General features: G+C 45.6%; 116 protein-coding genes, 1 tRNA gene and 1 pseudogene (2 of these 118 cut by a window edge). 56 read left to right on the forward strand and 62 right to left on the reverse strand.

What is annotated here, in order from left to right:
* The 3 genes in view from C8R11_RS01890 to C8R11_RS01900 are tightly spaced (at most 19 nt apart) and all read right to left on the reverse strand, a layout consistent with a single transcriptional unit that may run on beyond the window.
* Positions 1 to 749 carry the 5' portion of a glycerol-3-phosphate dehydrogenase/oxidase gene (locus C8R11_RS01890; RefSeq protein WP_107794229.1) on the reverse strand. 865 nt of this gene lie to the left of the window's left edge, so 749 of the gene's 1,614 nt are visible here — the first part of the coding sequence; its start codon is at positions 747 to 749; its stop codon lies off the left edge, out of view.
* Positions 746 to 1,516: a glycerophosphodiester phosphodiesterase gene (locus C8R11_RS01895; RefSeq protein WP_107794230.1), complete on the reverse strand. Its 771-nt coding sequence runs from the start codon at positions 1,514 to 1,516 to the stop codon at positions 746 to 748. Before C8R11_RS01895 ends, C8R11_RS01890 begins: the two co-directional genes overlap by 4 nt.
* A 19-nt stretch (positions 1,517 to 1,535) precedes the next feature.
* Positions 1,536 to 2,738: an ankyrin repeat domain-containing protein gene (locus C8R11_RS01900; RefSeq protein ID WP_107794231.1), complete on the reverse strand. Its 1,203-nt coding sequence runs from the start codon at positions 2,736 to 2,738 to the stop codon at positions 1,536 to 1,538.
* A gap of 169 nt (positions 2,739 to 2,907) precedes the next feature.
* Between C8R11_RS01900 and pgeF the strand changes: the two genes are divergently transcribed.
* Both pgeF and C8R11_RS01910 read left to right on the forward strand, forming a co-directional pair.
* Positions 2,908 to 3,690, forward strand: a complete 783-nt coding sequence (gene pgeF / locus C8R11_RS01905) for a peptidoglycan editing factor PgeF (protein WP_107794232.1) — start codon at positions 2,908 to 2,910, stop codon at positions 3,688 to 3,690.
* 67 nt (positions 3,691 to 3,757) lie between these two features.
* On the forward strand, positions 3,758 to 4,558 hold the full coding sequence (locus C8R11_RS01910; protein WP_107794233.1) for a ZIP family metal transporter: 801 nt from the start codon (positions 3,758 to 3,760) through the stop codon (positions 4,556 to 4,558).
* A 102-nt stretch (positions 4,559 to 4,660) separates the two neighbouring features.
* On the opposite strand, the gene C8R11_RS01915 is transcribed toward C8R11_RS01910, so the two are convergent.
* Complete coding sequence (locus C8R11_RS01915; RefSeq protein WP_107794420.1) at positions 4,661 to 5,656, reverse strand: class I SAM-dependent methyltransferase; 996 nt, start codon at positions 5,654 to 5,656, stop codon at positions 4,661 to 4,663.
* Between the two features lie 447 nt (positions 5,657 to 6,103).
* On the opposite strand from C8R11_RS01915, the gene C8R11_RS01920 reads away from it, so the two are divergent.
* The gene (locus C8R11_RS01920) at positions 6,104 to 6,283 is read left to right on the forward strand and encodes a PLDc N-terminal domain-containing protein (RefSeq protein WP_090696549.1); all 180 of its coding nucleotides are present in this window, start codon (positions 6,104 to 6,106) and stop codon (positions 6,281 to 6,283) included.
* A gap of 150 nt (positions 6,284 to 6,433) precedes the next feature.
* Here the strand turns inward: C8R11_RS01920 and C8R11_RS01925 are convergent, their stop codons facing one another.
* The 3 genes from C8R11_RS01925 to C8R11_RS01935 all read right to left on the reverse strand — a co-directional run bounded on the left by C8R11_RS01925 (position 6,434) and on the right by C8R11_RS01935 (position 10,985).
* Positions 6,434 to 6,910 carry a DUF4112 domain-containing protein gene (locus C8R11_RS01925; RefSeq protein WP_107794234.1) on the reverse strand — a complete coding sequence of 159 codons (477 nt, stop codon included), beginning with the start codon at positions 6,908 to 6,910 and terminating at the stop codon, positions 6,434 to 6,436.
* 209 nt (positions 6,911 to 7,119) lie between these two features.
* The gene (locus C8R11_RS01930; protein WP_107794235.1) at positions 7,120 to 7,551 is read right to left on the reverse strand and encodes a hypothetical protein; all 432 of its coding nucleotides are present in this window, start codon (positions 7,549 to 7,551) and stop codon (positions 7,120 to 7,122) included.
* Positions 7,552 to 7,553: 2 nt separating this feature from the next.
* Positions 7,554 to 10,985, reverse strand: a complete 3,432-nt coding sequence (locus C8R11_RS01935; protein WP_107794236.1) for a tetratricopeptide repeat protein — start codon at positions 10,983 to 10,985, stop codon at positions 7,554 to 7,556.
* Between the two features lie 339 nt (positions 10,986 to 11,324).
* On the opposite strand from C8R11_RS01935, the gene C8R11_RS01940 reads away from it, so the two are divergent.
* Positions 11,325 to 11,807, forward strand: coding sequence for an Hsp20/alpha crystallin family protein (locus C8R11_RS01940; protein WP_181258127.1), 483 nt, complete (start codon positions 11,325 to 11,327; stop codon positions 11,805 to 11,807).
* A gap of 58 nt (positions 11,808 to 11,865) precedes the next feature.
* Here C8R11_RS01940 and C8R11_RS01945 read toward each other — a convergent pair whose 3' ends face one another.
* From C8R11_RS01945 to C8R11_RS01975, 7 genes are all read right to left on the reverse strand, one after another.
* Positions 11,866 to 12,123 carry a GIY-YIG nuclease family protein gene (locus C8R11_RS01945; protein WP_107794238.1) on the reverse strand — a complete coding sequence of 86 codons (258 nt, stop codon included), beginning with the start codon at positions 12,121 to 12,123 and terminating at the stop codon, positions 11,866 to 11,868.
* A 187-nt stretch (positions 12,124 to 12,310) separates the two neighbouring features.
* The gene (mnmE, locus tag C8R11_RS01950; protein ID WP_181258140.1) at positions 12,311 to 13,666 is read right to left on the reverse strand and encodes a tRNA uridine-5-carboxymethylaminomethyl(34) synthesis GTPase MnmE; all 1,356 of its coding nucleotides are present in this window, start codon (positions 13,664 to 13,666) and stop codon (positions 12,311 to 12,313) included.
* Positions 13,667 to 13,748: 82 nt separating this feature from the next.
* Positions 13,749 to 15,689, reverse strand: coding sequence for a membrane protein insertase YidC (gene yidC / locus C8R11_RS01955; RefSeq protein WP_107794240.1), 1,941 nt, complete (start codon positions 15,687 to 15,689; stop codon positions 13,749 to 13,751).
* A 203-nt stretch (positions 15,690 to 15,892) separates the two neighbouring features.
* Positions 15,893 to 16,102 carry a membrane protein insertion efficiency factor YidD gene (yidD, locus tag C8R11_RS01960; protein WP_090696538.1) on the reverse strand — a complete coding sequence of 70 codons (210 nt, stop codon included), beginning with the start codon at positions 16,100 to 16,102 and terminating at the stop codon, positions 15,893 to 15,895.
* Positions 16,090 to 16,479: a ribonuclease P protein component gene (gene rnpA, locus C8R11_RS01965; RefSeq protein ID WP_342352450.1), complete on the reverse strand. Its 390-nt coding sequence runs from the start codon at positions 16,477 to 16,479 to the stop codon at positions 16,090 to 16,092. Before rnpA ends, yidD begins: the two co-directional genes overlap by 13 nt.
* Positions 16,480 to 16,485: 6 nt before the next feature.
* Positions 16,486 to 16,620 (reverse strand): 50S ribosomal protein L34, encoded by a 135-nt coding sequence (gene rpmH, locus C8R11_RS01970; protein WP_090696535.1) that lies wholly within the window; start codon positions 16,618 to 16,620, stop codon positions 16,486 to 16,488.
* Positions 16,621 to 16,839: 219 nt separating this feature from the next.
* Positions 16,840 to 17,940, reverse strand: coding sequence for a transglutaminase-like domain-containing protein (locus tag C8R11_RS01975; RefSeq protein ID WP_107794242.1), 1,101 nt, complete (start codon positions 17,938 to 17,940; stop codon positions 16,840 to 16,842).
* Between the two features lie 107 nt (positions 17,941 to 18,047).
* Here C8R11_RS01975 and C8R11_RS01980 point away from each other — a divergent pair, with 107 nt between their 5' ends.
* The 13 genes from C8R11_RS01980 to queC all read left to right on the forward strand — a co-directional run bounded on the left by C8R11_RS01980 (position 18,048) and on the right by queC (position 28,091).
* A complete protein-coding gene (locus C8R11_RS01980) occupies positions 18,048 to 18,722 on the forward strand; it encodes an alpha/beta hydrolase (RefSeq protein ID WP_107794243.1) in 675 nt (224 codons plus the stop codon).
* A gap of 41 nt (positions 18,723 to 18,763) precedes the next feature.
* Positions 18,764 to 19,531, forward strand: a complete 768-nt coding sequence (xth, locus tag C8R11_RS01985; protein WP_107794421.1) for an exodeoxyribonuclease III — start codon at positions 18,764 to 18,766, stop codon at positions 19,529 to 19,531.
* A gap of 140 nt (positions 19,532 to 19,671) precedes the next feature.
* Positions 19,672 to 20,949 carry an HlyC/CorC family transporter gene (locus C8R11_RS01990; protein WP_181258141.1) on the forward strand — a complete coding sequence of 426 codons (1,278 nt, stop codon included), beginning with the start codon at positions 19,672 to 19,674 and terminating at the stop codon, positions 20,947 to 20,949.
* A gap of 195 nt (positions 20,950 to 21,144) precedes the next feature.
* A complete protein-coding gene (ybgC, locus tag C8R11_RS01995) occupies positions 21,145 to 21,555 on the forward strand; it encodes a tol-pal system-associated acyl-CoA thioesterase (protein WP_107794245.1) in 411 nt (136 codons plus the stop codon).
* Positions 21,552 to 22,232 carry a protein TolQ gene (gene tolQ / locus C8R11_RS02000; RefSeq protein WP_090696528.1) on the forward strand — a complete coding sequence of 227 codons (681 nt, stop codon included), beginning with the start codon at positions 21,552 to 21,554 and terminating at the stop codon, positions 22,230 to 22,232. Before ybgC ends, tolQ begins: the two co-directional genes overlap by 4 nt.
* A gap of 19 nt (positions 22,233 to 22,251) precedes the next feature.
* Positions 22,252 to 22,665: a protein TolR gene (gene tolR / locus C8R11_RS02005; RefSeq protein ID WP_090696527.1), complete on the forward strand. Its 414-nt coding sequence runs from the start codon at positions 22,252 to 22,254 to the stop codon at positions 22,663 to 22,665.
* A 71-nt stretch (positions 22,666 to 22,736) separates the two neighbouring features.
* Positions 22,737 to 22,919 (forward strand): hypothetical protein, encoded by a 183-nt coding sequence (locus tag C8R11_RS02010; protein ID WP_146159046.1) that lies wholly within the window; start codon positions 22,737 to 22,739, stop codon positions 22,917 to 22,919.
* Between the two features lie 10 nt (positions 22,920 to 22,929).
* The gene (gene tolA / locus C8R11_RS02015) at positions 22,930 to 23,910 is read left to right on the forward strand and encodes a cell envelope integrity protein TolA (protein ID WP_107794247.1); all 981 of its coding nucleotides are present in this window, start codon (positions 22,930 to 22,932) and stop codon (positions 23,908 to 23,910) included.
* Positions 23,911 to 23,955: 45 nt separating this feature from the next.
* Positions 23,956 to 25,251: a Tol-Pal system beta propeller repeat protein TolB gene (gene tolB, locus C8R11_RS02020; protein WP_107794422.1), complete on the forward strand. Its 1,296-nt coding sequence runs from the start codon at positions 23,956 to 23,958 to the stop codon at positions 25,249 to 25,251.
* A 40-nt stretch (positions 25,252 to 25,291) separates the two neighbouring features.
* On the forward strand, positions 25,292 to 25,807 hold the full coding sequence (gene pal, locus C8R11_RS02025) for a peptidoglycan-associated lipoprotein Pal (protein WP_107794248.1): 516 nt from the start codon (positions 25,292 to 25,294) through the stop codon (positions 25,805 to 25,807).
* Positions 25,808 to 25,810: 3 nt separating this feature from the next.
* Entirely contained in the window at positions 25,811 to 26,719 is a 909-nt protein-coding gene (ybgF, locus tag C8R11_RS02030) for a tol-pal system protein YbgF (protein WP_107794249.1), read from the forward strand.
* An 11-nt stretch (positions 26,720 to 26,730) separates the two neighbouring features.
* Complete coding sequence (gene queE / locus C8R11_RS02035; protein WP_181258128.1) at positions 26,731 to 27,417, forward strand: 7-carboxy-7-deazaguanine synthase QueE; 687 nt, start codon at positions 26,731 to 26,733, stop codon at positions 27,415 to 27,417.
* Positions 27,414 to 28,091 carry a 7-cyano-7-deazaguanine synthase QueC gene (gene queC / locus C8R11_RS02040; RefSeq protein WP_107794250.1) on the forward strand — a complete coding sequence of 226 codons (678 nt, stop codon included), beginning with the start codon at positions 27,414 to 27,416 and terminating at the stop codon, positions 28,089 to 28,091. Before queE ends, queC begins: the two co-directional genes overlap by 4 nt.
* 105 nt (positions 28,092 to 28,196) lie before the next feature.
* On the opposite strand, the gene C8R11_RS02045 is transcribed toward queC, so the two are convergent.
* A complete protein-coding gene (locus C8R11_RS02045; RefSeq protein ID WP_244907514.1) occupies positions 28,197 to 29,069 on the reverse strand; it encodes a CsgG/HfaB family protein in 873 nt (290 codons plus the stop codon).
* A 94-nt stretch (positions 29,070 to 29,163) separates the two neighbouring features.
* Between C8R11_RS02045 and C8R11_RS02050 the strand changes: the two genes are divergently transcribed.
* The gene (locus C8R11_RS02050) at positions 29,164 to 29,769 is read left to right on the forward strand and encodes a tetratricopeptide repeat protein (RefSeq protein ID WP_107794251.1); all 606 of its coding nucleotides are present in this window, start codon (positions 29,164 to 29,166) and stop codon (positions 29,767 to 29,769) included.
* Positions 29,770 to 30,122: 353 nt separating this feature from the next.
* Here the strand turns inward: C8R11_RS02050 and C8R11_RS02055 are convergent, their stop codons facing one another.
* The 3 genes from C8R11_RS02055 to C8R11_RS02070 form a co-directional block, all read right to left on the reverse strand.
* A complete protein-coding gene (locus tag C8R11_RS02055; RefSeq protein WP_107794252.1) occupies positions 30,123 to 30,554 on the reverse strand; it encodes a hypothetical protein in 432 nt (143 codons plus the stop codon).
* 14 nt (positions 30,555 to 30,568) lie between these two features.
* The gene (locus C8R11_RS02060; protein ID WP_244907515.1) at positions 30,569 to 33,868 is read right to left on the reverse strand and encodes a tetratricopeptide repeat protein; all 3,300 of its coding nucleotides are present in this window, start codon (positions 33,866 to 33,868) and stop codon (positions 30,569 to 30,571) included.
* 443 nt (positions 33,869 to 34,311) lie between these two features.
* Positions 34,312 to 36,570, reverse strand: coding sequence for a CHASE2 domain-containing protein (locus tag C8R11_RS02070; RefSeq protein ID WP_107794426.1), 2,259 nt, complete (start codon positions 36,568 to 36,570; stop codon positions 34,312 to 34,314).
* Positions 36,571 to 36,848: 278 nt separating this feature from the next.
* Between C8R11_RS02070 and yaaA the strand changes: the two genes are divergently transcribed.
* Together yaaA and C8R11_RS02080 are read left to right on the forward strand one after the other, a co-directional pair.
* Positions 36,849 to 37,643, forward strand: coding sequence for a peroxide stress protein YaaA (gene yaaA, locus C8R11_RS02075; RefSeq protein WP_107794254.1), 795 nt, complete (start codon positions 36,849 to 36,851; stop codon positions 37,641 to 37,643).
* A gap of 51 nt (positions 37,644 to 37,694) precedes the next feature.
* Entirely contained in the window at positions 37,695 to 38,060 is a 366-nt protein-coding gene (locus tag C8R11_RS02080; protein ID WP_090696514.1) for a nuclear transport factor 2 family protein, read from the forward strand.
* A gap of 25 nt (positions 38,061 to 38,085) precedes the next feature.
* On the opposite strand, the gene C8R11_RS16385 is transcribed toward C8R11_RS02080, so the two are convergent.
* From C8R11_RS16385 to C8R11_RS02125, 10 genes are all read right to left on the reverse strand, one after another.
* On the reverse strand, positions 38,086 to 38,235 hold the full coding sequence (locus C8R11_RS16385; protein ID WP_219908524.1) for a hypothetical protein: 150 nt from the start codon (positions 38,233 to 38,235) through the stop codon (positions 38,086 to 38,088).
* Between the two features lie 47 nt (positions 38,236 to 38,282).
* Positions 38,283 to 38,816, reverse strand: a complete 534-nt coding sequence (locus tag C8R11_RS16390; RefSeq protein WP_219908525.1) for a cation diffusion facilitator family transporter — start codon at positions 38,814 to 38,816, stop codon at positions 38,283 to 38,285.
* A gap of 46 nt (positions 38,817 to 38,862) precedes the next feature.
* Positions 38,863 to 38,973 (reverse strand): cation efflux transmembrane domain-containing protein, encoded by a 111-nt coding sequence (locus tag C8R11_RS17220; RefSeq protein WP_483406940.1) that lies wholly within the window; start codon positions 38,971 to 38,973, stop codon positions 38,863 to 38,865.
* A 57-nt stretch (positions 38,974 to 39,030) separates the two neighbouring features.
* Positions 39,031 to 39,471, reverse strand: a complete 441-nt coding sequence (locus C8R11_RS02090) for a Na+/H+ antiporter subunit G (protein WP_107794255.1) — start codon at positions 39,469 to 39,471, stop codon at positions 39,031 to 39,033.
* A 3-nt stretch (positions 39,472 to 39,474) separates the two neighbouring features.
* Complete coding sequence (locus C8R11_RS02095) at positions 39,475 to 39,744, reverse strand: K+/H+ antiporter subunit F (RefSeq protein WP_107794256.1); 270 nt, start codon at positions 39,742 to 39,744, stop codon at positions 39,475 to 39,477.
* Entirely contained in the window at positions 39,738 to 40,229 is a 492-nt protein-coding gene (locus C8R11_RS02100) for a Na+/H+ antiporter subunit E (protein WP_090696510.1), read from the reverse strand. The genes C8R11_RS02095 and C8R11_RS02100 overlap by 7 nt, the downstream gene beginning before the upstream one ends.
* A complete protein-coding gene (locus C8R11_RS02105) occupies positions 40,229 to 41,770 on the reverse strand; it encodes a monovalent cation/H+ antiporter subunit D (protein ID WP_219908526.1) in 1,542 nt (513 codons plus the stop codon). The genes C8R11_RS02100 and C8R11_RS02105 overlap by 1 nt, the downstream gene beginning before the upstream one ends.
* Positions 41,767 to 42,096 carry a Na+/H+ antiporter subunit C gene (locus tag C8R11_RS02110; RefSeq protein ID WP_090696506.1) on the reverse strand — a complete coding sequence of 110 codons (330 nt, stop codon included), beginning with the start codon at positions 42,094 to 42,096 and terminating at the stop codon, positions 41,767 to 41,769. The genes C8R11_RS02105 and C8R11_RS02110 overlap by 4 nt, the downstream gene beginning before the upstream one ends.
* Positions 42,096 to 44,906: a monovalent cation/H+ antiporter subunit A gene (locus tag C8R11_RS02115; RefSeq protein ID WP_107794258.1), complete on the reverse strand. Its 2,811-nt coding sequence runs from the start codon at positions 44,904 to 44,906 to the stop codon at positions 42,096 to 42,098. Before C8R11_RS02115 ends, C8R11_RS02110 begins: the two co-directional genes overlap by 1 nt.
* Before the next feature lie 319 nt (positions 44,907 to 45,225).
* The gene (locus tag C8R11_RS02125; RefSeq protein ID WP_107794260.1) at positions 45,226 to 45,699 is read right to left on the reverse strand and encodes a YbaN family protein; all 474 of its coding nucleotides are present in this window, start codon (positions 45,697 to 45,699) and stop codon (positions 45,226 to 45,228) included.
* A gap of 123 nt (positions 45,700 to 45,822) precedes the next feature.
* Here C8R11_RS02125 and C8R11_RS02130 point away from each other — a divergent pair, with 123 nt between their 5' ends.
* Both C8R11_RS02130 and C8R11_RS02135 read left to right on the forward strand, forming a co-directional pair.
* Positions 45,823 to 46,293, forward strand: a complete 471-nt coding sequence (locus C8R11_RS02130; protein ID WP_107794261.1) for an FKBP-type peptidyl-prolyl cis-trans isomerase — start codon at positions 45,823 to 45,825, stop codon at positions 46,291 to 46,293.
* Positions 46,294 to 46,445: 152 nt separating this feature from the next.
* The gene (locus C8R11_RS02135) at positions 46,446 to 49,751 is read left to right on the forward strand and encodes a DUF748 domain-containing protein (RefSeq protein WP_107794262.1); all 3,306 of its coding nucleotides are present in this window, start codon (positions 46,446 to 46,448) and stop codon (positions 49,749 to 49,751) included.
* Between the two features lie 78 nt (positions 49,752 to 49,829).
* Here C8R11_RS02135 and C8R11_RS02140 read toward each other — a convergent pair whose 3' ends face one another.
* The 5 genes from C8R11_RS02140 to C8R11_RS02160 form a co-directional block, all read right to left on the reverse strand.
* A complete protein-coding gene (locus C8R11_RS02140; RefSeq protein WP_107794263.1) occupies positions 49,830 to 50,453 on the reverse strand; it encodes a DUF2780 domain-containing protein in 624 nt (207 codons plus the stop codon).
* A gap of 203 nt (positions 50,454 to 50,656) precedes the next feature.
* Complete coding sequence (locus C8R11_RS02145; RefSeq protein ID WP_107794264.1) at positions 50,657 to 51,106, reverse strand: CBS domain-containing protein; 450 nt, start codon at positions 51,104 to 51,106, stop codon at positions 50,657 to 50,659.
* 265 nt (positions 51,107 to 51,371) lie between these two features.
* A complete protein-coding gene (locus tag C8R11_RS02150; RefSeq protein ID WP_090696494.1) occupies positions 51,372 to 51,575 on the reverse strand; it encodes a cold-shock protein in 204 nt (67 codons plus the stop codon).
* Positions 51,576 to 51,855: 280 nt separating this feature from the next.
* Positions 51,856 to 52,245 carry a 2-amino-4-hydroxy-6-hydroxymethyldihydropteridine diphosphokinase gene (gene folK, locus C8R11_RS02155; protein WP_107794265.1) on the reverse strand — a complete coding sequence of 130 codons (390 nt, stop codon included), beginning with the start codon at positions 52,243 to 52,245 and terminating at the stop codon, positions 51,856 to 51,858.
* Positions 52,246 to 52,257: 12 nt separating this feature from the next.
* The gene (locus C8R11_RS02160) at positions 52,258 to 52,620 is read right to left on the reverse strand and encodes a dihydroneopterin aldolase (protein WP_107794266.1); all 363 of its coding nucleotides are present in this window, start codon (positions 52,618 to 52,620) and stop codon (positions 52,258 to 52,260) included.
* A 365-nt stretch (positions 52,621 to 52,985) separates the two neighbouring features.
* Between C8R11_RS02160 and C8R11_RS02165 the strand changes: the two genes are divergently transcribed.
* From C8R11_RS02165 to C8R11_RS15970, 3 genes are all read left to right on the forward strand, one after another.
* A complete protein-coding gene (locus C8R11_RS02165) occupies positions 52,986 to 53,294 on the forward strand; it encodes an antibiotic biosynthesis monooxygenase (protein WP_107794267.1) in 309 nt (102 codons plus the stop codon).
* Complete coding sequence (locus tag C8R11_RS02170) at positions 53,288 to 54,496, forward strand: iron-containing alcohol dehydrogenase (RefSeq protein ID WP_107794268.1); 1,209 nt, start codon at positions 53,288 to 53,290, stop codon at positions 54,494 to 54,496. Before C8R11_RS02165 ends, C8R11_RS02170 begins: the two co-directional genes overlap by 7 nt.
* A gap of 108 nt (positions 54,497 to 54,604) precedes the next feature.
* The gene (locus tag C8R11_RS15970) at positions 54,605 to 54,760 is read left to right on the forward strand and encodes a hypothetical protein (RefSeq protein ID WP_181258129.1); all 156 of its coding nucleotides are present in this window, start codon (positions 54,605 to 54,607) and stop codon (positions 54,758 to 54,760) included.
* Positions 54,761 to 54,798: 38 nt separating this feature from the next.
* Here the strand turns inward: C8R11_RS15970 and plsY are convergent, their stop codons facing one another.
* The gene (plsY, locus tag C8R11_RS02175; protein WP_107794269.1) at positions 54,799 to 55,410 is read right to left on the reverse strand and encodes a glycerol-3-phosphate 1-O-acyltransferase PlsY; all 612 of its coding nucleotides are present in this window, start codon (positions 55,408 to 55,410) and stop codon (positions 54,799 to 54,801) included.
* Between the two features lie 78 nt (positions 55,411 to 55,488).
* Between plsY and C8R11_RS02180 the strand changes: the two genes are divergently transcribed.
* Together C8R11_RS02180 and C8R11_RS15840 are read left to right on the forward strand one after the other, a co-directional pair.
* Positions 55,489 to 55,860, forward strand: a complete 372-nt coding sequence (locus C8R11_RS02180) for a dihydroneopterin aldolase (RefSeq protein ID WP_107794270.1) — start codon at positions 55,489 to 55,491, stop codon at positions 55,858 to 55,860.
* 283 nt (positions 55,861 to 56,143) lie between these two features.
* Positions 56,144 to 56,599 (forward strand): MDR/zinc-dependent alcohol dehydrogenase-like family protein, encoded by a 456-nt coding sequence (locus C8R11_RS15840; protein ID WP_146159047.1) that lies wholly within the window; start codon positions 56,144 to 56,146, stop codon positions 56,597 to 56,599.
* 125 nt (positions 56,600 to 56,724) lie between these two features.
* On the opposite strand, the gene C8R11_RS02190 is transcribed toward C8R11_RS15840, so the two are convergent.
* Positions 56,725 to 56,934, reverse strand: a complete 210-nt coding sequence (locus C8R11_RS02190) for a hypothetical protein (protein ID WP_090696480.1) — start codon at positions 56,932 to 56,934, stop codon at positions 56,725 to 56,727.
* Between the two features lie 291 nt (positions 56,935 to 57,225).
* On the opposite strand from C8R11_RS02190, the gene C8R11_RS02195 reads away from it, so the two are divergent.
* A complete protein-coding gene (locus tag C8R11_RS02195; RefSeq protein WP_244907516.1) occupies positions 57,226 to 59,010 on the forward strand; it encodes an SLC13 family permease in 1,785 nt (594 codons plus the stop codon).
* A 143-nt stretch (positions 59,011 to 59,153) separates the two neighbouring features.
* Positions 59,154 to 59,894: an arginine N-succinyltransferase gene (locus C8R11_RS02200; protein WP_107794272.1), complete on the forward strand. Its 741-nt coding sequence runs from the start codon at positions 59,154 to 59,156 to the stop codon at positions 59,892 to 59,894.
* 39 nt (positions 59,895 to 59,933) lie between these two features.
* Here the strand turns inward: C8R11_RS02200 and C8R11_RS02205 are convergent, their stop codons facing one another.
* Positions 59,934 to 60,293: a YajD family HNH nuclease gene (locus tag C8R11_RS02205; RefSeq protein WP_107794273.1), complete on the reverse strand. Its 360-nt coding sequence runs from the start codon at positions 60,291 to 60,293 to the stop codon at positions 59,934 to 59,936.
* Between the two features lie 145 nt (positions 60,294 to 60,438).
* Between C8R11_RS02205 and C8R11_RS02210 the strand changes: the two genes are divergently transcribed.
* From C8R11_RS02210 to C8R11_RS02220, 3 genes are read left to right on the forward strand one after another with little or no spacing between them, the layout of a single operon-like run.
* Positions 60,439 to 61,086, forward strand: a complete 648-nt coding sequence (locus C8R11_RS02210; RefSeq protein WP_107794274.1) for a MotA/TolQ/ExbB proton channel family protein — start codon at positions 60,439 to 60,441, stop codon at positions 61,084 to 61,086.
* On the forward strand, positions 61,073 to 61,474 hold the full coding sequence (locus tag C8R11_RS02215) for an ExbD/TolR family protein (protein WP_090696472.1): 402 nt from the start codon (positions 61,073 to 61,075) through the stop codon (positions 61,472 to 61,474). Before C8R11_RS02210 ends, C8R11_RS02215 begins: the two co-directional genes overlap by 14 nt.
* 22 nt (positions 61,475 to 61,496) lie before the next feature.
* On the forward strand, positions 61,497 to 62,372 hold the full coding sequence (locus C8R11_RS02220) for a hypothetical protein (RefSeq protein WP_107794275.1): 876 nt from the start codon (positions 61,497 to 61,499) through the stop codon (positions 62,370 to 62,372).
* Between the two features lie 200 nt (positions 62,373 to 62,572).
* On the opposite strand, the gene C8R11_RS02225 is transcribed toward C8R11_RS02220, so the two are convergent.
* The gene (locus C8R11_RS02225) at positions 62,573 to 63,892 is read right to left on the reverse strand and encodes a pectin acetylesterase-family hydrolase (RefSeq protein ID WP_107794276.1); all 1,320 of its coding nucleotides are present in this window, start codon (positions 63,890 to 63,892) and stop codon (positions 62,573 to 62,575) included.
* Positions 63,893 to 64,382: 490 nt separating this feature from the next.
* On the opposite strand from C8R11_RS02225, the gene C8R11_RS02230 reads away from it, so the two are divergent.
* The 4 genes from C8R11_RS02230 to C8R11_RS02245 all read left to right on the forward strand — a co-directional run bounded on the left by C8R11_RS02230 (position 64,383) and on the right by C8R11_RS02245 (position 70,788).
* Positions 64,383 to 65,603 carry a Tle-like phospholipase domain-containing protein gene (locus tag C8R11_RS02230; protein ID WP_107794277.1) on the forward strand — a complete coding sequence of 407 codons (1,221 nt, stop codon included), beginning with the start codon at positions 64,383 to 64,385 and terminating at the stop codon, positions 65,601 to 65,603.
* A gap of 149 nt (positions 65,604 to 65,752) precedes the next feature.
* Positions 65,753 to 67,636: an SLC13 family permease gene (locus C8R11_RS02235; RefSeq protein WP_090696468.1), complete on the forward strand. Its 1,884-nt coding sequence runs from the start codon at positions 65,753 to 65,755 to the stop codon at positions 67,634 to 67,636.
* Between the two features lie 77 nt (positions 67,637 to 67,713).
* Entirely contained in the window at positions 67,714 to 69,561 is a 1,848-nt protein-coding gene (locus tag C8R11_RS02240) for a hypothetical protein (RefSeq protein WP_146159048.1), read from the forward strand.
* Between the two features lie 240 nt (positions 69,562 to 69,801).
* Positions 69,802 to 70,788, forward strand: coding sequence for a hypothetical protein (locus C8R11_RS02245; protein ID WP_146159049.1), 987 nt, complete (start codon positions 69,802 to 69,804; stop codon positions 70,786 to 70,788).
* A gap of 269 nt (positions 70,789 to 71,057) precedes the next feature.
* Here the strand turns inward: C8R11_RS02245 and C8R11_RS02250 are convergent, their stop codons facing one another.
* Both C8R11_RS02250 and C8R11_RS02255 read right to left on the reverse strand, forming a co-directional pair.
* Positions 71,058 to 72,602, reverse strand: coding sequence for an AbgT family transporter (locus tag C8R11_RS02250; RefSeq protein ID WP_107794280.1), 1,545 nt, complete (start codon positions 72,600 to 72,602; stop codon positions 71,058 to 71,060).
* 486 nt (positions 72,603 to 73,088) lie between these two features.
* Positions 73,089 to 74,360: a YfiM family lipoprotein gene (locus C8R11_RS02255; RefSeq protein ID WP_146159050.1), complete on the reverse strand. Its 1,272-nt coding sequence runs from the start codon at positions 74,358 to 74,360 to the stop codon at positions 73,089 to 73,091.
* Between the two features lie 446 nt (positions 74,361 to 74,806).
* On the opposite strand from C8R11_RS02255, the gene minC reads away from it, so the two are divergent.
* From minC to C8R11_RS17090, 11 genes are all read left to right on the forward strand, one after another.
* Entirely contained in the window at positions 74,807 to 75,613 is an 807-nt protein-coding gene (minC, locus tag C8R11_RS02260; protein WP_219908527.1) for a septum site-determining protein MinC, read from the forward strand.
* Positions 75,614 to 75,636: 23 nt separating this feature from the next.
* Positions 75,637 to 76,449, forward strand: a complete 813-nt coding sequence (gene minD, locus C8R11_RS02265; protein ID WP_090696458.1) for a septum site-determining protein MinD — start codon at positions 75,637 to 75,639, stop codon at positions 76,447 to 76,449.
* Complete coding sequence (gene minE / locus C8R11_RS02270) at positions 76,446 to 76,724, forward strand: cell division topological specificity factor MinE (RefSeq protein WP_107794283.1); 279 nt, start codon at positions 76,446 to 76,448, stop codon at positions 76,722 to 76,724. The genes minD and minE overlap by 4 nt, the downstream gene beginning before the upstream one ends.
* 126 nt (positions 76,725 to 76,850) lie before the next feature.
* Entirely contained in the window at positions 76,851 to 77,552 is a 702-nt protein-coding gene (lolB, locus tag C8R11_RS02275) for a lipoprotein insertase outer membrane protein LolB (protein ID WP_107794284.1), read from the forward strand.
* 8 nt (positions 77,553 to 77,560) lie between these two features.
* Positions 77,561 to 78,400, forward strand: a complete 840-nt coding sequence (gene ispE, locus C8R11_RS02280) for a 4-(cytidine 5'-diphospho)-2-C-methyl-D-erythritol kinase (protein ID WP_107794285.1) — start codon at positions 77,561 to 77,563, stop codon at positions 78,398 to 78,400.
* Positions 78,401 to 78,403: 3 nt separating this feature from the next.
* Positions 78,404 to 78,478, forward strand: a tRNA-Gln gene (locus tag C8R11_RS02285).
* 169 nt (positions 78,479 to 78,647) lie between these two features.
* A complete protein-coding gene (locus tag C8R11_RS02290) occupies positions 78,648 to 79,598 on the forward strand; it encodes a ribose-phosphate pyrophosphokinase (protein ID WP_090696451.1) in 951 nt (316 codons plus the stop codon).
* 61 nt (positions 79,599 to 79,659) lie between these two features.
* On the forward strand, positions 79,660 to 80,283 hold the full coding sequence (locus C8R11_RS02295; RefSeq protein WP_107794286.1) for a 50S ribosomal protein L25/general stress protein Ctc: 624 nt from the start codon (positions 79,660 to 79,662) through the stop codon (positions 80,281 to 80,283).
* Positions 80,284 to 80,380: 97 nt separating this feature from the next.
* Positions 80,381 to 80,947, forward strand: a complete 567-nt coding sequence (pth, locus tag C8R11_RS02300) for an aminoacyl-tRNA hydrolase (RefSeq protein WP_107794287.1) — start codon at positions 80,381 to 80,383, stop codon at positions 80,945 to 80,947.
* A gap of 60 nt (positions 80,948 to 81,007) precedes the next feature.
* Positions 81,008 to 82,099, forward strand: coding sequence for a redox-regulated ATPase YchF (ychF, locus tag C8R11_RS02305; RefSeq protein WP_090696446.1), 1,092 nt, complete (start codon positions 81,008 to 81,010; stop codon positions 82,097 to 82,099).
* A 608-nt stretch (positions 82,100 to 82,707) separates the two neighbouring features.
* On the forward strand, positions 82,708 to 82,791 hold the full coding sequence (locus tag C8R11_RS17090; RefSeq protein WP_425320573.1) for a hypothetical protein: 84 nt from the start codon (positions 82,708 to 82,710) through the stop codon (positions 82,789 to 82,791).
* Positions 82,792 to 82,895: 104 nt separating this feature from the next.
* Here the strand turns inward: C8R11_RS17090 and C8R11_RS02315 are convergent, their stop codons facing one another.
* From C8R11_RS02315 to C8R11_RS02330, 5 genes are all read right to left on the reverse strand, one after another.
* Complete coding sequence (locus C8R11_RS02315) at positions 82,896 to 83,363, reverse strand: hypothetical protein (protein WP_107794288.1); 468 nt, start codon at positions 83,361 to 83,363, stop codon at positions 82,896 to 82,898.
* 187 nt (positions 83,364 to 83,550) lie between these two features.
* Positions 83,551 to 83,838, reverse strand: a complete 288-nt coding sequence (locus C8R11_RS02320) for a hypothetical protein (RefSeq protein WP_107794289.1) — start codon at positions 83,836 to 83,838, stop codon at positions 83,551 to 83,553.
* Positions 83,839 to 84,055: 217 nt separating this feature from the next.
* A complete protein-coding gene (locus C8R11_RS02325; protein ID WP_107794290.1) occupies positions 84,056 to 84,265 on the reverse strand; it encodes a DUF2934 domain-containing protein in 210 nt (69 codons plus the stop codon).
* A gap of 325 nt (positions 84,266 to 84,590) precedes the next feature.
* Entirely contained in the window at positions 84,591 to 84,725 is a 135-nt protein-coding gene (locus C8R11_RS16870) for a putative periplasmic lipoprotein (protein ID WP_280523853.1), read from the reverse strand.
* A gap of 1,082 nt (positions 84,726 to 85,807) precedes the next feature.
* On the reverse strand, positions 85,808 to 87,178 hold the full coding sequence (locus C8R11_RS02330) for a diguanylate cyclase domain-containing protein (protein ID WP_107794291.1): 1,371 nt from the start codon (positions 87,176 to 87,178) through the stop codon (positions 85,808 to 85,810).
* Between the two features lie 260 nt (positions 87,179 to 87,438).
* Between C8R11_RS02330 and C8R11_RS02335 the strand changes: the two are divergent.
* Positions 87,439 to 89,067 (forward strand): annotated as a pseudogene (locus C8R11_RS02335) (formate--tetrahydrofolate ligase); the annotation flags it as partial.
* Between the two features lie 299 nt (positions 89,068 to 89,366).
* Here C8R11_RS02335 and C8R11_RS02340 read toward each other — a convergent pair.
* Both C8R11_RS02340 and C8R11_RS02345 read right to left on the reverse strand, forming a co-directional pair.
* Positions 89,367 to 90,092, reverse strand: a complete 726-nt coding sequence (locus C8R11_RS02340; RefSeq protein ID WP_107794293.1) for a DNA/RNA non-specific endonuclease — start codon at positions 90,090 to 90,092, stop codon at positions 89,367 to 89,369.
* Between the two features lie 78 nt (positions 90,093 to 90,170).
* Positions 90,171 to 90,656 (reverse strand): Slp family lipoprotein, encoded by a 486-nt coding sequence (locus tag C8R11_RS02345; RefSeq protein ID WP_107794294.1) that lies wholly within the window; start codon positions 90,654 to 90,656, stop codon positions 90,171 to 90,173.
* Between the two features lie 408 nt (positions 90,657 to 91,064).
* Between C8R11_RS02345 and C8R11_RS02350 the strand changes: the two genes are divergently transcribed.
* The 8 genes from C8R11_RS02350 (at position 91,065) to asnB (ending at position 99,842) form a co-directional block, all read left to right on the forward strand.
* Positions 91,065 to 92,066: a zinc-dependent alcohol dehydrogenase family protein gene (locus C8R11_RS02350; RefSeq protein ID WP_107794429.1), complete on the forward strand. Its 1,002-nt coding sequence runs from the start codon at positions 91,065 to 91,067 to the stop codon at positions 92,064 to 92,066.
* 6 nt (positions 92,067 to 92,072) lie between these two features.
* Positions 92,073 to 93,041: an L-threonine 3-dehydrogenase gene (locus C8R11_RS02355; protein WP_107794430.1), complete on the forward strand. Its 969-nt coding sequence runs from the start codon at positions 92,073 to 92,075 to the stop codon at positions 93,039 to 93,041.
* Between the two features lie 12 nt (positions 93,042 to 93,053).
* Positions 93,054 to 94,349: an aminotransferase class I/II-fold pyridoxal phosphate-dependent enzyme gene (locus C8R11_RS02360; RefSeq protein ID WP_107794295.1), complete on the forward strand. Its 1,296-nt coding sequence runs from the start codon at positions 93,054 to 93,056 to the stop codon at positions 94,347 to 94,349.
* A 412-nt stretch (positions 94,350 to 94,761) separates the two neighbouring features.
* Positions 94,762 to 95,211, forward strand: a complete 450-nt coding sequence (locus C8R11_RS02365) for a fibronectin type III domain-containing protein (RefSeq protein ID WP_146159051.1) — start codon at positions 94,762 to 94,764, stop codon at positions 95,209 to 95,211.
* On the forward strand, positions 95,201 to 96,628 hold the full coding sequence (locus tag C8R11_RS02370) for a sodium:solute symporter family transporter (protein WP_107794297.1): 1,428 nt from the start codon (positions 95,201 to 95,203) through the stop codon (positions 96,626 to 96,628). The genes C8R11_RS02365 and C8R11_RS02370 overlap by 11 nt, the downstream gene beginning before the upstream one ends.
* On the forward strand, positions 96,625 to 96,747 hold the full coding sequence (locus C8R11_RS16875) for a hypothetical protein (RefSeq protein ID WP_280142033.1): 123 nt from the start codon (positions 96,625 to 96,627) through the stop codon (positions 96,745 to 96,747). Before C8R11_RS02370 ends, C8R11_RS16875 begins: the two co-directional genes overlap by 4 nt.
* The gene (locus C8R11_RS02375; RefSeq protein WP_219908528.1) at positions 96,741 to 97,832 is read left to right on the forward strand and encodes an aspartate/ornithine carbamoyltransferase family protein; all 1,092 of its coding nucleotides are present in this window, start codon (positions 96,741 to 96,743) and stop codon (positions 97,830 to 97,832) included. Before C8R11_RS16875 ends, C8R11_RS02375 begins: the two co-directional genes overlap by 7 nt.
* Before the next feature lie 51 nt (positions 97,833 to 97,883).
* Positions 97,884 to 99,842 (forward strand): asparagine synthase (glutamine-hydrolyzing), encoded by a 1,959-nt coding sequence (gene asnB, locus C8R11_RS02380; protein WP_107794298.1) that lies wholly within the window; start codon positions 97,884 to 97,886, stop codon positions 99,840 to 99,842.
* A 176-nt stretch (positions 99,843 to 100,018) separates the two neighbouring features.
* Here asnB and C8R11_RS02385 read toward each other — a convergent pair whose 3' ends face one another.
* The 16 genes from C8R11_RS02385 to C8R11_RS02460 all read right to left on the reverse strand — a co-directional run.
* Complete coding sequence (locus C8R11_RS02385) at positions 100,019 to 101,671, reverse strand: tetratricopeptide repeat protein (protein WP_107794299.1); 1,653 nt, start codon at positions 101,669 to 101,671, stop codon at positions 100,019 to 100,021.
* 281 nt (positions 101,672 to 101,952) lie between these two features.
* Complete coding sequence (locus C8R11_RS02390) at positions 101,953 to 102,549, reverse strand: TetR/AcrR family transcriptional regulator (RefSeq protein ID WP_107794300.1); 597 nt, start codon at positions 102,547 to 102,549, stop codon at positions 101,953 to 101,955.
* Between the two features lie 851 nt (positions 102,550 to 103,400).
* A complete protein-coding gene (locus C8R11_RS02395; RefSeq protein ID WP_107794301.1) occupies positions 103,401 to 104,066 on the reverse strand; it encodes an FAD-binding oxidoreductase in 666 nt (221 codons plus the stop codon).
* 376 nt (positions 104,067 to 104,442) lie between these two features.
* Positions 104,443 to 104,664, reverse strand: coding sequence for a hypothetical protein (locus tag C8R11_RS02400; RefSeq protein WP_107794302.1), 222 nt, complete (start codon positions 104,662 to 104,664; stop codon positions 104,443 to 104,445).
* Positions 104,665 to 105,161: 497 nt separating this feature from the next.
* Positions 105,162 to 105,689 carry a histidine phosphatase family protein gene (locus C8R11_RS02405; RefSeq protein ID WP_181258130.1) on the reverse strand — a complete coding sequence of 176 codons (528 nt, stop codon included), beginning with the start codon at positions 105,687 to 105,689 and terminating at the stop codon, positions 105,162 to 105,164.
* A gap of 86 nt (positions 105,690 to 105,775) precedes the next feature.
* Positions 105,776 to 106,663: a succinate--CoA ligase subunit alpha gene (gene sucD, locus C8R11_RS02410; protein ID WP_107794304.1), complete on the reverse strand. Its 888-nt coding sequence runs from the start codon at positions 106,661 to 106,663 to the stop codon at positions 105,776 to 105,778.
* 10 nt (positions 106,664 to 106,673) lie between these two features.
* Entirely contained in the window at positions 106,674 to 107,855 is a 1,182-nt protein-coding gene (locus C8R11_RS02415) for a malate--CoA ligase subunit beta (protein ID WP_107794305.1), read from the reverse strand.
* Positions 107,856 to 108,002: 147 nt separating this feature from the next.
* Positions 108,003 to 108,950, reverse strand: a complete 948-nt coding sequence (locus C8R11_RS02420) for an HpcH/HpaI aldolase/citrate lyase family protein (protein WP_107794306.1) — start codon at positions 108,948 to 108,950, stop codon at positions 108,003 to 108,005.
* 273 nt (positions 108,951 to 109,223) lie between these two features.
* Positions 109,224 to 110,201, reverse strand: coding sequence for an ADP-ribosylglycohydrolase family protein (locus tag C8R11_RS02425; protein WP_107794307.1), 978 nt, complete (start codon positions 110,199 to 110,201; stop codon positions 109,224 to 109,226).
* A gap of 69 nt (positions 110,202 to 110,270) precedes the next feature.
* The gene (locus C8R11_RS02430; RefSeq protein ID WP_090696406.1) at positions 110,271 to 110,453 is read right to left on the reverse strand and encodes a Trm112 family protein; all 183 of its coding nucleotides are present in this window, start codon (positions 110,451 to 110,453) and stop codon (positions 110,271 to 110,273) included.
* Positions 110,454 to 110,488: 35 nt separating this feature from the next.
* A complete protein-coding gene (locus C8R11_RS02435; RefSeq protein WP_107794308.1) occupies positions 110,489 to 111,328 on the reverse strand; it encodes a ParB/RepB/Spo0J family partition protein in 840 nt (279 codons plus the stop codon).
* A gap of 66 nt (positions 111,329 to 111,394) precedes the next feature.
* Positions 111,395 to 112,153 (reverse strand): ParA family protein, encoded by a 759-nt coding sequence (locus tag C8R11_RS02440; RefSeq protein ID WP_107794309.1) that lies wholly within the window; start codon positions 112,151 to 112,153, stop codon positions 111,395 to 111,397.
* Positions 112,154 to 112,158: 5 nt separating this feature from the next.
* A complete protein-coding gene (rsmG, locus tag C8R11_RS02445; RefSeq protein WP_107794310.1) occupies positions 112,159 to 112,836 on the reverse strand; it encodes a 16S rRNA (guanine(527)-N(7))-methyltransferase RsmG in 678 nt (225 codons plus the stop codon).
* Complete coding sequence (gene mnmG, locus C8R11_RS02450) at positions 112,833 to 114,728, reverse strand: tRNA uridine-5-carboxymethylaminomethyl(34) synthesis enzyme MnmG (RefSeq protein WP_244907517.1); 1,896 nt, start codon at positions 114,726 to 114,728, stop codon at positions 112,833 to 112,835. Before mnmG ends, rsmG begins: the two co-directional genes overlap by 4 nt.
* Positions 114,729 to 114,979: 251 nt before the next feature.
* Positions 114,980 to 115,189 (reverse strand): DUF3460 family protein, encoded by a 210-nt coding sequence (locus tag C8R11_RS02455; RefSeq protein ID WP_107794312.1) that lies wholly within the window; start codon positions 115,187 to 115,189, stop codon positions 114,980 to 114,982.
* Positions 115,190 to 115,302: 113 nt separating this feature from the next.
* Positions 115,303 to 115,343 carry the 3' end of a polyamine aminopropyltransferase gene (locus C8R11_RS02460; protein ID WP_280523854.1) on the reverse strand. 718 nt of this gene lie beyond the right edge of the window, so only the last 41 of its 759 coding nucleotides appear in the window; its start codon lies beyond the right edge, outside the window; its stop codon occupies positions 115,303 to 115,305.

The following is a 115,343-nucleotide window of genomic DNA, read 5'->3' on the forward strand; positions in this document are numbered from 1 at the left end:
ATACCCGGCATAATCAAATGTATGCCCCGTGTCAGCAGACAATCATCTTTACTGTGGCTATCCGCAGCCACCCAATGGCCTGCCGCATATACGATCTGCCGCGCGTGAACTTGATATTCGCTATTGGTCAACACATCGTGAATATTTGCGCCCGCTGCCCGCCCCTCGCTTTCCTGCAGGCTTGTCAATCTGCAGTAATTGACGCAGACTGCGCCGGCCTTCATGGCGCCGCTCACAAGCTCGAGCACCAGACGCGCATCATCGGTTTGCGCATCGGCATAGGTGAAGCCGCCTTTAAGCGACTGATTGTTCAGCCAGGGAAAACGTTCAGCGAAATGAAGACGATTAAAAAAACGATGCCGCTTCGCCGCCTGCTGTCCAACGGCCAGAAAATCATACAACATTAAGCCAAGTTTCATCCGCAGCAGTCCAACACGACTCTGCGCATAAACCGGCACCCCGAAGCGCAGCGGCCATACACGATGCGGCGCGACTTTCATCAACATTTCACGTTCCGATAGCGTTTTCCGAACCAGCTTGAATTCGAACTGCTCCAGATAACGCAAACCGCCATGAATCAACTTGCTGGAAGCCGATGAAGTAGCGCTACCCCAATCACCTTGATCAATTAGCGCCACTTTCAATCCCCGCAATGCGGCGTCATATGCGGTCCATGCACCGTAGACACCGCCACCGCATACAAGCAGATCAAACGTCTGATTATATAGCGGTGAAGGATTGCGTTTCATATGCCGCGCTTCATTGCATCGCGTTTTTCAAGCGCCTTATGCGGCACGTCACTGATGAGAATATCTACATCAAGCTGCAATGCTTTGTCGATCTCTTCATCTGTGTTACAGGTATAGACTGCAATACATTTATCCTGCGCGCGCAGCACATCGACCAGCGACTGGTCCAGCATGGCGATAGGCAGACAAAAACCATATAGAAAGGCACAATCAACCAACGCCTGCTGTACATCTAAGCGGGTATGATGATCATCCAGATTGTAAACCAGCGGTAACAAAGCGGCCTGCTGATGCGCAAAAATCAGACTGGGCAGGTTGAATGAAGACACCATGATTCGATCATCCGCAACCTTTCCGATTAAATCGAGCGACTGCCGCATTTTTTTCTGGTGCCGGGAAACAGATTCCCAATCGCGGTTCTTGATCTCGACCAGCAAACGGCAGCGTTGACGATAATCGTTGAAAAAGGTTTGCAGCGTCATAATACCCTCGCTGCCCGCTTGTGGAAAATTCAGTGTTTTTAATTGTGTGAAATCAAAATCATCGATATGTTTGTCAGCAAAGCCTATTTTATCGAGAAAACGATCATGCCACAGCACCGCCACTTCATCACGGCTTAACTGCACATCGGTTTCGATCCCGTCAATCGCATAGTCCAACGCCTTGTCAAACGCTGCGCGGGTGTTCTCCATTGCTTCTGTGCTCGCACCACGATGCGCATAGACCAGGCATTTTTCAAATTTCCGATTGGCTGAGCTTGACAACATATCAGATCAAATGCCGGGATTAATTGTCAGCAGCGGATTGCAATAACGCGATAATCGCTTCGTCTTTGGCGATTTCCACAGCCGTCTTACCGCTTTTACTTTTGATTGATGGATCGGCATCATGTTCAAGTAACAGCTGCACCGCTTCGGCATGATCATGCAAAGCCGCCCACATCAGCGGCGTCACACCATCATCGTTTTGCAAATTGATTTGAGCGCCTTTTTCAAGCAAAATCTGCATCACTGGAACATGTCCGTTCTGTGCCGCCAGAATTAACGACGTAAAACCATTTCTGGCTTTATGATCAACATTGGCTCCATGCTCAATCAGCGCTTGTGCAATTTCTGCGCGACCTATTAAAGCAGCCAATGTCAACGGAGTTGCTTGATTCTGGTCTTCCTGACCGACATTGGCGCCTTTGGCCAGCAGTGCATTGACGATATCCGCATAACCGTTCTGCGCAGCGACATGCAATGGCGTTGTCTGATTGGCCGCAATCAAATCAACCGGTGCATTTTTTGCCAGCAGTGCTTGTACAATGGCGGCATGACCGTTACGTGCAGCCATATAAAGTGCAGTCGTTTTGTCGGAAGCCTGCATGTCGATTATTGCGCCCCTGGCCAGGAGTTTATCAACGATTGACGCACCGCCTTCCAGTGCCGCAATCATCAGCGCCGTCAATTTTTCTTCTGTTTGAAGATTGACATCTGCATCCTTTTCCAGCAGCGCGTCAACAGTTCCTTCATAACCGCCCTGTGCGGCAATGATAAGCGCCGAAATACCGTTGGTCGTCTGCAAATCAACTTGAGCACCTTTGGCCAGCAATGCTTTAACCACTGCCTCATGGCCATTTTTGGCGGCAACAATCAATGCCGTAGCGCCACCGGTATTCTGTAGATCCAGATGCGCATTTTTATCCAGCAGCATTTCGACAATATCAAGATGGCCGTACTGCGATGCAACCATCAGCGGGGTGAAGCCTTTTTCATTCTGCAGATCCGGACTCACGCCCTTATCCAGCAGTTCTTTGACGGTTTTCTCTTTGCCGGAAAATGCGGCTTTTACTAATTCGGTCTGATCGTCAGTCGCACCTATTGCGACCGCACCAGCTGCATTTTGTTCATATGCAAAACTACCGGCCACCGGTAAAAATAACATGGCCGAAAACAGTGTAAATGACAGTAGTTTTAAATAATGCTTTAATTTTTCGATATAATTCATTGCGTGTACCCGTAACTGGTATCTTTTGTTATTAAATTGCTGGAAAAATCCATATGCGTTCAACCCTAAACCGATTATTTTAACCCAGAATTCCGGATAAAACGTTCCCTATTAACAGAATTCAAATACAACTATCTATTTTGAATGATTTTTAATTAAAAATTGACCAATGATTGACACTATCATTCCAGACTGGCCCGCCCCCGCCCACGTCAAGGGAATGTTCACAACACGTCACGGCGGCGTCAGCAGCGGTCTTCACGGCGCTTATGCAACACTGAACCTGGGCATGCATGTCAACGATCATCCAGGGGATGTAGCCATAAACAGAGCATTGCTGCGTAAACACTTGCCCGGTGATCCGCAATGGCTGCAGCAGGTGCATGGCGCCAATCATGTCTGGATAGGTCAGGCTGGTGCGCTGCCAAGAGACGCTGCTGAGGACAAACAAGGCGATGCCGCGCTGAGCCGTCAATACAACACAGTTTGCGCAATTATGGTTGCTGATTGTCTGCCGGTTTTTTTGTGCGACACTGCAGGCACCACAGTTGGCGTCGTTCATGCCGGTTGGCGCGGCCTGGCTACCGGTGTCATTGAACAATCAATCGCCGCCATGCAGATTGAGAGCAATCAACTGATGGCATGGCTCGGACCTGCTATCGGGCCGGATCACTTTGAAGTCGGTGATGAAGTCAGAACAGCTTTTGTATCACAGGATTCGCATGCAGCACGGGCTTTCATGAGCAATAGAAATTCGGTGGAACATGCAGAAATAAAATGGTTCGCGAATATTTTCGAGCTCGCACGGCAGCGCCTGGCATGCGCAGGCGTCACCCGAATTTATGGCGGCGGCATATGCACCTACAGCGATCCCGCGCGTTTTTTTTCTTACCGGCGCGACGGCGAAACCGGCCGCATGGCCGCACTCATCTGGCTGGAAAAACCGGCATAACCGGTCAAATATGTTCATACCGTATGTGAACAGCGTATAATCCCGCCTTTCCATTAGATTTCGCTTTATGTCGACGCTTTCCTGGATCATCTTAGCCAGCTTTATCGGTGGGGTACTGAGTCTGATGCTCGCCGCCATGCTCGCACTCAATGCGCGCACATCATGGGTTTCAAAACTTGTTTCCTTTGCGATCGGCGCGTTACTGGGCGCCGCGTTTCTCAATACCCTGCCTGAAGCATTTGAACTTTCAGAAAATCCCACGCAAGTCACTATTCTGGTGTTGTTTGGCATTTTACTGTTTTTTATTCTGGAAAAGCTTGTGTTATGGCGGCACTGTCACCTGGAAGACTGCGAAGTACATGACCCGACCCATGCCATAACCACAACTGCCCCTTCATATAACGATCATGATCATGGACGCAGCGGTATGATGATTATGGTCGGTGACACTTTCCATAATTTTGTCGACGGTATCCTGATCGCCGCTGCATTTATGGTCGATGTACAACTCGGTATCATTACCTCCATCGCCATTATCGCGCATGAGATCCCGCAGGAGGCCGGCGACTTTATCATTCTGCTCAACTCGGGCTATACACGCCGCATGGCTTTCCTGATGAATCTGTTGTCAAGCTTTGCAACGCTGATTGGCGGCGTACTTGCCTATTTCATGCTGAATGCACTTGATTTTCTGGTCCTGCCGCTTTTAAGCCTAGCTTCAGCAAGCATGATTTATGTCGCTCTTTCCGATTTAATCCCCGGCCTGCATAAACGTCCCGAAATCGGCGCGACTGTCCAACAGGTGACCCTGATCATGCTGGGAATCGGCTTGATTTGGAGCGTAGGATTTTTTGCACACAATCATTGAAGCATATCAGGTTAAAATCCAGATCATTAAAATAATATACACATCTGTATAAATCCGTTACATGTGTCTGCCAGGCACAAAACACATGGCGTGCTTTGCGCCTTATTTTTTGAGCGCCTTAGGATGGGCAGCCGCGTGCCCTGCAGAGTGAACCGCATCTGCCAAATCCTGCACAGAACCAGCGTACACAATATCCAGTTTCTCATCCGGCAGATGTTTCGAGTCGTTTACATGGCGAACCTGCAGCGAATCCAGCAGCGCATTGAGAGCAGCGCCGCCCTGATAACTAAAGCGTATGGCAATGCGGTCACCCGCGGCAACAAAAAGCGGCGAAGCAAGTGGAAAAATAATGTATTGCGTATGCCAGTCAGCCGTGCTGCCCAATTCCAGATTAATAGCCAGTATATGCTTGGTGATAAGCCGTAATGCATTTAGCTGACCACTTTCGTTCATGATGATTTCTCCATCCCAGTGGCAGGTCTGATTAAATGGATCAGCATAAGACACTGACTGAAAGACTTCGGGATTCCCGAGCGGTTGGCTGCTTTCCTGAATTGAACAAGGATCTTGAAACAAAATCGTGGGGGCGTAGAAACCCTCAAAATGAAAGTCTTGCTGCACCGGTTGAATCGCCTGAATACTGGCATCCGGTATGAAAACAGGCAGCGGGCCACCGAATTTTTCCTGATAACGCTTTTTAAACGAGTCGATAACCGGCAGTTGCTTTTCGCGTAACAAGCCGGTGTGCAGCATTTCACAAATCACCACATCGACCGGTTCCGGCGGCAAATAATGCAGGGCATCCGCCTGGATAACCTCGACCTTATCGCCATGGGTATTTTTTGCAAGAAAATTGCGGGCCGCGGTCACCAGTTCAGGATTGCGCTCCACACAATAAACTTTTTGCGCTTTCTGTGCTGCAAAAAATGATTGCACGCCGGTACCCCCGCCCAGCTCCAGAACCTTCGCGCCGGGCTTGACCACCCAATCAATCGCCGCTTTAAAGCCTTTCATTCGGACAGAGTCATTCAACATATTGTAATGGTAATGCAGCGGAATGAACTGGCCGAGCTCCAGGCTATCAAATTTATTTTGCATACAGGCTCCTGAATAGTTTGCGCTGCAAATGCAGCGTAGATAATACCGTAAACATTTATTAGCAAAAATCATGCCGATCGCCTGCATACGATATGATGCCTTGTGTTTTGATTGATCGGCCCATTATTGAATGACGGACGGTGACAACAAACCGGCAAATTTTGCCGCCTTAAGGATCTAAAAACTTGCCTGAGCGTTTTTGGGAGCTCATTAGCCGAACATTTGCTGTACCTCCACCTCAAACTGTCATTGTCGTGGTATGGAACAATTCCGGCAAATCCCAGTCGACAGCCACATAATCACTTGATAAATCTGGCTGATAGCAATTAAAATTTTGGTGAAATTTTTTCATGCGGGAAGGGCTGTTAGATTAATCTGCCAAATCTACGATACTATATGACCTTCATCAACAAAAAAATATTTTCAACCAATTTAGGGAGCAACAAAATGGGCATTGAAGTCGGTGGTTTTTTTGGTCTGATATTGTTGATTCTGAATGTATGGGCTATTGTTAAAGTAGCACAAAGTCATGCAAGTACAGGTACCAAGGTACTGTGGATCGTCCTGATTCTGTTATTACCTGTGCTTGGCCTGATATTGTGGTTTCTTCTGGGACCAAGTGGATAAAAAGTGAGACTTTACTGCAACCGGAATCGCTTTGACAGCACTCGATTCCGAGTTGCAGTCATCGTCTCTTTTGCGCATTCCGGCGCGCCATAAATACCCCACCGGCAAAGACATGAATGCGCAATGCCAATCCGCAATCCGGTTAAAAAATCAACCGCCCTGGACTGATAACCACAACCAGCGCACCAGGAGAAATCCTAACAGACCGATCAGCAGCACCACACCAAAAACGATCAATCCCGCAAAACCAACAAAAAGGCGGCTGTGTAATTCAGTTTTTCCCGGCCGATCAAAATAATCATTCATTAATTGCACGTTACGTTGATTCGCTTTCCAGACAAAATCGGTCAAATCACCCAGCACAGGCACAGCACCCAGTACGGCATCCAAACCGATATTAAACGCCATTTTCAGTAACAGCGATTTTGGCACGCCCATTTGTGCAGCCTGAACCAGAATGTGGCTCGAAATAATGGCGCCTGCAGCATCTCCAATTCCGGGAATCAACCCAATCAGCCCATCAAGACCAAATCGCAGTTGCGTGCCGGGAATGCGAATCGAATCATCCAGCAGCCAGGCAAGTTTTTTTAATTGCGTTTTCGAATGTTCGGCATTCATTTTGTGCATAGCAGTATTCCATTAATTGACTATTGTCTTCGCATGGCATCGCGTCTGATAAAACAACGGGACATTTCAGGCAAAAGTGAGCTGGAACAATCATACACCACCCACTGCAACCACGTCATATCGATGGACGGCGCTTTACATGTCCACCCTGCAAATATCTTTTCATACGCATATTCCTGGGCAAACCCGCACCATCTACATGATTGCCACTACGATGTCTGCTCAAAGATTGCTTTGATTTTTTCAATCAATTGATCAAGCGAGGAATTTTTCGGTGGCTTGTTTTCAATCAGTACTGTCCATTGACCGTTCTCTTTGCGCTTGATTCTAATATGCGTGCGTAACAGCCACACCACAGCTGCAAGTGTAAAGACCGCCGTGCCACCGTCGAAGCGTTGCGGCGCAGTGCTATTTAGCAATACCTGTATGGCTTCAGCCTGTTGCGGGTCTTGTTCGGCCAATGCTGCCAGCGTCGCACGGGCGAGGCCGGCCTGTTGCTGCACATTGAGTAACGGTTCGTCAACTCCGGTTAACACTTGCGCCTGCTGCGGATAATCGATATCGGACTGGACCAGCAACTGCAATAACTGCACCACTTCCCGGTCGCTCTGCGTGGTTAATTGGTTGACAAGTGGCTGCATAGTCAGGCGTCCTTTGATTTATTCATTGCTGTAATCAAATCATCCAGTGCTCCAATAGTTTTATCCATACCGGCCTGTTGCCAGCGTTGCCTGATTTCCGCCTGTGACTGGTCGTCGCTTTGTTGCAGCAAATTAATATACTGTCGCGTAGCACGCTCTACTGAATGCGCATCACTGCAATGAACGAAAGCGGCAATCGCCTTTATACTCCATTGCGCGGCGGTTATCCATTCCAGTCGTGACGCACTAAACAATCCCAGTTGGGCATAGGTGCTGGCCACACCATGTTCATTGCCTTGTTTTTCTTTAATCGCCAGTGATTTAAGATACCACTGCTCGGCCTGATTCAAGTTACGCTGTTTTTCCGCGATCACGCCTAACTGATGGTAAGTGCGGGCCACACCATATTCATCGCCCTGTTTTTCATTAATCGCCAGTGATTTCAGACACCACTGTTCGGCCTGCTCGAATTTACGCTGTTCTTGCGCGATCATGCCTAACTGGTGGTAAGTGATGGCCATCCCCTGTTCATTGCCTTGTTTTTCTTTGATCACGAGTGATTTCAGATACCACTGCTCGGCCTGCTCGAATTTACGCTGTTCTTGCGCGATCATCCCTGACTGGTGGTATGTGATGGCTGCACCATGCTCATTGCCTTGTTTTTCTGCAATTGTCAGTGATTTCCGATACCACTGCCGGGCCTGCTCGAATTTACGCTGTTTTTGCGCGATCACCCCTAACTGGTGGTATGTGCTGGCCGCGTGATGTTCATTGCCCTGTTTTTCTGTAATTGCCAATGATTTCAGATACCACTGTTCGGCCTGCCTGAAGTCGCGCTGTTCTTCCGCGATCATGCCCAACTGGTGGTAAGTACTGGCCGCACCATGTTCATTACGCTGTTGATTGCAGTGATTGACCAACATTTCAAATAACCGCTTTGCGCCTTGAAAATCCCGGTTGTTTTTCGCAAAAGAAGCGAGTGATTGTGTTAAAGCAGTCACAGCTTCAGACATGCCAAGTGTTTTCGCCAACACTAAGGCCGCCTGAAAATTTTCGCCATGATAATAAAACGGCGCACGCTGTTCATGCAGTTCCTTGGGCGTCAGGTGATCGGCAAAACGCCCCATTAAATCCACAAATGCAATTTGTGCGTCTGTCTCAGCCGGATGCTGTTGCTGCAGGTAGCCAGTGAGTGCAGGGTGCATGGCATAAAGGTCTTTTTGCAAGACATGGACAAGGCCTGCGCGCTCAAGCACATGGAAGCAATTATGGATCGTCTGTTGATTGGAGGCAATTTCGCTGCTTTTGATCATCGCCGCCAGCATGTCACCCTGCACATAGCGTTGGTGCAGTCCGATGAATTGCAGTACAACGGTGTATTCGGGCGGAAATTCGGTTTCGAGTAGTGACAATGCGCTATAAATTCTGCGCGTGCTGTCATCCTGCCCGTCAACAGGGGGAACGACAAAACCCTGTTCCAGTTCTTGCAGCAGCTCGTGCGCACTGGTCTGGTCCAGCCGCAGCAAAACTGCGCGCATTGCCAGCGGGTGGCCGTCGAGTTTTTCGATGAGTTTCTGAATGGCTGGGTCGTCACGTTCCAGCGTCAAGCCCAGATCGCGCACCACCGCGTTGCAGTACTGCCAGCATGCTTCGCCCTGCAATCCGCTGATGGGCAGGCGGAAACATTCGGTCTTTGACAGCCAGGACTCTGACGAACGGCTGGTGATCAGGACTTTGGTTTTGCCGCCACGCAGTTGCTGCAGAAAATCTTTGAGCTGTTGTCTGTCGTCACCCGATAACAACGGCGCAGTCCCCATGACTTCAGTACAGTCAATGCCACTGGCGGATTCAAAATTGTCCCACACCAGTATGAATGACTGTTCCTTGAATACCCGGCATATATTTTCCAGCTTTTGTTTCACAGGTGAAGCCAGTGCATCGGCGCCGAACAATCCAAGCACTATCTGGTTAATCAGATATTCAGCGCTGCGGATTTCATCGAAACGGAACCAGAATACATGCTCGCGCAACCCGTTGGTCTGTTGCAGCCATTGCAGGAATCCCTGTGCCAGCGTGGTTTTACCGACACCGGCGATGCCGTGGATCAGCAACCCGGCCTGTGGCTGCCGCCGCATGGCGCGCTCCAGCGCATGGATCGCGCGGTCACGGCCGATGAAACCGTAATCGCCCTGTTCGGTTGCCGCAGGGGGCAGCGGTATCGGGTCGATTTTGATTGGTTGCGAAGCGGCGGTAAAGTTTAAATCATACGCTGCCTGCTGATACAGTACCGGCACCAGCCAGTCGTACAATGGATGTTCGCCACGCGCGCAGATACGCTGCGGATGCGCAAGCATGGCCTGGCGTCCGGCGCGTGTGGCTTCGCTGACCGAGCCCTGCAGAAACAGGCTCTGGTAGAACGCCGGCACGAACTGTTGCGCCGCGCTGACGTAGAGGTTATAACCCATCGCCACCACGCTGCGGATACCTGCCTTGAGCAACGCCGCCGCCACCGAAGCAAACGGATCGTCGGCCTGCTCATCAATTGCTGCCGACTGGCAGGCGTTCAGCACGGTAATCGGGATCGCATATTCACTGAGCAGTTGCGTGAGCCGGGTGGATTCAATGGCATCGGCCCTGCCTTCCGGCGTTTCAAACACCAGCCTGCCCCGCGGCCCCTTAAAACTGTGATTGCCGGCAGCATGCTGACGATCGTCTTCGCCATAACCACCGTGCCCGTCAAAGTGGACGATATGATAAAAACCCGGCTTTTCACGCAACGCCGCACGTAACTGGTCAAACGTCGGCGGGCGCAATACATCGACGCGCACCGGCACCGTTTGCTGCTGCACGGCGAGATCAACCAACGGGCGCGCCAATACATGATAACTCACATCTTCTTCACCGTAGGGCCGCGCGATCACCAGCAGGATGTTGATGCAGTCGCCGGGTAAATTATCCGGCAGCGGTTGCGGGTCATGCAGTTCATTAAGCTGCCGTTCAATGCGGCAGGTATGCGCCAGTGTGGTGGCTTCCGGATCGTGCAACGCCTCCCACGGCCATGACAGCACGCGGGGGTTATCGCTGGCGATTTTGAGCGTGAGTTCACTGAGGCTATGTCTGCGCGCATCCTGATACCAGTCCCGCGCTTTGCCCTGAAAAAGACTGGAAAAAGCCGCCTTACCCCATTGCGCGAGCGTGTCCTGAACCGTCTGTGCGAGGGCGATATTGGGTTCAAACGGATAATCGAGAAAACGCTCGAGATACCAGCGCAGATCGTTCGCCAGATGACTGTTGCCGCGGCCACGCGCGGTGGTCTGATCGGGTGCTGTAATCGTGACCGGCTCGGACGTCTTGCCGTCAGACAACCGCGTGACGACAAACTGTGCCTGTCCGTCAAGGCCGCCCTGATGGCGGATTGTCAGTAAACTGGGCATGGTTGGTTTTATGGTTTTTTTCAGTGCCTGTACCTTATGTGATTAACGGAGAATAGGCAAGACCGAATCTCGCTCAACCCGAAGTTCTGATGGAATGCGATGCTTCAGCTTCTATGCTATTGAAAAAAAACACCCCAATCCTTATTTGTTAATTAAGACTGATTCGTGAGTTACGATTAAATAATGTCTAAAAATCAATGATATTTTTTATGCTGAAGATAATCAAAAGGAGAATTTGTCATTGACTTTCATAAACTCAATCCGTGGAACTGGTTTAAGCATGAAGAGCCCGAAAAAACCAAAGATGAAATTGTACCGGTCAAGCATGACGATCAGGCATTGCCGCGGCTTCCACAGATCGATAACTTAAATCAGCTTCATCGCGAAATTGACCGCGTGTTTGAAGATGCGTTTCGCGGTTTTGGGTTACTGGGCCGGTCCCGGTCAGAATTGCTGAACCCGTTTTCTTCTGATGATTTTTTTCCGGCTTTCAGAGCCAGCGTCAATATCGCCAGCGATGACAGGCAATACACGATAACACTGGAAGCACCCGGACTCGCTCAGGAAGACCTGTCGATTGAATTAAAAGACCGGGTTCTGGTGATTAAAGGCACCAAGCACGAGGAGCAGGAAGAAAAGGACAAGCACTTTTACCGCAAGGAAAGACGTTACGGTGCTTTTGAACGCGTGCTCGCAATACCGGATGATGCGGACGCCGACGGCATCCATGCCGGCATGGACAAGGGATTGTTAAAAATCGCCATTCCGCGTCAGGAAGTCGACAAATCCAATGTCAAGAAAATTACGATCAAAAATGGTTAATACAGCTCAGCGAACTCGAGTTTTTTCAGAAAAACAGGCTGGCGACAGCTACCGCTGTTTACTGCTTTTGTGAAAGCAGCGCCAGTTTACCAGCGCGCGTCATCGCTTTTATAGAAGCTTCCCTTTTGGAAGCTTCTGCTCTGTTTTTGTGGGACTCCTGATGGACCAACCTAAATGGGCCACGCCCACTGGTATATCGCGCGCCTTTTTCACTCTTACCTGCGCCATGTTCGGCGATCCGGCGTGTCAAATCAGTGGTGATGCCGGTGTAAAAACTGCCATCGGCACATTCCAGAATATAAACCGTCCAGCTCATTTTTGATATTTTTTAAGCCACCAATTCACCGGAAAGGATTGAAATAACAGGTTTTATGATACAGACCGCATTATTGAGAGGTCTATCCAGATATTTCAATCGAATTGTAACGAAAAACAAACCCATCGCATAAAGATGAGGTTAAATTCACTTTTAATATGAGGTTGTTTTCTGTTATTTGACCCGCTCACTTTCCGATACAAAAGTTTGAAAATATTTCTCCAAGCAGATCATCCGCGGTAAAGTGCCCGGTAATGGATGATAACGCGTCCTGCGCAAGCCGGAGCTCTTCGGCGAGTAATTCCCATTCTGATTCAGTGTCGCTATATTTCCATGCTGTATTTAAATGGTTTCTTGCAGCCTCGAGCGCTTCCAGATGGCGTTGCCTTGCCATAAAAAGTCCCTCGCCGGTTTGACCGGTTTGCCAACCTGCCGCGCGCAGTATCTGTTCACGTAATAACTCAACGCCCACGCCTGTTTTTGCAGATAGATAGACTTTAACCGCGTGTTCGTTTGTCTCGATTCCGGGTGTCTGGCTGGTCAGATCAATTTTGTTGAGAACAGTGATATGCGGCTTGTCGATGGAAAACGCCTGCAATATCTCGCTGTCTTCACCTGGCGCATGGCAGCTGCAGTCGATCAGACGGATGAGGATGTCCGCATCCCTGACTACGGCCCGCGTGCGCTCAATTCCTTTTTGTTCGACAATGTCGGTGGTTTCCCGCAAACCGGCGGTATCGATAACGTGAATCGGCACGCCCGCAATGGTGATCAGTTTTTGTATGCTGTCCCGTGTAGTACCAGGAATTTCAGTAACGATGGCGACATCGTCTTCGGCCAGTTGGTTGAGCAGGCTGGATTTGCCAACATTCGGCGCACCGACCAGGACAACCTTGATACCTTCCTGCAGCAGATTACCCTGGTGTGCAGAAGATAATATACGTTCGAATTGCTGGCTGATGGCGTCCAGTTTTTCTCTGACTTCCTGATCGTGCAAGCCTTCAATTTCCTCGTCAGGGAAATCAAGCGTGGCTTCGATAAACATGCGCAGCGTAGTTAATGATCGCACCAGTTCATCGATTGTGGTCGAAAAACGACCTTGTAAGGAACGCACGGCACAACGTGCAGCCTCACTGGTACTGGCTTCGATGATATCGGCAACACTTTCGGCCTGCACCAGATCAATCTTTTCATTCAGATAGGCGCGCAACGTGAATTCACCCGGTTGCGCCATACGTGCGCCACAAGCCAGGCATTGGTTGAGCAGCAAATTCATAATGGCAGGCCCGCCGTGTCCCTGTAGTTCCAACACGTCCTCACCGGTATATGAATTAGGCGCTGGAAAATAAAGCGCAATACCCTGATCAATGATTTGTTCGTGCACATCGAAGAATTGACTCAATTGCGCATGACGCGGTTCAGGGAGTTTGCCCAGTATGATTCGGGCAAGTGAAGTCAGGTTTTTACCCGAGATGCGGACTATACCAACACCGCCTCTGCCTGGTGGTGTTGCGATTGCAGCAATAATATCCGGTTGATCCAACATGCCTCGCTATTGCTTTACCGGGAAAACCAATTACAGCCGGTGCTTCAATGCACCGACTGTAATTGAGTTATTGTGAAAGTTACCTTTTTTTACCTTTTCTGCCTTTACCTCTTCGCGGTTTTGGCTTGGGTTGTGCCTGGGCAGATGCAGGAGGTGCTTTTTCTGCGGTTGCTGCTTCCTTGCTTTCTATCACATCAGCATCTTCGATATCTTTCTCATCTTTTGCGTCTGTGTCGGCAGAATGGGTCAGTTGTCTGGTTCCTTTCAGGTCTTCGGCGTCTGCTTCACCTGCATCCGCACCTTTACCTTTACCCTTGCCTTTGCTTTTCTTCTCTTCCTCTACCTCCGCTTTCTTTTCAAGCATGCGCGTAATCTGCCATTGCTGCGCGATGGAAAGAATATTGTTACACAGCGAATAGAGTACCAAACCAGCCGGGAAGAAAAAGAAAAATATACTGAAAGCAACCGGCATGATCTGCATGATTCTTGCCTGAATCGGATCAGCTGGCTTGGGACTCAATTTCGACTGTATGTACATGGACACACCCATTATCAATGGGAGTACATAATACGGGTCCGGAACCGACATGTCGGTAATCCATAAAGCGAGCGGTGCATAGCGTAATTCAACTGCGGCGAGCAATGTCCAGAACAATGCAATAAATACCGGAATCTGAACAAGAATTGGCAAACAGCCGCCCATCGGATTGATTTTTTCCTGTTTATAAAATTCCATCATCGCTTGATGCATACGCTGACGATCGCCAGCATATTGCTCGCGAATACGCTGCAGCTTCGGTGTGACCACACGCAGCTTGGCCATGGAGCGATAACCGGCTGCCGACAGCGGAAAGAACAACAGCTTGACTGTCAGCGTTAGCAGGATAATGGCAATGCCCCAGTTATCCACATAGGAATGGTAAAAAGAAAGCAACCAGAACAGCGGTTTTGCCAATACCGTCAACCAGCCATAGTCAACGGTTAAATCCAGACCGGGAGACAATTCAGCAAGTTTTTTCTGTTCCTGCGGCCCTGCATAAAAGGGCATGGTTATATTTTGGGTCTGTCCGGGCTCGACTGCACCGACAGGTGCAATAACACCGGCCGTATACTGATTGTGCGCCAACCGCTTGACGTAGTATTCCCGAGGCGTTCCCTGTTCGGGCAACCACGCTGTCAGGAAATAATGTTCCAACATGGCTATCCAGCCATCATCGGCATTGGTTGGATAGTCAGCCTTGTTTTTGTCCAGATCAGAAAACTTTACTTTGAGGAATTTTTCTTCTTCGGTATAAAGCGCCGGACCGGTATAAGAATGCACTAAAAAGCCCTGTCCCGCCGGCTCTTTAGAATCCCGCATCATTTGGAAATAAGAGAACGGCAGGATTGTGGAATCGGTGTTATTTTTAATTTCAAACGTAACATCAATAACATAAGTGCCGCGGTGAAAAGTGTATATCTTGGCAACCTGAAAGCCGTTTGCTTCAGGCGCCAGTAACCGGACACTCACACTGTCTTCGCCGGGTCGCAGTTCGTAATTGTACTTGTTTGATTCTACAGTATATTTTGTTTTATGACTCGGCAATCCATCGCCAATTAATCCCGACTGTGAAATCTGGAAGCGGGCAGCCTGATCCAGTAACAATTCATAAGGCTTGGTTTCGTCTTCTCTGGCAGGATGCTTCAATAATCCGAGCCTTCTGATATCACCGCCGGCGGTATCGATTTCCGCAGTAACGAGATCGGTCGTTACCTGTATTTTTTCACCGATTTCAAATAAATTAGGCGTGACATGAGGTGTTACACCCTCTATTCCTGCAGCGATACCTGATCCGCCCGCGCCAGCAGCAAGTTCGTCACCGGGCACAGGCAACGGGTCATGACGTTGATTGCCGCCATCTGTCGCTACGCCGGGCGTCACCTGAGAAACCGGAGGCTGTGTTTCTTTTTGCCATGCTTCCCATAAAAGCAGCAGAGAAGTAGACAAAATAATGATAAGTATAAGTTTTCTTGTTTCCATTTTTATCTGGTCAGATTAAATTTATGACAACGCCTGAACACATTGCAAAAGATATGAAACGCGACGCGGCTTTATTCATCAGCTTGTGATCGTCTATAAGTGTGTTATTGAGTTTTAATTCATTGATTTGGGTATTAAACAGACAAAAGCAGTTGAAATTCAACAGTAACAGTCAACAGATTACAAAAAAGCTCCGATCGCTCTCAAGGCACTGGTTCATAGCCGCCTTTGCACCAGGGATTGCATCGCATAATACGCCACACGCTCAATCGCATTCCACGCAGAAAACCATGTTTGGCCAGGGCTTCGCAAGCATATTGGGAGCAGGTGGGTGTGAAACGACATGAAGGCGCCAGCAATGGGCTAATGCAGTATTGATAAAATTTTATTAAACCGATCATTAATCGTGACATTTTTGTAATTGATGCATCAGTAATCTGATTTCAGCAGTGAATTGTGTTGCAATATCTGCGGAAACCGGGTGGCGTAAACGCATCACCCAGTCCATTTGTTCAGTACCACTGTTATTTTGAAATGTTCGAAATGTTTCGCGAAACAATCGTTTTATCCAATTGCGCTTAACCGCACCCCGCTCCACTTTTTTTGAAACAATAATCCCCAGACGCGAATAAGGCAGGCCATTCGGTTTAGCATAAATTTGCACATAGTGACTGCGTACCTGGTGCCGAAAACGAAAAACCGCAGCAAACGCTGCAGCATCATGCAACCGCCGGCTTTTTGGCAGAGAATGTGTTGTTACGCTGATAATATAACGTTGTTTAGCTTGAATTTACTGCTACACGCTGAGCCTTGCGCGACCTTTAGCGCGGCGTGCTCTGATAACGGCCGCTCCGCCCCGCGTTTTCATGCGCACGCGAAAACCATGGGTACGCTTTCTTTTGGTTACAGATGGCTGATAGGTACGTTTCATTCTTCACTCTCTCTTGTCTATATTTAATCAATAAAACCGTGTATTACAACCTGTTATGTGGCCTGATGTCAACTTTTTTTAAAAATGAATGCAACCGGGGTGATAAAATCTCATTGGTCTTGAAATTTCGACATCAATAATACCCTCAGAATGCACATGCAACTTGCCTGGCTCATCAATTTTTTTCCAGGTATTGCTCAGTTCATCGCAAGTATCATATTAGAATTTTGCCCCTGTACCAATGAGTTCAGCCGCAGTAATCTGGTAATTGAATTTCTCTGGCTCCAGACCATCGAGTGGCTGATCATCAATTTCAGCATACGGGTATAAAAAGAAAGGCAGTCTACCAATTTTGCTATTAGTTAACTGAATATCCTGACCATGATTGAATGTAATCCAGTTCATTTCCCAGGCGCCAAAGAATTGTTCCCTTAAATGTTTAATGATAGGATCATCAAGCGTCAAATTTTCAAGTCTGGCTACTTTGCAAACATCAGCCGGGTTGACAGGCACCCAGCCAAGGTTATCCAGATAAAACTCTGCGCGGCTATGCTGCGAGCGACTCACATCGGTTTGTCTGCCGAGACTTTCATGTAATTCAGACTGCACCATACGAACACCGTACTGAATACGCGCAGGTATGCCGATTGACCGTGCAAGCCCGACAAACAACGAATGGATATCCACGCACTTGCCGCTTAACTGGCTATTTTCCAGAATAAACTGGATATCACCTTTGCCACGGCCGCGTGTGGTTTCATCATGCCGGAAATGATCAATAAGCCAGTCATAAATGGCACGCGCTTTTTCGAGTGTCGTATTGCCCTCATCATGCACAATGGAATGCGCAACATCCTTGACAATGCCATTGACCGGTATCAACCGGGCAGGTTGCAGAAAAGGTTTTATATTACCGGGGATAGCGGCATTTCCGGACCGTTGATAGCGATCAAGATCGACAGTATGATGCGATGTTTTGATAATACATTGAACAGAAGCGTGACGTTCGCCTTCACCTTGCCATTCAGCTGCAAATACTGGAAATTTTTCTGTACCAATGGCGTCAAATTTTGCCTGCCTGGCGTTGCCGGACCAGTTGTTTCCCTGGGTAAACTGATAAGCGGGGTCCAGGGAATTTGGCAACGGGAGCCATAAACGCGCTCTTTTTCCGGTTGCCGGCAAAGTTACTTGATAAGTTAAACGGTAACCATGCCATTTTTCATAATCCAGCTGCCGGTTGCTGGTCGGCAAGGAGAATGACGTTATTGGCATTAAAAGTGCGCCTGATCCTATAATTTTGATAAAATCCCTACGTTTCATGGTCTCTCTCTGATGATATATTCTAATTTTGAACAACTTTTGAGAAGCTCTCGCCGGCAATTTAATCCTATCATTTACTTTAGTCAATGCCGCACTGATAACCAATCATGACAACACCTGATTTACTGCCTGCCGTTGAAATAGAAACAAATACCGATCCGCTCTATACTGTATTATGGATGCATGGTCTGGGTGCTGACGGCAATGATTTTGTCCCTGTCGCCAATGAGCTGACAATCGCTGCAAAAAAACGGATACGTTTTGTGTTTCCACATGCACCCGTGCGTCCGGTTACTATTAACAACGGCTATGCCATGCGTGCCTGGTATGATATCAGCGGCGCGAGAATCAATTCCTCAGAAGACGAAACGGGTATAAGAGACTCACAAAAAGCCGTTGAAGCTTTAATTGAAAACGAAATGCGCCGCGGCATCGCATCTGAAAATATTGTCTTGGCCGGATTTTCACAGGGCGGCGCTATGGCGCTTCAGACCGGACTGCGTCAAAAAAACAAACTGGCCGGCATCATGGCTTTGTCATGCTATTTACCGCTTGCTGATGCCTTGTCAAATGAAGTGCATCAGGCAAATGCAGCCATTCCCATTTTTATGGCGCATGGTATTGATGATTCCGTTGTGCCCATATCGACTGCCAAAGCGTCAAAAGAAAGATTGCAGCAGGCAAATTACAAGCCCGAATGGCATGAATATCCCATGGAGCATAGCGTTTGCATGCAGGAAATCAATGATATTGATGACTGGCTGCAGCGGATTTTATTTTAGCACCGCAAAATTTTACATCTGAATATATGAATAATGCTGGCATGAAACTGGCGACCTGGAATGTCAATTCACTGAAAGTACGATTGCCGCAAGTTCTTGACTGGCTGCAAACGCAACAGCCAGATATGCTCTGTCTGCAGGAAACCAAATTAATCGATGAGAACTTTCCGCAACAAGAAATTGCTGAGGCGGGTTATCAATCCGTATATATCGGACAAAAAACATATAATGGTGTTGCCATACTCAGCAAACAAAGCGGCCATGAAATCACAACTGCAATCCCCGGTTTTGAAGACGAACAAAAGCGTGTGATTGCCGCAACATTCGGTGCATTACGCATTATTTGCATCTATGTGCCCAATGGAGATACTGTGGGATCGGAAAAATACGCCTATAAATTAAGATGGCTGCCCGCACTTACGGATTGGTTGCGCAATGAATTAAAGACCTATCCCAAATTAGCGTTACTGGGTGACTTTAATATTGCACCGGATGATCGTGATGTTTATGATCCCAAACTCTGGGAAGGAAAGGTATTATGCAGTCAACCTGAGCGGAATGCTTTTGACGGATTGTTAAAAATTGGCCTTATCGATAGTTTTCGTTTATTTGAGCAACCCGATAAAATCTATAGCTGGTGGGATTATCGCATGCTGGCCTTTCGCCGTAACCGCGGATTGCGCATAGACCATATTTTAATGAGTACAGAACTGGCTGCCAGCTGCATAACCTGCCAAATTGATAAAGCTACACGAAAACTGGAACGTCCTTCTGATCACGCACCTGTCGTTGCTGAATTGTCCCTATAAACATGCAGCCATCAGTACATCGCCCAATATAAAAAAATTGCAACAGTCTGTTTAATCAGGAATTCACATTCATGTCATTGGTTTTTTTGTAACGGGCAACTAAGATTTTCAACTGGCAATAAAGGTGTTCATTGGAAAACATACCGCTTTATATCCTACTGCTCATATTATTTTTATTATTAATTCTGTCAGGTTTCTTTTCACTTTCCGAAACCAGCATGATGGCGATCAACCGTTATCGCTTGAAACATATGGCCAAACAAGGACACCGGGGGGCACGGTTAACCAGCCATTTGCTCGACAAAACAGACCGGTTGTTGGGTGTGATTTTGCTGGGCAACAATTTACTCAATACTGCTTCAGCTACACTGGTTGCTGTAATCATCGCAATGTTTTTCGGGCAGGATGAACTCGCATTGCTGATAGGCACTATCTGTCTCACATTTGCCATACTGATTTTCAGTGAAATTACCCCCAAAGTCATTGCGGCAGCGTATCCCGAGCGTATTGCAATGTTTGCGAGTTATATTTTAACGCCATTACTCAAGATTCTTTATCCAGTGGTGTGGTTTATTAATCTATTTGTCAGCGGACTCCTGGCACTCATGCGCCTCAACCCAAAAAATGCCGCTGCACCGCAGACAATCAGCACTGAAGAGCTGAAAACACTGGTTCTGGAAGGCGGACATTTTATTCAGAAAAAACATCAAAGCATGCTGCTTAATCTGTTTGATCTTGAAACGGTTACGGTAGACGACGTCATTGTGCCGCGCAGCCAGGTCGAAGCAATTGATCTGGCTGCCGATAATGAAACCATTCAGGCACAATTGCTAACCTGCCATCACACCCGATTACCGGTTTATCGTGAACGCATGGATAATATTGTCGGCATCATTCATATGCGCAAGGTATTGAATCATACTAAAAGTGGCCCTATCACAGTAACTACTTTAGAAAATATCATGCAACAACCTTACTTCATTCCATCCGGAACGCCACTGTTTTCCCAGTTGCAGCTTTTTCAGGAAAACCGGAGAAGAATCGGCATGGTAGTGGATGAGTACGGAGAATGGATGGGACTGGTCACGCTCGAAGATATTCTTGAAGAAATTATCGGTGAATTTACAACGCATGCGCCCACGCATGCAGGCACATATGTTAAACAGGAAGATGGCAGTATTATCGTCGAGGGCAGCGTATTGTTGCGCGATTTAAATCGCAAGCTGGATATGCAATTTCCGCTGGATGGGCCTAAAACACTCAATGGTCTGATTCTTGAATACCTGCAGGACATTCCGGAGGGTGGCACAGGACTGAATATCGCCGGCTATCCAATGGAAATTATGCAAGTAAAAAACCAGGCCGTAAAAACAGTCAGAATTCACTCTGTTTTGCCAGAATACGGACAATCTGTCTGATTGTACTTGCCTGCTTGTGCCTCAATATCATCAAGCGTGACCCGGCCCCGTAAAACGAGTTTACCGCCTACTGACCCGGTTAACATATAAGTTGTTTTTTTAAGTTTAACTTCAATCGATTTTTGTCATCTCTTCAGGTAATTTATAGTATAGAATTGTCGGAATTTTATTTGTCGTTCAAGACTTTTTTACGCCATGTCGGATCATAAATTTTCTTTCCCCGTCCGGGTTTATTACCAGGATACCGATGCCGGTGGTGTCGTTTACCATGCCACGCACCTTAACTTCCTGGAACGTGCACGTTATGAATGGCTCAGAAAATTGGGCTATGGTGTGCATGAGTTGCTCAATACCTACAAATTTCAATTTATGGTGCGTTCATTGGAAATCGAATATTTCAAACCCGCGATATTGGACGATCTGCTCGATGTCACTGTGAATGTGGCTGATATGGGCAGAAGTCGCATTACGCTAGCACAAGAAATTTCATGCAACCAGACCCCACTGGTCAAAGCCACGATTCATGTGGTGTGTGTTTGCACTGATACTTTTAAACCCATAAGAATTCCAACCAATTTACGAGAAAAAATCGAGACGCCGACATGAACACTACTGTAACCGAGGATTTATCACTTTTTTATTTGATCAGCAGCGCCAGTGTATTTGTTCAACTGGTCATGCTTATGCTCCTGCTGGCTTCACTATTGTCATGGTGGTACATTTTCCGGAAATCATTTGTGCTGCGCGACGCCGTCAAACAGAGCGATGAATTTGAAGATAATTTTTGGCGCGGCGCAGATTTGAATGCCTTATATCAGCGTGCAACCAGTTCGCGGTATGCTTCAAGCAGTATGGAACGAATTTTCGTTGCGGGTTTTAGCGAATTCAGCAAACATACTCCGGGCACAGATATTGATATGATTATGGACAGCACCCGCCGTGCCATGCAGGCGACTTATCAACGAGAAATGGACAGACTGGAAACACATTTGTCTTTTCTGGCGACCGTGGGTTCGGTCAGCCCATATATCGGCTTATTAGGCACGGTATGGGGAATCATGAACTCCTTTCGCAGTTTATCCAACGTTGCCCAAGCCACGATTGCGCATGTCGCTCCAGGCATTGCAGAAGCATTGATTGCAACGGCAATGGGCCTGTTTGCTGCCATTCCTGCTGTCATTGCCTATAATCGCTATGTCAGCGATACTGAAAAACTGGCAACCCGATTTGAAAGTTTTATGGAAGAATTGTCCAATGTCTTGCAACGCAGAGCTGCCGACTAATCAGGAGTAAGAAAATAAAATGGCTCGACGCGTCAAACGCCAACTCAAGAATGAGATCAATGTAGTACCCTATATTGATGTGATGCTGGTATTGCTGATCATTTTTATGATTACCGCCCCGATGATCAATCCCGGGCAAATCGACTTGCCACAAATTGGAAAATCATCCATCGCGCCGTCCGCACCGCTTGAAGTCATTATCAAGGCGGATAGCAGCCTCGCGCTGCGCGATCGAGAAAAAACAACTATTGAGGCGCATGTAACGCATCAACAATTAATCGATGCTATCAAACAGAAACAATCGCAAAATGCCGAGCAACCGGTCGTGATCGCAGCTGACAAAAATGTCCGTTACGAAGAAGTCATCAAGGTGATGGATATCCTGCAGCGACATCAAGTGCAAAAAGTCGGCTTACTGGCTCAGCCAAAATGATTAAACCTGAAAACAGCTTTAACAGGCTGTTGAAAAACGTTTTCGAAGCAGACAGTACAAGGCAACGACGAATGACAACATTACTCCAGGCAGATTTTGAACGGCTGAAAGCCGCTCTGCAGGGTGAAATACATATTGTTTCGAGTAAAAAACAGAGTTTAAGTGTAAAAAATGAGCTTGTTTTTAACGCTGCAACGGCAACGCAGATAGTTTTTCAACAGCCTGCCAAGTTGCTTCTGATACGTTTCTTTTAGATTACCGGTAATGAAAACGGGGCAACTGCGAAAAACAACCCAAACTGAACCAGGCACATTACTGGCTGGTGCACTGGCTTTACTGGTGCATATTGTTTTCATTGTCTTATTGATTTTTGGCTTTGACTGGAAGGCGCAACCACCTGAAGGTATGGTCGTTGATTTATGGCAGGACTTGCCTCAACCGATACAGCAACCGGTACAACAACCGGTTGTCAAAGACACGCCACCACCGTCTCCCGCACAACCAAAACAACAACCCAAACCGGTGCCGCAACCGCAATCAGAACCCAGGCCGACGCCGGTTAATGGAACACCGGCGCCCCCTAAAAAACCGGATATTGAACTCAAGGACAAGACGGAAAAACCGAAGCCTGTTAAAGAAGACAACAAACAGGCTTTGGAAGAGCAAAAAAGAAAAGACCAAGAAAAAGCAGCCAGAGAAAAAGCGGCTGCAGAACAACTACAACGCGAACAGGAAGCATTAAAGAAACAAGCGCAAGATGAACAAAAAAGACGCGAACAAGAAGAACAGAAAAAGCGTGAACAAGAAGAACAGAAAAAACGTGAATTAGAGGAGCAGAAAAAACGGGAGCGGGAAGAACAGCAGAAAAAAGAAATAGAAGCTCAGAAGAAACGCGAGCAGGAAGAAAAAGCACGCCTTGAGGCACAACAGGCGGCGGCTGCAGCCGCACGCGCGCAAATTGCCAGTGAAATCGGGAAATACAAGGCAATGATTCTCGCAAAAATTAAAAGCAGAATCGTCATGCCACCCGATTTGCCAGGCAACCCGGTTGCCGAGTTTAACGTTACATTATTGCCTGGTGGCGATATTCTGGATGTCAGGCTACGTAAAAGCAGTGGTTATCCCGCCTTTGACAGCGCCGTAGAGCGCGCCATACTGCTGTCCAAACCATTACCGTTACCGCCTGACCCGGCATTATTTAATGAATTTCGGAACTTGCATGTAATCGTGCATTATTTGGAATGATTGTTATAATTGATACAAATTTTTGAATTTTTAGTGTTTAAATCTATGTCAACGCACTCTCGTATCGTATTTCACGGATTATTGATTTTATTTCTCTGGTTCATGTGCATGCCTTTGCAAGCCCGCTTGAATATTGAAATTTTTGGGGGCGGAACGGAGCGGATACCGATTGCAATCGTTCCTTTTGCCGATGAAAACAGGTTGCAACAGCGCGTTACAGACGTGGTTGCTGCCGATTTACAGCGCAGCGGATTGTTCAGATTAATTGATCCCAGCGGATTGGCACCTTATGCGCCTGCCGAAGTTGTTTATAGCGACTGGACGAATCGGGGCGCCAATGCACTGGTCATCGGACGTACGATTCTCATGCCCGGCGGTCAGGTGGAGGTGCAGTTTCGCTTGATGGATGTGGCGCGACAAGTGCAATTAACAGGACTTGCTACCGTTGTACCCGTGACGCAGCTACGCGCAGTGGCACACCGCATTGCAGATATCATCTATGAAGCGTTGACTGGCGATGTGGGTGTTTTCAGCACACGCATTGCTTTTGTCAAGAAGCAGGGCAACAGATATGCGCTGCAGATTGCCGATTCGGATGGCTACAACGAGCATTCGATTATCGAATATACCGAGCCCATTATTTCACCAACCTGGTCGCCAGACGGCAGTCAAATTGCGTATGTATCATTCGAAAATAAAAAACCGGTTGTTTATGTGCAGACGCTTGCGACACGACAACGCAGAGCGGTTGCCAATTTTCCCGGCAGCAATAGCGCACCGGCCTGGTCGCCAGACGGCAAAAAGCTGGCAGTTGTATTATCGTTGCACGGTGGCTCGCAGATTTATCTGATCAATGCGGATGGCAGCGGCCTGCAGCGATTAACCCGCAGTTCGGGCATTGATACGGAACCGAGTTTTTCACCGGATGGACGTTATATCATCTTTACATCCGACCGTGGTGGCAGCCCGCAAATTTATCGCATACCGGTCACCGCAACAGAATCGACAGCAGCCGAGCGCTTGACATTTGAAGGTAATTATAATGTCAGTCCGGATTACAGCCATGATGGAAAAAGTTTTACATTCATTCACCGGCATAACGGCCGGTTCAATGTCGCAGTACAGGACATTGCCACGCGTCAGGTACAGTTACTGACAAACTCCCAGCTTGACGAGTCTCCCAGTTTTGCACCGAATGGCAGAATGATCTTGTACGCCACGGATATCGGGGGACATGGTATATTATCAGCTGTTTCTAGAGATGGTCAGACTAGGCAGCATTTGTCTGCGCAGACAGGTGATATCAGAGAACCGGCATGGGGGCCGTTGCTAAAACAATAATGAGATTTTGTAATTTGTTTGTTATTAAAGGAGCGGTAAATTGAAGACAATAGCAGGTGTTTTAATCATTGGTTTATTATCAGCGTGTGCAAGTCAAACAACACAACCGACTGTTGATGTAGAAGATCGATCGGTGGGTGTAAATGGCAGCGGTGCGGACAGCAGCGCCCTGGGTTCAGGAAGTTCAGGCTTTCATCCGCTCAACGACCCAAGCAGTATTCTTTCGCAGCGCAGTGTGTATTATGATTATGACAGCTATACAGTTAAAAATGAATATAGATCGCTGGTCATCGCCCATGCACAATATCTGCGCGACAATCCGAATGCGCAGGTGATCCTGCAAGGTAATACCGACGACCGCGGCAGCCGTGAATATAATCTGGCTTTGGGCCAACGCCGCGCGGATGGTGTAAAAAACATTATGACATTATCCGGCGCAAGGGCTTCCCAGGTTGAAGCCGTCAGTCTGGGCGAAGAAAAACCCCGTGCATATGGCAGCAATGAGTCTGCATGGAATGAGAATCGTCGTACAGATATTCTTTATCGAGGTGAATAAAAAATGCTAATACGCGCCATCTGCCTGTTGTTACTGATAAGCAGCAATGTAAGCTACGCTGGACTATTCGGTGATGATAAGGCACGGGAACAAATCAGTGCCCTTCGTCAGCAGGTTGAAGAAATGGATGCGCGTATAGCCAAAATGGAAGAGGCGCTGAAAAGTCAGGCGTTGCTGGAGCTCTACACCCAGGTTGAAACACTTGGGATGGAGCTCGGCAGATTGCGCGGGCAGATCGAAGTATTGACAAACGACAATACTTCTCTGCAAAAACGGCAAAAAGATTTTTATATCGATCTGGATAGCCGTCTAAGGCAGATAGAAGATCCCGATGCGCCGATTCCCAGTTATTCCAATCCTGTTGATTCAGTTGATGCGGATACCGATACTGTTGAGGATTCCGTTTCTCCCTCCTCCGAACGCCATACAAGCATCATTTCAGCGCCACGCGCAGCACATGAAGACCAGACAATAATACCGGCAGAAACCGAGAAAACCTATGTTGCCGCAATACCCGATCATGACCTGACACCTGCCGGAACCACAGAAAAACAGACCTATGATGCCGCGTACCGGCTCTTTGTCGACGGTGACTACGTCAGTGCCAAATCCCAATTTGAAGCGTTTCTGAATCAATATCCACAATCCACGCTCGCGCCCAGCGCAGCTTACTGGATCGGAAATGCGCATTACGCCTTACGGGACTTTCAAGACGCCATTGATGCACAAAGAGATTTGATCAGACGCTATCCTGACAGCGCCAAAGTACCGGATGCGCTACTCAATATCGCCAGCAGCCAGCATGAAATGGCTGACAGCAAGGCTGCCAAAGAAACACTTGAGAATCTGATTACCCAATATCCTCTCAGTGATGCAGCCAGGAAAGCCAGTCAACGGGTGACCCGGTTTTAACAGTAGTCAATTTGAATTCTCCAGCGGCAAACAGACATCTCAAGCAGGCAGATAAAACCGCAACTTTGCGTGTCAGCGAGATCTTCTATTCATTGCAAGGTGAAACCAGCCGTATTGGCCTGCCGACCGTTTTCATACGTTTGACAGGTTGTCCATTACGCTGCGGTTATTGTGATACAGCCTATGCGTTTACCGGTGGCGAGAACATGTCTATTACTGCTATCTTGCAACAGGCAGCCGGTTATCGTACCCGATATGTCACCGTCACAGGCGGCGAACCACTGGCGCAGAAAGCCTGTCTGACGCTGCTGACTGCACTGTGTGATGCAGCTCACTCAGTATCACTGGAAACCAGCGGTGCGATGGATTTGTCCGCTGTCGACCCGCGCGTCAGTAAAATCATGGACATCAAAACCCCCGGATCCGGTGAGGTAGAAAAAAATCGCTGGTCCAATCTGGATTACTTGACATGGCAGGATGAAATCAAATTTGTGCTATGTGATGAAGCAGATTACCAATGGGCATGCCAGATGATTCAGGAGCATCAACTGGACAGCCGCGGCCCTGTTCTGTTTTCTCCCGTACACGGTCAGCTCAGCCCGTCGACATTGGCCGACTGGATCCTGCGCGATCATCTGTCAGTGCGCATGCAGATTCAACTGCATAAGTTGTTGTGGGAAGATGGTCCCGGTCGATGAATGCAAAAGCTGTTGTGCTGCTCTCCGGCGGGCTGGATTCTGCCACTGCACTGGCAATCGCAAAAGACCGGAGATTTGAATGCCATGCACTCAGCGTTGACTACGGTCAGCGGCATGCTGCGGAGCTGTCAGCCGCCAAAAGAATTGCGCAGTCGTTGGGTGCAACGGCGCACAAAATCATCAAAATCGATCTGACTGCATTTGGCGGATCAGCACTGACAGACACGGCTCTGGAAGTACCGATCGCAGGAGAAAACACCGATATTCCCATTACCTACGTTCCTGCCCGCAACACCATCATGCTTTCGCTAGCCCTGGCATGGGCCGAGACATTAAACTGCAGGGATATTTTTATCGGCATCAACGCCGTCGATTATTCCGGCTACCCTGACTGCCGCCCGGCATTTATTCAGGCATTTGAGAAGATGGCGAATCTGGCAACCAAAGCCGCCATCGAAGGCAAAAAACTCACCATCCACGCACCAATCATCGATTTATCCAAACATGATATCATTCGGACAGGGCTTGAACTCGATATCGATTACAGCCTGACAGTTTCCTGTTATCAGGCCGACGAAGCGGGGCGTGCGTGTGGTGTTTGCGATTCCTGCCGTATTCGTCGAAAGGGCTTTGCCGAAGCAGGAATAGCGGACATGACGCGCTATCAAGTTTAACATCCCCGGTCAGTTATTCAATACTAAAAAGAACGCAAATATATTCATTGTCTGCGTTCTCTCAGTTTCAACAGCCTGTTAAAGTTTTAGTTTAAGAATTTACGGTTAATTAACCTGAAGTGCGCCACCGGTGCCCAGACCACCTTCAACATCCTGCGCCTCATAATGTTTTAATGCCCGCACCATGCCATTATAGGCATCAATAAATGCAGCCACGGTTGCTTTGCCGGAAGGCGTTCTTGAAAAACCGCTTAAAGCTGCGCCGCCTCTGCTGCCAAATGCGCCAAGTGCAGCGCTGAAATTATTCGCCGTTGCACTGCCTTCGGAGGCTGAAATTTGAATAGCCGAACGAATATCGAACAGTGTCAGTGTCACAACAGAAGCCCTCGACTCCATCGCTCCACCCAGTTGACCGATCGATGGATGCACAAAAGCACCTAATATACCGGCCACTGCCCCGCCAACCTGACCTGTTGACGCATTATCGATAATGATACTCGGTTCCATATAATAATCAGCGGCAACACGCTGGCCTGCCTGTTGTTGGGAACCGGCACGATATTCACCGGAATTGCGTTGAATATCAGTAACGCGTGAAAGACGGCTGTCAGTTCTTAAATTACCAATAGAGGTGATGACAAAACAATTGGATTGCTGCACAGCCAATCGGATAAGTGGTTCAATTGTCGTGATATTGGTAGAGCTGCCAAACTGGCCATACCAGTCTGCCGCACGTCCATCATCTACTGCAAGCGTTCCCAGCGTTTTTTCACAACGTTCCAACGTTGGATGAGCACCAACACTGGCGCCGCCTGCAGCGGCACCCGTACTTGCAGTCTGGTATGTTCCCGGTGTGACATTAGCACAACCTGAAAGTGTTAAGATACAAATTGAAAGCATCAGCCCCTTGTTTGACCTGATCACATCCCCAACCCTATCCGGCATCGACATAAATCCCCCTTTGAAAATTTCAATCATTATTTTTAAACTGCATATTTTTATTCTTGCTCTTTGATTATAGTATGATATTTATCATATGATTAAATAAAAATCCGAAAAAGTGTGACTACCAATGAAATTAAGATGCGTGCTTGAGAAGTTCATTTCCGTGATATTAGCTGTGTTTGTCACAGCCTGCGTCGCTCCACCACCGTATACCGGCTATGACCGGGTTTGTGATTCGTCAGGATGTTATGATCACCCCATGAATGTCGTTCAGTATCAAGATGCGTCCACACCGGCGATGACACCCGAGCAACACCAGGCCGCAGCATTGATTGCAATGGCCGAAGACGATCCGAGAGCCGCCTACGATCTGGGTTTGCGTTATTTCAGAGGAGACGGCATCATACGAAACAGCTATCAGGCAATACAGTGGATGCGCAGCGCCGCAGACCGGGGCAACCTGGATGCCCAGAAAGCACTCGGGCGGCTTTATCTGACCGGCCTTGAGGAAATGGGCCCGGACTTCCGTGAAGCCGAAAAATGGTTGTCACTCGCAGCCGCTGCGGGTGACAAAGAATCGGAAGAACTGCTCGCAGAAGCGTCACGCCTCAAACACACCGAACGGCAGCTTTATCTATGGAACAACCGCTGGCGTCCAGTCTTTCAACGCAACTGGCATTCCAATTATCCCTACCGTTACCAATGGCGTAATAATGGCTGGCATGGTTACTGATTGAATGGCGCTGTTATTTTCTGCAAACGCGCAAATGATTATGAGTGAATCAATAACCCTTTACAAGAAACTTATGGGAATATATCTATAGCCGGCGTACTTGATTAGCGTTCTTTTGGTTGGAAGATGAGCGGATGAATCTAATTTTCCGAGTTAAGAATTGTGATCGAAAAGATCACAGCATATTATGCCTGTGAAAAACCGTGCCTCATACGCTGAGATTAAGTTACGATGACATTGCATGATTGGAGTCGTGAAATTTTTCTCTCAATTACATTACTTTGACGAGAGAGAGCAGGTGATAGGCATCTTCTACTCTTCTCTGTTTTGTCAATTTACTTTGTTCAAGTTAATCAAAATGCAGAACATATTTCTACGGTTACTCCGCCAAAGGCATAATAACGTGAGTGTAAACCTAAGGAGTAACAGTGTGACTTCTCGATTTTAACAATTGGAATTGCCTTTAGTTCTGAATAAAATCTAGCCGGGCGGCGAGCATCTGTACTGAATATTTCTGCGGACTTTGTTTCATTTGCGGCTATCACCAGTGGGTGTCCATTTCTATCAACAGCTATTAAAAATCCAATATTTTCGATATTAGTTAATTCTATCAATTCTTTTTCAATGCCTGGCGGCAAACGCGGGACTTCACTGCTTAAGTTCGTATTGGACTCACCCGATGAATCATTAGCTGTTCTCATATCATGTTTTTTTTGATTATGATCCATAGAGACACAACCTGCTGATGTTATCGTTACTACAAGTAAAAAAATAATTGTTCTCATTTATATTTCTCCTTTTAAAAATTTAAAGTCGCACGCGCAAAAAAAGTCCGTGTCGGGATAAAACGAGGATTAATGGCTTCTGATGTATAGAAGTTTGCATTTCTGAAAAAGAAATGATCATTTAAAAGATTTCTGCCTTCCAAACTGACAAGTCCCATTCGGTTTGGAAATCGATAACCAACCGCCATGTCCAGTAAGAAAAAACTATCTATCCCGGTAGTAGTAACTGCGCCCGGTGTAATGGGTGCACGCTCAAGTTCCTGCCGCACATAAGTCCCTGTGAGCTTTGCAAAGAGACCCTGCGGATTAAAATAGTTGACGCTGACCGGGGCACTGAATGTTTCAATTCGGGTTGGCAGTAATATTCCCGTGATCCCGCGCGAAAATTTCTCGAACTGCGCTTCACTTTTTATGGCCCAGAATTTATGTGGCAGGATGTAAAAATAGCCACGATATAATTTTTCTTTTTGTTTTTCAAGGGCTATATTACTAATACTCTCAACTACTGGAACTTTGAGATCACGTGATGATACTTCTATTCCACCCAAAATATTTTTTGTCAGATAAGCATCCAAGCCGATCCCTTTTCGCTGTGCCCGAGTTCCATTAGGGTCGTCAAAAAACTGGTTAAAACCGGCTACCTGTGTTGGCTCAAGAGTCTGATTAGCAAAGAAAGCGGATTTAACCGTTTCAAAGAAGGCAAAACGCATGCGGAAACGTTCAAGAAAAGTCCACTGCAAACCAATTTTTGGGTTAAATTTGTTTTCTTTAATTATGCCATTATCTTTAAATGTATCGTAGCTTAAGCCAATAGTGGCATTAAGATTACGGATTTGATTTAAGTTTGAGTAAATGTAACCGTTATGTCGTTCTCTTATGAAGCTGTTAGGTATTGGGAAAAGCGGTACGGTTTGCTGATTATCAGCATCAGACCGATAAGTACCCGCACCCATTGTAATGTTTAAAAGTTCATCTCGATAAAGATACTGCCCCTCAAGCTGATAGGCTTTTTCTTTTGTAGTATTCGACAAAGGAACGATAGAAACGTTATTTGTAACAGGATCTAAAAGCGGTATGACAAATTTTCGATCCTCTTCACGATCAAAGAAGTTTGCCGAAAAAACAAAATCCTGCTTTGGTGATAACGAATATCGGACACCAACGCGTGCAGAATCCTGCTCTAATCTTCTACGTAGAGTCGGATCGAATATCTTTGGATCAAAATCCAGTAATAAATCACCGTTTTCCGTTTCTCGTCTGCGTATTTCGGCTTGAACATTCAATCGTGGTGTTACGGCGTACTGCATGAAGGCATTATAAACATTATGTTTCTGATCATTGTTTGGACGAAAACCATCAGTGCCATAATGAAATTGCCCAACGCTGATTGAAGCACGGTCATAGAGTGCTGATGCCACAACTTCATCGCCAATGGTACTGTTGCTACCCACAATACCCGAAGCAACCAGTTGCGCCCGATTACGCTCAACCAATGGCGCAAATTCATTAAAACCCGTGACTGCAGGGCCGGTATTGGTGATGATATTCAAGTCTGCAACAGCGAGATGCGGTTGCACAGGGTTAACGTTGATCGGTTGAAGTAGTTGCGCTTGCAATAATTCACTTACCCGTGCAATTTCGTGCCGTGGCGTATTGGCATACGTATCAGATAGAAACCGGTGCGCAGAATGATTTGCCGGATCATAACTCAGTGATTTAGCCGTTTCCATCAAAGCACGTTTTTCAAAACCGAGATTATCATAGATACGTGCAAGGCTTGAACCACGTCCGGCCTGATCCTGATCAAGCAGCAGTTTGGAACGGTATACTGCGCGATTATCGTTGAGATCGATTGATTTCTGGATGTCTTTCAGTGCTTCAATGGGCCGGTTCTGTGTTTGTTTCTGGACGGCATCGTAGAACCACGGCGTTGGATCATTGGGATCACGCTCTTTGGCCAGTTCAAATTGTGCTTCGGCGGTTGTGTAACGTTTTTCTTCAAAATACGCTTTACCCAGATAGCTGCGGATCAGTGAATTGGCCGGATCGAGGCTTGCGGCAATTTCCAGTTGGATACGCCCGGCCTCAAGTCGGCCTTCACGGATTAATGCCAGCCCCATACCAAGCCGTGGCATTGGATCAGATTGGTCGAGTAAAATGGCCTCACGAAATATGGATTTGGCATCGCGCGTATTAATCTGCAATAAATGTGCAAAACCCAGCACTGTTTGTGTTTTGGCAATCGTCGGATTCAGATTAACGGCCTCCTGCGCTGCTTCCAGCGCCTGCTCAAGCTCACCGAGCGACATTTGCAGTTCAGCGAGTCTTGCCCAGATCAAAGCATTCTGCGGATCGAGGATAACGGCTTGCCTGGCGCTGGCCAGTGCCGCATCAATGTCAAAATATGCCTGCTGCGCATAGGACAGTGCAAGCCAGGCGGGTACTGATAAATCATTATGCTCAAAGGCTTGCAAAGCCAGTTCAAGTGCTTTTTCCTTGTCATTCTGAACGACGGCAATAATCGATTGCAGTGCAATGGCGTCACTGTCATTCGGATCAGTGGCTAATATGCCCTCAATGATGCCAAGCGCTTCGTTTGCCTGGCCAACAGACAATAAGTGCTCCGCTTCTTGAAGTTGATTGCTGATGTCGATCTCAGCAAGGCTCCGGTCTCGATGGTAACCGATAATTGCCGGGTAATAGAGTGCCCATTGCACGGCATCCAGTGGTTTTACGATTGTTTCTTTTAACGGCGGCTGGTTTGTATAAGCAACTGCAGCTTCGCTATCTGTGAGCATCACATTACCCTGTTCATTGCTTGCAGCCACTCGCCCTTCATAGATCACAATCCGCGCATAATCCATTTCAACACCCACAAAGAATTCAGTACCTTCCACGCCCGCATTCAGGAAAGGCGTTCTGACTTTGAAGGGTTTTGGTGTCCGGGTGATGATATGGATTGCGCCTTCGAGCAAGTCGATGAGTGAAGTGACTTGATTTTCTTCAGTTTCTGGAATGGTAATTGTGGTTCTTTGATCCAGCCGCATCAGGCTGTCATTATTGAGCCGCAATGCCGCGCGGCTGTGTCTGCGCACTCTCAATGAATCACCGGCGCAAAGTGGCATATCCAGTACCGCGGGTTCCCAGGCGGCGGTATGAGCGCGGCGCAATTCGACAATACCCTGCACTGATACGACTTGTGCAGCTTTTAAAGAACAGGCATCTGCCGCTATTGCATTGTGTGCAAACATGAAATGCAGAAAAGTAACAATAACAAAAGCCAAAAAGTAATTCCAGAATCTGCTTTTATTCATTATTGCCGTCCTCGGAATAACCATGACATCTTATGACTTAAGTCTCCATTTCGAAAATCCTCGATAGAAAAGAGGTTAACATAAATAATTTTATTCAGAACTTAAAAATCACTTGGATCCGCATCATTGTTGTGCATTTTTTAATTCTGAAATCGACAACAAAACAAGAAAAGTATCAATCAGAATGAATTTCCGGGATTTATATCGGGGCAGTTTGAAGCGTAGCGAGAATGTTGCAATTAAGAATCTGTTGTGAATAAGGTACTTGTCACCATCGAAACGATCTGGCATACCGTTGAAAAAATTTCTACATTGTCGCTGCGGCGTTAGTAACAGGTTCAAAATACTCATTTATTATGTATAAACTCCGCTTTTTTGCCTGTCTTTCTTGGCATCATCTGTCTCGAAAACGTTTTGCAACGGCCTGGTAAAGCCTTGGTCTATTATTTTTCGTTGAGTTTTATGATGGAGCTCCACTGATCAGGCGAAGACTGTGAACAGATGCTCAGATAGAATTTCGTGGGTCCATCATTCGGGAAGATTCTGAGAATCTCCGTCCATTTCTGGATCGCAATAGCCTGCTGCTGCAGGTAGGCTGTTAATGCATCGGTAAACATGGCGCACAACTGTATTTGCTGGTTAGTGGCGCGCTGCTGGTAGGTTATCAGTTCGCATAAGTTAACCGGCAATGACTTGCCGGCAAACAGGAAGCTGCCCAAAGGGCGTGTCAGAAACCGATCTATGCCTTCAATGACTTCGCTGGTAACCAGTAAATTGGTTCCCAGCAGTTTGTTTGTCCCTTCGATGCGGCTGGTGGTGTTGATGAGATCGCCGACCACGCGGTAAATATAATTGTCCATGGAACCTGAACCATATTTGGTGATGAGCAATTCACCGAAATGAATACCAATACGTGTGGGCAAAGCCGGATGGTTGCGGTCATGGTTAAATTGATTGATATTGTCTACAATGGCAAGCCCCGCTTTGCAGGCTTCTTCCCGCAGGATTTTGCGCGCTGATGTCACTTCCCAGATAGCCAGCATGGCATCGCCAATTTTCTCTGAAACAACACCATTGTTTTGTTTTACAGACCGCGACAAAATATCGAAATAATCATCCATGAGCAGTTTTAACTGCCGGACATCCATGGCTTCTGCAAGAGTCGTATACCCTTTTACATCGGTAAACAAACATGCGCCAAAAACGAGCTGGTCTTTGTGTAAATTGGCATCTACATGCCGGGTTAAATCACCGACTACGCGTTCAGGCGTAAATTGACCGAACAATTCCAGCAGTTGATCACGCTCATGCCGGGCGGCAAGATATTTGAGTATGATTGCACCAAATATGGCACCGGGAATCATAATAAAAAGCGGAATAACCAGCGGCAGCCAGATACTGGCTTGCTTAAACAACAGCCAGGCGAAAACGACATAGGCAGCGGCCAGGATAAAACTGACCACTATCAGATTCCTGTTGGATAGCAGTGGAAAGATGATGCCCGCCGTTAATCCCATGATTAATAACAATCCCAGGCTGCCCGCATATGAGAAAGGCCTCACGGACTTGTTTTCGAGTAAATTGGCAAATGCAGTGGCTGCAATTTCAACCCCACTGATTTTTACCCCTTCTGGATCGGTAAAAACTGAGTGGTAAGCGTCTCTGATTTGTTCGTTTTCAGATTGTGTAGTCGAAGAAAGCCCGACAAAAACAACCTTGTCTTTAACGCTATCGAGCGCGGCATTCAACGATTTCTCATCGCCTTCAGGCGGTTGCAGGAATTGATAATAAGGGATCGTCTTGATACTGCGCGGCGGTCCGTAAAAATTGAGATAATACGCTTCCTGGCCTGAATACAGATTGATCAATACCTGAATCATTTGTTTTGTATCCTTGTCGAGCGATGTGCTATCGCGCAATTCAAGCAATAATTGCCGTTTGATTTCCGGTTGATTGACAAACAGATGTCGCATGGTAAAAACCAGTGATTCTAGGTCTTTTATGCGGTCTTGATCAGGAAGCTGTTGTGCAACATCAAGATTGTGTACTTTTTGCAACAACCTCCTAAAGTCATCATAAATCTTTAGTGTAAATGCCTGTAAAACGATAGCGGGTATAGTCGGCGCATCGCCAATACCCGGCTTAAAAGCCCAGTAGGCATTGATACGGGGTTTGTCAGGCAAGGGGAAAGGTGCATGAGACAAGACTGCGTCTGAAATTTCCGGCAAAAGCGGTATACTTTCTTCTTTGATCAGCTTCAGTTGAAAAGACTCGTTCTCATCATTCGTAAAATCAAGTTGTTCTGTATATAATCTTTCGACAATAATTACATTGCCGGCACTTCTAATCGCTTTTGCTAATTGTTGATCATGCTCAGGCACTGTTCCGATGGTATGAAAGATAAGGTCCAGTACAATGACTTGTGCGCCAGCCTGGGCCAAGCGATCAATCAGATTGGCATGTATATTACGCGGCCATGGCCAGAAATTGGGCGTAACGGGCAAGCCCAATTGACTGGCTGATGGTCTGTCTATGGCGACGACTATGACTTCATTGGGAGGGGGCATTGTGCCGCGCAACTGAAACAGCCAGTATAGGCCATATTTTTCCTCAAGAGACCAGCCTTGAGGCGTAAGATATATGAACATGCCAAGCAATCCGATAATAATGCCTAAAAGAATCTGCCTGACATACTTTGTCATTAGTTGTTTTAAAATATAAATGTTTCTCGGTGTTGCGTTGATAAAATGCAACACGCCTTAATTTTCACTTGCAAAAAGATAAGGCATGATTTTAGTATACTTACAGGCTGTTGAAAAACTATCTTCGTTGCCGCTACGGCAATAAAACAGGTTCACAATATTGATTTATTTCGTTTAAGCATCGCTAATTCACTTTGTATCGGCAGCCTTGAATACGTTTTTCCAACGGGCTAGCTAAGGTAAAGCTATTCAATCAGAAATTTTAAGGATAAAAATGCATGATTATTGTTATTTCTCCAGCAAAAAAACTAGACGTTGATACACCCGCTTGCACCAATAATTATTCCATGCCCGCTTTTCTTGATGATGCGGCAGTCTTGATTGATCAGCTTCGAACGTTAGAACCGGATCAAATTGGTAAACTGATGGCCATCAGTCCCAAACTCGCTGTACTGAATTCAAATCGCTATTATGAATGGACGCGGCCTTTCAATCCGGAGAATGCCAAGCCGGCCATATGCGCATTTAAGGGCGATGTTTACGCGGGGTTGAATGTGGGAACGTTGAGTACCGAAGATGTCGATTTTGCCCAGGATCATTTACGGATACTATCCGGCTTATATGGCGTTCTTCGTCCACTTGATCTGATGCAGCCATACCGTTTGGAAATGGGTACGCAGCTACAAAATGCCCGCGGAAATAATTTATATGAGTTCTGGGGGGAGAAAATTACTGAAGCCCTTAATCAGGATTTAAAAAAACAAAATACGGATACGCTGATCAATCTTGCTTCCAATGAATACTTTAAATCCGTCAAAACGGATAAGCTGCATGCCAACGTTATTACACCGGCTTTTAAAGATCAGAAAAACGGCGTTTACAAAATTATCAGCTTTTATGCAAAAAAAGCCCGTGGCTTGATGAGTCGCTATATCATCCAGAACAAACTAAGATCGCCAGGAGAAATCAAGAACTTTGACGTTGCAGGTTACAAATTTGATGAAGCTGAAAGCAAAGAATATGAATGGGTTTTTAAGCGTGATGAATCAGCTGCACAGAATAATTCGCGCTAACACGTCTGCGCAGATCACTTTTACAAATTAATCTCTTAGGGGGAGCGGTTAATGAGTGTACAAAAAAATATAGAGTTGGCAAAAAACTATGTTGAATTATCCAACAAGCATGATCTCAGACGCATTGAAACAATGTTTCTGGGTAGCGCCACTTACCATTCGGCCTATTTTGGAGAGTATAAAGGCAGGATTGCCATCCATGAAATGATGTTGAGTTTTTTTGCGCGTTATCCGAATGTGCACTGGGAAGTATCGAATTACCGTCCGATTGATAATGAAGGTGTCGAGTTCGATTTTTTGATGACGGCAACGGATGCGGCGGCAGATGAGCCTGTCAGAAGGTACGGACGTGAATGTATTTACTTTGAGCCGGACGGATACATCCGCCGTATTACTGTACACAAAGCAGATGAATAGCCGATTGATCTGAAATTTATAAAAACTAAGGGTCTTGCTCCGTGGCCTGCACGAGGCGGTTTTTTTGTACTATGCGTCTTTCGGCCTCAATAAATATCCGCTTGACAAGCACGTTCTTTGATTTGATCTCCTGATCAATCGCAGCAATGGTATGCTCAACTTCAGTTGCTGACATATTGTCTGTAAAGTCGATACTGGTGTTAACCAGAATAAAACCCGGCCCTATAAACAGAGTGAGCGCTTCATTAACATGATCAACTCCGTTGTAGCTTGCGGCAATGGCGTGAATCGTCTGGTTGACTTCGCTGTTGGCACTCCCATCGATGGATGAGCAAACCTTTTGTTTCGATGGCCAGCCAGATAGCAATACCCGCCAGAATCAAACCAAAGCATACCGGTTATTTGGGTCAGCAGTACGCCCAAGAAAGCTACTAACAGGCCAAGCAGTGCGGCTGAATCTTCAAATAAGACAACAAAAATAGACGGATCCTTGGCGCGTTGCACGGCCTTGACATAACTCCATTTTCCTCTACCTTTCTGAAATTTATTGAAAGCCATATACCATGCCACACCTTCAACAAGTAATGCCAACCCCAGCACGATATAGTTGACGAATGGATTTTTGATCGACTCAGGTGAAATAATATGCCGAATGCCCTCGTAAATGGATACACCCGCACCTAAGGCAAAAATCAGAATAGCAACAATAAAACTCCAGAAATAGATATTCTTTACCGTAGCCAAACGGGTTGTCACTGTCTGCCGGCCTGTTCGCACGTTTGATGCCGTAAAGCAATAGTCCTTAATTACCGGTATTAACTAATGAATGTATCGCCACGGACAACATAGCGGAACTGCCGGTAATGACCGAAGCGATAAATTTGGTAACAGCGATCAAGGTATTGCCGATCAGTCCTGCACAAAAAACTTTTGTTGAGCCAGTGCCGACTTGATCGCGCGTGCTCTCAGGCTATGACTTTGTTTGATCGGGTGCTTGCAGGGCTTCGGCAGCTTCCGGCTTTACAGCGGTATCTGTGGTATCCGCCTTTTCAGTTTCTTCAGCTGTGTCTACTTCATCCGGCCCACCCTGGTCAATGGCGTCTTTTTCCGGTTTCTCGGCCAAAGAAGTCAGGTTTAAATGCAATGCAGTCTTGGCCAACAAGTGCGCACTCACCGGAGCAGTAATGAGAAGAAAAATCGTGATCAAAAATTCATGCAGACTGATGCTCGGGCCTTGTGCACTGAAATAAATTGCCGAGGCAATCAACAAACTGCCGACACCGAGCGTCGTTGCTTTAGTGGGTCCATGCAGACGCGTATACATATCTTTGAGTCTGACAAGTCCCAATGAACCGATGAATGTGAAAATCGCGCCGGTTAGAATCAGAAAAGATAAAAAGAATTCCAGCATAACTTACTCAATAATATCGCCACGCAACAAATACTTGCACAAGGCGACTGTGCCAATAAATCCCATCAGTGCAATTAGTAATGCTGCTTCGAAAAAAAGCGCGCTGCCCAGATGGATGCCGAACAGCACAAGTATTGCAATGGTATTGATATAAAGCGTGTCGAGCGCCAGTATCCGATCAGGGGCATCCGGACCGCGCAGCAAACGCCAGAAACTCATCGCAACAGCGGCAGTCACCAGCGCGAGTGCTATCTGTATTGAAATCGCTAACATGATTCAAAAATCTCCTTCAGAGGTTTTTCGTAACGCTGCTTGATGTTTGCGACAAGCGTTTCGGGATCTGTTTCATTCAGTGCATGCACCAGCAGGTAACTATGATCGTCCGAAAGTTGCGCTGACAAAGTACCCGGCGTTAAGGTGATGCTGTTGGCCAATAAGCTTATTGCCAGATCAGAGGTCAAATCGAGCGGCAGCTTGACAAAGCTGGGTTTCAGTTTATCCGGATTTCCTAGTATCAGTCGCGCCACCGTGAAATTTGCCATGATGATGTCATAAAATAATATTATTGTGTAACGGACCAAGGCAAACGGTTTCTGGATTGATACCGCTTCCGGCCAGAAACGTATTGTCAGTACCGGTATCGCCCAACTCAGTGCCAGACCCAGCAGAATTTGTCCAGGTTCGATGCTGTTATTCAGAAGCAACCAAATAACTGCGAGCACAGGTGTTAAAACAGGGTGCGGTAACAAACGTGTCATTACTGATTGACCTCCATGTTCAATACCGATTGTATGTAAGCTTCAGGTTGCAGCAATTGATCTGCGATAGCCGTCGTATAATCCGTAATGACACCTGCGTAAATAACCAGACCAATAGACAACGCGAGCAAGCAGATAACCGATGTTAATTCACCGGTCACCGACAATACGCCGCGAGGCACATCGGTGCTGAGATCGACATCACAGATATGCGGTGATTGTGCGCGATAAAACAGCATACTTCCGCCGCGCGCCAAAGCGATCAGGGTGAACAGGCTTGTGATTAATACAATTCCCATAATCCACCACAATGCCGAATGCGCCAGGGCCGCGTTCAAAATTAAAAATTTGCCGATAAACCCGGATAATGGCGGCATGCCGGCTATCAAGATGGCAAGCACAAAAAACAATGCACCCAATAACCGGTGTTGTTGAATGATGGGGCCGGGCTCAAACTGGTCATCCATAACGTTGCGCCGATTGGCGATACAATCCACGAGCAAAAACAATGCAGCCGTAGTAAAAGTTGAATGCGGCAGGTAATACAACCCTGCGGCAATACCGGATTCAGTATTCATGCCGAAAGCTGTTAACAATGTGCCGACAGATGTGATGACGAGATAGGCGACCTGCTGACGCATTCTTGTACTGGCCAGCGTTCCGAACACGCCCACAATCAGTGTCATTAACGCCAGGGGCAAAAGCCATGCTTCAATCAAATTCGCTACGGGGCCTGCCTGAGCGCCAAATATCAAGGTATAAACACGTAAAATACAATATGCACCGACTTTAGTCATAATCGCAAACAAGGCTGCAACGGTTGCCGTGGTATGTGCATAGGCTGCAGGCAGCCACAAGTAAAGCGGCAGCAGCGCCGCTTTCAGAGCGAAAACCGCAAATAACAGCAGTCCCGCCGTATAAATCAAAGCAACGTCTTCTGCCGCTACACTGACGACTTTCACAGCCAGATCTGCCATATTCAGCGTTCCCAGCAGGCCGTACAATATGCCTACCGCGAACAGAAATAATGTTGAACCAACCAGGTTGATGACGACAAAATGAAGACCGGCTTTTGTTTTTAATCGACCCCCACCGTGCAATAACAGGCTGTAGGATGCCAGCAACAGGATTTCAAAAAACACAAATAGGTTAAACAGATCGCCTGTTAGAAAAGCGCCATTCAAACCGAATAACTGTAATTGAAATAGCGTGTGAAAATGCACGCCATTTTTATCTGTGCCGCGTATAGCGTAAAGTAATGCACATGATGCGACAAGTGCCGTAACAATAAGCATCCATGCGGCCAGCCTGTCAGCCACCAATACAATACCGAAAGGTGGCGACCAATTGCCTAATGCATACGCCAGAATATCGCCGCTGTTAACGGCACCTAACAGGAAACCAGCGGTGACGACCTGCAGCATTACCAAAGAGAGACTGATCGCGCGTTTTAAAGGCAATTTCCGCTTGGGCAGCAGCAGTAACAAAATGCCCGCCAGCAACGGTAGCATTACGGGAAAAATAACAATGTGATTCATCATGGTTTATGCTTCCCGTCCACCTGATCGTTGCCCATTTCCAGAAACGCTTTTAAGGATAAAACGATTACAAAAGCTGTCATGCCGAAACTGATGACAATGGCAGTCAATACCAGCGCCTGAGGTAACGGATCGGCGTAATGCATTACGTTTTCACTGATGATTGGAGGACTGCCAATAGTCAGTCGGCCCATGATGAGCAAAAACAAATTGACGGCATAAGATAGAAAAGTCAAACCAAGCACCACGGGGAACGTGCGGCCGCGAAGCGACAGATAAACGCCACAGGCCGTGAGTACACCCACAATGATAGCAATCAATAATTCCATTAACGTATTCGCTTTCTGGCTTTCATCTGATGGCTTTGATGATGCACCAGACCCAGATAAATTAAAATTAATAATGTAGCGCCAACAACAACCAGATAAACACCCAGATCAAAAGCCATGGCAGAAGCCAGTTCAAATTCGCCAATCACCGGCCAGTGTATATGACTGAACGTTGAAGTCAGGAAAGGATAGCCGAAAATCCAGCTGGCCAATCCGGTGGCGGTGGCAATCAGCAGCCCAAACCCGATCACCAGTTGCATATTGATAGGCAAACGCGCTTGTGTCCAGATCACACCATTGGCCAGATACTGCATAACCAGAGCAACAGCGGTAATCAAACCGGCAATAAAACCGCCGCCGGGTAAATTATGTCCTCGAAGCAAAATAAACACGGAAACCAGTAGCGCAAGTGGTAACAGCAGGCGTGCAAAAGAAGCCATAATAACCGGGTGCAAATCCTTATCCCAGGCGCGCCCTTCACTATCATGGCTGGCACCGGCAATTTTAAGATGCTCAAGCATGGCGTAAATGCCCAGTCCTGCAAGTGCCAGAACGGTTATTTCGCCCAGCGTATCATATCCTCGAAAGTCAACGAGTATGACGTTCACGACATTGGTGCCACCGCCACCTGGCAAACTGTTTTCAAGAAAATAATCTGCAATACTTCTATAAGGCCGGGTTAATACCGCCCAAGCAAGCAATGCAACACCGCAGCCGGCTGCCATTGCAATAATTGCATCACGGCTGCGCAACCATTTACCCGATTCATCCGGGGACTGCTGCGGTAAAAAATATAATGCCAGCAACATGAGAACTATGGTGACGACTTCTACGGAAAGTTGCGTCAAAGCCAGGTCTGGTGCAGAAAATTTAACAAAAACCAGTGATACGCCCAAACCGACTGTTCCCAGTAAAACGAGTGAGATCAGTCGCTGCCGGTGCAAGACAACAGTTGAAACCGCAGCCATAACGAGAACCAGAGCGATTAACAGGCTGACACCGTCAACCGGGAGTATGCTGCGTTCTCCTGTCAGGTTGTAATTGTAATCCGTTGCTGTCATGCCTGTTATGCCCAGAACCATCATGAAAAGTATAAAAACAAACAACATTCGCTGCAGTGATTGCTTATCCAGAAAATGTGTGACGGTATTGGCCAGATGAAATAGTTTTTCGATAAGAAAATCAAATAATGCCTTGAAGTCCAGCAGTTTTTCCATGTGCTCCTGAAACACGAACAGTGGCTTTCGTATCAGATAAAGTATCACGCCGCCAACCAGCGCGGTAATACTCATAAACAAGGCAGTGTTAAAACCATGCCAGATGGCCAGGTCATGTTCGGGAACCGGGCCTTGTAATACGCTGGAAGCAGCAACAGCCAGTATGGGTTCAACGGTAAGCGCCGGAAAGATACCGACCAGCAAGCACAAGGCGACCAGTATTTCCACTGGTACTTTCATAAAACGAGGGGGCTCATGAGGCTGCTTGGGCAAATCAGTGGGCTCTCCGTCAAAAAATACGTTATGAATGAATCGTAATGAATACGCCACAGCAAAAATACCTGCCAGTGTAGCTGCTGCCGGTAACAGCCAGCCCCACGGTTGATTGATGACAAAAAGTGTTTCGGCAAAAAACATTTCCTTTGAGAGGAAACCATTAAATAAAGGTACACCGGCCATTGATGCGGCTGCGACCATCGCAAGCAGCGCAGTATGCGGCATGTACCTCCATAAACCTCTGAGTATGCGCATGTCGCGCGTGCCGGTTTCATGATGAATAATGCCGGCCGCCATGAATAACGAGGCTTTGAAAATCGCATGATTGATGATATGAAAAACACCCGCCAAAGCAGCCATGGGCGTGCCAATGCCGAATAATAATGTAATCAAACCCAAATGACTGATGGTCGAATAGGCAAGCAGTCCTTTTAAGTCATGCTTGAACATGGCGATATAGGCAGCTACAACCAGTGTTACAAGTCCTGTGATACAGACCAGCCAAAACCATGCAGATGTACCCGATAACGCTGGAAAAAGGCGTGCCAGCAGGAAAACACCCGCTTTAACCATAGTGGCGGAATGCAGATACGCTGAAACAGGTGTAGGAGCAGCCATGGCATTGGGCAGCCAGAAATGAAAAGGAAATTGCGCGGACTTGGTAAATGCGCCGAGCAAAACCAGAATCAACATCGGCAGATATAAGTCGTGGGAACGGATCAAATCACCGGAGGCCAAAATATCCGTTAAATTGTAGCTGCCGACAATTTGGCCCAATAATAAAAAGCCACCCAGTAATGCCAGGCCGCCGCCGCCGGTAACGGCTAAAGCCATACGTGCGCCACTGCGCGATTCATGACGCGTTTGCCAGTAACTGATCAGCAAGAATGATGACAGACTGGTTAATTCCCAGAAAATCAGCAGTTGGATAACATTTTCAGATGTGGCGATACCCAGCATGGAGCCCATAAACATGAGCAAATAGGCATAAAAGCGCCCCATATCATCGCGGTCGGACAGGTAATATCTTGCATAAAGAATAATCAGCAGACCGATACACAATATCAGAAGGGAAAATAAAAGCCCCAACCCATCCAGGCGAAAGGCAAAATCCATGCCCAGCATGGGTATCCAAGAAATGCTGTGCACCACCACCTGTCCTGTAAAAGCATCGGTTGCGTGAGGGAACAGCAAGAGCAGCGCGATTAAAGTGACCAGACCGGATCCCCAGGCGGCATGCAAACGCCCCAGACGCGAAATGGCTGCAACAAAACCGGCGCCTAGAAACGGCGTTAACGCAATAAGCGATAGATTCATACCATGAAAAAAAATTGAAAAGCAAAAAAGCTATATTGTAGGCGATGTCCGAGTTTTAAAAAATGGAATCGTAAATTTTTTTGCGGCATAGATAAAGTGTCAATTTTGACAGGCTGTCGAAAAGCTTCATGAAGTGGTCGCTGCCAGGCAAAAACAGTCGACAAAATCGCCGAGCGCAGATTCTGAGCGGCTGAAAACCAGTCCGGAAGAGCGAGAGGTACTGAATGTTTCAACTTAATAGCATAGCTAAGCTAAAATAAATGCATCTTTTGGGTCTTCTTGTAGGGCACCCAACATATAGGTCGTTTTTAACGACGCATCAGTCAGAGTTAGTAGCGTTCGCTTCTTTGACTGGTATACGCGCAAGAAAAAAAGCCAGTATACAGGCGATTGTTGCGAGCATTATTTTTTGCCACATTTCAGGAACAATCAGAATTGAAATGCTGAATGATAAAGCAGTCATTATATAAGCCAGACGTTTAGCCTTACGGGGTATGCTGCGATGCAAACGCCATTCAAGAATAATCGGCCCGGTATAGCGATTAGTCATCAGTTTGCAATGAAAGCGTTCGGAACCTCTTGCAAAGCATGCCGCCGCCAATAAAACAAATGGTGTTGTCGGCAAAATCGGCAGTATGACGCCCAGCGCGCCCAGCATGAGGGCTAAGCAACCCGCTCCCAGATAGAGACTGCGAATCAGCGGAGAAGGATGCAATCGCAACAAACCTGCTGCCTGAGGGCCGAGCATATCCTGGTTGCTTGCGATTATTTCGTTATTATCAGCCGACTGCATTGTCTGGACACGTAGAATCGTCTAAAAAGGTTCGTTTCTAAGAATAAATTCATGTTAGGGTTATGATACATGAATGAGAGTCCAAGATTCGAATAAAGTTTTGTTTATTTCCGGAGGAAAATGATGTCTATAAGAAAAAATATTTTAAGTTCAATTGGCTTTATTGCTGTCATGCTATTGTTTTTTGTATCTCAGCCAACTTTTGCTTACCAAGAACAGGCTGCGGAATCGGAGCCACAGTTTGAAAAAATTGATCGAAAAGTGGGTGAAGGTGAGGAAGCCGGTATTGGCAAGACCGTTAATGTGCATTACACAGGTTGGCTTTATGATGAAAGCGCGCCGGATAATAAAGGCAGAAAATTTGATAGCTCGCATGATCGGAAAGCGCATTTTTCCTTCATGCTCGGCGCGGGAAAGGTTATTAAAGGCTGGGATCAAGGCGTGAGAGGAATGAAAGTTGGCGGAGAACGCACGCTCATCATTCCATCATCTATGGCGTATGGTTCCCGTGGTGCTGGAAGGGTTATTCCACCGAATGCCACGCTGATTTTCGATGTCGAGTTACTCGGATTACAGGATGGGTCGCATTATTGATATTTTGCTGTCCTCAGCATATTTATTATCTAGGATTTGAGTAAATCCAGGTGCATTTTCACTGTTTTAGCATAAAATCAAAATGTATGATTAAAATAGTATTATTGACACATTGAAAATTGTGTAACCAGTAAATCGGAAAGGATATTGCCATGACTCAGATTGGATCTAAGACGCAGAGTAAGAGCGTCCGCTTTATCACGCGCAAGCGTGTGGGTATCAGTCTGGCCGTGATCGTGGCATTGATTGCCTTGTTTGGTTTGCTGGGTTATTTCTGGCTGCCTGGTTATGCAAAATCTCAGCTGGAGTTACATCTGTCAGAGCTTCTAGAGCGCCCTGTCAGCGTGCATGCTATCGAATTCAAACCATACACACTGGAACTGTCCGTTCATGGTTTTCAGATCGGGGAGAGAAAAGACAGCGCAGATACAAACGAAACATTTGTTTCGTTTGATGAACTGTATATCGACATCAGTTCAGAATCGATCACCCAGTTCGCACCCGTTATCAGTACGATTACGCTAAACACGCTGCGCGTTCGCTTGTCGCGCGAGGGAGAGGGTCAATTTAATTTTTCTGACTTGATTGAGAAATTCTCACGGCCAACCGAAGACGATGAAGATCAGCCAGCGCTTTTCTCAGTAAGTAATATTATTCTAAAAAATGGTCATATTGAATGGGTGGATCATTTCAAGAAGAATCATCAGAATATCTCCGAAATTAACTTTGCTATTCCCTTTGTCGCTAATTTAGACAAAATGAAAGCCAACTGGATCGAGCCGCATTTCAACGCCAAGATAAATGGCGCACCTATTTCACTGGAAGGAAAGCTGCGGCCTTTTACCGATAAACGTGAGGCCACATTGTCGCTCAACCTCGACAACATCAATTTGATGAGTCTTGATGAATATGTCCCGTTTCCAACTGGTATCCGTTTAATATCAGGTTATTTTAAAAGTAATCTGACATTGGCATTTACCCAGTTCAATGAGGAAACGCCTGCTATAACGTTATCAGGGGAGACCGAATTGAAGCAGGTTACTGTCAAAAATGAATCTGTGCAGACGCCCTACCAGTTTGATTTGGGGAATTTGCATCTGCGTTTAAATCAGTATGATTTGACCGGACAGAAACCCTCCCGGCTGGGATTGTATTTGGGTGATATTGCGCTGTCACCGCTATCATCCCCGCTGACAGATAAAAAAGAAGCCGCACTTTCGCTGCAGAAAGTGACAGTCAATGATCTGTTACTTGATATGTCCGCACGCAACGTCGCCCTGAATACCATTACCTTGGATGGATTAACGGGTGTTGTAAACCGTGAGATAGACGGCACTATTAATCTGGCAAAATTTTTTACGGCTTCAGATGCTGATGAATTTTTCACGCCAACAAATGATGCGCCCGATGTACACACTGCATTGATTCCCAAACCTAACAGAAAGCCGTCTCACCAAGAATTTGAAGCGCGGTTGAATCTTGCTGCCAACCAGGAAACTTCACCGGAAACGCCTGAGACTGGAGCTTCTGCTATTCCAGTTCCTGGCAGAAAGCCACTTTATAAAGAAGGGATTGCTGTACAAATCGAAAACGAGCAGGATGAAAGCCAAAATGCCTCATGGCTTGTTCAGATCAAACAACTTAAGCTCAATGCAGCGGCAATTCAGTATGCAGATTTATCACTGTCAGATGTTGCACCGATGGTGATTGATCCGCTTGACTTATCTGTGGAGAATATAGACATTAGCGGTACCAAACCGCTTGATCTAAAACTGAACGCACGGGTCAATCAGCATGGCAGTATTGAGGCTGATGGTCTGCTGGCTTGGTCGCCGTTCGCCGTAAATTTAAATCTGAATCTGAATGCCGTCGATCTGGTTTCCTTACAGGGTTGGGCCGGTGATACTTTAAACGTGTTACTGACCAGCGGTGATTTGTCCTTTCAGGGTGCTGTTAAGGCCGATGGTGAACCGCTCCTGGTGGCTGTCAGTGGCGATGGTCAGCTCGGAAATTTCAATATTTTTGATCCAGAGACAGCGAGGGACTTATTACGCTGGAAGAATCTGGATATAAACGGCCTGGATTTTGCCAATGAGCCCTTAAAAGTAAATATAGATACGGTAAAACTGGGTAATTTTTTTGCACGTGTAATGTTGTTGCCAAATGGCGAACTGAATCTCAAGCAGATCCTGCGGCAGGATGAAACGGCGGCACTTGAGGATAATCAGGCACAGACTGATGTGGCGGCAACTGGAAAAACGCAGGAAAAAGAAACCATGCCGCTACATATCGGAAAAGTTATGTTGCAACAGGGCAATGTTGATTTTCAAGATCGGTTCGTACAACCTAATTATCATGCAAACTTGACCGGACTTGCCGGTCAAATCGGCCCAATTCATTCCACCCAGACAGGCACGATTGATATCAAAGGCGCTATTGATCGAACTGCACCGTTGGAAATTCGCGGTAAAATTGAGCCGTTCGGATCGGAACTGTTGCTGGATATCATAGCAAAGGCAAAAGAAATCGATTTACCGCAATTTAGTCCCTATTCAGGAAAATATGTCGGCTACGCCATTGAAAAAGGTAAATTGTCTGTAGATATCCATTATCATATCGAGCAGGGCGTGTTAACTGCTGAAAATAATGTCTTTCTGGACCAATTCACACTCGGCGATCGTGTTGAAAGTGAGGAGGCAGTGTCAGTCCCACTCAAACTCGCCATCGCCTTGCTCAAAAACCGGCGCGGAGAGATCGATATCCATTTACCGATCAAAGGCTCGATTGATGATCCGCAATTCAGCATGGGTGATATCATCCTGGATGCCTTTATTAACCTCATCACTCGAGCAGTGACTGCACCTTTTGCACTGCTCGGGTCAATGTTCGGAGAAGGTGAGGAGTTGTCGGAAATAATTTTTTCGCCAGGATTAGCTTCCATCGAAACGGAAGCTGAGAGCCGATTGCAGGCATTATCTGAGATACTCAAAGACCGTCCTGCATTACGCCTTGAAATAGCCGGTCATGTTGATCCGGTTAACGACCATGAAGGATTGAAACATGCGATCCTGCAACGTAAAGTCAAGGCGCAAAAACTGACGGCAGAAACCCAAAAAGGGCATACTGCCGGGTCACTGGAAAATGTTAAACTAACACCGGACGAATACAGCAATTTTCTCGAAATTGTTTATAAAGAAACAGATTTTGAAAAGCCAACCAACTTTTTTGGCTTTACTAAAAGTCTGCCTGATGAAGATATGGAGCGACTTCTCCTTGAACATATTGAAGTCAGCGAGGATGATATGCAGGAACTGGCTCACGACCGTGCTGTTGCTGCGCAAAGCTGGTTGCTGAACAAAGGGGAAATTTCCGGTGATCGCTTGTTTGTTTTAGGTATGCAGAAAACAAAAGAAAGTGAAGGAAATGCAGGTAATCGTGTAGAATTTATTTTAAAATAATCAACAAGATGAGTCTCTGAACAGGAAAACAGCTGAGTACTGCTTTCCCATTTGTTTTTAATCAGATGTGCCGTTTTGTTACGGTGCCCCTAAAGCGGAACGCAATAGATTGGCCGTTACCTGTCCACTGGTATTTTGTACGTAATTCGTCACAATTGGAATAAACTGGCCAACCATTTCCGGCGATAGGTTTAACTGTTGAAACGAAGCCGCAAGTGACGCAGCACTGTTGAGCGTATTGCCAGCACTACCCAATATAGTGGATACACCGCTGCCCATGCTTCCCAAAGGGTTTGGAACTGCAGGAGCTGCGCTCAGCATTTCGTTAATACCGGGAACCGATTGCGACAATGTCGAAAAAGCTTGTGGATTCATACCTGTCTGCGCTGCCTGGAATATGGCACCTGCACCACCTAAAGCCTGTTGTGGCGATATTCCCAGTTGCCGGGTTAAGATACCCACCAAATCAATTTGCCCAGTCGCCGCACTGTTAGCCATATTTGTCATGCCAGACGCTGCAGCCGCTCCTGATGCGATAGCCTGTCGTCCAGCCTGTGCGGATTGTTCAATCGAAGATAAACCGCTATCGACCGTACTGAGCGCATTGTTGCCACCACCGCCTGATGCACAACCCATCATCATCAAGGCTAAGCTTGCAATACCTGCAACGGTCAATTTTACGTAAATTAGATTTTTCTTCATAACATTCTCCCTGAAGTATGTGAATTGTCTTAATTGACAGGATAAGGCCAAATGCTTTAGTCCGGAAGCGATTTTGACTATGACATAAATAGTCCGGTCATTCAACTCACGGAACTTTTTCGTCAGTTAACTGAAAAAACATGTATGTTTATTTGCGATGACTAAGTTTTGTTTTTACATAGATCTTAAGCATCAACAGGCTGCTAAGGACGCTGTTGTATTTCTTTGTCGATTTCACGACTGGTCAACTTGGCGAGGTCGGCTAATTCCTCAACCAATAATTGTAAAAGATCGTCCAATGCAACGATGCCGATTAACCCGCCACGGTCGTCAATTATAGGTGACCGTCTGACCGCGTTGCGGCGCATATATTGAATTGTTTCAAAAACACCTGTGCTTTCTTTAACAGTTACGAGCTTAGGTACCATAATATCGCCAACCGTAATAACAGAAGGATCTAATTCGGTCGCCATAATTTCTACCACAAGATCTCTATCGGTTACAATCCCTATTGGCTTGCGGACATTGCTTTGTTCCTCGATCACAATCACATTGCCAACATGATGCCGTCGCATCAGTTTGGCTGCCTCCATTGCGGATTCTTCTCTTTGAATGATGATAACGTCCCGATTACAGATTTCGCTGATTGGCATTTTTTCTCCGCTTGTAATCTTAAGTTGTTTGAACACATTGTATAGCATAAGGCTAATTTTAGAATTAGCAAGCTATATAGCTGTTAAATTACATTTATGTTAAACAGAGCTTATGAATTATATGTTTGCAAATGACGTGCTAAATTTTCGCAACAAGCAATCAGGCCGAAATTTATGCAAAGAAGTATGCTCTGGGAATGATTTTAGAAAATAAAAAAACCCCGATAAATCGGGGCTTTTTGTGCTTAACGCAAAGCGTTAAGTTTTATTCAGGACGGATATTTGACGCCTGCTTGCCTTTAGGGCCGGTCGTTACTTCGAAAGCGACGCGTTGTGCTTCTCTAAGTGATTTAAATCCATTGCTTTGGATCGCTGAGAAGTGTGCAAATAAATCTTCTCCGCCATCATCGGGTGTAATGAAACCAAAACCTTTTGAATCATTGAACCACTTTACAACACCTGTTGCCATGTTATTTTCCTTAATGCTTAAAAAATTGAATAATGAAGTTGCGCTTGCTTGTTTTAGCGTGCAAGCAGTCATCGAATATCAAGGAAAAAGCCCACTCAACGGTACTGTTCCACAACTTGAATCCATACGACACCTTAGAGTATACGCGCTATTTTTATTAAAAGTACAGAGAAATTTGGTTTTTTGCCGAAATCCAAGCAATTGTCAGCTAAAAATGTGTAAGCATCAGTAGTGTAATACAAGAGCATGCAAGGTCGGGACGATATAGCGCAAACAGTGTTTATGTTTTGTCTTTCAGTTCGTGAACCGCATCTCTGACAAAGGCCCTGGTGTAGTAGTCATCGTCGACGATTTCGTCATTCCAGACAATAATATCAAGATCAATCACCCGCGGACCGAATTTGGGAAGCGTGCGATCTCTGCCTAATCTGTTTTCCAGTATTTTCAAATAATTTTTGAATGCTTCCCGGGACATGGCAGTTCGAACTTTAACTGCACCATTGATGAAATCATTCTGACTAGCGATGCCGATGGGGGCGGTTTTAACCCATTTGGACGTACTCTGAACATCGACTTCCCGTTTCAAAATCGCCAAAGCTACCTGGGTGTTTTTTTCGGGGTTGATATTTGATCCGATACCAATAATGCACACATTTGTATCGCCTTCCATTGCTTTGAATCCTTACTTTCTCGTTTCTTGCGTGGCTTCCAGTTCGATCGAAACTGATTCGGCAAATCGAAGTGCATGCGGTTTATCAACTTCTACTCTGGCAAAACGGACCTTTTTATTTTTCATGATTTCGTCAAGAATTGTTTGTGTTAAATTTTCCAGCATTTTGAATTTTCGTGCCTGCACAAGCGTGATCACATCTTTAGTAATAGTTTTGTAATTATAAGATTTGTCAACTGTATCGTTTTTTATAGCACGGTTCAGATCGGCATCAATCGTCATATTGATGACAACATCTTGTAGCTTAATGATTTCTTCTTCATTAAAACCAATATAAGTTCGCAGCAGTAGATTCTTAATGCGGATTATTGCCATATCAACAAGCGCATTCCGGCGGTTTAGAATACATGACAAATAAAAGTGGAAATTACAATGATTATCAGTAAAAAGTTTTCAATACTGCTTACTATAGCCTAAGGTATCCAATTACTACAATATTTGATGGTATGCTTTATTATCAGTGCGTCTTTTACAACAACATACTAATACTCAATCAACTTGAAAGAACGGTGCATCGTCACAGCGTTGCTGCACTTACTCAGCGCAAATACCAGCCAATCGCCGCGTCAGGCTTATTGACAGAAAAAAACCCTCGCTGGTGAATCTGTCTTGCCATTAACGCTAAAAAACGCATCATTCCTAAGTTGATGAAGTACTAATAACAATCAAGGAGAGGATATATGTATGTGACCATTATATCTGTTTCAGTTAAACCGGAGAATGTGGAAGCGTTCAAAAAAGCCTGCCGGTTAAATCATGAAGGCTCCGTTCAGGAGCCTGGGAATCTACGTTTTGATATTCTGCAATCTGTTGAAGAACCGACAAAATTCGTACTCTATGAATGTTATAAAACACAGCAGGATGCAGTCGCCCATAAAACTACTACGCATTATCTTACCTGGCGCAAAACGGTGGCGGACTGGATGAGCGAGCCGCGTCAGGGCATTGTGTATGATGGATTGTATCCAGGGGCAGGTACCGGATGTTAAATTTTTCTATAGCAAGATTACCCCGTATCGAATTTGGCTCAGGTGTTTTTCATCAATTACCGGATATTGTTACCAGATATGGCACGCGAATTTTATTAGTGACTGGTGCGCATTCCTATAAAAACATATCTGGGTGGCAATCATTCATTGACGCGCTCAATCACCGTGCGATCAGTTTTGAACATTGCATCGTTGCCGGTGAACCATCTCCTGCTTTAATTGATGATACGGTCAAAGCATTAGCCGATACTTCTTTAGAGGTTGTGGTCGGTATTGGCGGCGGCAGCGCACTCGATGCAGCGAAGGCCCTTGCAGGTTTAATGAATGTGCAGCGCTCGGTTATGGATTATCTGGAAGGCGTAGGACCGGAATTACCATACAAAGGCCCGTCCATTCCATTGATCGCTGTGCCGACAACTGCAGGTACCGGCAGTGAAGCAACAAAAAATGCCGTGTTAAGCGTGCAAGGTGCACATGGCTTTAAAAAATCCTTCCGTCATGAAAAACTGGTGGCAGAATATGCAGTTGTTGATCCAGAATTATTAAGCAGTTGTCCACCAAACGTGATTGCAGCTAATGGTATGGACGCGTTAACGCAGTTGCTGGAATCCTATGTGTCGATAAAATCCAATGCCTTCACCGATGCATTGGCGCTGAGTGGTTTGCAGGCTGTGCGGGATGCATTAGTTCCGCTATATCAACACTGTACACAGCAAAATGACAAAACAACTAGCAAGGTTTATGAATACCGTGAAAAAATGGCCTATGCTGCCTTGCTTTCAGGCATTACACTGGCGCAGGTCGGCCTGGGTTCGGTGCATGGACTGGCATCGCCTCTGGGTGCCTTTTATCCGATACCGCACGGTGTAGTATGCGGCACTTTGGTGGCGGCAGCTACCGATATAAATATCAAAAGCATGCAAACCAGGGAACCCGATAATAAAGCGTTGGCTAAATATGCACATGTGGCCGGAATCCTTTGCCAAAAGCATTTTCATGACAAGGAATCAGCCCATAATGCATTGATACAGCTGTTGACGGAATGGACGGAGGGGCTGAATTTGCCGCGTTTGTCCTCTTATGGTTTACAAGAAGCGGCACTGGACAAAGTGATAGCTAATGCGCGCGGCAGCAGCATGAAAACCAATCCTGTTGTGTTAACCGATACCGAAATCAAACAGCTTCTGTTGTCACGTTTATAATAACTGTAGCTTGCTCATGCAGTAATACTGTAGCTGGTCATTCGGAATATAAATCACAGCGTACAATGTAGATTGATAACAGAACAAAACGTTGGGAATGGAGAAGAAATGAACGAGAAAACACTGTTTTTTTTAGCATTTTTGGTATCTTTGATAGCATTGATATATGTGGAATATATCGCTGAAGATTCTGAAATAATCGCACAAGAATGTGAAACAGGCAGTAGCTTATCAACTGATTGCATAGAGACGATTGCTCGATAAAGTATGGCTGACAGTCAATTAATTATTAATTTCGATCATCATGCGGGCGGTTTTTTCTGTCCAATACGACTTTCTTTGCCGGTAATTAAGTTGGTGATGTTGGCCTGATGGCGCCATATCAGCATGCACGCCATCAGCAGAACGGCAAGTGTATTCAGTGCAAACCCGAAAAAAAAGTATGCATACACGGGAGCCAGTGTCGCTGCGATTAACGCAGATAGCGATGAGTATCGAGAGATAACGGCAACTGCAATCCATGTGGCAATTGCCAGCAGACCCAGTATCGGATTCAGCCCAAGCAGTACACCCACAGCCGTAGCAACACCTTTACCGCCATGAAAATGTAAAAATATCGGAAACACATGCCCCAGAAAAACTGCCAGCGCAGCGGCTGCAACAGCGTCATCGCCCATATTCCAGGAAGGCGCAAATGAATATGCTAAAACAATTGCCAGCCAGCCTTTACCTGCATCACCTATCAGTGTCAGTACGGCGGCAACTTTCTTGCCGCTACGCAGTACGTTGGTTGCTCCGGGGTTTTTTGAGCCATAAGTACGCGGGTCCGGTAGTTTGAAAATCCAGCTGGAAATAAGCGCAAAAGGTATCGAGCCGATCAGATATGCGAAGAAAATAAAAGCCAGTAGTGTCATCAGAATTAGTACCGCTTCAGCAAAGTAGAATAAACTTGTAGTAAAAAACCATTCAAACTATTTTATGGCGACATCATAATGGATATTATCTTTCTTCGCGATTATAAAGCTAAAACACTGATTGGAATCTATCCTTGGGAACGCAAAGTTGCCCAGACAATTCAACTGGACCTTGAGATTGCTTTGTCCAATCCTCACGCCGGCAAAACAGATAGTATTGATGATGCGATTGATTATGCGCTTATCGTTCAACGCATTAACACGATTCTTGAAAAGAAACACTTTTCATTACTGGAAGCACTGGCCGAACATATTGCGCAAACCATCATAAATGAATTCAAATCACCCTGGGTGAAAGTCAGTATTGCAAAGTTGGGAATCATCCGAGGTGTCAAAAAGGTAGGTGTTTGTATTGAACGCGGAACCAAGGTAAATGAAATAACAAAATGATATGAACAGGCATTGAATAACGAACAATTAATCAAGGAGAGATAAATGCTTTATATGAGTCAGGCGAAAAGCTTGAGCCATTTGAGTGTAATCCGGGTCCAAAGAGACCGGAGGGTATAGGAATTGCAGTGGAATAGAATGTATCAGCTACAATGATCTGATCTTGTTACAAAATGCCTAGGGTACGACACAATACCTTTTCGTGCCGGGTCATGAAGTAATCGGAACAATTGCAGCTATCACTAGAACAAGGTACATTACTTGTAGCTCGCTCAACGCATGAATGAAGTGGGCAGCCGGATTGTACGTGCTTACTCCAGCCGGCAAGGGGGTGATCGATGTGAACGGGCCAGGTCAATTAGTCGAGCAGTTTCTCAGAACATGGGGCTGCCATATCGCCGCTTTTATTTCCAGCAAAAACAAACGAGCTGAAATATTCGAATTCGGCACACATCAGATGCCGGATTCAACCGATACTGCACACTGGGGGCAACAGCTGGAAATTCGATTTGACTTTATTTTCTCTACTGTGCATGTTGCATTGAAATATCTATATCGCGACCTTGCACCTCAAAGGTCGTCGGTATTTTGTCGAAGCGAAATTGGAAGAATTAGATACTGGCGTTTTTCCACTGATTCTGGTACAGCACAGCATTTCAGATTCGCCAGCAGGCAGCCCGGATACCATTCGCACCATGCTGAATTTTGCCGCGCAACATCATACAAATCTCATAATTGAGTTTTTCCGCTTTGGCACTGTCAATGAAGCAATTGCAGACCTTACCGGATTGTATTTGGCAATACCGATTAATTTCGGAGCGCTTAATAATTAGTACTCATCATTATTAAATTGATGGAGCAGTACTAGCGGTATAAGTCACGGTCGTTATTATTGGAGAACGAAGCCTGGCGGTAAGGTCGTTCCCGATCCGCGTATCCAGCCAGTTTTTCTTTGTAATTCCAGCTCGCAGCGGGATAACTGCCGCTGCCACTGTCATAATTCTCATTAAGCAAATCATTATAAAGAACGAGAGCCAGTCCATACAGTAACAGGCTAATGAATATATTTTTCATATGAGTTTACAGACATAAGTTACTTCATTGATGAGACTCAAATATTTCTGAAAGAAGGCCGCTGCGCGACATGCTTTCTCATAATTGCTTCGATCTATTACAGAAATAAAATCATACCATTAAATGGTTTCAATTACACTTATCTATTACAGTGTTGCGTATTGTTAAATATTAACACTCGGCAAAATAATTACATATAATTTTTAAATATATAGTAATCATTATTTATTATTTCCAATTATATCAGGGGCTGCTGTATATTACGCATCGGATTATTATTTTGGATATAAAATGATGGAATGGCAGGGCTGGTTTGCTTTGAGTCTGTGTGCCGGGGTGTTACTGACACTGACATTCACGCGTATTGGTCCCCACCTGGTTATGATTGCGGCACTGACTATTTTAAGTGTTTCCGGTATTTTGACCAGTGAAGAAGCGCTGCTTGGTTTTAGTAATTCGGGACTTATTACTGTGGCAGCCATGTTTGTTGTCGCAGCAGGCATGCATGCTTCGGGTGCGATTGATTTACTGGTAAATCATGTGTTCGGCAGACCCATGACAACGCGCTCCGCACTTTCCAGAATTTTTTTCCCTGTGGTCTTACTGAGTGGCTTCCTCAATAATACACCCGTTGTAGCGACTATGATTCCGGCAATCTACACCTGGTCGCGCAAAATTGGGATTGCTCCCTCAAAGCTGATGATTCCTTTGAGCTATACTGCCATTCTCGGCGGCACTTTGACGCTGATTGGCACCAGTACCAATTTGATTGTCAATGGCCAATATCAAACCCTGACCGGTGAATCCGGTTTCTCGCTGTTTTCAATTACAGCAGTCGGACTGCCTGTGGCTTTTTTTGGTTTTCTACTAATGTGGTTATGGTTTCCACGCCTACTGCCGGACCGAGCGCAGAATGAGGCTTTTTCAGACCTGCGCGAGTTTACGCTGGAAGTATCAATAGCACCCAGTGGCCCCCTTGTAGGCAAAACCATCAAGGAAGCCGGGTTAAGGCAATTGCAGCGTGTTTATTTGGTAGAAATCGATAGAGATGGTACGGTAATTACAGCTGTCTCGCCGGAAGAAACACTGCAAGGCGGTGATAGACTGGTATTTGCCGGTGATACCGATGCCATCTCGGATTTGCTGCGTATTAACGGTATCGCGCCGTCGACAGATGACGATCACTCACAAGCGATACTGACAGAGCGTGCAGAAAGGCGCCTGGTGGAAGCCGTCGTATCACCCCATTGCGGAGCGATCGGACATGCCATTCGAGACGCACGCTTTCGGGCCCAGTATGGTGCAGTCGTGCTGGCAGTAGCGCGTAACGGTCAGCGTGTCAAAGGCAATCTGGGCAACATTAAGCTGCAGGCAGGTGATACGCTATTACTCGAAGCAAGGCCTGCCTTTGTCAGTCGCCAGCGCTACAATAAAGACTTTCTGCTGGTTAATGATCTGAATACCGAGCCACCGCGCCACGAGCGCGCGTATCTGGCCTGGGGCATACTGGTTTGCGTTATTGCAGCGGCAGGTTTTGAAGTCATCAGTATGCTCAACGCGGCATTGGTCGGCGCCGGATTAATGATCATTACAGGATGCTGCTCCGCCAGTCAGGCGGAGAAAAGCCTGGATTTAACAGTCATCATCACTATTGCGGCATCCTTTGCTTTAGGCATGGCATTGCAAAAAACAGGTGTTGCTGAATTCATTGCTGAAAATATCGTGGATTTAAGTAATGGCACGCCCTGGCTTTTGCTTATCCTGACTTATTTAGCCGTTTCTTTGTTGACAGAAGTGATTACCAATAATGCCGCAGCATTACTCATGCTCCCGATCGTACTGGAAATCACCGAAAAAGCCGACCTGAACAACGTGCCTTTTGTGTTTGCAATCATGATGGCCGCTTCCGCCAGCTTTGCAACGCCTTTGGGTTATCAGACCAATCTGATGGTTTATGGGCCGGGAGGCTACCGCTTTTCAGATTTTCTGAAAGTCGGCGTACCCATGAATCTGGTGACAGCGGTCGTGACCATCACAGTATTGTTAATTGGTTGGCCATTGGAGCTTGATAATTAAGTTTTGAACGCAGATTTAAAATCATGTCGTTGATACCACTATACCATCCAGATTGACCGGACTCCTGCACACATGTTTTGTGTCACAGGTTGATAAACAATTATCACAGGATTTGGGTAAAATCTGGCATACTGACCGCTGACATGCACTCAACCGAATATACGATACATAGCGTACGTCACACTGAGAAAAGAACAACGTATATGCACTGGTCTCAAGTACTTCTGATTGTTTTACTCACTATTGTGATCACTATAACGGGCACGTATTGGGTACTTAAAACCTATATTTTCACGACTACTTTCACCCCGGTTTCACTGAATGCAAAAGAAGAAGAAACACTCCGGACCAAGCTGGATGCACTGGGTTATAAGCGAGGATTATCGTCCCGCACAAATGAAGCGCGTATGTACACAGCCGAAGGTATTGAAAACGATGAAATTGATGGCAGTGGTTTTCTAAACCCGGAACGTTATTCCGAAAAGAATGCACCACGTGAGATCAGTTTCACCGAGCGGGAGCTGAACGCATTACTAGCCAAGAATACCGATCTCGCCAAAAAACTGGCGATTGATCTTGATGATAATCTCGTCAGTGCCAAGCTACTCGTACCGTTCGAAGCTGATTTTCCGGTGCTCGGCGGCAAAACACTGCGTTTTAATACCGGTATCGGCATGACTTATCAAAATGAAAAACCGGTTATTGTGCTCAAAGGGGCAAGTATTATGGGTGTTCCCATCCCTAATGCCTGGCTGGGCGGACTGAAAAATATCGATTTGGTTGAAGAATTCGGTGCCGACACTGGATTCTGGAAATCCTTCTCGGAAGGTATCGAAAATATTCAGGTGACAGCAGGTCAGATTACAATCAAGCTCAAAGAATAACGGATTTATTTTTTAGTCGCTCAAAATTTGCACACCACGTTATGTTTTTTTATTCAGCATATTCTTGAGATTAGCGAAAGGATTGTGAGTAGCCGCTGATTCGGTGTCACTGGTATCCGTTCGGCCCATAAAATCCTTGAGTTTGGCATGTTCATTTTCATGACAATAGGTGCACAGTAATTCCCAGTTGCTGCCATCAGGCGGATTATCATCGTGGTTGTGGTTCTTGTGATGCACTTCGAGCAATTGCAGGTTTTTATGGTCAAAGGTGCGTGCACAGCGACCGCATACCCACGGAAATAATTTCAACGCCCGTTCCCGATAACCTTTAGCGCGTTGTTCTGCGTTTTTCCTTGCTTCAAGAATCACGCGATCCAATTTGCCGCTTTCTTTGACCATATCTACATTTCTCCTTTAAAAATATCTGATATATGGCAGTATAGCGAATTATCGACCACTCTTATTTAATTCAATTTAACAATCTGTTAACTCTTATGTTAGCACTGATTAGTTTTATATACATACCCAAATCTGGAGTTTATGAATGGAACACCTTAACCAAGCCTGGATCATGTTAAAACTGGGTGGAATCATCATTCTGCCATTATCTTTGCTGGGCGTCATCGCGCTGGCGATAATGCTCGAAAAAGCATTTGTATACTGGCGCTTCGCCCGTCTCTCGAACGATCTTCTGAATCTTATTGAAACCTATGGTTTCAAGTGGGAAGATTTGGAAAAAATCTTATCCGGACTGGATCAGCGTCACTATTACAAACGTTTCTTTGAAGTGGTGATTTCTAACCGGCATCAGCCGTCGTGGTGGACCGAATCGCGCGCGGCGGATGAAGCACAGCTCATTGAAAATTCGCTGGCGCGTCGGCTTTGGGCACTTGAGACAATCGTCACAGCCGCGCCGCTACTCGGGTTGGTGGGAACCGTCATCGGCATGATGCGCGCCTTTCAGGTCATCGGCAGCGAAGGTATCGTCAATCCCACAGCAGTCACAGGTGGTGTTGCCGAAGCGTTGATCGCTACCGTAATCGGCCTGATTATCGCGCTGGTGGCGTTGTTCGGATTCAATTATTTCTCGCGGATGCAATCGCAAACCATGGATGAAATGGAACGCCTCGGTACACGTCTGATTGATCATATTCGTCTGGATCAAAAGGAAGATATCCATGAAACTGCGTAAAACCAGAGCACCACGCAAAGGCTATATCCAGATTATCCCCATGATTGACGTCATGTTCTTTTTACTCGCAACATTTATGCTGGCATCTTTATCCATGCAGAAGCTGGATTCGCTGCAGGTCAACCTGCCCGAAGGACAGGCTGAGAAACTCAGCGAGGAGAAGCCGGTAACGCTGACACTGACCAAGGACAGCGAGATTTTTATCAACAAAGAATCCGTCACGCTAGATACGCTGGCTGCCACCCTCAAGCCACTGCTTCAGGATGCACGACAAAAGCTGATAGTATCAGCCGATAACGAAGCACCGCAGGGCATCGTGGTGCAAGCGATGCTGCGCGCGCGCAATGCCGGCGTACAGCAATTTCTGATTGCGGTGCAGCATCAATAGTCCTGTCCGGATAATTCACAGAATGACCAGCGTGCGATCAAGGGAAATCCGACTCTGGTGGCCGTTGCCGCTGGCGGTACTGCTTTGGGTGGTTATCATTTGGGCATTCGGTTTTTTCATGGCGAAATCCGAAGAAGACGCAAGTATTTCAATCCCCGATGCAATTGAAGCGGAATTCTTGGAGCTTCCAGAACCAGGACAGCAGCAGCAACCGACGCCACCACCACCCAAAGGCGCCGAGACGCAACCCCAGAATGACACACAACAAGCAAAAATACCACCACCTCCGCGCACACGCCCCATTCCTCCGCCGTCTGCCAAGCGAGATGCAATTGAAACGGCAAAAATGCCACCACCCAAGGAGAAAACAGGCGCCGAGGCACCGCAAACAAAAGAATTTTCCGAACCAACTGATTTGTCGGAGTATATTAATCAGAGAAAGCAACCAAGCCCGGCTTCAAAACGATCAGCTGGTATTTTTGATGGCGTTGAAAACGCCCAAAATATGAACGCGGAACCGCAACCCTCGGCGGAAGAAATAAGAATTGCGAAAGTCAAACGCAACCTGCAAATGCCCGGCATTAGCGGTATTTTCCAGATTACTCAGATAGGGCCGCGTTACGCCCGGTTTACTTTCCGTTCCTGGACTACTAACCTCAGCAATCCGCGGCGGGAACTTATTGAAGTAGAAGCAGGCCCGGACGGCGATATTGAGCGTGCAGTCGTCCGCAGAATGATTCAGCTCATCCGTCAGTATCATCAGGAAGATTTTAATTGGGAATCACAACGTCTGAACCGCGTCATCGTGCTGTCCGCGCGTCCGGGGGATACCGAAGGACTCGAAAATTTCCTGATGCGCGAATTCTTTGGAGAACCGTTGCCGCCTTATATGCGGTAACGGTTCTCTAACCAAACAAAGTGTCATTCCAAAGTGGATAAGTGAAACACTATTTATTACAACCACGTAGAATGGTAATTTCCAAGGATTCTTATCCAAGAAACAACCTTTGCCGTACCCTATTTTTAGTTCCCAAACCGAAGTGTTCAGAAAAAAACATCATGTCTCGGCACCTCTTCGGCTGGGATCATTATTTTATATTACAACGGACTAAATGAACGCGCCAGACAGGCACCTATACCCGTGGGCGTTAAGTCTACCTCCCCACAGTCACCGGCCGAACAACTTACGCTCTGCCATTTACCTTTTTTGATTTCATTTCCTGTAGTCATTGCCTCTGTCCATTCAAGAAAAGAAATCCCGTCTATGGAAGCAGAATAAAATTCATCATCACGGAAGATTGTATGATTACACCCGCGATCGATAAACACATGGTAATTTTTAGGTAAAGCGTTGCTTATTCCTTCGTTGATACTGTTCATATTAAAATTCCAACCGAAAATATTGTTCGGGTCCTGCAGGCCTCCACCCCAAATGACCGGGTTGTCAACATGCTGCATAATATCCAGAAAAAGTATCTGAACTGCATCAAATGCCGTTGTGTATTGCGCGAACTTGTCTTTGCGATAATGCGTACCAACCAGGCTGTAGGCACGGCGTAAAAAGTTGGATGCTGTTGCTCCTTCAGGTAAAGAACTTAATACCGGATGAAGATTTTCGTCAATATTCCAGCTTGATTCAGTGCCAAAAAGTGCTTCTACAACGAAATCATCCCCAATAACACCGGAACCTCCGTCACCAATCAGAAACATTTTGTGCTTCTTTTTGTTTTCGTCATCTTCATCGTCTTCGTCTTCGTCTTCGTCTTCGTCGTATCTATTTAAAATTTCTTTTACCCAGGGAAAGTTAATGACAGCACCGTAGCCGCCAGCACTGGAGCCAGCTACAAGAACTTTCCCAGGGGACGCGTCTTCGTTTTCGTACCATTGTTGTCGCAAATAATTCATTGCATAAAGAAAGTTGTCAAATCCGCGATGCTGAATTGTGAGAATATCATCAGCGTTATCGGGATTTAGATAATCGACCTGCTTTGACCCCATGAAGGCATCACCAGTGCAATATGACAGGAAAGCCATGGTCCAGTCTTTGTATGGATTGTCTGGATTTTTGACATCCAGTATGCCGCCTCTTAAATTTGGGTCATTGGCGGAGATATCTGCATCAGGTACGAAGGTCGATAATATTTCAGCATTTAGCGTGCTTGAACATGTATTGTAATCCCAGCATGCACCGCCCCCATTTAAAAAGACAATCAGTTTTTTACTTTTTCCTGGTTTGAAATAGAATGAATAGGGTTGTCCGAATGCGCAACTAGGTTTTATCTCTTTATCCTGATTGGCAATTGTTACAATATATTGATTCAAAGGTACGGTTATCTTCTCCCAGGTACCACCTGCATACACAGTATTTGCAAAAACGACTAATGCTGCACAAGAGCTCCAAAGACTGATTGGTTTCATCTTTCACCTCCAGGATTCAATTTCGAAGTACAACTTTTATATTTTCGTTAAGTGGTAAGCCGAGTATCACTGTTACCAATGAGATGATCATATGATAGGCGCACAAAATGACAAATTATCATCTACTCACCACAAAGCAAAGATACCACATGCATGGACTAAAAAAGAAGAATAAAATCAATCTGAAACTGGATTGAAAATAAGTGTACGCAAATAGAAAATCTTAAGAAGAACCGCAATGCAAAAAAGCCGGTGTTTCTGGCAATTCCAATACACTCAACAAGAATGCAATGGTTCAAATCGAGGAGCCGGAGCCGGAATCGGTTGCTCATCTTTAGTTTTTTATTTCCGTCAGCAAAGCATTCAGGGTTATAATTTTCAATGAAAAATTCATAAATTTGGCACTGCTTCGCAGGAGTCGAGTGTGGTATGTGTCAATGATAACGAACAGCCTACTGTTCTGTTAATAAACTTCAAAAGAGGATAAATTATGTTCCGGAATTCCAACTTTATCGGTTTGTTGATAGGGATATGTTGTTTTTTAATCATTGGCAGTCCAGCACGGGCAGTGATTTCAGATTGTATAGAACAAGAAGCGCCAGCTGCATTTTTTGTAGAAAACGGCTTACTTTGTCTGCAAAAAATAACCGTTGCAGAACAGCCAGGAACTACGTTTTATAAAGCCGCGCTCACATGGTCAGGACCTGACAATCCGAATCAATTCAGGTTGTTGAACGCAGAACCTGACCAATTGGCCGATCAAAACAGTCCGATTTTTTCTACTGTCGATGGATCGTTAATCATACCCAGAGTCGATATACCCAGAACCTTTGGTACGGAACGCTATGTTGCAAATCTGGTTTTAGTGGACGACGAAGATCTTTCCGTTTTTAAACTTGCGTCGGTAACACTTTATATTAATCCTGATTTTGTACCCAATGTCACTTGGAAACCCTATGGCATGCTTGATTCTGACGAGCGGCACGCAGTTGATTTGCTGGGGCGATCGATTCCTTATGCCAAGCTGGCCGACGCGGTCTATGATTTTGATAATAAGACCATTGATCAATGGGTTTTGTTCGAGAAGAAGGATAAAAACTCCGGCATGCAAGCCGCCGTTTACTATAACCCAGAAACAGATGAAGTGGTGCTGGCGTTTCGTGGAACAGAAACCTGTGACTTTCCATGTTCGTTGAGCGAAACTGCAGAATTTTTCTTAGATACTGCTGCTGACAGCCTACTCACGTTCGGATTTGTTGATACGCAGTTTGCAGATGCGGTTGATTATGCGCAAGATGTTGTCAATCGTGCACAGGGGCGCAAAATTATTGTCACGGGGCATTCACTGGGCGGCGGGCTGGCGCAGGCCATCGGTGCGGCACTCGGACTGGAAACCTTTGCATTCAACTCCGCACCGGTTCCGGATGATTTTTTTAAAGATTATCCGCGCGCTTTATCTCCTGAAATGCTAAGTGAAATCATACATGTAATAGGTGATATTCATGACCCAGTTTCCAACACCGATGAAACCGGAAAGCTCTATCAGAATGCTGATCATGTTTCGTCATTGATACAATTTGATTTCGATTTGAAAGAAATTCTGCCCGCAGGGCTGAAACAACTGAACGACCTCAGGTTCAACCGACACAGTATCACTCGTCTGGTTGATAATGCATCCTCACTATTGGCCATTTATCGAGATGGATGGTGAGACACAAACCCTGTTTATTAAATCCCATTACATGGTTAGGCGTTTTTCACAAATCCAGTTTCAGCATTAACGTGCTTCATTTTTGCTTGCTCTGTTCTGTGGAAGATTAAACAGATACCACGAAAAAACATACATGCAGGGAGCATTTTTTGGCAACTGATCAATGGCTGATTATCGGAATATTACTTATAACCGCAGTTTTGTTTTTATGGGGTCACTGGCGCCATGATCTGGTTGCAATAGGCGCTTTGCTGGCCTGTGTTGTGACCGGTCTGGTCAATTATTCGGATGCTTTTATCGGTTTTAGTCATCCGGCAGTCATAACCGTCGCTTGTATTCTGATTTTAAGTGCGGGGCTACAAAATTCAGGTGCTGTAGATTGGCTGACGCGTTGGATTCTGCCAAAAAAGTCCGGACCGGTTCTGTCTATTGTTTCATTAACCTGTCTGGCTGCGATTCTTTCCGGTTTCATGAATAACGTGGGAGCATTGGCTATTCTAATTCCGGTGGCACTGCAGATGTCGTCACGGCTGGGTATGGCACCGGGACAAATTTTGATGCCACTGGCATTCGGTTCTATTCTGGGCGGCATGACAACCTTGATTGGTACGCCACCTAATCTGATTGTTTCCGGCATACGCGCGGAAACGACCGAACTGGGCTATTTTTCCATGTTTGACTTTACATCCGTCGGACTTACTGTCGCGATTGTTGGCGTTTTGTTTATTTCTCTGATTGGCTGGCGCTTGGTACCAACCCGCAAACCGGCAAGCTATGAAAGTTTTGATCTCAGCGCTTATCTGACAGAAGCGCGTGTTACATCCAACAGCAAAGCCGTTGGCATGAATCTTCATGAAATAGAAACCGTACTGGAAGCAGCTGATGCTCAGGTTGTCGGTTTGGTGCGTAATGATGTCCGGGTTACGCCAGCCAGCCTGAACCGAAAAATATATGCCAATGATATTCTCATTATCGAAGCGGAGGCGGAATCACTTGCCAATGCCTTGTCCAGTCTGGGCCTGGTGCTGGAAGAAGCAAAAACTAAAGAGAGCGAAGACGCCAAGAAACCTGACGAAACCGAGAAACACATCGAAACAGTAGAAAAACTGGAAAATGATAAAAAGAAATCCAGTCGAAAAACACAAGAAGAAAACAAAGTCGAAAAACCTGCATCCGGTGAAATTATCCTGACGGAGTATGTGATACTGCCTGCTTCGCTACTGGTAAATCGCTCCCCTCAAGCCATTGAACTGCGCACACGCTACGGGGTTAATTTGCTGGCACTGTCGCGCAAGGGAAGCCGGATAACAACGCGGCTTCGCACGATTCTATTCCAGGCTGGCGATGTATTAATGTTGCAAGGTCCGCCTGACGCAATAGCCGAATTTGCTGAAAATACTGGCTGCGTGCCTTTGGCTGAAAGAACGCTGCGCATTCCAGACAAACGCAAAGCATTGTTGGGTGGCATTATTATGATGCTGGCAATTAGCGCAATCGTATTCGGATTACTGCCGCCGGCCTTAGCTTTCATGTGCGGAGTATTGGCCGTGACAGCCCTGCAAATCATACCGTTACGCTCGGTGTATCAGGTAATCGACTGGCCTGTAGTTGTTTTGCTGGCAGCCCTGATACCGGTTGCCGGCGCGATGCAGGCTACGGGCACAGCTGATCTGATTGCACGCGTATTACTGGAGAACCTGGCACAAGGAGATGCGGTTATCGCATTGGGATTGGTTCTGGTCGTGACCATGACCTTATCGGATTTGATGAATAATGCAGCGACGGCGGCAGTCATGTGTCCCATTGCGTTAGGCACCGCCAATCAACTGAGTGCAAATCCGGATGCCTTTCTGATGGCTGTTGCCGTAGGCGCCTCTTGTGCGTTTCTCACGCCTATCGGTCATCAGAATAATACCTTAATCCTCGGTCCCGGTGGTTTTCGTTTCGGTGATTACTGGCGGCTGGGGTTGCCGTTGGAAATCCTGGTTATCACGATCAGTGTCCCAATGCTCATTTTGGTTTGGCCATTATAATCACCTTGTAGCAAAATATAGATGCTGGCTTTAAACTAGATACAGCAGGCAATAACACAGGAAATCAGGGAATGTAAATGTCTTCAATCATTAGAATGGTCACTTTTTGGGTGTTGTCACTTGGCTGGCTGGTATTTGCTTATCATGCCGGCAGCATGATTCCCGATCAGCAATTGTGGTTCGCATTACTCATCACTTTTCTGTTTGGAATACCCTTGTACATGGCGGCAACCTATTCGGTAACCATTCAAAGAATTCATCGCGCCAATCAATTTCGTAATCTTGGTGTTTTGTACTGGTTTTTGAATAAACGGATTTTACCCTATATCGGATGGGCGGTCTGGTCCGTTACTTTTGCATTCTTATTGATATTTTATCTCGGCGTTACACAAAAGATTGAATGGATTGTTTTTCTTTTGACTGTTCCCGTGTTTTCCTGTTTTCACGTTATTTTTGCACCTGTTGCAGCACGCGAATTCAAGTCTTATATTGCGCTGCATAAATCCTTGATCTGGACGCGTTGGGCGACCGCACTCGCCATGGCGGGATTTTATGTTTTATATGTGAAACTAGCAAGCGGATACCAACCGTATGCGTCATTAGTCGAAGCGATTCAGGCACGCAGCCTTGGAATCAATGGCGCAAGTAATAGCGTTCTGATACTGGAAACCGCCCGCATGCTTGGATTTATCGAAGGATTAAAGGCTTATGTGCTGGGGAATTTACATTCCCTGAACGATATTATTTTTTTGATATTTATTTTTTTGGGCAGTACCGTCCTGTTTTATAATATCGCGCTCGCAATTTCCAGCTTTATGGTGCCGTTATCAGAATACCGCCGCGTATTTGCGCCTTTGCAGGATGTGGACGAGCCTGCGCGCATCCAACCGCGTTCATTGGCGATTGCATCCGCACTGATCACATTTTTTATGTTATTTATTTACGTACCGTCGACAGTTTACGTGGATGCCTGGTTGCGTTCAACGCCGCAGTTTGTCGAACAGCTGCAGAAAAAACAGGTAGCGGCCGTCGAAAAAATCGAGTCTCTGGAAAAAATTGGTGAAGATTACTATAAACCGGGCACGATTGCACAGACCCGGCAAGCTTACCTTGAAATTGTTCATGAGCTCGAAACTTCAGTCAATGAACTCAGAAAAACAACCAATGAAAGTTTTATGCTGATGGCCCACAATGTGGATGACTATCTCGATTGGTACTACAGTTTGCCTGGAGAATATGAACGCATTGTAGCGCTGGCGACAGGAAAGCTGGAAAACTGGATGATCGAAAGACTTGAAGCCTATCTGATGCAAGGTAATGCATTCGGTCCGGTGCAGCAATCGATTGAAGATGCATTACGAAAAAACGAAGAATTGCGCACTGAATATCTCGAAAAAATCAACCGGATACTGGCTGACAATCAAATCGAACCGGCTACCCAGCAACCTGAGATTATTCAATACTCACCACTGGATGCAATCAAGGAACCACCCAGCAACAGCATTATTGTCAATCTGGAGAGCCGTCTGCTGATATCTGGCGGCATCGGTGCTGCAGGTGCAATTACCGGCGCTATTGCAGGCAAAGTAACCAGCAAAGTGATCGCCAAAGGCGCCATCAGCCTGGGCGCCAAGGCTTTGGTTAAAGTCGCTGCGGGCAAAGCAGCCAGTGTACTCGGTGGCGCCGCCGCCGGCGCTGCCAGCGGTGCGGCAATCGGTTCTGTCTTTCCCGGCGTCGGCACCGCCATCGGCGCTGCGCTCGGCGGTATTATCGGCGGAATTTCGGTAGGCCTGGGTGTGGAGCATTTGCTGCTTAAACTTGAGGAACACTATTCTCGCGAAGAATTTAAACAGCAGATTCTGGAAGCGATTGATGAAGCGCGCGTCGAATTTGAAGAATCGTTGGAAATGGGTCGAATTGAATAAATACAAAACGAATACTCCAACAACTTATGAATGGTGGAGCACTAGAAATACAAGTATTTTTCCGACTTGATCAAACGGCTGTTGATGAGGAGTTATTAACTAACAATACGACACCAAAAAAATATCGATTGGCATACATATTGTCGCGATGATTTGATTTCTTGTGCTAAGTCAACCTAACGACTCCATCTTGCCCGAAAATTGATCAGTTTGATGGGGTTGAATATTACGGAGAAACTGATGGTACGACCTGATTACGATCAATTTACCTGCAATTTATGCGGCAATTCTTCCAGCGTTTCACATGATTTTCACCGCGAAGGTGGCGCATGCAGTCATTGCGGATCCAATATGCGTTACCGTGCATTAATGCGAGCACTCTCGCAACATTTATATGACAAACCACTACCGTTGTCTGCGTTTATCCCGGATAAAAATTTTAAAGCCATGGGCCTCAGCGATGCATCGCTTTACGCAGACAAGCTGGCAACTTTGTATGATTACACCAATTTCTTTTATCATACCGACCCCTTTCTCGATATCTGTAATATCGAAAATATGATATCCGGTAGTTATGATCTGCTTATTACTTCAGATGTATTTGAACATGTACCACCACCTCGTCATATTGCGTTTGTAAACAGCTGGCATTTATTGAAACCAGGTGGATTGTTGTTATTAACTGTACCGTATACATTGCTACCCAAAACAGTAGAACACTTTCCCAGTCTGCATCATTTCGGGCTCGTAAACGATGGAACAGACATACTGTTGGTCAATCGCCGGGAAGATCAGACTATCGAAGTTTTTGACAAATTAATTTGGCATGGAGGCGAGGGCTCGACGCTTGAAATGCGGGTTTACTCAGAAACTGATTTGATTCAAATTATTTCAGCTGCTGGTTTTAAGGAAATCAAAATTTGGAATGAAGATTTTCAGGAGAACGGTATACTGCAATCGCACCAGGGAGGCAGTTTTGTCATTACTGCAACCAAAGACGAAAATAGTGCGCCCATAACGATTACGCACAATGACCCTTATCGTGAAAATATTTATCCAGAAGATATGTGCATCGACCACTTTTTAGTTCACCGACCGGCCCGTGTTTCAGGTACTCGTGCAGAGCGGGCTATTGAACTATGGAACACGAATACACCTCAGCATAAAACGGCACCGCCTGTTTTTACCAGAATATGGCTTTATATCAGGAGAAAACTGACTGGATAATTGCAGTTGCCAAACAAAAAATTGAAAAACCTCATTGACGAGCATGATATAAAGTTTTATAAAAGTGCATTGATATAACTGATGTTCTGGTTATATTTGTTGGTTACGACGACTGCCAATTATTTTGAGGAAACCGATTCCGAACCCGGCAAGTTGAAATGAGTTTTGTGAACCCCAACATTTCACGCCATTCCCTTAGCTGAAAAAAACGATTGTCACTGTAAATTTGCAAATCCTATGCACGTGGCAATAACTGTCACCTTATCCTGTTATGGATAGGTGTAACTTGATTGAATGCCAAGCGGCAGACCCGAGAACAAGTACAGCAGCAGGAATATAGTCCAGATAACGAGAAAGGTCACCGAATAGGGCAACATCATAGCCGTGACTGTACCGATACCTGTGTTCCTTACGTAGCGCTGGCAATACACAACCACGAGTGGAAAGTACGGCAACAGCGGCGTGATGATATTGGTACTCGAATCGCCAATGCGGTATGCCGCTTGTGCCAGATCCGGCGAGATACCGAGCTGCATCAGCATGGGCACGAAAATGGATGCGAGCAGCCCCCATTTTGCACTGGCCGAACCAACAAAGAGGTTAATGAACGCAGTGATGAGTACAACACCAACGATCGTGATATACGACGGCATTGCCAGTGCCTTCAACCAGGCCGCACCCTGCAAAGCGAGCAGCACACCAAGGTTGGACTTACCGAAGGCGTAAACGAATTGCGCGATAAAAAACATGATGACAAGGTAATAAGCCATCTGTTGCATGGCATGCGTCATGCCGTCGATCAAGTCTTTAGCGCTTTTCACGGTTCCAGCCGCAATGCCGTACACAGCACCTGGCAGGATAAACATCAGGAAGATCAGCGAAACGATGGAACGCATCATCGGTGCGTCACCCGTCGTAAGCTCGCCAGTTGCATCCCGCCAGGGTGAATCGACCGACCAGGCGGTAACAACCATAATAATGACGCCAAACAGAAAAACAATTCCTGCCGCGCGCAAACCCTTACGTTCATTTGGTGCGAGTGCTTGCATGGTTGGCAGATCGGAGAGGTTGCCGTCGAGTATAGTGGTTTGCAATCTTGGTTCAACAATTTTTTCTGTCACATACCAGCCCAATCCAATAATCAATAATGAGGAAGCGGTCGTGAAAAAATAGTTATTCAGCGGATTGAGTACAACAGTCGGATCGATAATCTGAGCAGCGGCCTGTGACAATCCTTGAAGCAGAGGATCAAGCGATGATGGCACAAAATTCGCTGAAAACCCACCGGACACACCTGCAAAGGCAGCGGCGATACCAGCCAAGGGATGTCTGCCGGCCGCATAAAAAATGACGCCACCGAGTGGTATAACCAGCACGTACCCGGCGTCGACCGCGGAATGGCTGACAATACCCGCAACAATAACCATCGGCGTCAACAGCCATTTGGGTGTAATACCCAGTAGCGCCCGCAAACCTGAATTAATGAAGCCTGTGTGTTCAGCAACACCAATACCGAGCATGGCAACGAGCACCACGCCCACCGGGTGAAAGTGCGAGAAATTCGTCACCATAACCGACATAAATTCTGTTAACGCCGCGCCAGACAACAGGTTGTTGATGACAAGCAACTCACGAGTGCGCGGGTCAACGACATTGAACGTGACGGTCGATAGCAGCCAAGACAACACCCAGATAACAAGCAGCAATAAGATAAACAGTACTGCCGGGTCGGGAAGCTTGTTACCCGTTCGTTCAACTGATGCGAGTATACGTTCGGGAAGACTGGCTTTTATTTTCTGCACTTCTTCAGTCATGCAAATTCCTAGCTTTTTTGTGTGTCTCTTATTCTATCAGCCAAATCCGCCGTCTTCGTTTTGTTCTCTGAAATAGAAATCGTTTCAAGTATTCAAAAAATACATAACAACTGATCATTTCTCAAGTTTTATGCATGATGTAATGATTCCCAACTCTCTTATTCAGTAAAGTTTTTTCAACAAAATAGAGTAGAAACTAGTAATTCTTCAAAAAGATAAATTAGGATATTAACTTTTTTGAATAGGCTGGAATTTGTTTATGCTATGAAGCATCGTAGTTAGTTTAACATGGCTGAAAAGCATCCAGTGTATTCAACCGCTAATGTCTGGCAAGGTGATTACCGGATACTCAAACCGTAGTGGTAGAAATAGTAGCTTGAATAAACCGCGACCAACATACAGAAACTACGGAGAGGCGGTTTACCACAGAATATGCTCGCATTTAGTTGAAGCGGCTCTATCCTAATTTATCAAGTTGATTAAGTATTAGTGTAAGAAAGGTAATGCTTCTACACGCAATTCTATTTTTTTCATCAGCTGATGGTATGCGGGTGTATCAAAGTTGCCATAATGCTGTCTGAATTCGCTTTTGGATAAATGTTCCGGCAGATCTGTCCAGGGTGGCATGAGATCCCTGTCATCCAATCCCTGTGCGATCAGTTGCTGCAGCCGAATTGCTTCTTTTTGACTGACCGTAGCGCGTTCGCCAAATCGCGTGCCTGCACGGTCTGCAGCTATATCATTGAATGAAAAACCGCTACCACTACGCTTGTCTTCTATTTCTTTGTAAAGACCAATTGCATCGGACAATGCAGTATCCGCATAAGCGGTAATCGCGGCTGAAACGATAAAATGTTGTGCAAAATCCTGACGACCATCCAGTGTTACAAATTGATTATACGGTCGGGACCAGTCGTCAGCATCTGGTATTAAATATTTCAGCGGCAATCCCACTATATAAAGTGTAGCGGCCAGAATGGCCGCACGATTTTCTTTTTGTGCCGGGTTGTCAACAGAATAGTACGCCGCCATTTGCATTAATGGCTGTAGAATTTGAGATAGTGTCTGATTAGTTTCTTTAGAGTGGTTTTGCGTGAGCAGTAAATGGTAACGATATACTTTTTCTTGTTCCGATTTGCTCAGTACGGACAAATGATTATCAATTTTTAGACTGAACTTGCCCTGCCACTGGTAGAGCACATTGAGTGCATCGGGCGCAATCTGTACAAACTTGATTGCTTCAATCCCGTTTCTATATTTAGGTTGGTTTTGCAACCATTGAATACTTTGAGTGACCAGAAACTGGCTGATAAAATCCGGTATCGGAATATGTCCGATGCGCACAGATTGAAGCTGTGGCAATGTGTCTGTCTCTATTATCGTAGCTTCAAGATTGATGTAGCCTTTCGGTGCTTGTGGCGGTAACGGCAGTGGCAAACTTGCCTGGATGTTCGCTTGTTGCTGAGACATACTGATATGTGCGTCTCCGTGAATGAAATGCTTGGCAAGGTAATTGGTTGCTATATCAATATCTTCCGGCTGTATTTTGATTGTGGAGAGCTGTTTTTGTTTGGCTTGCTGGCGATATTGGTCAAAAGTTTTTTTTGCGCGTTCGATATGTTCCGGTGTGACCACAACTTGTCGTTGCACACTAGGTTTTTCATCAATAATCAGAATAAAGAATAAGCCCGCAAGCAATAGTAATATTGTAAATATCCGGGCAATGAGCAATAGCGATTTTCGAATCATTATGATCATGAATCTAACTTTAAAGATTGCGGGTATTTTATTACACTCGTAATTTCGGCGTTAAACATCGCTAATTAGTGCTCGGAACTTGTTGCGCTTGCGACAATTTCAACAACCAGAAAAGTTTTTGTTTTTTTAATACGGTAACGTTCGGATAAAACTGAAAACGTGTTGCAAATAAGGTTACATTTTTTGGCTTATGCATACTATTAGAAAATAATCCGGTTATAATTGACTTCATCTTCGTCCAAAAGTACATTCACTTGTATACTGTTTGGACAGTACAGGTCATAAAAATATGCGCTTAGCTTTCGAAAGAAAGTAAGGATTAATTAATTAGTGATGCGCTGGTTAAGCAATGGCCATGTATTTTGATAGCGGCCAAATATGATCAATGCTAATCTAACTGTATAATTACAATAACCGATAAACAGATGTCGACGAGCCTTCAGAAAATGTCTAATACATCGTCTGTTCTTGAATTCAAGAGTAGTACTTTTTTTACGCCTATCTTGATTCTTTTCAATAATGATATTGCGGCTATAGAACAATCTTTGCAAGAAAAAATCAGCTTGGCGCCCGATTTTTTCAAAAATTCTCCATTGATCATTGATGTTCGCGAATTGAATAAGTCGGATTTGGATATCAGTATCAATGAAGTTACGGATATGCTTCGTAAGATCGGGTTGTTTCCGATCGGTGTTCGCGGCGGAAATGAGCGGCAAAACAAACAGGCACAGAAGCTTTCAATACCAGTCGATACAGGACGTGATAATGAAATCAGTCATGCTGCGCACGGGAAAAACCCACAAAAAGAGTCAGCAGTTCATGCATCGGAATCAACTTCTGTTACGCGTGATGGCGATGACGAGGTAACAGTAACTGCAGCACCCAAAGCACCCGAGTTATCGGACTCCGCTATCCAAACAGTACCTGTCAGGTCAATGCTGATTACCCAGCCAGTCCGCTCAGGACAGCGCATCTATGCGCACGGCGATTTAGTTGTGATGTCACAGGTCAGTGCAGGCGCCGAGATTATGGCCGAGGGCAATATTCATGTCTATAATTCATTACGAGGTCGCGCATTGGCGGGTGTCCAGGGCAATACAAGCGCCCGGATATTCTGTTTGGATTTGCAAGCAGAGCTTGTTTCAATTGCAGGAGATTATAAAACAAGTGAGCATATAGCCAAACAGATGCAAAAAAAGCCGGCGCAGGTTTATTTACAGGATCATACGTTAATCATTAAAGAAATTGCCTAGAAATTTTAGCTAAGGAGACTCAATTGGCAAGAATTATTGTCGTGACATCAGGAAAAGGCGGTGTTGGTAAAACAACAACGAGCGCAGCAATTGCCATGGGGCTGGCAAAAAAAGGTCACAAAACGGCTGTGATTGATTTTGATGTGGGGTTGCGCAATTTAGATCTGATCATGGGTTGTGAACGTCGTGTCGTTTATGATTTTATTAATGTGATCAATGGCGAGGCGAGTCTTAATCAGGCGTTGATCCGTGATAAAAACTGCAATCTGCTATATATATTACCTGCGTCACAGACACGCGACAAGGACGCACTGACGCTGGAAGGTGTTGGCAAAGTGCTGGACGAATTATCCAAGGATTTTAAATATGTAGTCTGCGATTCCCCTGCCGGGATTGAGAAAGGTGCGAACCTGGCGCTCTATTATGCAGACGATGCGTTTGTAGTGACGAACCCCGAAATTTCTTCTGTAAGAGACTCGGATCGCATGCTGGGTATTCTAGCCAGCAAATCGCGCCGGGCTGAAAGCAATGCAGAACCGATTAAAGAATATCTGTTGTTGACACGCTATGATCCAAATCGGGTGAAGTCGGGTGAAATGCTGGGGCTGGAAGATGTGCAAGATATTTTATCATTACAATTACTAGGTATTATTCCTGAATCAAAATCAGTTTTAACCGCTTCAAATGCCGGTGTTCCGGTGATTCTCGATGAAAAAAGTGAAGCGGGTCAGGCATATGAAGATGTTGTCGCACGTTATCTGGGTGAGAACAGACCACACCGATTTCTTGATGATAAAAAAGGGTTCTTCAGGAAGTTGTTTGGAGGTAGATCATGAGTTTGCTGGACTATTTCAGGGCATCCAAACCTAAATCGGCAACAATCGCAAAAGAAAGGTTACAAATTCTGGTTGCGCATGAACGCACTGCGCGCAGTCGACCGTCTTATCTTCCGGAACTGCAAAAAGAACTGCTCGAGGTAATACGCAAATACGTAAATGTAGATCAAGAAGCCATCTCTGTGAAATTTGAACAAGATGATGACCAAGAAACACTTGAGTTAAACATTGTTTTGCCTGATTTTCAGCAGGACAACAAGCAAGTGAATATGTGACCTGTTTGGACAGCCCCTTCTACAATAAAACATATTTTTAAATCCATCAGCTCTGATTATTTTGTGTTTCATTAACTATCACATGCATTCTCACTCTGCACTGCAGCTTTATTTTGTTTAATTAGAATGGGAGACTTTTTCTCAACATTTGCATACTGCCGATATCTGGCAAATGGCACAGGATGGCAGTTGCTACTTCTTTTTTTACCGTTGCTGATAAGTTGCGCCACGTTGACGCCACAGACAACCACAGTCAAAACAGTTTTTTACGAACCTGCGGCAGACCTGCAGAATGCTGTTGCCGCCGATTTTGAACTGTTAGGCAGGGTATCTGTTCGCAATGAGAACCAACGTTTTTCTGGAAATGTGCACTGGATGCATACAACACTGGAAGATACTATTTTACTGTTGTCGCCACTTGGACAGGCGGTTGCGGAAATCAACAAGAACGAAGTCGGCGTACATCTTGTTACATCGAAACAGGAAGTATTTCATGCCCATGATGTGGAAGATTTGACCGCTGAAATACTGGGGTGGCGTTTGCCTCTGAGTGGCTTGCAGTATTGGATTCAGGGTCAGCATTCGCCGCTGAGCGCAGCATCAGTAGATATGGATAGTGAAGATCGCATAGTGACCATCCGGCAGGACGGGTGGCAGATTTTTTTTACTCGCTATTATACTGACTTGTTTGGCCAGTCTGTTATTCGTCCTAGAATTATCGAGTTGCAATTTAAAGAATTAAGTATTCGTATGGTTATCGATAATTGGACTGAAGTTAAACGGCCCTCTGATACCTTGAAGATGATGACATCATTCGGTTTTATTTAACCATTGCTATGTTGACTCTTCCTGCACCTGCTAAGTTGAATCTTTTTTTACATGTCGTTGGTCGAAGACAGGATGGCTACCATCTATTGCAGACTGTTTTTCGCCTGTTGGATTTTTCGGATGAACTGAGCTTCAGGTTACGTGATGATGGTTTGATAAAATTACTGACACCAGTCAAAGGTATTCCCGAGAATCAAGATTTATGCGTCCGCGCTGCAAAGCTTCTTAAAGTCAGCAGCGGTGTTAAATTAGGCGTTGATATTTTATTGAAAAAAAAAATCCCCATGGGGGGTGGACTTGGTGGCGGCAGTTCTGACGCGGCGACAACATTGATGGCGCTCAATCAGTTGTGGAATCTGAATTGGAAAATCGAAAAGCTTTTGAAATTGGGATTGCAATTAGGCGCAGACGTACCTATTTTTCTGTTTGGTCAGAATGCATTTGCTGAAGGTATTGGAGAGAAGTTGACCGCCGTAACATTACCGGCAGCCTGGTATTTAGTGCTTGTTCCGTCAGTGCATGTGTCAACTGCCGAAATTTTCTCAAATAAGGAATTGACACGAAACACAATTCCTATCAAAATACCGCCCTTTTCCATCTGGCAGGGTCATAACGATCTGGAACCGGTAGTTTGCGGTGCTTATCCAGAAGTATCGAGAAGTTTAGAGTGGCTAAAAAAGTTGGAAAATACTACAATAGTCGCTATGAGTGGGTCGGGGGCTTGTGTATTTGCCGAGTTTCCATCAGAATCGGAAGCAAATGCTGCATATGCCAGTATTCCGGTTGAGATGAAAGGTTTTGTTGCACGCGGATTGGATTATCACCCGATGTGCAAATCTGCGAAGTAAAATTGGGGAGTCGCCAAGTGGTAAGGCACCGGATTTTGATTCCGGCATTCGTAGGTTCGATCCCTACCTCCCCAGCCATTTTTATCTTTTTAATTGGCCTTTTCAATAAAGCGCTTAAATATAAATTACGTTCAACGAATTGAAATCAACCCAACTTGATAACAAATAATGTTATTTGTTCATGCGTGTAGTCAGGAGCCATAAGCATTCCTGAGCTTCCAGCCAAACTTATACCAAATAAAGAAATATGTCCTACGACAGTTTGATGGTTTTTACCGGTACGGCCAATCCTAGGTTGGCCCATGATGTAGTAAAGCATCTCAATATTCATCTCGGGCGTGCAACGGTCGGACGTTTTAGTGATGGTGAGGTCATGGTGGAAATTCTGGAAAATGTGCGCGGTAAAGATGTTTTTGTCTTGCAGTCCACCTGCGCCCCCACTAATGACAGTCTGATGGAAATACTAGTCATGGTAGATGCATTGAAACGTGCGTCGGCAGCACGGATAACTGCCGCAATTCCATATTTTGGCTATGCGCGTCAAGACAGAAGGCCACGCTCGGTGAGAGTGCCAATAACGGCTAAAGTTGTCGCCAATATGCTGACGACTGTGGGTGTGGATCGTTTACTGACAATGGATTTGCATTCAGATCAGATCCAGGGGTTTTTTGATATACCTGTTGATAATGTTTACGGTATGCCCATATTGCTGGGGGATGTATGGAAGCACGATTATCAGGATCTTGTTGTAGTTTCACCGGATGTGGGCGGTGTTGTGCGGGCAAGGCATATGGCGAAACGTCTCGAATGCGATCTGGCGATTATTGATAAACGCCGCCCCAAACCGAATGAAGCCAAAGTAATGAATATTATCGGTGAAGTAAAAGGCAGAACCTGCGTCATTATTGATGATCTTGTTGATACAGCTAATACACTTTGCAAAGCTGCCGATGCATTGAAAGAAGAAGGTGCGGTCGCTGTAATTGCGTACTCAACGCATCCCGTATTGTCAGGCAATGCGATTGAACGTATTCAACATTCAAATCTGGACAAACTGGTGGTGACAGACACCATTCCGTTGCATGAAGATGCAAGTGATTGTGAAAAAATCTGTCAGTTGAGTATTGCGGGTTTGCTGGCTGAGACGATGGTTCGTATCAGTAACGAAAGCTCTCTTAGCTCGTTATTTATCGAGTGAGTAAAATCACTTTTAATCGATTTGTTTGGTCGCGGACAAATCACATTTGTGGAGAAGTATCATGAAAATTGAAGTCAGCGCTGATAAGCGTACGTTGCAGGGAAAGGGTGCGAGCCGCCGCCTGCGTGGTTCCGGCAAGGTTCCGGGAATCATCTATGGTGGCGATAGTGAGCCTCAATCAATTGAGCTGGATCACAACGATATGTTCTATAAACTCAAAATGGAAGCTTTCCATGCTTCAATTTTGACTCTGAAAGTAGAAGGTAGCAAAGAGCAGGTGCTGTTGCGTGATGTACAAATGCATCCGTATAAACAACTGGTTTTACATGTTGATTTCCAGCGCGTTGATCAGAAAAAGAAGATTCACATGAAAGTGCCGCTGCACTTTATTAATGAAGAAATTGCACCAGGTGTTAAAACAGCTGGCGGTATTGTCAGCCATGTGTTGACAGAAGTAGATGTCAGTTGCTTGCCCAAAGACTTGCCTGAATTCATTACAGTCGATTTAATTGATCTTGAAGCCGGGCATACCTTGCATTTAAGTGACCTGGTACTGCCAGAAAATGTAGAAATATCTGCCCTAATCAAGGGCGATGATCAGGCTGTGGCTGCCATTGTCATTCCGCGTGCCGTTTTGTCTGGAGAAGCGGCAGCGGAAACTGAAGAAGAGCCGACAGAAGAATAACACGTCGAACATTCTGAAAAGCAAAGACACAAAAATCTGCTGGTTTCTAACCAGCAGATTTTTGTTTTATGTGACACTGCAAGTCTTATACATTCTTATGAAACTGATTGTTGGTCTGGGTAACCCTGGTAAAGAATATGCAAGCACGCGCCATAACGCCGGATTTCACTGGGTGGATTGTCTAGCGGACGAGCTGAAGATATCACTGAAGCCAGAAACACGTTTTCAGGGTTTATACGCACGCGTAACTCGGGAAGATACGGATTTGTGCCTGTTGGAGCCACAAACCTTCATGAATCGCAGCGGTCAGTCAGTTGCAGCATTATGCCGGTTTTATAAAATCCAGCCAGACGAAATAGTCGTTGTGCATGATGAACTCGATTTATCACCGGGTGCGGCAAAACTCAAATGGGGCGGAGGACTCGGTGGACATAACGGTCTTAAGGATATTGTCACACAACTCGGTACCAAAGATTTTTGGCGATTGAGAATCGGTATAGGCCATCCGGGTGATCGTGATGCTGTGGTTCGATATGTTCTACATCCACCTGGAAAAGCAGAGGCCGTAATGATCAATGAAGCGATTGATCGTAGTTTGCAGCTATGGCCCCTGATTATACAGGGTGATTTTCAGTCTGCCATGCTGAAACTGCATACCCAATAATCAACCAATTTTCACCGACGTCAATCATTAAAAGAATCAATTTCAAGTGAGCACTCGATTATGAGCCTGAAATGCGGCATTGTAGGTCTTCCTAACGTAGGGAAATCGACATTATTCAATGCGTTGACCAAAGCAGGTATTGCTGCGGAAAACTATCCTTTTTGCACTATCGATCCCAATATCGGCATCGTGGAGGTACCCGATCCACGTCTTCATAAACTTGTTCAAATCGTTAATCCGCAAAAAGTACAATCAGCGATCGTGGAATTTGTCGATATCGCCGGACTGGTTGCCGGCGCATCCAAAGGAGAGGGTTTAGGTAACAAATTTTTGGCCAATATTCGTGAAACGGATGGCATTGTTAATATGGTGCGCTGTTTTACGAATGACAATGTCGTGCATGTTGCGGGCAAGGTAGACCCTGTTTCTGATATAGAGGTAATTCAAACCGAGCTGATACTAGCGGACTTGTCGACAGTGGAAAAAGCACTGCAACGTGAATCTAAAGTGGCTAAATCTGGAAATAAAGAAGCGATCAAACTATGTAGTTTCCTGGAAATGGTACATGATCATCTCGATCTGGGAAATCCGGCACGATCAATGACTCTGGATAAGGATCAGCTAATGTTGCTCAAACCGCTGTGTTTGTTAACCGCCAAGCCCGCTATTTACGTCGCTAATGTCGACGACAACGGTTTTGAGAATAACCCGCTGTTAGACAGAGTAAAGGAATATGCTGCAACTGAAGACGCGCCGGTAGTCGTTATCTGCGCGGCACTTGAATCCGAAATCGCCGATTTGTCGGACGAGGACAAAACAGTCTTTCTGTCAGATATCGGTCTTGAAGAACCGGGACTCAATCGTTTGGTGCGGGCTGCCTATGATTTATTGGGACTACAAACATATTTTACAGCGGGTGTAAAAGAAGTCCGGGCCTGGACTATTCACAAGGGTGATACCGCACCACAGGCGGCCGGAGTGATCCATACCGATTTTGAGAAAGGTTTTATCCGCGCTGAAGTGACCGGCTATGATGATTTCATTGCCCATAACGGCGAACAGGGCGCCAAGGAGGCTGGCAAAATGCGGTTGGAAGGCAAGGAATACATCGTCAAGGATGGCGATGTGATGCATTTTCGTTTTAATGTTTAACGGGACGCTAAATTTCTATTATGTTTTTATTTTGGCGCTAAAACTGAGATTCCCCCAAGAACTGCACAATTGTCTCTCATGAACTTTTAAAGGATAGACATTAAAAAAAGAATTAGAGCAATTTGCCCGTGAGTCGGAAAATGGGATAAAAACTGAGCAAGATCTAAGTGAATTCAGTCAAATGGCGACAGAGGCTGTAGTTGAGACGCGAGCTTGATGCAGTATATGCGATTGTGACAAACAGATCGAATTGCTAGGTTCATGGCTGTCGGAAATGAAGGCGCCTAGTTCTGACTGAAAGTATTTAGGGTGCTTCAGGGTTGTGACTGTCAAAGTCATATTGATCGCTTGTGTTGAGGGCATCAAAGGCTATCACACTGTAACTACCGATTTGAGGTGCATTTACCAGTCCGTAACCGAAAAAGAAAACTCGCTGGTGCTAGACGTCTGCCGAATGGTGGGACGAAAAATACCCGCAGATCAGCAGGTTCTAGTAGACGCACTGGGCTAAACAATTTGTACGTATATTCAAATATCATCATGATATTTGAAAAGCCATCTATACAACCAATACCATCGAATCACTCAACAACGTTATCAGGAAGAACATCAAAAAACGTAAATTTCTTCCGACAGATGATTCCACCACAAAAATCATCTTTCTGACAATACAAGACGCTTCCAAAAATTGAACAATGCTGAATTTTTGTAGCGGCCGAAGTGAAATCTGATGATTCCCCTGCTGTTCGAACGGTCAAATAAGCCGTAAGCGTCCGCTAAGCCCTCGATCTTTAGATCAATGCGCATGAAGATCGGGCTCTAAATTGCGCTTTAAGAGCTGTTGTGTGGTTTGGATTTGGTAGGCTGCATGGCACACGACACACTTATTCATAGACTCACTTAATTGCCGCAGCGTATGCTTGGAATCTTTCAATGATTCTGCATCCATCGCTATCTGATCAAAATCACGATGAACGGACATGCCCAATTGCATGAATTTCTCGGGCAATACTCTTTTGAGGTGATCTTCCGCTTTATGCGCCATATGCGTGCCGAGTGACTGAGCATGTTGCGCAACAGCCGTCATGTCTTCTTCGGAAAGTGAGAACAGAATTTTTTGCGTTCCTGTCAGTAAGGCGCGCATTTCTTCATGAATATGCGCGCGTTGTGATTCGGTCAGTGTAAGTACCTGGCGTTTATCAAAATCTTCCGCTTGAGTTGTAATGGCAAACATTCCAAGTATGAGTACGAACACTTTTTTCATATTATTCTCCTCATGAAAACGCCGAAAATACTCAGCTATCAATATCACCCTAGACACGATACTAACAGCCGGTTTAGGAAAAAAACAAGGTTGTCACCATGATGTCAAAATCAAGCAGCAAGTTCGTATTTATCAGACACTAATGCCATTTTTGTACTGCCGCTCTTGGACACGTATCAATAATCTGTTAATCACCCTCAAATTCAATCAGCGTGCCGTCTTCCTCAACTTTAATTTCAATTTTATTACCGTCGGGTTTTGTAATTTTGGCCTCATAAACCGTTATGGTTTTTTTCTTTAATTCTTTTCCTATTTCTTCAATTTTTCCACCTTGTAGCTGTACAGCTATAGTATGCTGGACTTTAACTGGTACCTGAGACCACTCGATTGTTTCCTCTTCAAATAAGCTGGCAAAACTCTTTGTTGCAAAAAATAGCGTCATTGTCAGAACGAGTGCAAGCGTCCTAATATTCATCTTGATTTTCCTCATTATTTTAGTTTACTGCGAATAGTTGAAAAACGCTCATGGATAAGTGGATTATGGACAACTCACCGCTGGTAATAAAGTTTTAATAAATTACGCAGCGCATATGATTAATGTACTGACTTTGTCTGAATGAGGACACCCTGACAGCTGACCAATACAGGCTCCCAAACTTTCAGTCACTGCCCATTTAAATATTGTAGAAACTTCATTGACGCAGTTCAGCTTCTGCAGCCAGCCAATCTGTCAATTCATACCCCGGTTCAAAACCACGCGCCTGCGCCTTATAGTAGGCTGAAACCGCAATACGCACATTCCGGTCCTCTTCAGTCAGCCCGGATATGGATCCGCTATCAATGACAGAAAATTTTTTCTTGGTATTTTTTGTACGCTTAGGTTGTGCTTTTACTGACTCCATTTCAGCTCCTTGTTTAAAAATAAACTGCATCAATAAATAGAGAAAAAGAAATGAACGAACTTACTTTACGGTGAATGTTTTACAAAGAATCAGGCTGTCAAAAAACTACTTACATTGCTGCCGTGGCGCTAATAAGAGGTTGAAAAGTACGGATACCAATTATAAACGTAACTTTTCACCTTACATCATCTACCTCTTAAACGTTTTTCAACAGCCTGTTAATTCCTAAAAAATTATGGATTTCTCTCGTCGAAAAATAACATGGATAAGAATTTATTCCCAATAGTGAATAGTGGAATGACCACTATTCACGTCATCAAGTACGTTATTGCGTCTCACTCGATCCATTCTCACGGTCATTCAGGATATTCTGGCTTGGAGGATACTGGCCTGGCTTTGGTTCACCACATGCGACCAACAACAATACTGCAATGGCAGCGACGAAAAAGACTTTTTTCATAATCTTGGTTTCCTGTATATGTTTTTATAACAATATCAATTATTCAAATGACTGATACAAATAGCTACCGCATCGATTACTTAAAACACCGGCAAGCGACAAAATAACACTTAAACGAATATAGCCGTGTAATCATCTCATTCCGATTAATTTTAACTTAATATGGGTTTGCTAGTTCTGGCTGAGCAGACGAAAAAGCATTTAATTTAACACGCTAGTAATCAAGAAAGCAGATATTAGCAAAAACTGTTTTGTATTTTACTGTTTTCATAATAACTACTCCCAGTGAATTAGTCTTTAAGCACTCTAGGCCAGTCAGCGCAATAAATATATCAGGGAAGTACTTATTTTTCACTAAGTGAAACCATTATATTTACAAATATTCAATGGCGTTAATAGTGTTGGTTAATATTGTTTTCAGGCATTATGCCAAGAAAACTATAGATATAACCCTCACGAAAGAACAAAGAGAACAAACTGGAATGAATTGTGTACAGCCATAGCGTCGAACGTAGGATAATTAACAATGCAGGCAAACAAACCAGACAGTTGCTACGAAATATGAAAAATCAGAAACCCTGATCAGAACAATGACATAAGCGATTTACTGAAATGTGATTACCGGATTTGAGGATGCGCAACATCACGGCTCATCTGGTGGAAGATACCCAGTAATAATTACTTACAGTTTTTTGCCGGAACACAAGTCGAGGAGGCAAATTGTGAACCGACTTAACTTGACCAGAAACTTTATGCCCCGGCTGCTGATAATTGATAAGCAACCAGGTAAATGGTAAGAATAATGGAAAATCCGCGCTTATGTTACAAGGTGGTGAAAAAATTTCTCAATTATCAGGCAGGTGAAAAATGTTTTCGAGACAGACAGTGCAAGATAAAAACAAGCGACAGAATTGCTGCAAGCAGATTTTTAACGGCTGTAGGTTGGCCTAAAAAACAAGGAATATAAATACGCCACGTAAAAAGGGGGCTTTATGTATGGCTGTTTTTAACGCCGCAGCGGCCACGCAGATAGTTTTTCAACAGCCTGTCATCAACATACTAAGCCTAGCAGCCAATCTTTACTATCCGTGTAAAACACTACATTGATCAGCAAAACGCACAGCATTGCCGCCGTTGTTTTTAACTCCATACATCGCTTCGTCCGCTAAGCGCAACAGCTGCTGTGCATCAGTGCCGTGACACGGAAACAAGGCTACGCCAATACTCGGAAATATATGTTGCTGGCTATTGATCAGCATAAATGGCAACTGTAGTGCCAGTCGGATTTTTTCTGCTATCTGAGCAACAACATTATCACCATCTATATGTTCCAGCAGAATGACAAATTCGTCACCCCCGAAACGGGCGACAGTATCTGTCTCCCGTAGGCACGCCTTAATACGCTGTGCTGCCAGCTGCAATAATTTGTCTCCTTCGCTGTGACCGCATTCATCATTCACCAGTTTGAACTTATCCAGATCAAGGTACAATAAAGCAAATTTATCTGGCTCCCGTCGGGTCCGCGCCAGTGCGGACTGCATACGATCATGAAATAGCACGCGATTTGGTAAACCAGTTAAACTATCATACAACGCCAGATACTCTAACCGTGCCATCATTCGTTTGCGTTCTATTGCCAATGCAACCTGGGTTGAAACAAATTCCAGCATGTTAATCTCTGCGCTGTTGTAAATAATTTTATTGGTATGATGCAAAACCAAAGCACCGATTACCGCCTGATGTGACTTCAACGGCACCCCCAGCCAGTTAAGTCCAGAGCCATCGGCCTCTGCCGCTATTGTTCGAAATACAGGCGGTTGACATGCAGGATTATCTTCCATCACTAACAAGGCTTCACCTCGGCGGATCACCTCTCTGCACAATTGCGTCATATTGATATCGTCGCTAGCTGGTTCTATAGTACTGTAAGGAAAGTGAGGCATACTATGCCCATTGTCTTGTAGTGCAATGGCAAAATGCTGTGCCGGCATCAAACGAACAATAATATGGTGGATACTGCGGTACAGTGCAAATAAATCTTCGGTCGCGAAGGCAGCCTCAGATATTGCATATAAAGCTTCCTGCCGTGCCTCAACTTGTTTTCTTCTGGTAATATCCCGCGCCACTGCAACCCGGCACTGATGAGCTTGTGACCATCTCGCCGACCAGAGCAAATGTACTATCTGTCCATTTTTACGAATGTATCGATTCTCAAAATCAACCTTGATGACACCGGTGTTTATTTCGCTGGCCACTTGCAAAGTATGTTCCCGATCATCCGGATGTACCAGTTCAATCATCGGCCGCCCCAACATCTCAGATGGCGTGTAACCGAAAATCCGTTCAGCTCCTTCACTGACAAATTCAAAACAACCGTGCTCATTTACCACGCAAATGGCATCCAGCAGTAAATCAATATAATTACTCAGTACTTCGTAGCTATCAGTGTTCATAATGTGGGTGGTGCTTTGCAGCAGAGATGACTTGAATATTTTAATCTAAAAAATGTATGCTCGGTGATTATCAAAATATAGGGCTGCATTCGAACAAAGCCAGCTAGTTAATTTTTTGGAAAATACTGAAGGAATCCTGGAGATCTAACACTTAATTTCGGTGATAGATAAGTAATGTGTCACCTGAATTTCTCTATCATTTTTTCGACTTATCCGCAACTGCATAGTAAGCTACACAACAATTCCTTTCCGAAACCTCATACATGCATCATATACTTAATATCGCAGAAACAATGGGCCTGCAACCCGATGCACTGATGTGTTATGGCGTGCATATGGCCAAACTTCAACTGCATGCTTTACCCGACAAAGAAACCAAACCGACAGGAAAAATTATCCTGGTATCAGCAATCAATCCAACCCGCAGCGGCGAAGGAAAAACCACTGTTGCTATAGGCCTGGCTCAGGGCCTGGCCCGTATCGGCAAAAAAACAGCGCTTGCACTGCGCGAGCCTTCTCTGGGCCCCATTTTCGGTGTCAAGGGAGGTGGCACGGGCGGCGGTCGCTGTCAGCTTGAACCCGCCTCCCGCATCAACATGCATTTCACCGGGGACATGCATGCCATCGGCGCTGCGCACAATCTGCTGGCTGCACTGCTGGATAATGCGATTCATTTTCGCAGCGAACTGGATCTGGAGCATCGTCAGATTTTCTGGCGCCGTGTCTTGGATGTCAATGATCGCGCGTTGCGCCAGACCGTCACTGGACTGGGAGGAAGGCTTAATGGCGTGCCGCGTGAAACCGGTTTTGATATCACTGCCGCTTCGGAAATCATGGCCATTCTCTGCCTAAGTGAAGATATAGCTGATCTGAGATCCCGGCTGGGACGTATTCTGGTTGGCTTCAACCGTTCAGAAGAACCGGTCACGGCGCAAAGCCTGCAGGCGACAGGCGCAATGTCGGCGCTGCTGCACGATGCCATTCTGCCGAATCTGGTGCAATCCACCGAAGGCGTTCCCGCTTTTGTCCATGGTGGACCGTTTGGCAATATCGCGCATGGCTGTAACAGCGTGGTAGCCACCCGCGCCGCAGCCACTTTCGCAGACTACGCGGTGACAGAAGCTGGCTTTGGCTTTGATCTGGGCGCGGAAAAATTCTTTGATCTGAAATGCCGCGGCTCCGGCCTGTGGCCCACTGCTGTGATGCTGGTGGTAACCGTACGCGCCTTACGAATACACGGTGGCGGAAATTCCGTCCATTCTGGCAATACCGATGAAATCGAGCGCGGACTGAAACATCTCGGCCACCATATTCACAGTGTGCAGGCATTTGGCTTTGAACCGGTCATTGCGATTAATTGCTTTGCCGGTGACAGTGAGCACGAGCTGGCTGTCATAGAACAGTGGTGTAACAAGCGTGGACTGAATGCAGCGCGTTTTACCGGATTCACTGATGGCGGTGCCGGCGCAGAAAATCTGGCGCATGCTGTCATCGACGCTACTGCACAACCGGCATCTGCAGTTCGCTACCTTTATGATTTGGAATCTTCTCCTGAAGCGAAAATTACCGCTGTCGCACGTACGATTTACGGCGCCAGTGAAGTCGTATTCAGCAGAACCGCCAGAAAAGATCTCGAACGCATCAGCGCACTGGGTTACGACCAGCTTCCAGTCTGTATCGCCAAAACCCATCTGTCACTCAGTGATAATCCTGCGCTGGTGGGTCATCCGCGAGGATTCGCACTCCCGGTTGAATCAGTGCGCATTGCCGCCGGCGCTGGTTATCTGCTGGTGATGACCGGTGATATCGTTACCATGCCCGGCTTGCCGCGTGAACCGGCTGCATATCGTATCGATCTGACCGGTGATGGGGAAATTACCGGGCTTTGACAAGCAGCCCAGGCAACCTTAAAGGAATTTGGTGTGATTCGGATGACAAAGTGCAAAACGGACCGGATAGGTTAGTTGTCTGTCTAATATGCGTGTTTGAGATGGCTTGTATGGGCAAACTTTTCTTTGCCAAGATAAGTGCAGCAACATGTGCAATCCGGTAAAAATATCAGTGAAATTTCACGCGCGCAAAGACCCGCCGCTTTCCCGTTATTCATCTAAAATGGTATCATCACACGAGTACCACATGACGCGCTCGCTTCATCAGTAAAACGTGCGCCCTGCTGCAAAAACAAAACCTACCACATATTCCGCACAGTATTTTTTTCCACTTCAATCTCAGGACCCGTCAGTTTATCCCAAAGCAGGATGCCCGCGCGTTGTTCGACATGGGCGGTTGTAACTCGGTAATCGGCCAGGTCATCGCTCAAGTCGGCATTTTCCATTTCAAACGCCCACATTTTAAGTCGGCCACTTTTTTCCTCGGTTAATATGCATTTGAAAAAATGGCTTGGCACAGGAATACGGATGCCGTTTTCGTCATTCTCCCCGATCATATGGATTGACGCATAAAAATCGAAAATGGGTCCGGTGATCACATAAGTTTCCAGCACATTTTCTGTCAGATCCAATTTACGCACGGCATGCTCAAGTGCCCGCCATTTTTTCCGGTTAAATTGAGGGGCCTGCGGTGACATATTGGATAACAAAAACGTTTCACTGTTTTGGATTACTTCATCATCCATGTTATCACTGGCCACCAGATGGCCGCGATCAAATCCGCTATTTCTATAATCGCTCAAATCCGCTCTGAATCTTTTCGGAACTCGAAAGTCCGGCCTGAAATTATTTTGGCGTTGCACTTCGCCCATTATTTTTTTATCGGGATCGACAATTTCGAGCGCCCACTTCGCCTGCCTGAAATAATACGAATAACCCGTCACGTAAAATCGATTGATTAAAATATGGTCGGCAGCAGGACAGCCATATCGGGTTTCCGGTTTTAAAGAAAAAACATCAGGCATAGTACGCTCATATTATCTGTAATCACTGTTAATCAAATACAAACCGACGCAAAAATATCATACGACAATTTTCTCCATCTACCAGAATAGCTGCCTGAAATAACATGTCGGACAATATCGATAATAATTGTCGCGGTATGCAATCGGCCATAGATGAATTGCAGTGGCTTCAATCAACGGCAAACTTGTATTCCCATAACTTGCTGAAACTTCAGTTTTCCCCGCGACAGATCCAACCACTACAACCTCTCTGCTAGCGGCATAGTTCTCCGGATCAAGTGTTTCAGAACTTTTAACGATAAAATATCCCGCACTGGGCTTATCAATCTCTGGTCGGCCGTAATAATCCAATGGGTAAAACATAACTTGCATCAAACTAGCATTTTGTTCATGATTGACATTGATGATAACCCCACCCCATTGCACCAGCGTATCTTTATAACTTTGTGTGTTTTCACTGACCTGAGCATAAGAAACTTCCCTGATGCCTTCAATCTCGAAAGCAGGCGGCATGGCGGAACAGGCACCGAGCAACAAGCTGATTAATAATAGACAAAATCTCATTTTCTACCAAACCCTATCAATGAACATCCAGAATTTACCGCCAGTCAACAACGCAGGATTTATTATATTTGTTGGCAACATTGTAAATATCCCGTAGCTAACAAGGTGAATTATCTATGGTAATTCAGTATACTCTGCAATAATGCCACATAACATGTTGATGTGTCTGAAATGGAAATCTTTCATTGTTGATTACACCGTTTTTCTGGTAATTTTCCCATCTTATCTTGAGTAACAGCTTCGAAATGCAATAGTTCCTGCGTATGTTGACTGAATAAAAATTAATAATAAATTTTTATTCATCTATTCGGTGACACGTGATAACAAATATGTATTAAAACCACGAATTAAACACTAGATTCCTTATTGGATGACAGGCAAAAATAAGACAATTGAGGAATGAATCTTATGCAAGCAATTTATTTCGACAAAGGGGGCGCATCGGATGTATTGCGATACGGCGATGTCGACACACCCCTTCACTGTAGCGATAAACAGGTGCTGGTCCGTATCAAAGCCGCCGGAATCAATCCAATCGATTGCAAAATACGCGCGGCGCCCGATCGTTTTCCGGTCACTTTTCCGGCAATACCGGGTTGTGACGGTGCCGGCATAGTGGAAGCTGTCGGCCTGCAGGTACAGAATTTCAAACCGGGGGACGCAGTTTATTTTTCACAACCCGGTTTCAATCAGCGCCAGGGCACTTACGCCGAATATGTGCTGGTAGACGCGGGATTGCTTGCAAAAAAACCGTTATCACTTTCCTTTGAACAGGCTGCCGCGGCGCCACTGATTTTGATTACCGCATGGGAGGCGTTGCATGACCGCGCGCGTATATCTTCCGGTCAGACAGTATTAATTCATGCGGGTGCGGGTGGTGTCGGTCATGTGGCAATTCAACTGGCCAAACTGGCCGGTGCCAATGTGATCACGACGGTCAGTAGCGAGATAAAAGCCATCTTTGCAAAAAAACTGGGCGCTGACAAGACGATTAACTACAAAACACAGGATGTGATTGAGGAAGTCATGCATCTTACTGCTGGCAAAGGCGTTGATATTGCGTTTGATACCGTAGGGCCGTCAGTGCTGCAAAGCTGCTTCAGTTGTGTAAAAACTTACGGTGATGTGGTGACAATTCTGCAACCAGCCGCTGACACCAACTGGAGCGATGCACGCATCCGCAATGTACGATTCAGTCTTGAACTGATGTTAACACCGGTTATGCTCGAACTTGAAGATGCAAAGCAACATCAGGGCGAGATCCTGCAGCGTTGCACCGCACTGATTGATGAGCGCAAGCTGGCTATCGAGGTTGCCCAAACATTCAGTTTGTCAGAAGCGGCGGCTGCACAGGATATGCTTGAGCAGCAGCATGTGCCGGGCAAATTAGTTTTAACTGTCGACAAGTAAATGCATATGGAACGCATTCTGATAACCGGCGCAACCGGACAGATCGGCTCTGAACTGGTACCCGCATTGCGTGATCGCTACGGAAAGAGTCATGTCATTGCGGCCGGACACAAAACAAAACCGCCACAAAACCTTGTAGAAGAAGGCCCTTATACTTCACTGGATATAACTGACATAACAGCTATCGAGTCCGTGGTGCGCGAATACCGGATCGATACCATTTTTCATCTCGCAGCATTGTTGTCAGCTGTATCAGAAAAAAACCCGCAACTGGCCTGGAAGGTCAATATGGATGGTTTGTACAACGTACTGGAGGTTAGCAGGAAAAATTGTTGCGCTGTTTTTTTCCCAAGCTCCATAGGCGCATTCGGGCCAGATACACCGCGTGACAATACCCCTCAGGACACCGTGCAGCATCCGAACACCCTGTACGGCATCTGCAAAGTGTCCGGCGAGTTGTTATGCAATTATTATTTTTCCCGTTTTGGTGTGGATACCCGCGGCGTTCGCTATCCCGGCCTGATTTCATATGAGACACTGCCGGGTGGCGGCACGACCGACTACGCGGTGGAAATTTTTTATCACGCCATTCAGGAAAGAAAATATGACTGTTTCTTAAAACAGGGAACTTATCTGGACATGATGTACATGCCGGATGCTGTGCGCGCCGCCATTGAACTGATGGAAATCGATGCAAAACGGTTAAAACACCGTAACGCGTTTAATATCACCGCAATGAGTTTCTCACCCGATGAATTAGCAACAAGTATTCAGAGACACATTCCCGATTTTTCAATGCGCTATGCAGTGGATCCCGTGCGTCAGGCCATTGCAGATTCTTGGCCGCGCCATATGAATGATCTTGCTGCAAGGGAACAATGGGGATGGCAACCGCAATTTGATCTGGAGCGGATGACTAAAGATATGCTCGACCGCTTGACAGCAAAACTGGCGCAATCATCTGGAACTGTTTAATGAGGTAATCACATGTCACTTGAACAATTGAATGCGTACTGTACTTCAAAACTGAATGAGCTCAGTGAGAAGGGTGCTCAAAAAGGAATAGAAAAGGTGATTACCCGAATCTTTACATCTGACTGGATCAGGCAAGGTCGATTGCCCGACGCCGAGGAAGACAAAAGCTTCGGACCACGTTATTTTCTGGCCGGAGACGAAAATGCTTATCTGCTCATGAATTCAAATTCGTATCTGGGACTATCGATGCACCCGCAAGTAATTGCAGCAGAAGAAAAAGCTGCGAAGGAATTCGGCACAGGCCCCGGTGCAGTGCGTTTTATATCAGGCACTTACGTACCCCATATCGAACTGGAAAACAGACTGGCGGCCTTTCATCAGCGTGAGTCAGCGATGATTTACAGCGCGGCATACGCAACTGTTATGGGAGTCCTGCCGCCGCTAATCGATGATAACACCCTGGTAATCAGCGACCAGCTTAATCATAATAGCATTATCAATGCGATACGCCTGTGCCGTCCGGCACAAAAAGCAATTTATAAACATCTCGACATGGCCGAGCTTGAGCGTATTCTTCACATTTCTACTTCGAATAATTCGAAGGGAAATAAACAACAAATTAAGCGGATACTCGTCATTACCGACGGTATTTTCAGCATGCGCGGTGATCACGCACCATTGAACAAAATCGTCGACCTCTGCCGTGAATATGAACATCATTTTGCCGATGGTATTATCACCATAGCTGATGATTCGCATGGTGTGGGCGCGTTTGGCGCGACCGGACAAGGAGTCGAGGAATACACGCATAGCAAGGTTGATATCCTGATTGCCACGCTGGGTAAAGCACTGGGTGTGAACGGCGGTTATGTCACCGCCAGCAAACCCGTGATTGATTACCTGCGCGAAACTTCACCCTTTTATATTTATTCGAATCCGATTACGCCATCCGAAGCACGGGCCGCGACAAAATCACTGGATATACTGGAAAGCAGCGAAGGACGCGAACGGCTGAAGAAACTGCGCACATTAACAAAACGGTTTGAGATCGGACTGGCCGAACTGGGTTTTGAAACCATACCCGGTGACCACCCGGTCACACCACTGCTCGTCCGTGATACGCAAAAAACTGCACAACTGACCCGACATTTGCACAATAACAAAGTGCTGGCCACCGGATTGAATTATCCGGTTGTTCCTCAGGGTGAAGAAGAAATCCGCTTTCAAATCAATGTCAATCATACAGTCCGGGATATCGATTACACACTTGCGGTTTTGGATAATTTCAACATAGCGCATTATGGTTGAGAACGGCTCCGGTACCTCGTTAGCTTTTTATCACATGATTTAACAAACCAAATCTTAGTGATAGGAGCCATCTAAAAACCGCAGCTATCCGCTCAATTTTTTATTTGAGCCGTTTTCGTCTATAATAATGCGTCTAATATTGAAACCATTCCGAAATCCCAATGCCGTTCGCTGATTATTAACAGTTAACTGAGTCAGCTCGATAAATCAATCACACGCATCAACCTATAATAATTAACTGATAATATTTTCAGAAAAAGAAAGCGTGTATTTAAAAAATGTAACCAACTTGGATTGCAGCGCACAAAATAATAATGCCTGGCGTTAGACACTGTCTAGACGTTATTTTTTCTTTTTAATACGTGCGGCAAATCAACACAGATAAATGCTGTTATTTAAATTTAAGGCATGCGTGCAACATTCGCACCTCAGCCGCTTACTGTTACTACAGCTACAATTGTTTCTATTTACCGTTGCGCTATTTTTACCGGTTAGCAGTGGCTGCACCGAGACGGTTAAATTCACAAATGACCAGTACCTGGAAAGCGATGCCGGGTATGTTTTGCTTAACTGGAATAATCAAAAACGTATACCTGTAGAACTGCAACAAGGAAGCAAGCACACTTTTGAACAAGCCACCACACTTTATCGAGGTAGTAACAGCTCACTCATGCTCTCGGGCCTGCCAAACGGCACTTATTACTACCGCATTCGCTCGCAGACTGGTACCTGGTCAGACAAAATAACTCTGAATGTAACGCATCATTCCCTTATTAAGGCCTGGCTGTTATTTGTAATAGGTGCTTTCGTCTTTTTTAGCATCGTTTGGGTCATCATAAGAGGTGCAGCTGATGAATCATGATGCGGTATTTTTATCGCCTGCATTAGCCTGGTCACTACTAGCGGCGCTAAGTTTGATATGGATAGCACTCGGCACCTATTGGGGGCTCAAAAACAAAGGCTTTGAGCACCATGCACTGGCCGGCCGTAATGTAGGACTTGCATTGGCATCGGCTACCGCAGTTGCAACCTGGATCACTTCAAATACGACCATGCTGGCACCGCAATTCGCCTTGCAAATGGGTATCTGGGGAATGCTTGCCTACAGCACGGCCGCCTTTGGATTATTTCTTTTTGCACCAATGGCAAAACGTATACGCGCCCTGATGCCGCATGGCTATACCTCTGGTGATTTTATACGTTTACGCTATGGCAAAAAAGCATGGGGTATTTTTCTGCTGTTTACTTTATTTTACAGTTTGACCTGGCTGGTCAGTATGGCAATGGCCGGCGGTATTATGCTGAATGCCTTATCTGGCATTCCTTATGTCTATGGCATGAGTGTACTGTTATTGGTATGCGTCATTTACACCATGCGCGGGGGATTATACGCCGTCATCGGCACTGATTTTATACAAAGCCTGATCATTTTAATCGGTATCGTAGTCGTTGGCTTTGCTGTGTTGAACCACGTCAGTATTGAAGCGATTCACGCCAGTCTCTCTGCCCATAAACCTGCTTTACTGGATGTCATGTTTCCAGCGGCTGTCATGGTGGTATTTAATAACCTGTTGTTTGGTTTGGGCGAAGTATTCCATAACAATGTCTGGTGGAGCAGAGCTTTTGCATTCCGTGAAGGTGTCGGCCAAAAAGCTTTTATCATAGCCGGTTTCATCTGGCTGCCAATACCCGTTGCTGCGGGATTTATCGCGCTGGCATCCGGCGCGTTGGATATAGCCATACCGAGCGCGGATATGGTTGGTCCGCTTGTCATTGCAGACGTGTTAGGTATGACAGGTGCCATTGCCATTTTTATTGTTGTTTTTTGTTCCTTGGCGTCGAGCATAGACAGTCTGCTTGCAGCAACTTCCGATCTCATTACGGAAGATATTTACCGCAAAAGCTATCGGCCCCAGGCAAATGCCGAACAATTAAAAAAAGCGGCGCAGGTCATTACGCTTGCGCTCGGTTTAGGCGCTTGGCTGATTTGCCTGCCGCGCATCGGTACTTTGGCCACCGTTTTGTTTTTTGCTGGCCCATTGGTCGGCAGCATGATCTGGCCCATCGTTACCGGGCTGTACTGGAAACGCGCCACTTCTGCCGGCGCAATCAGCGGTATGTTATTGGGAGGTACGCTGGGCTTATTCGCTTATTTTCAGATTGGCTGGTATGTCGCTTCGCTCGTAGGCGCCACTGTTTCCATGCTCTGTGTGCTTTTCTTCGCTTATCGCTATCCGGGCAATTACGATTGGAACAGGTTGCAGGAAAAACAGACATGATATTTTCAACCGGATTTCTCACATTTTTAGTCTATGGCGCATTGGGATGGTGCGCGGCAACCGGTATTATTCTCATGATTATGTTACTGAAGGAATGGATGAGGGGAAAATTATGGTGATTAAGCCCGCAGCTCAAGTCGAACATATTGTTCAAAACAAGCCGAAAATGAATCTGATTGGTCTGTGCCCCGATCCGGCAAATCTTATCGATCGACAACCAGGTGTTCAATTGGCCAGACTTAAAAAACTGGCTTATAAATCGGTTCTTTCATCGGATCTTTTTGATGCAGAAATGCTGTATGAACTGAGTAAGGTGGCTGCTTATCTGCAACTAAAAAAAATATCTCCTGAGGCCGCACTCCATGACAAGATTCTGGCCACTGCATTTTTCGAACCCAGCACGCGCACGCGGCTTTCATTTGAAAGCGCCATACTGAGACTTGGCGGCAAAACAATCAGTGTTGCTGAAGCTGCTTCTACCGGTGTTGCCAAAGGCGAAAAATTACTTGATATCGGTCAGATGTTTAACAGTTATGCCGACATGGTCGTCATTCGTCATACACAGCAAAAAGCAATTCAGGAACTGAGTGAATATTTGCGCATTCCCATGATCAATGGCGGAAACGGCTCAGACGAACATCCCACGCAGGCATTAGCAGACTGGTACGCACTGTTAAAATGGAAACCCGGCCTGGCTTTTGATACGCTTTCCGAAGACAGACTGCATCTTGGTATTGTGGGCACACCTGGAAACATGCGCACAGTCAAAAGTTTTCTGATTCTGGCGTTGCTATTCAAACAAAATATCGAGCAAATAACCATCGTTTCTGAAATGGCCGACCCACTGGGTGATGAAGTCCAATCATTTTGTGATTCGAGTCCGGTTCCCATCTATATCAATAACGATTTGCAAAGTGTCCTCAGCACGCTGGATGTTATCTACATGAATTCGATTGCTTTTTTGGGTGATGGGTATCGTACACTGGGTTCCCGTTTTAAACTGAATAAAGGTTCAACACTAAAAAAAGACGCTGTGATTCTCCATCCACTGGCTCGGAAAGATGAACTGGACGTCTGTCTTGACCATACACAGCACAATCTTTATTTTAATCAAGCAGATGGTGCAGTTTTTATCCGGCAGGCGCTGCTTTTAAGCATCTTTGATCGTCTCGAGCATGTTTTACCCGATACGCTGATTGAATAAGCGTATCGAAACAATGGATTACCCAAATTATAAACAAATAGAGGTGCAAGTATGTGTGGTATAGCTGGCTTATGGAACCCATTCAATTATGAACACGATAATGATAAATATGTCCATCAAATGGCCGCGCAGTTGTTGCATCGCGGACCAGATGGGCGCGGTTTTCATATTGATGCGAATGAAGGTATTGCCATGGCGCACACTCGCCTGTCTATTATCGATTTGGACACCGGCAATCAACCGATTCATGATCGTTATGCACGTCTGACGCTTACTGCCAATGGTGAATTTTATGATTACAAGCGTATTCGAGGGTTATTGGCCGCAGACGGGTTTGACTTTGTCACCAAATCGGACAGCGAAATTGCGCTAAAACTTTATCGGAAACATGGGCTCGCATTCGTTGATTATTTGCGCGGCGAATTTGCCTTTTCACTTTTTGATGCAACCAATAAGCAGTTGATTCTGGTTCGGGACCGGTTTGGCATTCGTCCGTTGTTTTATCACCTAACCGATGAAGCCGTATATTATGGTTCTGAAATCAAATCGTTACTCGCGCATCCGCATGTTCCGCGTAAAATTTCCGCAAAATCGCAACTGCACCAGATGATGCAGGTCATGGTGCCGGGTGACACGCTGTTTGAGAATATACATGCCCTGAAACCCGGCCATATGCTAATCATCAGGCAAAACAACAATCGGCTTGAAGTCGAAGAAAAATGCTACTGGGATGCTGATTTCCCACATGATGGCGAACACGCGCCCCGGACCGATGAAGCACATATTGAAGCCGTGCGCGAAGCACTGATCGAATCCGTTACCCTGCGCCTGGAAGCAGATGTCCCGGTCGCTTGTTATCTTTCCGGTGGGATCGACAGCTGTTCAATTCTTGGTATGGCTTCTTCCATCCAGCAATCCCCAGTCAAGGCATTCACTATCAGCTTTGATGATGCGCGTTACGACGAAGCGGCGATTGCCACCGAAATGGCTGACAGATGCGGCGCCGATCAGGATATTCTAAATGTATCCGCGTCGGATCTATACGGCCAGCATTTTGAAAAAGCCATCTGGCATTCCGAACGCACCTTTTATAATACGCTGGGTGTGGCCAAAATGCTGATGAGTCGGCATGTCACAGACCATCAATTCAAAGTTGTCATTACCGGCGAAGGCTCGGACGAATTTTTCGGCGGCTACGCCGCCTTTAAACGTGACATGTTTATTCACGACCCCAGCTATCACTCTGAACAGATGGATGCGCAACTTCGGGCCAGCAATCAGGTTTTTAGTGGTTCGGTGCTTGCGGAAAAAACTGTCTCACACCCTGCGTTTGAAGATGTGATGGGCTTTACACCCTCCTGGATTCAGCCTTGGATGCTGGTGCTCGAACAAGTCAAGCCATTGCTGGCGAAGACGTTTCTGGAAGAGCTCGGCGACTATGATCCCGTTAACGCGATTGCATACAGTCTGGACAAAACGAAACTTGATGGCCGCCACCCTCTAGATAAAGCACAATACACTTGGATCAAAACCATGCTCGAAGGACAAATCCTCAGTTGGGGCGGTGATCGCGTCGATATGGCCAATTCACTGGAGTCGCGCCCGGCATTTCTGGATCATCATGTTACGGAACTCGCCGCAACTCTGCCACCGCATGTGCGCATCCGCAATGGCGTTGAAAAATGGGTGCTGCGCGAAGCAATGAAACACCTTCTGCCCGAGGTGCTTTATCAACGTGAAAAATTCGCTTTCATGGCCCCGCCTGCACATACCGATCAACAAAAAACACAGGCTATCAACAGCTTGCTCGACAAACATCTTTCGCCAGAACGTATTTCGCAAACAGGCATACTTAACCCCGAAGCATTCAACAGCATGCTTAAAGACTACCGTGAATCTTCAGATCACACCCTGCAAACACGCCAGGACATCATTCTCAACCATGCGATTGGACTGCATGCCATTGATGACATGTTTATGCAGCATCCTGTTGCCGGGGGCTTTAGATAGCCTGAAAAAGCAGAAATAAATATACGTGAAACTCAGGGCCAGTAAAGATACCACAATATAACAATTACCCCGTGCTACACTACAACAGACTACAGCAATGCTCCCATAGTGACTGAGCTCACTGCATCACCGGAAAATTCCCGGTGATATCGAGTTTAATATTTATCGCGCTTTTCTTAGTGTCCAAAGCGCGATGCGGTGAGTACCACGTCAGCATTTTCCCAGGCTTTCTTGAAACGCACTTCAATCAACTCGGCTTCTTGTGTTTTATTTTGCGCGCGCAGTGCCTGTAACAGGCCATAAAGTGCCCAGCCATTATCGCGGTTTCGCCGTAAATCCTCCCAGTATATGACTTCCGCTTCACCCGGTCGTCCTGATTCCAGCAAAATAGCGCCAAGTGCCAGTCGAGGCGGATAATGCCATTCCGCTGGTTCTGTATAGATCAAGGCATCTTCCAAGCGAACCGCCTTCTCAAGGTGGCTAACAGCGGTGTCGAATTGCCTGCGAGCGGCCGCAATTTCCCCAGCCAATACCTCAGGTGCGATTCTTAGCACAGTACGGGGAGTATTTTTTGAAAAAAGCGCACCGCCGAGTGACGGGTCCTGCATGATGATACTCAAGCGCGTTAATTCTTTATCAGCTTGCGCCAGCTTCCCGGTTGCGACAAACGCCAGGCCACGCACATAATGCCAGCTTCCTTTTAGGAATGCGTTGGTAGCCGGAGGCTGAGGTAAATCAAGAATTTTTTGCCAGAGTCCAAATCTTGCATATGCCCAATAAGGTACCATACGAAACACTGCTGTTAGTGGCATTTCTTTCAATGTTGCGTCATCTATATTACCGGCCAGCTTTTCTGCAGATTCAATGGCAACTTTACTTTGTCCGCTTGCTGTGGCCGCAAACCATAGAAAATGAATGTTATGCGGATAGTACCCGATGGCGTATAGTCCCTGGGCTTTGCTTTGCTCGATATAATCTTCGTCAGCTGCAACGGCAAGTTGATTGCTTTTCATTGAATCCGCATATCTCCCTACTCGCTGATATATATGTGACGGCATGTGCACCAGATGGCCTGCAGCTGGCATCAGCGTAAGCAAAGTGTCGGCGGCTTTTTCAGCTCGCTCGGGTGTAGATGTTGGTTCTATCAGGTGTATGTAAAGATGCAGCGCACCGGGGTGAGTCGGGAAACGACTCAATACAGCCTCAGTCAATGCAACAATTTCAGCCGTTCCTTCATGTGGTTGTCCGTCAGGCATCCAATAACCCCATGGGCGAAGATCCATTACCGATTCCACATAGAACATGGCAATATCAGGATCATCCGGAAAACGTTGATGCACCGCATGCATTGCTTTTGCATAGGCCTTGTCGTTAGCTTCACGTTGTTCCGCCCTTCCTGTGTAACGTTTTTCAAGTGCAATAATCAATGCCTGTTCCCTGGATGACGCCCGATCCATGAGCGATTTTGCCTGTTGCACCAGTTTTAAAGCCAGCACTTCGTCATCTGGATTCATCATCGCATTGATGTTTGGGCCAAGTACAAGCGCCTGCCCCCAATGTGCCATTGCAAGTGTTGGATCAAGCCGTGCCGCTTCACGAAACGCCCGGCCCGCCTCAGCATGATTGAAACCATAGGTAAGATTAATACCTTGATTAATAAATTGCTGCGCTTCTTCAATTTGTGTACTGACCGGAAATGTATGTGAACCAAGATTTTGCAGTTTGGGTGCTATTTGATCAGCTGATGTTGTCGCAAATATCGATGTTGTGGTCAATGTAATCAGCAGCACCAATCCTGCTGACAATAATTTAAGCCCATGGGTTTGCATAAATATCTCCTTTAAAGTGTTTTCAGGCAGTTGTTCAAACAAATACTTTGCCGCATACAAACTCAGCAATACCGATCTTTTCTGTTATTGCCGTTATTCGGAACATCGTTTCGTTTACAGGTGTCCGCATCAGAAATTTCGCGTACGATAAGATATTTTGAGAGCTTTCCCTTCATGAATAATATGTGACTGGTCGTCTATATTTAGAATAAAAGACAAATCTGTTGTATGTTGTTGGCTTGGTTCCCCTGTTAACCCTTGTCTCCAGGACTGTCCAAAAGTTAAGTTCTGAAGAAATCGCCAAGCAGATCATGACAACACTGTCGTACGGGTTTGGGTGATTTCTCTATCTTGGTTCTGAGTAAAGCCCCCTGCCAGGTATTGATCAGCAGATCCGCCATTTCTGTAGCTGACTTATCTCTTCTTATAGTGCCTTGTTGCTGCGCTTTTTCCAAACCAGACTGCAACAAATCCCGATAGCGATTGACTGCAGATTGAAGCGACTGTTGACAAATAGCACTGGTATCACCAATCTCCCCCATTAAATTACCCAGCAGGCAGCCTCCTTTGAAGCCATTCTGTTCAAGTTCTGAAATCAATTCATCAAAGTAATGCTGTATCGCTCCGAGCGCATCAGTTTCAGCGTGTTGTATATGTGCGCTTAGTTGCTTTAGAAAAGGGTCGATATAATGCTGAATAACTTCCGCGCCAAAATCCTCCTTACTGCCAAAATAATTGTAAAATGAACCTTTAGGAATATTGACCGCATTTAATATCTCCTGCAGTCCTGTGCCGTGATACCCCTGTGCCATCAGCATAGATACACCTTGGTTCAGTATATTTTCTTTATTATGATCTTTTTTTGTTAATCGACGCATTTGATTATAATACGACCGGTTGTCTCATGGAGTCAAGTAAAATTGATTGTAAATAATTTTTCTATTTATTGGATAAAGTTCTCGTATGCTATCCTCACATACTATGATGTCAATATTTCTTATTTCTTCAATGCCATTAGCTATAAAAAAGCGAGGCAGAAAATAGCATCAGATCACAATTATTGAAAACGACTGTATCAGCCGAGCATTATCGAATATAACAAACACTATATGTACAGTCTTATAAACAATAGAAAATTTCCAGCTCATTATAATCCCGGAATACTGTTTTCAGATAACCCGTAATAGGAATATACTTCTGCAAACTGCTTGATAATTGATTAGCTCTGCAAAAAAGTAGTTTGATCTTATTATTGTTTATATTGGTTCAACGGAACAGTTATTGGTCTTAAATAATCAAAAATAAGTAAATCATATGACTGCCCCAAATTCATCCTTAAACAATGCGGAGAATAAAGAACAAATGCACAACGATTCATCGAATACCGCACAGAATGATGTTCCGGACTCTGTAACTGAAGTAGCGCAAACAAGTCAAGAGACGCTCTTCAACATCTGGGAAAATATTTTGGAGCACACCCTAACTTCTTATTTGTAGATTTGAAAAGAAGAAAAGTAACAAAATCCTTTCCTTAACATATCATTGAAAAACTCTTTAAAAACAGTTTATTGCCAATGGAAATAGGCGATAAACTAGAGTTTATATATCATAAATGAGTATTTTGAGCGCTGCAAGGGCAACGCAGATAATTTCAACAGCCTGTTCAATAATCTAAAACAATAACAGTAGTACTGTGTTACCACTACGTCAACTAACGAATGTGCTGTGATTAATGCTCAAAAATGAGCGCATCGGGGTGTGCGCCCAGAGATTTTAATGCATCGGTAATCGACTCCATAAAACCATCGGGGCCACAAAGATAAAAATGTTGATCAAAATCATTAATTTTTTCTTGTAAAAAGGTTTTATCGATCATGGAATTGTCGTAACCGGGTGCACTGTCTTGCGTACAGGTCAATATACAACGCTCGCCCATTAAATAACGGAATTCCTTTTCGTTAATGATGTCGGCAGGCGTTTTATTTGAAAATATCAACGTCTGTCCACTCAACTCATTTTTTTGTGCCAGATCCCTCAGAATCGCAATGAACGGGGTAATACCCGCTCCTCCCGCAATAAAAACACCCGGGCCTTTATATTGAATGGTACCGAATGGTTCACTGATTTTAAAAGCGGCCCCACTTTCGAGTTGATGAAGCATTTTCGTAACACCCTGATGATCTGGGTATTTTTTGATGATAAACTCCAGTATTCGATCATTTATTGATGAAGTAGGTGTGAAAGGGCGTGTTTCATGTTTCCACTGACTCTGATCGATAGCAAGTTCCACAGCCTGACCTGGCTCGAACTCAAACCCTCCAGGTTTTTCCAGAATAAAACGTTTTACGTCATGCGTAACAAATTCACTCATGAGTAAATGCGCAGAAAATTCCATAATGATAGCTTTCTCCTTAATAAAAATTAATCAAGCTACTTTCGGATGCAGTCTAACCCTGCCAATGCTGAATCTTTGTAAAACTCCATAATACCTATCAAACTCAATCTGTAACCTAATAGCATGTATTATTGGGAATTTCATATTCCTTAAGACGATGTGCCGTAAAATTAGCATATTCCCTGACTACCGTTCTCGAGAAACGGAAAAAACTGACATATTTACACTCAAAAAGCAGTCACCGTACTACATTTAATACGCCTTGGGTCAAGGCAATTTAACAGTTGTGAAAATTATATTTCTTATTCAGTTATACACGCGCCTCCCCGCCTATCCAGCTATAACAAACAAGGAAGCGCGGTATTGCAACGATATATCAATATCCACTGCTGATATCATCGGCCTGATCGTCGATTGCTTCACCTGCTTCTTCCGCACTATCTTCAACTTCGTTGGCAGCGTCATCAACGGCATCAAGGCCTTTTTCAACGCTTTTATCAATTGCTTCGCCTGCTTTCTCGGCAGGACCCTGCTCGGCACAGCCTGCGATGAAAAAGAACGCGGAAATTACAGACAGCAACAAAATATATTTTTTCATTGAAATAACTCCTTTAATTTAAGAAAAACAATCAAATTGAACATACATGAATTTATATTCAACAAGCTTAGAAATAAGCTGATTTACTCCAGAGGATTGATTGCCGGGATTTAGATACAGCTCCCTAAGTGAATGCTTATACTCTCACATGCGCCCTCTAACGCAATTAACTCATGTTAATGTGGCGCAAAAAATATTAATAAATGATGAGTGAAAGCGTTTTTAGAATATCAGATTTTTGCAATTACAACAAAAATTACATTTTGTTCAAATGCATCGAAAGAAATGTATTCTTTTTTCATTCGGCACCATAAAAACTAAATATCAAATCTGATCACAGCCGGAAGCATGCGAATTCAGTATCAATCATTTGCCAGGCTGTTGAAAAGCGTATTCGAGTCAGGCAAGGCATAAACAGACAAGAAAGTGAAGTTTATACATAATAAATGGGTATTTCAGTCCGTTTTTAACGCCACAGTGGCAACGCATGTAGTTTTTTATCGACCTGTTAACAAATAATGTTTAAATTCACAGTTTCGCACATGAATGTCTCTTAATTGATGATCTTCGACACCACCTTCAAAGTAGGCCGCGAATACCCGCATGGTTTCTTCATGCGCTACTATCAGCAGCACTTTATCCTGTTGCATTTTTAACCAGTCAATAAAACACAAAACGCGTTGTTTGTGATCAAGCAACGACTCACCACCGTTCATGCGCATTCGTAACGGATCAAGGGCAATCGCTGCAAAATAGTCGCATACTGGCTTGCCGTCAAATCCAGATCGGATATCGGCAAGATCAGCATGCACCGTAATCTGCACGGCATGGTAGCGATTGATGATCTCTGCGGTTTGGCGTGTACGCGGCAAAGGTGAGACGATCATGCGATCAAAGACCACATCACGCAGCGCCAGCGCTGCTTCCTCCGCCTGTGCAATACCTTTGTTCGTTAAGTGCACGTCCCGGTTGGGATCGTCATTACACAAGTTCAGATCATTATAATTTGTACGGCCATGCCGCATGCAATAAATTTCCATAATACAAATTAAAAAGGGTATCCATAGCCGTGAGATACCCTTTTCAGATTAGATTATATGATCAAGGTGCTCTACATCTTAGCTATTACCTCAGCCACCGTTTGTCCCATGAGTGAAGGAGTAGGACAAATAGTAACGCCCAGTTCCTTGAGTGTCGCTACCTTTTCCGCAGCGCTTTCGCCCGCTGACGAAATAATTGCGCCGGCATGTCCCATGCGGCGTCCTTCCGGTGCTGTAAGTCCAGCGATATAAGCAACCAGTGGTTTAGTCATATTTTCCTTGAAGAAAATACCTGCGTCTACTTCCATTGGCCCACCGATTTCACCAATCATCAGGGCAACTTTTGTTTCTGGATCCTCTTCCAGCTTTACCAGTACGTCAAGATGCGAACTGCCTATAATCGGGTCACCGCCAATGCCGACAGAGGTTGAGATACCGATGCCAAGCAAGCGCATTTGATCGGCAGCTTCGTAACCGAGCGTCCCTGAACGACCGACGACACCGACATTACCGCGTGTGTAGATATGGCCCGGCATAATGCCGAGCATGGAACGACCCGGACTGATGGTACCTGCGCAGTTAGGGCCGGTCAACATCATGCGTTCTTCCCGCGGGAAACGACGCAGAAAGTTTTTGACGGTCATCATATCTTGCGTGGGAATGCCGTCGGTAATGGAAACACAATATTTTATTCCCGCATCCGCAGCCTCCATGATGGAATCAGCCGCGAAGGCGGGTGGCACAAATACAATGCTGGCTTCAGCACCCACTTGTTGCACCGCTTCCCTGACGGTGTTAAATACAGGCAAGCCCAAATGTGTCTGACCGCCTTTGCCGGGGGTTACGCCCCCAACAACATTAGAGCCATAATCAATCATTTCCTGTGCATGAAAAGTACCAATTTTTCCGGTAAATCCTTGAACAATAATGCGTGTTTTTTCGTCAATGAGTATTGTCACTTTGTGCTCCCTAACCTTCTTGTGCAGCTACCTGATTACGCGCTGCCACTACTTTTTCTGCGGCTTCTGCAAGAGTATCTGCTGTTATTATTTTCATTCCGCTGTCTGCGATGATCTTGCGGCCTTCCTCAACGTTGGTCCCGGATAATCGCACCACCAATGGCACCTGCATACCAATATTTTTAACCGCTTGCACCACACCTTCGGCTATCCAGTCACAGCGGTTGATACCGGCAAAGATATTGACCAGCATGGCTTTTACGTTTTTGTCCGCCAGAACCAATCGAAATGCTTTTTCTGTTCTTTCTGCAGAAGCGCCACCACCAACATCAAGAAAGTTGGCTGGCTCCCCGCCTGCAAGTTTGATCATATCCATTGTCGCCATTGCGAGTCCTGCGCCATTGATCATGCAACCGATATCGCCGTCAAGACCGACATAGCTTAAACCCACCTCGGCAGCAGCCACTTCGCGCGAATCGACTTGTGAGTTATCACGTAACTCTGCTATTCTGTGACGGCGATACAGTGCATTTTCATCGAATGCCATTTTAGCGTCGAGTGCGATGATTTCATTGTTGGCAGAAACCACCAGCGGATTAATTTCCAGGATATTAGCATCCAAATCGCGCAATGCGCGATAACAGCCTTTGATGGTTTTTACCGCATGGTTTAATAGCGAGGAATCCAGACCCAGGGCGAAAGCCATTTTACGTGCCTGGAAATCCTGCAAACCAACAGCCGGTTCAATATAAATTTTGATAATAGCTTCCGGATGCGTTTTCGCCAAAGTTTCGATTTCCATACCCCCTTGAGCTGAGCCAACCATAATGACACGCTCGGTACTGCGATCAATCAAAAATGACAAATAGATTTCTTTAACAATTTTTGTTCCGGCTTCAATATATACACGCGAACAAAGTTTGCCTGTGGGCCCGCTTTGATGCGTCACCAATGTTTTTCCGAGTAGCTCTTCCGCGGCCACTTCCACTTCATTGTGTGTCTTACAGACTTTGATACCGCCTGCTTTACCACGTGCACCTGAATGAATTTGCGCTTTGACAACCCATACGTCGCCTTCGATCTCTCTTGCGCGCTGAACAGCTTCTTCAACACTGTAGGCTAAACCGCCTTCAGCTATTTTGACACCGTAATCCGCGAGAATTTCTTTTGCTTGATATTCATGAATGTTCAATTCGATTTCCTCATCAATCGCATTTGCTTAGCATGGTTTACGAGATTGAAACCATGTGCTTTCAATTAATCAATGTTGCTTATTCAGACTTGTTTTATGTGACGATATAATGAAAGGGCCGCTTTGCGCGGCCTTTTCAAAGTAACTTTATTTTCTTGCTGCAATAGCATCCGCAATTCTTACCACGTTATTGGCCATTCTTTCCGATGCAGCATCAATCAAGCGGCCATCCAGCGCGGCCGCTCCTTTACCTTGTGCTGCTGCTTCTTTTAAGGCGACCAGTATTCGCTTGGCTTTATCGACTTCAGCTTCCGGTGGGGTAAAAACTTCATTCGCCAGTGTGATCTGTGTCGGGTGAATAGCCCACTTTCCTTCACAACCCAAAGCTGCAGCGCGTCGTGCGGCAAGTTTGTAGCCATCCGGATCCTTGATATCGCCATAAGGCCCGTCGATAGGTCGCAACCCATATGCACGACAAGCGACAGTCATGCGACTGATTGCGAAGTGCCATTGATCACCGGGATAATCTGGATTAAGACCACCAATATTTGTGGTTCGAGCGCGGTTACTGGCAGCATAATCCGCCACACCAAAATGTAATGCTTCCAAACGCCCACGGGAACCGTTACGTGCGATATCTTCAACATTGGCCATGCCGAGAGCAGTTTCAATCAACGCTTCAAGACCTATCCGTTTTTTCAATCCCTGCTGCATCTCCAACTGATTGACCATTGCTTCGACCATGTAGATATCCGAATAAACACCGGCTTTAGGAATCAACAGCGTATCAATCTTGTCTCCGGCCTGTTCAACAAGATCAACCACATCACGAACCATATACTGCGTATCGAGCCCATTGATACGTACAGATACCGTAATACCTTGTGCTTTCCAATCCAGATCATTGATCGCCTGAATGACATTTTTTCGTGCTTGCAGCTTATCGTCCGGAGCCACGGCATCTTCCAGATCAAGAAAAACAAAATCCACACCGCTTTTTAAAGCTTTCTCAAACATTTCCGGGCTCGAACCAGGAACGGCCAACTCACAGCGTTGTACCCGTTGAATTTTTGTTTCATATAGCGTGTGACTCATGTTCTCTCCCTGAAAATTTTAAAGAAATATACCCATCCGCAGAATAGCGCATGAAACGACGCTCAATTACCGCTGTGAACGCTGTCAAAATACGGAATTTACCAATGGCCATCCCAATACTTGAACCCAATGTTTGAGTTTATTGGTTTTTATATACTGTGTCCCTTACGGGGACGAATCAAAAAATCCGGTATTATATCACCGTTGCCTATGTGGTTCTAATAATACGGGTTTTATAGATTTATATGTTGGCAGGCATCTTGAAATATCGCGCTAAACACCCTCTAGTCGGGCACAAGCATCTGCTGCTATGGAAAGTTTGTTATATTTTGCCAACCAGGAAAACGGAATGGTTGCATTTTCGTTATTCTGCCGCTCTGCGTGTGCGGCCACAATTGCACCCAGGATGATAGCGCGCCCGCAACTATCGCCTCCCGCACTGATGTTGGCTTCAATCGCTTGCTGATAACTTGTTGCGTGACGCGCGATGTGTGCAATCACCGGCACTCCTTCTAGTACATGACATGCAGAACCAAAGCATTCCACTGCCTGAACGCTGTTTAATACATCAGTACTCAATGCATCTTTCACTAATGGTTCCAGCTTTTTGCCGGCAAGCGGCAAAGCCTGTGTCAAGGCGTCATTAACCCGAGTACCGTCGAGTACAGCCGACAAAACAGATGCCGCGTATTTTGCAGCCGCAACAGCATCATCGTTATCATTGGTCAATCGAACGACATGTTCGATTTTTTCCAACAACGTATTCTGGGATCCGCTGTGTGCCGCAACTATCACGGGAACAGTTGCCAAAGCAGCAAACTGGTCATCATTTGCACCGGATTTTTCTGGAAAATCCTCGGGCGCCAATGGCATCAGTTTAAGCAGTGTCTGCCGTGTCGGTGAGTCGATATAGCCGGAATAAGCACCACCCGGACCAAAAAAGTTCCGGAATTCTGCTTGATATTCAACACGGTTAAATTGACCGTGCATGGCTAAATGGTTCAATATGAGCAAGCAGGCCTCACCATATCCGGAAGCATCACCGGCAGCTTTATTACCGTGTGCAAAAAAACCCTTCGTATTGACATAGTTTTTGGCGTCGGGTTGTAAAAAAACCAATCCCTTTATTTTTTCGAGTTGAGCAATACGAGCGGGGTCATAAAGCCAGTGCAATCCGAGTGCTGCTGAATCCGCCACCAGAGCACCCATAACAGCGGCGATTCGGGGCGTTAACCTTATTTGAAAGTCCATGGTAAAGCGTTTTTATTGGTTCTGAGTTATGGTTTAAATGAAATTAAGATTTGTTGAACTAATAATTTGCTAACTAATTTCTACCTCATCAGGTATTCTGCGCGCCTCATCCTCAAGCATAATCGGGATGCCGTCCTTAATTGCAAATGCCAGGCGGTCGGGTTTACAAATCAATTCATTATCCTGCTTTTTGTAAAGCAAAGGTCCTTTACACAGTGGACATACCAGGATATCGAGTAATTTTGTATCCATTATTTTCCTTTTGTCTCATTATCTTCTTAACTATTTTATAGTTTTCGCAGTATATCATCCAGCTGATCCAGATCAGCGTAGTGAATGATGATATTACCTTGTCCGTTCTTACGGGATTTGATAGTTACTTGTGCGCCGAGTCTTGCCGAAACATCTTCTTGCAGCGTTAATATATCCCGGTCGGCATTCTGAGATTTCTTTGCAGCCGGTTTATTGAACTGCTGTATTATTTTTTCAGTTTCCCGTACTGATAATTTCTTCAGTACAATCATGTTGCCCACTTGAATTTGCTGAGATGGCGTCAGTGCCAGCAGTGCACGACCATGCCCCATGTCTATTTTACCCAGCATGATGAGCTCCTGAACCGGTTCTGACAAATTGAGCAGGCGCAGCAAATTGGTTACCGCGCTGCGCGAACTTCCCAGTACGTCTGATGCTGATTGATGGGTCATGCCGAATTCATCAATAAGCCGTTGAATACCCATTGCTTCTTCGAGTGGATTCAAATTCTCACGCTGTATATTCTCGATCAGAGAAATCGCCAGTGCCGCGTCATCAGCCACTTCACGAATAATGGCAGGCACTTCGGTAAGCCCCGCTAACTGTGCGGCACGCCAGCGCCTTTCACCAGCAATGATTTCATAAGTATCCACGCCGACGAAGCGCACCAGTATCGGCTGCATGATACCCTGTGTCCTGATGGACTCAGCTAGTTTCGCCAGCGCCGTCTGGTCCATGTTAGTGCGCGGCTGGTATTTCCCCGGCTGGAGTAATGAGATATCAATATCCTGCAACCTGTCAGCAGTAGCATCACTGTCTTTGTTACCGGAAAGTAATGCATCCAGACCTCTCCCCAGGCCTTTTAGTTTTGCCATTGCGTATTCCTTACATAATCAGTCCCAGGCTTAATTGCTACGCCAATTACAATCCGGGGAATCCTGTCAGACATTGAGCACTTCCTTTGCAAGTTCAAGATAAGCCTGAGCACCTTTTGATTGTCTATCATGATAAAGAACAGGGATACCAAAACCGGGAGCCTCCGCCAGCCGTACGTTTCTTGGAATAACCGTTCGGTACACTTTGTTGCCGAAATGTTGCTGCAACTGGTCGGACACCTGCTGCGCAAGAATATTACGCGGATCGAACATGGTGCGGAGCAATCCTTCTATGCGCAGCTTAGGGTTAAAATTTGTGCGGACTTTTTTGATCGTATTGACCAGATCGCTGAGGCCTTCGAGCGCGTAATACTCGCACTGCATCGGTATCATGACAGCGTCTGCGGCGCACAAGCCATTGAGTGTCAGAAGATTAAGTGCCGGCGGGCAATCGATGATAATGTAGTGATACTCACCTTCAATCGAGGATAATGCCGATTTTAAACGCTTTTCTCTTTGAGGCAACGTTACCATTTCAACCTCAGCACCCGCCAGATCCCGATTGGCCGGAATCAGATCATATTTAGCCTGCACACTCCTGACGCGAGCATCTTCTATTGGCAGTTCACCTAAAAGAACCTGATAAACAGTCTGCTGTAGCGTTTGTTTATTAATTCCGCTTCCCATGGTCGCATTCGCCTGCGGATCAAGGTCTATCAATAAAACCTTATTACCCGTTGTAGCAAGGCTTGCGGCCAGATTAACACTGGTTGTTGTTTTACCCACGCCGCCTTTTTGATTAGCAATTGCCAGAATCTTTGTCAAGCCGTTTACTCCCGGTTATTGTGATGCGGCGCTACCGATTGCTGCAATTGTCCGATAATAACCAGTTCCCGTTTTGCCGAAAGTCCCGGAACAATTAATGGTATTTTACTTTCAACATAAAAAGGTGCCACGACTTCTGCAAGCTCTTGGTCGGTGCATTTTCCCTTCATTGCGAACCATCGACACTGGTCATTATCCGGCGTCACCCAATGCCGCGTGGTTTCTATAAACACACCAAGACTCGTATATGCTCTTGAAATAATCGAGTTTACTCTCTCATTAATAATCGAGTTTTCAATTCGTTGCGCCATAACTGTAATATTAGCTAGACCAAGTTGAATTTTAGCCTGCTGTAAAAAAGCAGTTTTTTTCTGATTGCTATCTATCAATATAACCTGCCATTCAGGCCGGGCGATCGCAATCGGTATTCCCGGCAGTCCCGCACCAGTACCGGCATCTACGATTTGCGGCCCTTGAAGATGCGCAACAGATGACAGGCTGTCCATGATATGTTGAATCAACATCGCTTCAATTGTTTTGACAGCTGTTAGATTATAGCGCTTGTTCCATTTTTCGATCAGCAATAAATATTGAATTATCTGTTCCTGTGCCTGCAAGTCCTGCAAAATCTCAGGACAATCCAGCTCAGACAAATGTCGTGCCAGCTGACCAGCCAGACTCATACACGTTGTTTCTTATCAGGCGCATTAAATCCGCGCTTGACATGCACCAGTAACAAGGAAATCGCTGCGGGTGTTACACCTGAAATCCGGCTGGCCTGGCCGATCGTCTCGGGTTTATGTTGATTTAATTTGTGCTGTACTTCGTTGGATAATCCCTTGACGTTACAATAATCCAGATCCATTGGCAGCAACATCGTTTCAAATTGTGATTGCCGAAATATTTCCTCCTGCTGACGTTTGATGTAACCTTGATATTTGGCCTGAATTTCGACCTGTTCGGCTACCTGCTCATCAATTTCGGATTGTTTAACACCTGGCAGCGACATCAGATTGGCATAAGTGACATCGGGGCGCCGTAATAATTCTGTCAATGTATATTCGCGTTCGATATTTTTACCCAGCACCGACAGCAACTGATCTTCGGGTACAGATCCAGGAAAAACACGTATGCTATCTAATCGATTTCGTTCTTTTTCAATCGCTTCACGTTTTCTGGCATAGGTTTCCCATCTATCATCATCAACCAAACCCAATCGCCTGCCAATCTCTGTCAAACGTTGGTCTGCATTATCTTCACGCAACTGCAAACGGTATTCCGCACGACTGGTAAACATGCGATACGGCTCGGTGACACCAGAAGTCACCAGATCATCGATCAGCACGCCGATATACGCTTCATTTCTCTGTGGACACCAGTTTTCTTTTTCCTGCACACTCAAAGCGGCGTTTACACCAGCCAGCAAGCCTTGCGATGCGGCCTCTTCATAACCCGTGGTGCCATTGATCTGTCCGGCAAAAAATAATCCACTCAAGGTCTTGGTCTCCAGCGACCGTTTCAGATTTCTCGGATCGAAATAATTATATTCAATCGCATAACCGGGGCGTGTGATGTGAGCGTTTTCCAGGCCGGCAATCGAATGAATCATTCTAACCTGGAACGCGTAGGGCAGGCTGGTTGAAATTCCATTTGGATAAATTTCATGCGTATCCAGTCCTTCGGGCTCAAGAAAAATTGAATGGCTATCCCTGGCGGAAAAACGCACCACCTTATCTTCAATAGATGGGCAGTAGCGGGGACCGACCCCTTCGATTTTACCGGTATACAACGGTGATTCAGACAGACCATCGTTAATGATTTCATGCGTTATTTTATTGGTATTTGTAATCCAGCATGAAACCTGCTGCGGATGGTTCACCGTATGCCTCATAAATGAGACAATCGGCACAGGCTGATCGCCAGGCTGTTCTTTCAATTTGCTGTAATCAAGACTGCGCCCGTCAATCCGCGGTGGCGTGCCGGTTTTGAGTCTGCCGACCGGCAAATTCATTTCATTCAACCGATGCGCAAGCGTGATAGCAGGGGGATCTCCGGCTCTGCCTGCCTTAAAATTTGTTTTTCCAATATGCGCCATCCCCGCCAAAAAAGTGCCAACAGTTAAGACCACCGCTCGCGCATGAAATTTTATGTCGAGTTGCGTCACCACACCAACCACCTGATCATTACTGATGATCAGGTCGTCTACCGCCTGCTGTATCACCCACAGATTAATCTGATTCTCAATTTTCTTACGTATAGCCTGTCGGTATAAAACACGATCTGCCTGTGCCCGCGTGGCACGCACAGCCGGTCCTTTACTCGAATTCAGTACACGAAACTGAATACCAGCTTCATCTGTCGCGAGCGCCATGGAACCGCCCAACGCATCGATTTCCTTGACCAGATGGCTTTTTCCGATACCGCCTATCGACGGATTGCATGACATTTGGCCGATTGTCTCAATATTATGCGTCAGCAAAAGCGTTTTGCACCCCATTCGTGCAGCCGCCAACGCGGCCTCAGTACCGGCATGGCCGCCGCCTACAACAATAATGTCATAACGTTGTTTATTCACTACAAATGTTTTAATTACGAAAAGAAATTACGATTATTATGTTTTCAGGATTTTATTAAGTAATGTTTCACGTGAAACATTACTTAATACTATGACTACAAATACACAACCGAAAGAGGGATTATAGGTGTTTGTGTTTGATAATTGCAAGATAAGGAATAAGAAACTGGCACCTTTTATCCTTTAATGTAAAAGATGCCAGTTTTATGCAGTTCAAAATACGACCATCATTCAGCGCCTACGCACCGAACTTATTTACGTTTCTTTTTGATAAAATCACTGAAATAAGCATAAGGCTTATGCGGAACAGTCGATTCTTTAAAGCGTTTTTGCTCTTCTTTATTGAGACTCTTATCCCACCAGATACCTCTGGCCTCAAGACGCTTATCCGGTACTTGAGGATTTTTTTCAAGAAATTCACGCATGAATTTTGTCTGTTCAGATTCGTAGCTATAATCCATAATTATTCACCATCCATAAATAAGATATTCATTTTATGAAATTTTAAGCGCGCACTGTATCATACAATTTGTTTATATTACAGAGGCAGGCTGACAAGGTTTTCGACACGCTGCTAATATTTCTGTAATTTTGTGACAAATTCTGAAAATGGCA

Origin of the sequence: Nitrosomonas aestuarii (genome assembly GCF_003046585.1) — a bacterium.
In the GTDB taxonomy this organism is placed as follows: Bacteria; Pseudomonadota; Gammaproteobacteria; order Burkholderiales; family Nitrosomonadaceae; genus Nitrosomonas; species Nitrosomonas aestuarii.

Excerpts from the sequence above, each read along its gene's own strand:
- C8R11_RS01895 (WP_107794230.1), bottom strand. The coding sequence starts at position 1,516 with ATGTTGTCAAGCTCAGCCAATCGGAAATTTGAAAAATGCCTGGTCTAT.
- C8R11_RS01900 (WP_107794231.1), bottom strand. The coding sequence starts at position 2,738 with ATGAATTATATCGAAAAATTAAAGCATTATTTAAAACTACTGTCATTT.
- pgeF (WP_107794232.1), top strand. The coding sequence starts at position 2,908 with ATGATTGACACTATCATTCCAGACTGGCCCGCCCCCGCCCACGTCAAG.
- C8R11_RS01910 (WP_107794233.1), top strand. The coding sequence starts at position 3,758 with ATGTCGACGCTTTCCTGGATCATCTTAGCCAGCTTTATCGGTGGGGTA.
- C8R11_RS01915 (WP_107794420.1), bottom strand. The coding sequence starts at position 5,656 with ATGCAAAATAAATTTGATAGCCTGGAGCTCGGCCAGTTCATTCCGCTG.
- C8R11_RS01920 (WP_090696549.1), top strand. The coding sequence starts at position 6,104 with ATGGGCATTGAAGTCGGTGGTTTTTTTGGTCTGATATTGTTGATTCTG.
- C8R11_RS01925 (WP_107794234.1), bottom strand. The coding sequence starts at position 6,910 with ATGCACAAAATGAATGCCGAACATTCGAAAACGCAATTAAAAAAACTT.
- C8R11_RS01930 (WP_107794235.1), bottom strand. The coding sequence starts at position 7,551 with ATGCAGCCACTTGTCAACCAATTAACCACGCAGAGCGACCGGGAAGTG.
- C8R11_RS01935 (WP_107794236.1), bottom strand. The coding sequence starts at position 10,985 with ATGCCCAGTTTACTGACAATCCGCCATCAGGGCGGCCTTGACGGACAG.
- C8R11_RS01945 (WP_107794238.1), bottom strand. The coding sequence starts at position 12,123 with ATGAGCTGGACGGTTTATATTCTGGAATGTGCCGATGGCAGTTTTTAC.
- yidC (WP_107794240.1), bottom strand. The coding sequence starts at position 15,689 with ATGGAAACAAGAAAACTTATACTTATCATTATTTTGTCTACTTCTCTG.
- yidD (WP_090696538.1), bottom strand. The coding sequence starts at position 16,102 with ATGTCACGATTAATGATCGGTTTAATAAAATTTTATCAATACTGCATT.
- rpmH (WP_090696535.1), bottom strand. The coding sequence starts at position 16,620 with ATGAAACGTACCTATCAGCCATCTGTAACCAAAAGAAAGCGTACCCAT.
- C8R11_RS01975 (WP_107794242.1), bottom strand. The coding sequence starts at position 17,940 with ATGAAACGTAGGGATTTTATCAAAATTATAGGATCAGGCGCACTTTTA.
- C8R11_RS01980 (WP_107794243.1), top strand. The coding sequence starts at position 18,048 with ATGACAACACCTGATTTACTGCCTGCCGTTGAAATAGAAACAAATACC.
- xth (WP_107794421.1), top strand. The coding sequence starts at position 18,764 with ATGAAACTGGCGACCTGGAATGTCAATTCACTGAAAGTACGATTGCCG.
- ybgC (WP_107794245.1), top strand. The coding sequence starts at position 21,145 with ATGTCGGATCATAAATTTTCTTTCCCCGTCCGGGTTTATTACCAGGAT.
- tolQ (WP_090696528.1), top strand. The coding sequence starts at position 21,552 with ATGAACACTACTGTAACCGAGGATTTATCACTTTTTTATTTGATCAGC.
- tolR (WP_090696527.1), top strand. The coding sequence starts at position 22,252 with ATGGCTCGACGCGTCAAACGCCAACTCAAGAATGAGATCAATGTAGTA.
- C8R11_RS02010 (WP_146159046.1), top strand. The coding sequence starts at position 22,737 with ATGACAACATTACTCCAGGCAGATTTTGAACGGCTGAAAGCCGCTCTG.
- tolA (WP_107794247.1), top strand. The coding sequence starts at position 22,930 with ATGAAAACGGGGCAACTGCGAAAAACAACCCAAACTGAACCAGGCACA.
- tolB (WP_107794422.1), top strand. The coding sequence starts at position 23,956 with ATGTCAACGCACTCTCGTATCGTATTTCACGGATTATTGATTTTATTT.
- ybgF (WP_107794249.1), top strand. The coding sequence starts at position 25,811 with ATGCTAATACGCGCCATCTGCCTGTTGTTACTGATAAGCAGCAATGTA.
- queC (WP_107794250.1), top strand. The coding sequence starts at position 27,414 with ATGAATGCAAAAGCTGTTGTGCTGCTCTCCGGCGGGCTGGATTCTGCC.
- C8R11_RS02045 (WP_244907514.1), bottom strand. The coding sequence starts at position 29,069 with ATGATTGAAATTTTCAAAGGGGGATTTATGTCGATGCCGGATAGGGTT.
- C8R11_RS02050 (WP_107794251.1), top strand. The coding sequence starts at position 29,164 with ATGAAATTAAGATGCGTGCTTGAGAAGTTCATTTCCGTGATATTAGCT.
- C8R11_RS02055 (WP_107794252.1), bottom strand. The coding sequence starts at position 30,554 with ATGAGAACAATTATTTTTTTACTTGTAGTAACGATAACATCAGCAGGT.
- C8R11_RS02060 (WP_244907515.1), bottom strand. The coding sequence starts at position 33,868 with ATGAATAAAAGCAGATTCTGGAATTACTTTTTGGCTTTTGTTATTGTT.
- C8R11_RS02070 (WP_107794426.1), bottom strand. The coding sequence starts at position 36,570 with ATGACAAAGTATGTCAGGCAGATTCTTTTAGGCATTATTATCGGATTG.
- yaaA (WP_107794254.1), top strand. The coding sequence starts at position 36,849 with ATGATTATTGTTATTTCTCCAGCAAAAAAACTAGACGTTGATACACCC.
- C8R11_RS02080 (WP_090696514.1), top strand. The coding sequence starts at position 37,695 with ATGAGTGTACAAAAAAATATAGAGTTGGCAAAAAACTATGTTGAATTA.
- C8R11_RS16385 (WP_219908524.1), bottom strand. The coding sequence starts at position 38,235 with ATGTCAGCAACTGAAGTTGAGCATACCATTGCTGCGATTGATCAGGAG.
- C8R11_RS02090 (WP_107794255.1), bottom strand. The coding sequence starts at position 39,471 with ATGCTGGAATTCTTTTTATCTTTTCTGATTCTAACCGGCGCGATTTTC.
- C8R11_RS02095 (WP_107794256.1), bottom strand. The coding sequence starts at position 39,744 with ATGTTAGCGATTTCAATACAGATAGCACTCGCGCTGGTGACTGCCGCT.
- C8R11_RS02100 (WP_090696510.1), bottom strand. The coding sequence starts at position 40,229 with ATGACACGTTTGTTACCGCACCCTGTTTTAACACCTGTGCTCGCAGTT.
- C8R11_RS02105 (WP_219908526.1), bottom strand. The coding sequence starts at position 41,770 with ATGATGAATCACATTGTTATTTTTCCCGTAATGCTACCGTTGCTGGCG.
- C8R11_RS02110 (WP_090696506.1), bottom strand. The coding sequence starts at position 42,096 with ATGGAATTATTGATTGCTATCATTGTGGGTGTACTCACGGCCTGTGGC.
- C8R11_RS02115 (WP_107794258.1), bottom strand. The coding sequence starts at position 44,906 with ATGAATCTATCGCTTATTGCGTTAACGCCGTTTCTAGGCGCCGGTTTT.
- C8R11_RS02125 (WP_107794260.1), bottom strand. The coding sequence starts at position 45,699 with ATGCAGTCGGCTGATAATAACGAAATAATCGCAAGCAACCAGGATATG.
- C8R11_RS02130 (WP_107794261.1), top strand. The coding sequence starts at position 45,823 with ATGTCTATAAGAAAAAATATTTTAAGTTCAATTGGCTTTATTGCTGTC.
- C8R11_RS02135 (WP_107794262.1), top strand. The coding sequence starts at position 46,446 with ATGACTCAGATTGGATCTAAGACGCAGAGTAAGAGCGTCCGCTTTATC.
- C8R11_RS02140 (WP_107794263.1), bottom strand. The coding sequence starts at position 50,453 with ATGAAGAAAAATCTAATTTACGTAAAATTGACCGTTGCAGGTATTGCA.
- C8R11_RS02145 (WP_107794264.1), bottom strand. The coding sequence starts at position 51,106 with ATGCCAATCAGCGAAATCTGTAATCGGGACGTTATCATCATTCAAAGA.
- C8R11_RS02150 (WP_090696494.1), bottom strand. The coding sequence starts at position 51,575 with ATGGCAACAGGTGTTGTAAAGTGGTTCAATGATTCAAAAGGTTTTGGT.
- folK (WP_107794265.1), bottom strand. The coding sequence starts at position 52,245 with ATGGAAGGCGATACAAATGTGTGCATTATTGGTATCGGATCAAATATC.
- C8R11_RS02160 (WP_107794266.1), bottom strand. The coding sequence starts at position 52,620 with ATGGCAATAATCCGCATTAAGAATCTACTGCTGCGAACTTATATTGGT.
- C8R11_RS02165 (WP_107794267.1), top strand. The coding sequence starts at position 52,986 with ATGTATGTGACCATTATATCTGTTTCAGTTAAACCGGAGAATGTGGAA.
- C8R11_RS02170 (WP_107794268.1), top strand. The coding sequence starts at position 53,288 with ATGTTAAATTTTTCTATAGCAAGATTACCCCGTATCGAATTTGGCTCA.
- C8R11_RS15970 (WP_181258129.1), top strand. The coding sequence starts at position 54,605 with ATGAACGAGAAAACACTGTTTTTTTTAGCATTTTTGGTATCTTTGATA.
- plsY (WP_107794269.1), bottom strand. The coding sequence starts at position 55,410 with ATGACACTACTGGCTTTTATTTTCTTCGCATATCTGATCGGCTCGATA.
- C8R11_RS02180 (WP_107794270.1), top strand. The coding sequence starts at position 55,489 with ATGGATATTATCTTTCTTCGCGATTATAAAGCTAAAACACTGATTGGA.
- C8R11_RS15840 (WP_146159047.1), top strand. The coding sequence starts at position 56,144 with ATGAAGTGGGCAGCCGGATTGTACGTGCTTACTCCAGCCGGCAAGGGG.
- C8R11_RS02190 (WP_090696480.1), bottom strand. The coding sequence starts at position 56,934 with ATGAAAAATATATTCATTAGCCTGTTACTGTATGGACTGGCTCTCGTT.
- C8R11_RS02195 (WP_244907516.1), top strand. The coding sequence starts at position 57,226 with ATGATGGAATGGCAGGGCTGGTTTGCTTTGAGTCTGTGTGCCGGGGTG.
- C8R11_RS02200 (WP_107794272.1), top strand. The coding sequence starts at position 59,154 with ATGCACTCAACCGAATATACGATACATAGCGTACGTCACACTGAGAAA.
- C8R11_RS02205 (WP_107794273.1), bottom strand. The coding sequence starts at position 60,293 with ATGGTCAAAGAAAGCGGCAAATTGGATCGCGTGATTCTTGAAGCAAGG.
- C8R11_RS02210 (WP_107794274.1), top strand. The coding sequence starts at position 60,439 with ATGGAACACCTTAACCAAGCCTGGATCATGTTAAAACTGGGTGGAATC.
- C8R11_RS02215 (WP_090696472.1), top strand. The coding sequence starts at position 61,073 with ATGAAACTGCGTAAAACCAGAGCACCACGCAAAGGCTATATCCAGATT.
- C8R11_RS02220 (WP_107794275.1), top strand. The coding sequence starts at position 61,497 with ATGACCAGCGTGCGATCAAGGGAAATCCGACTCTGGTGGCCGTTGCCG.
- C8R11_RS02225 (WP_107794276.1), bottom strand. The coding sequence starts at position 63,892 with ATGAAACCAATCAGTCTTTGGAGCTCTTGTGCAGCATTAGTCGTTTTT.
- C8R11_RS02230 (WP_107794277.1), top strand. The coding sequence starts at position 64,383 with ATGTTCCGGAATTCCAACTTTATCGGTTTGTTGATAGGGATATGTTGT.
- C8R11_RS02240 (WP_146159048.1), top strand. The coding sequence starts at position 67,714 with ATGTCTTCAATCATTAGAATGGTCACTTTTTGGGTGTTGTCACTTGGC.
- C8R11_RS02245 (WP_146159049.1), top strand. The coding sequence starts at position 69,802 with ATGGTACGACCTGATTACGATCAATTTACCTGCAATTTATGCGGCAAT.
- C8R11_RS02250 (WP_107794280.1), bottom strand. The coding sequence starts at position 72,602 with ATGACTGAAGAAGTGCAGAAAATAAAAGCCAGTCTTCCCGAACGTATA.
- C8R11_RS02255 (WP_146159050.1), bottom strand. The coding sequence starts at position 74,360 with ATGATCATAATGATTCGAAAATCGCTATTGCTCATTGCCCGGATATTT.
- minC (WP_219908527.1), top strand. The coding sequence starts at position 74,807 with ATGTCTAATACATCGTCTGTTCTTGAATTCAAGAGTAGTACTTTTTTT.
- minE (WP_107794283.1), top strand. The coding sequence starts at position 76,446 with ATGAGTTTGCTGGACTATTTCAGGGCATCCAAACCTAAATCGGCAACA.
- lolB (WP_107794284.1), top strand. The coding sequence starts at position 76,851 with ATGGGAGACTTTTTCTCAACATTTGCATACTGCCGATATCTGGCAAAT.
- ispE (WP_107794285.1), top strand. The coding sequence starts at position 77,561 with ATGTTGACTCTTCCTGCACCTGCTAAGTTGAATCTTTTTTTACATGTC.
- C8R11_RS02290 (WP_090696451.1), top strand. The coding sequence starts at position 78,648 with ATGTCCTACGACAGTTTGATGGTTTTTACCGGTACGGCCAATCCTAGG.
- C8R11_RS02295 (WP_107794286.1), top strand. The coding sequence starts at position 79,660 with ATGAAAATTGAAGTCAGCGCTGATAAGCGTACGTTGCAGGGAAAGGGT.
- pth (WP_107794287.1), top strand. The coding sequence starts at position 80,381 with ATGAAACTGATTGTTGGTCTGGGTAACCCTGGTAAAGAATATGCAAGC.
- ychF (WP_090696446.1), top strand. The coding sequence starts at position 81,008 with ATGAGCCTGAAATGCGGCATTGTAGGTCTTCCTAACGTAGGGAAATCG.
- C8R11_RS02315 (WP_107794288.1), bottom strand. The coding sequence starts at position 83,363 with ATGAAAAAAGTGTTCGTACTCATACTTGGAATGTTTGCCATTACAACT.
- C8R11_RS02320 (WP_107794289.1), bottom strand. The coding sequence starts at position 83,838 with ATGAATATTAGGACGCTTGCACTCGTTCTGACAATGACGCTATTTTTT.
- C8R11_RS02325 (WP_107794290.1), bottom strand. The coding sequence starts at position 84,265 with ATGGAGTCAGTAAAAGCACAACCTAAGCGTACAAAAAATACCAAGAAA.
- C8R11_RS16870 (WP_280523853.1), bottom strand. The coding sequence starts at position 84,725 with ATGAAAAAAGTCTTTTTCGTCGCTGCCATTGCAGTATTGTTGTTGGTC.
- C8R11_RS02330 (WP_107794291.1), bottom strand. The coding sequence starts at position 87,178 with ATGAACACTGATAGCTACGAAGTACTGAGTAATTATATTGATTTACTG.
- C8R11_RS02340 (WP_107794293.1), bottom strand. The coding sequence starts at position 90,092 with ATGCCTGATGTTTTTTCTTTAAAACCGGAAACCCGATATGGCTGTCCT.
- C8R11_RS02345 (WP_107794294.1), bottom strand. The coding sequence starts at position 90,656 with ATGAGATTTTGTCTATTATTAATCAGCTTGTTGCTCGGTGCCTGTTCC.
- C8R11_RS02350 (WP_107794429.1), top strand. The coding sequence starts at position 91,065 with ATGCAAGCAATTTATTTCGACAAAGGGGGCGCATCGGATGTATTGCGA.
- C8R11_RS02355 (WP_107794430.1), top strand. The coding sequence starts at position 92,073 with ATGGAACGCATTCTGATAACCGGCGCAACCGGACAGATCGGCTCTGAA.
- C8R11_RS02360 (WP_107794295.1), top strand. The coding sequence starts at position 93,054 with ATGTCACTTGAACAATTGAATGCGTACTGTACTTCAAAACTGAATGAG.
- C8R11_RS02370 (WP_107794297.1), top strand. The coding sequence starts at position 95,201 with ATGAATCATGATGCGGTATTTTTATCGCCTGCATTAGCCTGGTCACTA.
- C8R11_RS16875 (WP_280142033.1), top strand. The coding sequence starts at position 96,625 with ATGATATTTTCAACCGGATTTCTCACATTTTTAGTCTATGGCGCATTG.
- C8R11_RS02375 (WP_219908528.1), top strand. The coding sequence starts at position 96,741 with ATGGTGATTAAGCCCGCAGCTCAAGTCGAACATATTGTTCAAAACAAG.
- asnB (WP_107794298.1), top strand. The coding sequence starts at position 97,884 with ATGTGTGGTATAGCTGGCTTATGGAACCCATTCAATTATGAACACGAT.
- C8R11_RS02385 (WP_107794299.1), bottom strand. The coding sequence starts at position 101,671 with ATGCAAACCCATGGGCTTAAATTATTGTCAGCAGGATTGGTGCTGCTG.
- C8R11_RS02390 (WP_107794300.1), bottom strand. The coding sequence starts at position 102,549 with ATGCGTCGATTAACAAAAAAAGATCATAATAAAGAAAATATACTGAAC.
- C8R11_RS02395 (WP_107794301.1), bottom strand. The coding sequence starts at position 104,066 with ATGGAATTTTCTGCGCATTTACTCATGAGTGAATTTGTTACGCATGAC.
- C8R11_RS02400 (WP_107794302.1), bottom strand. The coding sequence starts at position 104,664 with ATGAAAAAATATATTTTGTTGCTGTCTGTAATTTCCGCGTTCTTTTTC.
- C8R11_RS02405 (WP_181258130.1), bottom strand. The coding sequence starts at position 105,689 with ATGCGGCATGGCCGTACAAATTATAATGATCTGAACTTGTGTAATGAC.
- C8R11_RS02420 (WP_107794306.1), bottom strand. The coding sequence starts at position 108,950 with ATGAGTCACACGCTATATGAAACAAAAATTCAACGGGTACAACGCTGT.
- C8R11_RS02425 (WP_107794307.1), bottom strand. The coding sequence starts at position 110,201 with ATGGACTTTCAAATAAGGTTAACGCCCCGAATCGCCGCTGTTATGGGT.
- C8R11_RS02430 (WP_090696406.1), bottom strand. The coding sequence starts at position 110,453 with ATGGATACAAAATTACTCGATATCCTGGTATGTCCACTGTGTAAAGGA.
- C8R11_RS02435 (WP_107794308.1), bottom strand. The coding sequence starts at position 111,328 with ATGGCAAAACTAAAAGGCCTGGGGAGAGGTCTGGATGCATTACTTTCC.
- rsmG (WP_107794310.1), bottom strand. The coding sequence starts at position 112,836 with ATGAGTCTGGCTGGTCAGCTGGCACGACATTTGTCTGAGCTGGATTGT.
- C8R11_RS02455 (WP_107794312.1), bottom strand. The coding sequence starts at position 115,189 with ATGGATTATAGCTACGAATCTGAACAGACAAAATTCATGCGTGAATTT.